The organism is Jiella flava (genome assembly GCF_017349315.1).
Taxonomy (GTDB): Bacteria; Pseudomonadota; Alphaproteobacteria; order Rhizobiales; family Rhizobiaceae; genus Jiella; species Jiella flava.
Map to the genome: position 1 here is coordinate 113,716 of NZ_JAFMPP010000005.1, position 115,343 is coordinate 229,058.

96 protein-coding genes and 1 pseudogene (2 of these 97 only partly in view) are annotated in these 115,343 nt (G+C 63.3%); 57 read left to right on the forward strand and 40 right to left on the reverse strand.

All coding sequences use genetic code 11. The features are described from left to right. The 5 genes from J1C48_RS07795 to J1C48_RS07815 all read right to left on the reverse strand — a co-directional run. Window positions 1-1,062, reverse strand: partial view of an ABC transporter permease subunit gene (locus J1C48_RS07795; RefSeq protein ID WP_207257264.1) — the 5' portion only. 15 nt of this gene lie to the left of the window's left edge; 1,062 of the gene's 1,077 nt are visible here — the first part of the coding sequence; its start codon is at window positions 1,060-1,062; its stop codon lies off the left edge, out of view. A 1-nt stretch (window position 1,063) separates the two neighbouring features. Then, window positions 1,064-1,936, reverse strand: a complete 873-nt coding sequence (locus J1C48_RS07800; RefSeq protein WP_207257265.1) for an ABC transporter permease subunit — start codon at window positions 1,934-1,936, stop codon at window positions 1,064-1,066. 168 nt (window positions 1,937-2,104) lie between these two features. Further along, window positions 2,105-3,346: an urea ABC transporter substrate-binding protein gene (locus J1C48_RS07805; RefSeq protein ID WP_207257266.1), complete on the reverse strand. Its 1,242-nt coding sequence runs from the start codon at window positions 3,344-3,346 to the stop codon at window positions 2,105-2,107. A 21-nt stretch (window positions 3,347-3,367) separates the two neighbouring features. Further along, a complete protein-coding gene (locus tag J1C48_RS07810) occupies window positions 3,368-4,024 on the reverse strand; it encodes an ANTAR domain-containing response regulator (protein ID WP_207257267.1) in 657 nt (218 codons plus the stop codon). Next, window positions 4,024-5,181: a transporter substrate-binding protein gene (locus tag J1C48_RS07815; protein ID WP_207257268.1), complete on the reverse strand. Its 1,158-nt coding sequence runs from the start codon at window positions 5,179-5,181 to the stop codon at window positions 4,024-4,026. The genes J1C48_RS07810 and J1C48_RS07815 overlap by 1 nt, the downstream gene beginning before the upstream one ends. Window positions 5,182-5,581: 400 nt before the next feature. Here J1C48_RS07815 and J1C48_RS07820 point away from each other — a divergent pair, with 400 nt between their 5' ends. Continuing rightward, window positions 5,582-6,343 carry an SDR family NAD(P)-dependent oxidoreductase gene (locus tag J1C48_RS07820; RefSeq protein WP_207257269.1) on the forward strand — a complete coding sequence of 254 codons (762 nt, stop codon included), beginning with the start codon at window positions 5,582-5,584 and terminating at the stop codon, window positions 6,341-6,343. Between the two features lie 134 nt (window positions 6,344-6,477). Here the strand turns inward: J1C48_RS07820 and J1C48_RS07825 are convergent, their stop codons facing one another. Together J1C48_RS07825 and J1C48_RS07830 are read right to left on the reverse strand one after the other, a co-directional pair. Beyond that, window positions 6,478-6,750 carry a hypothetical protein gene (locus J1C48_RS07825; protein ID WP_207257270.1) on the reverse strand — a complete coding sequence of 91 codons (273 nt, stop codon included), beginning with the start codon at window positions 6,748-6,750 and terminating at the stop codon, window positions 6,478-6,480. Continuing rightward, window positions 6,741-7,883, reverse strand: coding sequence for a GNAT family N-acetyltransferase (locus tag J1C48_RS07830; RefSeq protein WP_207257271.1), 1,143 nt, complete (start codon window positions 7,881-7,883; stop codon window positions 6,741-6,743). The genes J1C48_RS07825 and J1C48_RS07830 overlap by 10 nt, the downstream gene beginning before the upstream one ends. Window positions 7,884-7,974: 91 nt before the next feature. Here J1C48_RS07830 and J1C48_RS07835 point away from each other — a divergent pair, with 91 nt between their 5' ends. From J1C48_RS07835 to J1C48_RS07875, 10 genes and pseudogenes are all read left to right on the forward strand, one after another. Continuing rightward, window positions 7,975-8,988 (forward strand): LysR family transcriptional regulator, encoded by a 1,014-nt coding sequence (locus J1C48_RS07835; RefSeq protein ID WP_207257272.1) that lies wholly within the window; start codon window positions 7,975-7,977, stop codon window positions 8,986-8,988. 52 nt (window positions 8,989-9,040) lie between these two features. Beyond that, window positions 9,041-9,418, forward strand: a complete 378-nt coding sequence (locus J1C48_RS07840; protein ID WP_207257273.1) for a helix-turn-helix domain-containing protein — start codon at window positions 9,041-9,043, stop codon at window positions 9,416-9,418. 398 nt (window positions 9,419-9,816) lie between these two features. Continuing rightward, a complete protein-coding gene (efeU, locus tag J1C48_RS07845) occupies window positions 9,817-11,445 on the forward strand; it encodes an iron uptake transporter permease EfeU (RefSeq protein WP_207257274.1) in 1,629 nt (542 codons plus the stop codon). After that, window positions 11,432-12,646, forward strand: a complete 1,215-nt coding sequence (gene efeO / locus J1C48_RS07850) for an iron uptake system protein EfeO (protein ID WP_207257275.1) — start codon at window positions 11,432-11,434, stop codon at window positions 12,644-12,646. Before efeU ends, efeO begins: the two co-directional genes overlap by 14 nt. Then, a complete protein-coding gene (locus J1C48_RS07855) occupies window positions 12,646-13,944 on the forward strand; it encodes a Dyp-type peroxidase (RefSeq protein ID WP_207257276.1) in 1,299 nt (432 codons plus the stop codon). Before efeO ends, J1C48_RS07855 begins: the two co-directional genes overlap by 1 nt. A 198-nt stretch (window positions 13,945-14,142) precedes the next feature. Next, a pseudogene (locus J1C48_RS18905) lies at window positions 14,143-14,235 on the forward strand (amino acid ABC transporter ATP-binding protein); the annotation flags it as partial. Between the two features lie 420 nt (window positions 14,236-14,655). Next, a complete protein-coding gene (rfbD, locus tag J1C48_RS07860; RefSeq protein ID WP_207257379.1) occupies window positions 14,656-15,534 on the forward strand; it encodes a dTDP-4-dehydrorhamnose reductase in 879 nt (292 codons plus the stop codon). Window positions 15,535-15,845: 311 nt separating this feature from the next. Continuing rightward, window positions 15,846-18,188: a tetratricopeptide repeat protein gene (locus J1C48_RS07865; RefSeq protein ID WP_207257277.1), complete on the forward strand. Its 2,343-nt coding sequence runs from the start codon at window positions 15,846-15,848 to the stop codon at window positions 18,186-18,188. 504 nt (window positions 18,189-18,692) lie between these two features. Further along, window positions 18,693-20,054 carry an NAD(P)-binding domain-containing protein gene (locus J1C48_RS07870; protein ID WP_207257278.1) on the forward strand — a complete coding sequence of 454 codons (1,362 nt, stop codon included), beginning with the start codon at window positions 18,693-18,695 and terminating at the stop codon, window positions 20,052-20,054. A 43-nt stretch (window positions 20,055-20,097) separates the two neighbouring features. After that, the gene (locus J1C48_RS07875; RefSeq protein ID WP_207257279.1) at window positions 20,098-22,395 is read left to right on the forward strand and encodes a trimethylamine N-oxide demethylase; all 2,298 of its coding nucleotides are present in this window, start codon (window positions 20,098-20,100) and stop codon (window positions 22,393-22,395) included. Window positions 22,396-22,462: 67 nt separating this feature from the next. Here J1C48_RS07875 and J1C48_RS07880 read toward each other — a convergent pair whose 3' ends face one another. After that, entirely contained in the window at window positions 22,463-23,614 is a 1,152-nt protein-coding gene (locus J1C48_RS07880; protein ID WP_207257280.1) for an acyltransferase family protein, read from the reverse strand. Between the two features lie 276 nt (window positions 23,615-23,890). Here J1C48_RS07880 and J1C48_RS07885 point away from each other — a divergent pair, with 276 nt between their 5' ends. The 5 genes from J1C48_RS07885 to J1C48_RS07905 all read left to right on the forward strand — a co-directional run bounded on the left by J1C48_RS07885 (window position 23,891) and on the right by J1C48_RS07905 (window position 29,653). After that, window positions 23,891-25,195 (forward strand): RsmB/NOP family class I SAM-dependent RNA methyltransferase, encoded by a 1,305-nt coding sequence (locus J1C48_RS07885; RefSeq protein WP_207257281.1) that lies wholly within the window; start codon window positions 23,891-23,893, stop codon window positions 25,193-25,195. A gap of 10 nt (window positions 25,196-25,205) precedes the next feature. Next, the gene (locus J1C48_RS07890; protein ID WP_207257282.1) at window positions 25,206-25,655 is read left to right on the forward strand and encodes a TspO/MBR family protein; all 450 of its coding nucleotides are present in this window, start codon (window positions 25,206-25,208) and stop codon (window positions 25,653-25,655) included. Window positions 25,656-25,774: 119 nt separating this feature from the next. After that, window positions 25,775-26,437 carry a 5'-methylthioadenosine/S-adenosylhomocysteine nucleosidase gene (locus tag J1C48_RS07895; RefSeq protein WP_207257380.1) on the forward strand — a complete coding sequence of 221 codons (663 nt, stop codon included), beginning with the start codon at window positions 25,775-25,777 and terminating at the stop codon, window positions 26,435-26,437. Window positions 26,438-26,526: 89 nt separating this feature from the next. Then, window positions 26,527-28,083 carry a glutamine-hydrolyzing GMP synthase gene (gene guaA, locus J1C48_RS07900; RefSeq protein ID WP_207257283.1) on the forward strand — a complete coding sequence of 519 codons (1,557 nt, stop codon included), beginning with the start codon at window positions 26,527-26,529 and terminating at the stop codon, window positions 28,081-28,083. A gap of 220 nt (window positions 28,084-28,303) precedes the next feature. Next, window positions 28,304-29,653, forward strand: coding sequence for a tyrosine-type recombinase/integrase (locus J1C48_RS07905; RefSeq protein WP_207257284.1), 1,350 nt, complete (start codon window positions 28,304-28,306; stop codon window positions 29,651-29,653). Between the two features lie 27 nt (window positions 29,654-29,680). On the opposite strand, the gene J1C48_RS07910 is transcribed toward J1C48_RS07905, so the two are convergent. Further along, entirely contained in the window at window positions 29,681-29,887 is a 207-nt protein-coding gene (locus J1C48_RS07910) for a helix-turn-helix transcriptional regulator (protein ID WP_207257285.1), read from the reverse strand. Between the two features lie 131 nt (window positions 29,888-30,018). Continuing rightward, window positions 30,019-33,039 carry a Ti-type conjugative transfer relaxase TraA gene (gene traA, locus J1C48_RS07915; RefSeq protein WP_207257286.1) on the reverse strand — a complete coding sequence of 1,007 codons (3,021 nt, stop codon included), beginning with the start codon at window positions 33,037-33,039 and terminating at the stop codon, window positions 30,019-30,021. Between the two features lie 181 nt (window positions 33,040-33,220). Between traA and J1C48_RS07920 the strand changes: the two genes are divergently transcribed. Together J1C48_RS07920 and J1C48_RS07925 are read left to right on the forward strand one after the other, a co-directional pair. Then, on the forward strand, window positions 33,221-33,547 hold the full coding sequence (locus J1C48_RS07920) for a conjugal transfer protein TraD (RefSeq protein ID WP_207257287.1): 327 nt from the start codon (window positions 33,221-33,223) through the stop codon (window positions 33,545-33,547). Window position 33,548: 1 nt separating this feature from the next. Then, window positions 33,549-33,791, forward strand: coding sequence for a conjugal transfer protein TraD (locus J1C48_RS07925; protein ID WP_207257288.1), 243 nt, complete (start codon window positions 33,549-33,551; stop codon window positions 33,789-33,791). Here J1C48_RS07925 and J1C48_RS07930 read toward each other — a convergent pair. Next, the gene (locus J1C48_RS07930) at window positions 33,788-34,648 is read right to left on the reverse strand and encodes a nucleotidyl transferase AbiEii/AbiGii toxin family protein (protein WP_207257289.1); all 861 of its coding nucleotides are present in this window, start codon (window positions 34,646-34,648) and stop codon (window positions 33,788-33,790) included. The two genes, J1C48_RS07925 and J1C48_RS07930, sit on opposite strands and share 4 nt — an antisense overlap. Further along, the gene (locus J1C48_RS07935; protein WP_207257290.1) at window positions 34,645-35,472 is read right to left on the reverse strand and encodes a type IV toxin-antitoxin system AbiEi family antitoxin domain-containing protein; all 828 of its coding nucleotides are present in this window, start codon (window positions 35,470-35,472) and stop codon (window positions 34,645-34,647) included. Before J1C48_RS07935 ends, J1C48_RS07930 begins: the two co-directional genes overlap by 4 nt. Before the next feature lie 212 nt (window positions 35,473-35,684). Between J1C48_RS07935 and J1C48_RS07940 the strand changes: the two genes are divergently transcribed. Genes J1C48_RS07940 through J1C48_RS07960 form a run of 5 tightly spaced genes read left to right on the forward strand, consistent with a single transcriptional unit; the run spans window position 35,685 to window position 43,675 of the window. After that, on the forward strand, window positions 35,685-35,882 hold the full coding sequence (locus J1C48_RS07940) for a helix-turn-helix domain-containing protein (protein ID WP_207257291.1): 198 nt from the start codon (window positions 35,685-35,687) through the stop codon (window positions 35,880-35,882). Continuing rightward, window positions 35,879-38,251, forward strand: coding sequence for an EcoAI/FtnUII family type I restriction enzme subunit R (hsdR, locus tag J1C48_RS07945; protein WP_207257292.1), 2,373 nt, complete (start codon window positions 35,879-35,881; stop codon window positions 38,249-38,251). Before J1C48_RS07940 ends, hsdR begins: the two co-directional genes overlap by 4 nt. Continuing rightward, on the forward strand, window positions 38,238-39,797 hold the full coding sequence (locus J1C48_RS07950; protein ID WP_207257293.1) for a type I restriction-modification system subunit M: 1,560 nt from the start codon (window positions 38,238-38,240) through the stop codon (window positions 39,795-39,797). Before hsdR ends, J1C48_RS07950 begins: the two co-directional genes overlap by 14 nt. Beyond that, the gene (locus J1C48_RS07955) at window positions 39,794-41,038 is read left to right on the forward strand and encodes a restriction endonuclease subunit S (RefSeq protein ID WP_207257294.1); all 1,245 of its coding nucleotides are present in this window, start codon (window positions 39,794-39,796) and stop codon (window positions 41,036-41,038) included. Before J1C48_RS07950 ends, J1C48_RS07955 begins: the two co-directional genes overlap by 4 nt. A gap of 18 nt (window positions 41,039-41,056) precedes the next feature. Then, entirely contained in the window at window positions 41,057-43,675 is a 2,619-nt protein-coding gene (locus J1C48_RS07960; RefSeq protein WP_207257295.1) for an AAA family ATPase, read from the forward strand. Between the two features lie 364 nt (window positions 43,676-44,039). On the opposite strand, the gene bla is transcribed toward J1C48_RS07960, so the two are convergent. The 17 genes from bla to J1C48_RS08045 form a co-directional block, all read right to left on the reverse strand. Continuing rightward, window positions 44,040-44,909, reverse strand: coding sequence for a class A beta-lactamase (bla, locus tag J1C48_RS07965; RefSeq protein WP_207257296.1), 870 nt, complete (start codon window positions 44,907-44,909; stop codon window positions 44,040-44,042). 271 nt (window positions 44,910-45,180) lie between these two features. After that, window positions 45,181-45,993: an inositol monophosphatase family protein gene (locus tag J1C48_RS07970; protein ID WP_207257297.1), complete on the reverse strand. Its 813-nt coding sequence runs from the start codon at window positions 45,991-45,993 to the stop codon at window positions 45,181-45,183. Continuing rightward, window positions 45,990-46,832, reverse strand: coding sequence for a glycerophosphodiester phosphodiesterase (locus J1C48_RS07975; RefSeq protein ID WP_207257298.1), 843 nt, complete (start codon window positions 46,830-46,832; stop codon window positions 45,990-45,992). The genes J1C48_RS07970 and J1C48_RS07975 overlap by 4 nt, the downstream gene beginning before the upstream one ends. After that, the gene (locus J1C48_RS07980; RefSeq protein ID WP_207257299.1) at window positions 46,825-47,868 is read right to left on the reverse strand and encodes an ATP-binding cassette domain-containing protein; all 1,044 of its coding nucleotides are present in this window, start codon (window positions 47,866-47,868) and stop codon (window positions 46,825-46,827) included. The genes J1C48_RS07975 and J1C48_RS07980 overlap by 8 nt, the downstream gene beginning before the upstream one ends. A 9-nt stretch (window positions 47,869-47,877) precedes the next feature. Continuing rightward, on the reverse strand, window positions 47,878-48,738 hold the full coding sequence (locus J1C48_RS07985) for an ABC transporter permease (RefSeq protein WP_207257300.1): 861 nt from the start codon (window positions 48,736-48,738) through the stop codon (window positions 47,878-47,880). Then, window positions 48,735-49,616, reverse strand: coding sequence for an ABC transporter permease (locus J1C48_RS07990; protein WP_207257301.1), 882 nt, complete (start codon window positions 49,614-49,616; stop codon window positions 48,735-48,737). The genes J1C48_RS07985 and J1C48_RS07990 overlap by 4 nt, the downstream gene beginning before the upstream one ends. 6 nt (window positions 49,617-49,622) lie before the next feature. Further along, window positions 49,623-50,774, reverse strand: coding sequence for an extracellular solute-binding protein (locus J1C48_RS07995; RefSeq protein ID WP_207257381.1), 1,152 nt, complete (start codon window positions 50,772-50,774; stop codon window positions 49,623-49,625). A 229-nt stretch (window positions 50,775-51,003) separates the two neighbouring features. Beyond that, window positions 51,004-52,041, reverse strand: a complete 1,038-nt coding sequence (locus J1C48_RS08000; protein WP_207257302.1) for a LacI family DNA-binding transcriptional regulator — start codon at window positions 52,039-52,041, stop codon at window positions 51,004-51,006. A 344-nt stretch (window positions 52,042-52,385) separates the two neighbouring features. Next, entirely contained in the window at window positions 52,386-53,996 is a 1,611-nt protein-coding gene (locus tag J1C48_RS08005) for a GMC family oxidoreductase (protein WP_207257303.1), read from the reverse strand. Window positions 53,997-54,001: 5 nt separating this feature from the next. Next, window positions 54,002-54,304, reverse strand: a complete 303-nt coding sequence (locus tag J1C48_RS08010; protein ID WP_207257304.1) for a putative quinol monooxygenase — start codon at window positions 54,302-54,304, stop codon at window positions 54,002-54,004. After that, entirely contained in the window at window positions 54,304-55,818 is a 1,515-nt protein-coding gene (locus J1C48_RS08015) for an amidase (RefSeq protein WP_207257305.1), read from the reverse strand. Before J1C48_RS08015 ends, J1C48_RS08010 begins: the two co-directional genes overlap by 1 nt. An 86-nt stretch (window positions 55,819-55,904) precedes the next feature. Next, on the reverse strand, window positions 55,905-56,606 hold the full coding sequence (locus tag J1C48_RS08020; protein WP_207257306.1) for an ABC transporter ATP-binding protein: 702 nt from the start codon (window positions 56,604-56,606) through the stop codon (window positions 55,905-55,907). Next, the gene (locus J1C48_RS08025) at window positions 56,603-57,343 is read right to left on the reverse strand and encodes an ATP-binding cassette domain-containing protein (protein WP_207257307.1); all 741 of its coding nucleotides are present in this window, start codon (window positions 57,341-57,343) and stop codon (window positions 56,603-56,605) included. The genes J1C48_RS08020 and J1C48_RS08025 overlap by 4 nt, the downstream gene beginning before the upstream one ends. A 5-nt stretch (window positions 57,344-57,348) precedes the next feature. After that, window positions 57,349-58,410 carry an ABC transporter permease subunit gene (locus J1C48_RS08030; RefSeq protein WP_207257308.1) on the reverse strand — a complete coding sequence of 354 codons (1,062 nt, stop codon included), beginning with the start codon at window positions 58,408-58,410 and terminating at the stop codon, window positions 57,349-57,351. Between the two features lie 3 nt (window positions 58,411-58,413). Beyond that, window positions 58,414-59,280 carry a branched-chain amino acid ABC transporter permease gene (locus tag J1C48_RS08035; RefSeq protein ID WP_207257309.1) on the reverse strand — a complete coding sequence of 289 codons (867 nt, stop codon included), beginning with the start codon at window positions 59,278-59,280 and terminating at the stop codon, window positions 58,414-58,416. A 64-nt stretch (window positions 59,281-59,344) separates the two neighbouring features. Further along, the gene (locus J1C48_RS08040; protein WP_207257310.1) at window positions 59,345-60,586 is read right to left on the reverse strand and encodes an urea ABC transporter substrate-binding protein; all 1,242 of its coding nucleotides are present in this window, start codon (window positions 60,584-60,586) and stop codon (window positions 59,345-59,347) included. Between the two features lie 96 nt (window positions 60,587-60,682). Further along, window positions 60,683-61,720 (reverse strand): substrate-binding domain-containing protein, encoded by a 1,038-nt coding sequence (locus J1C48_RS08045; RefSeq protein WP_207257311.1) that lies wholly within the window; start codon window positions 61,718-61,720, stop codon window positions 60,683-60,685. A gap of 482 nt (window positions 61,721-62,202) precedes the next feature. Here J1C48_RS08045 and J1C48_RS08050 point away from each other — a divergent pair, with 482 nt between their 5' ends. Both J1C48_RS08050 and J1C48_RS08055 read left to right on the forward strand, forming a co-directional pair. After that, complete coding sequence (locus J1C48_RS08050) at window positions 62,203-62,637, forward strand: MarR family winged helix-turn-helix transcriptional regulator (RefSeq protein WP_207257312.1); 435 nt, start codon at window positions 62,203-62,205, stop codon at window positions 62,635-62,637. 231 nt (window positions 62,638-62,868) lie between these two features. Continuing rightward, entirely contained in the window at window positions 62,869-64,095 is a 1,227-nt protein-coding gene (locus J1C48_RS08055; protein ID WP_207257313.1) for a hypothetical protein, read from the forward strand. Between the two features lie 46 nt (window positions 64,096-64,141). On the opposite strand, the gene J1C48_RS08060 is transcribed toward J1C48_RS08055, so the two are convergent. From J1C48_RS08060 to J1C48_RS08080, 5 genes are all read right to left on the reverse strand, one after another. Next, window positions 64,142-66,130 (reverse strand): GSCFA domain-containing protein, encoded by a 1,989-nt coding sequence (locus J1C48_RS08060; RefSeq protein WP_231081726.1) that lies wholly within the window; start codon window positions 66,128-66,130, stop codon window positions 64,142-64,144. Between the two features lie 456 nt (window positions 66,131-66,586). Then, window positions 66,587-68,434, reverse strand: a complete 1,848-nt coding sequence (locus tag J1C48_RS18910; protein ID WP_246753839.1) for a GSCFA domain-containing protein — start codon at window positions 68,432-68,434, stop codon at window positions 66,587-66,589. Window positions 68,435-68,845: 411 nt separating this feature from the next. Beyond that, the gene (lepA, locus tag J1C48_RS08070; protein WP_207257314.1) at window positions 68,846-70,657 is read right to left on the reverse strand and encodes a translation elongation factor 4; all 1,812 of its coding nucleotides are present in this window, start codon (window positions 70,655-70,657) and stop codon (window positions 68,846-68,848) included. Between the two features lie 226 nt (window positions 70,658-70,883). Further along, window positions 70,884-71,396, reverse strand: coding sequence for a crossover junction endodeoxyribonuclease RuvC (gene ruvC, locus J1C48_RS08075; protein WP_207257384.1), 513 nt, complete (start codon window positions 71,394-71,396; stop codon window positions 70,884-70,886). Between the two features lie 184 nt (window positions 71,397-71,580). Then, window positions 71,581-72,744 carry a hypothetical protein gene (locus tag J1C48_RS08080; RefSeq protein WP_207257315.1) on the reverse strand — a complete coding sequence of 388 codons (1,164 nt, stop codon included), beginning with the start codon at window positions 72,742-72,744 and terminating at the stop codon, window positions 71,581-71,583. Window positions 72,745-73,438: 694 nt separating this feature from the next. Between J1C48_RS08080 and J1C48_RS08085 the strand changes: the two genes are divergently transcribed. From J1C48_RS08085 to J1C48_RS08105, 5 genes are all read left to right on the forward strand, one after another. Beyond that, window positions 73,439-74,269 (forward strand): DUF3100 domain-containing protein, encoded by an 831-nt coding sequence (locus J1C48_RS08085; RefSeq protein WP_207257316.1) that lies wholly within the window; start codon window positions 73,439-73,441, stop codon window positions 74,267-74,269. Beyond that, the gene (locus tag J1C48_RS08090) at window positions 74,266-74,784 is read left to right on the forward strand and encodes a hypothetical protein (protein WP_231081873.1); all 519 of its coding nucleotides are present in this window, start codon (window positions 74,266-74,268) and stop codon (window positions 74,782-74,784) included. The genes J1C48_RS08085 and J1C48_RS08090 overlap by 4 nt, the downstream gene beginning before the upstream one ends. A gap of 25 nt (window positions 74,785-74,809) precedes the next feature. Further along, window positions 74,810-75,754, forward strand: coding sequence for a LysR family transcriptional regulator (locus J1C48_RS08095; protein ID WP_231081874.1), 945 nt, complete (start codon window positions 74,810-74,812; stop codon window positions 75,752-75,754). 87 nt (window positions 75,755-75,841) lie between these two features. After that, window positions 75,842-76,750, forward strand: coding sequence for an NAD(P)-dependent oxidoreductase (locus J1C48_RS08100; RefSeq protein ID WP_207257317.1), 909 nt, complete (start codon window positions 75,842-75,844; stop codon window positions 76,748-76,750). Continuing rightward, window positions 76,747-78,291: an aldehyde dehydrogenase family protein gene (locus J1C48_RS08105; RefSeq protein ID WP_207257318.1), complete on the forward strand. Its 1,545-nt coding sequence runs from the start codon at window positions 76,747-76,749 to the stop codon at window positions 78,289-78,291. The genes J1C48_RS08100 and J1C48_RS08105 overlap by 4 nt, the downstream gene beginning before the upstream one ends. Window positions 78,292-78,396: 105 nt before the next feature. On the opposite strand, the gene J1C48_RS08110 is transcribed toward J1C48_RS08105, so the two are convergent. After that, window positions 78,397-79,851, reverse strand: coding sequence for an aminotransferase-like domain-containing protein (locus J1C48_RS08110; RefSeq protein WP_343217687.1), 1,455 nt, complete (start codon window positions 79,849-79,851; stop codon window positions 78,397-78,399). Between the two features lie 216 nt (window positions 79,852-80,067). Here J1C48_RS08110 and J1C48_RS08115 point away from each other — a divergent pair, with 216 nt between their 5' ends. The 9 genes from J1C48_RS08115 (at window position 80,068) to J1C48_RS08155 (ending at window position 88,337) form a co-directional block, all read left to right on the forward strand. Beyond that, entirely contained in the window at window positions 80,068-80,457 is a 390-nt protein-coding gene (locus J1C48_RS08115) for a RidA family protein (protein ID WP_207257387.1), read from the forward strand. Window positions 80,458-80,555: 98 nt separating this feature from the next. Further along, window positions 80,556-81,401 (forward strand): transporter substrate-binding domain-containing protein, encoded by an 846-nt coding sequence (locus tag J1C48_RS08120; protein WP_207257320.1) that lies wholly within the window; start codon window positions 80,556-80,558, stop codon window positions 81,399-81,401. A gap of 73 nt (window positions 81,402-81,474) precedes the next feature. After that, window positions 81,475-82,125 (forward strand): amino acid ABC transporter permease, encoded by a 651-nt coding sequence (locus tag J1C48_RS08125; RefSeq protein WP_207257321.1) that lies wholly within the window; start codon window positions 81,475-81,477, stop codon window positions 82,123-82,125. Continuing rightward, on the forward strand, window positions 82,122-82,781 hold the full coding sequence (locus tag J1C48_RS08130) for an amino acid ABC transporter permease (protein ID WP_207257322.1): 660 nt from the start codon (window positions 82,122-82,124) through the stop codon (window positions 82,779-82,781). Before J1C48_RS08125 ends, J1C48_RS08130 begins: the two co-directional genes overlap by 4 nt. Next, the gene (locus J1C48_RS08135; protein WP_207257323.1) at window positions 82,774-83,553 is read left to right on the forward strand and encodes an amino acid ABC transporter ATP-binding protein; all 780 of its coding nucleotides are present in this window, start codon (window positions 82,774-82,776) and stop codon (window positions 83,551-83,553) included. The genes J1C48_RS08130 and J1C48_RS08135 overlap by 8 nt, the downstream gene beginning before the upstream one ends. Continuing rightward, on the forward strand, window positions 83,550-84,761 hold the full coding sequence (locus J1C48_RS08140) for an oxamate carbamoyltransferase subunit AllG family protein (RefSeq protein WP_207257324.1): 1,212 nt from the start codon (window positions 83,550-83,552) through the stop codon (window positions 84,759-84,761). Before J1C48_RS08135 ends, J1C48_RS08140 begins: the two co-directional genes overlap by 4 nt. 5 nt (window positions 84,762-84,766) lie before the next feature. Next, window positions 84,767-86,185: an FAD/NAD(P)-binding protein gene (locus tag J1C48_RS08145; protein WP_207257325.1), complete on the forward strand. Its 1,419-nt coding sequence runs from the start codon at window positions 84,767-84,769 to the stop codon at window positions 86,183-86,185. Between the two features lie 12 nt (window positions 86,186-86,197). Then, window positions 86,198-86,602 (forward strand): Rid family hydrolase, encoded by a 405-nt coding sequence (locus J1C48_RS08150; RefSeq protein ID WP_207257326.1) that lies wholly within the window; start codon window positions 86,198-86,200, stop codon window positions 86,600-86,602. Between the two features lie 271 nt (window positions 86,603-86,873). Further along, window positions 86,874-88,337 carry an aldehyde dehydrogenase family protein gene (locus J1C48_RS08155; RefSeq protein WP_207257327.1) on the forward strand — a complete coding sequence of 488 codons (1,464 nt, stop codon included), beginning with the start codon at window positions 86,874-86,876 and terminating at the stop codon, window positions 88,335-88,337. Between the two features lie 98 nt (window positions 88,338-88,435). Here J1C48_RS08155 and J1C48_RS08160 read toward each other — a convergent pair whose 3' ends face one another. Next, entirely contained in the window at window positions 88,436-89,713 is a 1,278-nt protein-coding gene (locus J1C48_RS08160; RefSeq protein WP_207257328.1) for an NAD(P)/FAD-dependent oxidoreductase, read from the reverse strand. Window positions 89,714-89,717: 4 nt separating this feature from the next. Next, window positions 89,718-90,386 carry a haloacid dehalogenase type II gene (locus J1C48_RS08165; protein WP_207257388.1) on the reverse strand — a complete coding sequence of 223 codons (669 nt, stop codon included), beginning with the start codon at window positions 90,384-90,386 and terminating at the stop codon, window positions 89,718-89,720. A 230-nt stretch (window positions 90,387-90,616) separates the two neighbouring features. Between J1C48_RS08165 and argE the strand changes: the two genes are divergently transcribed. The 9 genes from argE (at window position 90,617) to J1C48_RS08210 (ending at window position 101,301) form a co-directional block, all read left to right on the forward strand. Next, window positions 90,617-91,762 (forward strand): acetylornithine deacetylase, encoded by a 1,146-nt coding sequence (gene argE, locus J1C48_RS08170; protein WP_207257329.1) that lies wholly within the window; start codon window positions 90,617-90,619, stop codon window positions 91,760-91,762. 121 nt (window positions 91,763-91,883) lie between these two features. Then, a complete protein-coding gene (locus tag J1C48_RS08175) occupies window positions 91,884-92,756 on the forward strand; it encodes a GNAT family N-acetyltransferase (protein ID WP_207257330.1) in 873 nt (290 codons plus the stop codon). 20 nt (window positions 92,757-92,776) lie between these two features. Further along, window positions 92,777-94,156 (forward strand): aspartate aminotransferase family protein, encoded by a 1,380-nt coding sequence (locus J1C48_RS08180; RefSeq protein ID WP_207257331.1) that lies wholly within the window; start codon window positions 92,777-92,779, stop codon window positions 94,154-94,156. A gap of 5 nt (window positions 94,157-94,161) precedes the next feature. Further along, entirely contained in the window at window positions 94,162-95,091 is a 930-nt protein-coding gene (locus J1C48_RS08185) for an NAD(P)-dependent oxidoreductase (RefSeq protein ID WP_207257332.1), read from the forward strand. A 264-nt stretch (window positions 95,092-95,355) separates the two neighbouring features. Continuing rightward, entirely contained in the window at window positions 95,356-96,063 is a 708-nt protein-coding gene (locus tag J1C48_RS08190; protein WP_231081875.1) for an HAD-IA family hydrolase, read from the forward strand. 53 nt (window positions 96,064-96,116) lie between these two features. Then, window positions 96,117-97,730 (forward strand): ABC transporter substrate-binding protein, encoded by a 1,614-nt coding sequence (locus J1C48_RS08195; protein ID WP_207257333.1) that lies wholly within the window; start codon window positions 96,117-96,119, stop codon window positions 97,728-97,730. 72 nt (window positions 97,731-97,802) lie between these two features. Then, the gene (locus J1C48_RS08200) at window positions 97,803-98,759 is read left to right on the forward strand and encodes an ABC transporter permease (protein ID WP_207257334.1); all 957 of its coding nucleotides are present in this window, start codon (window positions 97,803-97,805) and stop codon (window positions 98,757-98,759) included. Further along, window positions 98,756-99,598, forward strand: a complete 843-nt coding sequence (locus J1C48_RS08205) for an ABC transporter permease (RefSeq protein ID WP_207257335.1) — start codon at window positions 98,756-98,758, stop codon at window positions 99,596-99,598. Before J1C48_RS08200 ends, J1C48_RS08205 begins: the two co-directional genes overlap by 4 nt. Beyond that, the gene (locus J1C48_RS08210; RefSeq protein ID WP_207257336.1) at window positions 99,598-101,301 is read left to right on the forward strand and encodes an ABC transporter ATP-binding protein; all 1,704 of its coding nucleotides are present in this window, start codon (window positions 99,598-99,600) and stop codon (window positions 101,299-101,301) included. The genes J1C48_RS08205 and J1C48_RS08210 overlap by 1 nt, the downstream gene beginning before the upstream one ends. On the opposite strand, the gene J1C48_RS08215 is transcribed toward J1C48_RS08210, so the two are convergent. Beyond that, window positions 101,298-101,786 (reverse strand): Lrp/AsnC family transcriptional regulator, encoded by a 489-nt coding sequence (locus tag J1C48_RS08215; RefSeq protein WP_207257337.1) that lies wholly within the window; start codon window positions 101,784-101,786, stop codon window positions 101,298-101,300. The genes J1C48_RS08210 and J1C48_RS08215 overlap by 4 nt on opposite strands. Here J1C48_RS08215 and J1C48_RS08220 point away from each other — a divergent pair. Continuing rightward, entirely contained in the window at window positions 101,773-101,985 is a 213-nt protein-coding gene (locus tag J1C48_RS08220; RefSeq protein ID WP_207257338.1) for a hypothetical protein, read from the forward strand. The two genes, J1C48_RS08215 and J1C48_RS08220, sit on opposite strands and share 14 nt — an antisense overlap. A 20-nt stretch (window positions 101,986-102,005) precedes the next feature. Beyond that, entirely contained in the window at window positions 102,006-103,331 is a 1,326-nt protein-coding gene (locus J1C48_RS08225; protein WP_207257339.1) for an NAD(P)/FAD-dependent oxidoreductase, read from the forward strand. A 10-nt stretch (window positions 103,332-103,341) separates the two neighbouring features. Here the strand turns inward: J1C48_RS08225 and J1C48_RS08230 are convergent, their stop codons facing one another. Continuing rightward, the gene (locus J1C48_RS08230; protein WP_207257340.1) at window positions 103,342-104,451 is read right to left on the reverse strand and encodes an NAD(P)/FAD-dependent oxidoreductase; all 1,110 of its coding nucleotides are present in this window, start codon (window positions 104,449-104,451) and stop codon (window positions 103,342-103,344) included. 132 nt (window positions 104,452-104,583) lie between these two features. On the opposite strand from J1C48_RS08230, the gene J1C48_RS08235 reads away from it, so the two are divergent. The 5 genes from J1C48_RS08235 to J1C48_RS08255 all read left to right on the forward strand — a co-directional run bounded on the left by J1C48_RS08235 (window position 104,584) and on the right by J1C48_RS08255 (window position 112,176). Continuing rightward, complete coding sequence (locus J1C48_RS08235; protein WP_207257341.1) at window positions 104,584-105,480, forward strand: LysR family transcriptional regulator; 897 nt, start codon at window positions 104,584-104,586, stop codon at window positions 105,478-105,480. Window positions 105,481-105,568: 88 nt separating this feature from the next. Beyond that, on the forward strand, window positions 105,569-107,620 hold the full coding sequence (locus J1C48_RS08240; RefSeq protein WP_207257342.1) for a hydantoinase/oxoprolinase family protein: 2,052 nt from the start codon (window positions 105,569-105,571) through the stop codon (window positions 107,618-107,620). After that, entirely contained in the window at window positions 107,617-109,611 is a 1,995-nt protein-coding gene (locus J1C48_RS08245) for a hydantoinase B/oxoprolinase family protein (protein WP_207257343.1), read from the forward strand. The genes J1C48_RS08240 and J1C48_RS08245 overlap by 4 nt, the downstream gene beginning before the upstream one ends. Window positions 109,612-109,804: 193 nt before the next feature. Further along, entirely contained in the window at window positions 109,805-110,788 is a 984-nt protein-coding gene (locus J1C48_RS08250; protein WP_207257344.1) for a phosphotransferase enzyme family protein, read from the forward strand. A gap of 44 nt (window positions 110,789-110,832) precedes the next feature. Beyond that, the gene (locus J1C48_RS08255; RefSeq protein ID WP_207257345.1) at window positions 110,833-112,176 is read left to right on the forward strand and encodes an aspartate aminotransferase family protein; all 1,344 of its coding nucleotides are present in this window, start codon (window positions 110,833-110,835) and stop codon (window positions 112,174-112,176) included. Window positions 112,177-112,237: 61 nt separating this feature from the next. Here the strand turns inward: J1C48_RS08255 and fabG are convergent, their stop codons facing one another. Next, window positions 112,238-113,011: a 3-oxoacyl-ACP reductase FabG gene (fabG, locus tag J1C48_RS08260; protein WP_207257346.1), complete on the reverse strand. Its 774-nt coding sequence runs from the start codon at window positions 113,009-113,011 to the stop codon at window positions 112,238-112,240. A gap of 303 nt (window positions 113,012-113,314) precedes the next feature. Between fabG and J1C48_RS08265 the strand changes: the two genes are divergently transcribed. Beyond that, window positions 113,315-114,460, forward strand: a complete 1,146-nt coding sequence (locus J1C48_RS08265) for an ABC transporter substrate-binding protein (RefSeq protein WP_207257347.1) — start codon at window positions 113,315-113,317, stop codon at window positions 114,458-114,460. 235 nt (window positions 114,461-114,695) lie between these two features. Continuing rightward, window positions 114,696-115,343, forward strand: partial view of an ABC transporter ATP-binding protein gene (locus tag J1C48_RS08270; protein ID WP_231081876.1) — the 5' portion only. The gene runs 480 nt beyond the window's last position; the window shows 648 of its 1,128 coding nt (coding positions 1-648); it begins with the start codon at window positions 114,696-114,698; its stop codon lies off the right edge, out of view.

The following is a 115,343-nucleotide window of genomic DNA, read 5'->3' on the forward strand; positions in this document are numbered from 1 at the left end:
AGCCAGCCGACGCCGCAAGCCCTTGGAGACAAATGAGCCGACGGTGATGATGATGCCGCTCGGTGCGGCGAGAATGGTGACGACCAGGAGCAAGCCCATGACGACCAGGGCGTATTGGCTGCCGTAGATCGTCAGGGCCTGGAAGCCGGCAAGGACCAGCAGGGTGCCGACCAGCGTCGTCGTCAGATCGCTGCGGCCGCCGACGGCGACCCAGACCACCGGCAGCGCTGCGGCCGACATGCCCATCGAGGACGGGGTGATGTAGTTGCCCCAGGCGGTGTAGAGGACGCCCGAGAGACCGGCGAGGGCCGAACCGATGACAAAGCCGATCAGCTGATACTTGCGCACGTCGTAGCCGAGCATTTCGGCCCGCTGCGGATTTTCCCGAATCGCCACCAGAACGTTGCCGAAGCGCGAATTCACCAGCATGCGCAGGGCGAGATAGGCGATCACCAGCAGGGCGAGCGTGACGTAATAGAGCGGCACGTCGGGAAAGAGCACCACGTCGCCGCCCGGCCAGGGAATGGTCAGCGACGGCATGTTGCCCATGCCGTTGAAGCCGTTGAGGCGGGCTGAGCCGATCACCCATTGCGGGCCGGCGGTCTGCGACATGAAGCGTTCGAGCACCAACGTCACCGACAAGGTGACGATGCCGAGGAACACGCCGCTGATCCGGCCGAAGAACAGGAAATAGCCGAGAACCGCGGCAAACAGCGCCGAGAGACCGACGGCGGCAAGAAGCGAGACCAGCGTCAGGCCGTAGGCGTCGCCGAGATTGATGGTGAGGACGCCATAGGCGTAGCCGGCGACACCGAAGAACGCCGTCTGACCGAAGGAGAGGGCACCGCCATAGCCCCAGATCAGGCTGAGCCCGAGCGCCATGAAGGCCCAGTTGAAGAAGTAGACGTTGTTGCCGACGTCATAGCCGTCCGCAAACAGCGGATAAATGCAGGCGAGCGCCAGAACGACGACGAAGCCGGACCAGAAGCCGATCCCCTTGCCGAGGGTCTGTGGGCCTTCGAGAAGACGGAAGGCAGACGTGAAGGCGTTGGGTGAAGACACGTCAGGCCCTTTCCCGCAAGATGAAGCCTGTGAGGCCGCGTGGCAGCACGCGGATGACGAGAACGACGGCGACGAGCAGGCCGATCTGGCCGGCGAGCTGACCTTGCCAGGAGGTCAGTCCCGCCTTGACCACGGCGAGGATCGCGGCGGCCGGCGCGGTGCCGAGGAAGATGTCCGCGCCGCCGACGACGACGGTGACGAAGGCCTCGATGACGAAGGTCGCGCCCATCGTCGGCACCAGCGTCATCGTCGGGGCGTAGAGACCGCCGGCAAGGCCCGCGAGCGCCGCGCCGAGGCCGAAGGTGAGCATGTAGATGAGGGAGGTGTCGACGCCGAGCGCCTCGGCGATGTGCGGCACCTGGATGGTGGCGCGGGCCAGAACACCGAAGCGGGTGCGGGTGAAGATCACCCAGAGCAAGGCGAGGGTGGCGACGGCGGCGGCCATCAGCACGAGCCGGTAGATCGAATAGCCGTAGCCGCCGACCATGAAGCTGCCGAAGGGCGTGCCGGTGCTCTGCATCGACGGTCCGAGCAGGATCAGCGTGCCCTGGGTCGCGATCATCGAGATGCCCCAGGTGACGACGATCGTATCGAGTGGCCGGGCATAGAGCCGGCGGATGACGACGCGCTCGAGCAGCATGCCGACAAGGCCGGCGACGAGCCCGCCGAGGAGAATGGAAAAAGGCAGCGGCAAGCCGAGATGGGCAGCGGTCGTCGAGACATAGGCGCCGCACAGGATGAATTCGCCATGGGCAAGGTTGATCACCCCCATCATGCCGAAGATCACCGCAAGGCCACAGGCGGAAAGGACCAGAAAGGCGAAGGCGTCTCCGGTCTGGTAGAGAAAGGCAAAGAGGCCGGACAGAAAATCCATGGACGCATCCCGTGGCGTTTGGCCGAGGTGCCGGGCAAGACGCAGGCTCTTGCCCAAAGAAGCGGGGAGGGCCCGGGCGGCGCCGGAGCTGTGGCTCAGGCCTGCCGCCGCCATACGGGGCGGCAAGCTGGCGTGGCCGTGATCTCTGGCGGGCGACCCGGCCTTCGATTACTTGCCGTCCTTCTTGGGGTTCTGAGACGGCGTATACTGGGCTTCCGGATTGCTCTTGGTCAGATCGCAGCCGACCTGGCCGAGCCAGTAGGGCTTCACGTCCTGCCAGATCTTCGGGAAGGAGATCGAGTGATCCTCGTTGACCTTCGCCAGATAGATCGTGTGTGACATGTGCTGGCTCTTCGGGTCGATACAGACCTTGCCCTCCGGCGCATCGAGGCAGACGTCGCCCTTGGCGATGACCTTGCGGATCGCGTCGTGGTTGGTGCTGCCGGCGCGCTCGACCATCTCCTTGTAGAGATAGACGGCGTCATAAGAGTTCTCGGCCTCCTGGTTGATATAGGGCTCGTCCGGGAACATCGCGTGCCAGCGCTTCACCAAGTCCTTGCTTTTCGGATTGTCGACTTCCTCGATCCAGTTCGTGGTGACATACATGTTGGCCAGCGAGGGCGCCTTGAAGCGCTTGTGCTCGTAGCCCTGGCCGACATTGACCGACGAGGCCATCGGTAGCTTCAGATTGGCCGAGAGCGCCTGTTCGTAATAGGACGACTGGGCGGTGCCGACGAGCAGGGTGACGACGAAGTCCGGTTTGGCCTTCTGGATGTTCTGGATGGTCTGCGAGAACTGCGAGACGCCGAGCGGGATGAACTCCTCGCCGACCATCTGGCCGCCATTTTCCTTGACGATGTCGCGGACCCATTCGGCCGAGATCTGACCGAAATTGTAGTCGGCGGCGATCGTGTAGACCTTCTTGCCGAACTTTTTCATCATATAGGGAAGCAGCGTCGAAAACTGCTGTTCGGGCACCGCGCCGGTGACGATCATATTGGCGTCGCAGACGCCGCCTTCGTATTGGTTGTTGTAGAAGGCGAGGCCCTTAAACTGGTCGACGATCGGCCGATAGGCCTCGCGCGAGGCCGAGGAAAAGCCGGCGAAGACGACGTCGACCTTGTCGCGCTGCAGGACCCGGCGCATGAATTCCTGATAGCGGCGGTTGTCGGACTGGGTATCGTAGATCACCAGCTTGATCGGGCGGCCGTCGATGCCCCCCTTGGCGTTGATTTCCTTCGTTGCCAGCTGGATGCCATGCACCTTGCCGATGGTGGCGAGGGCGAAATCACCGGACTGATCTTCGAGGACGCCGATTTTGATCGGGGTCTTGTCCTCGGCCAGGGTCGCCGTCGACAAGGCAAAAAGGGTCCCCAGCGCCGCGAGGGCGCTTGCTGCGTGCTTGTCCATCGTTGTCTCCGTGTCGGGGAATTAGTCGGCGGATCGGAGCTGTTGGGGCGGCTCGGATCCGCATTCGGGTCTCGCCGCACTCCGTTGGACGACGAATTGGCAGTAGGTTTCAATGCTGACGCGGGCGTGCATGCTCTGGTTGCGCAGATGCGCGAAGGCGGCTTCATCGTCGCAGCCGCGTTCGCGCATGACCTCAAGCACCGCCTTGATGACGAAGCGGCGCTGGTGCCGGCGTTGTTCCTGCGCCTTGATCACCTCGGCCTGAGCGGCCTTGCGGGCATGCTCGTTGATGGCGAGATAGAGCGCCGAATAGACCGCGCCGGAATGGATCGGCTTCGGTATAAAGGCGGTCGCGCCGAGTTGCATCAGGGTCTTCAGCCGGCTCGGCGCCTGCATGCCGACGAGGCCGATCACCGGCACCAGCGGGGTTAGTCCATCGCTCTTCAGCCGCGGGATGAAGGGCATGCGCAACAGATCGCCGTCGATGAGCACGACGTCGCGGCTGGCGTCGAGATCCTCCGCCGACCATTCCAGCGGCGCTTCGGCCATGCTGTTTTCGTTGACGATCAGGCCAAGCCGCCCCAGCACCGGCGAAAGCGTCGCTCCGAGCCTTGTATCGTCGCTGATGAGGATTGCGTTTCGGTGGCTGAAATTCTGGATGTAGCGGTGCACGGCCATCAGATCACCCTCAGCTTCGGACGGGTGGAAACGATTTCGAGAGGCGGTGTCGTTCTGACGAGATAGGGATCGGGTTGCACCGGTCGTGCGGCTTCGACCAGGATGTCGAACTGGCAGTCGGAGCGCGAGCGGCCGATCCGTGGCGTCAGATAGGTGTGCATGGTTTCGGGGTCGAGCGTGACTCGGCCCTGGGGGGCTTGGAAGCTTTCGCCCCGCGCGGCCGACCGGACGTGGCTCGCATCGTCGCTGCCGGCCTTGGCGAGCGCGGCGGCGAGGAAGCGGAGGGCAATATAGGCCGCCTCGGCTTCCACCGATGCCGGCGGGCCATCCGGGAACATGGCGTTGTAGGTTGCCACGAAGCGCTGGTTCGCGGGGCTGTCGATCGAGGTGAAATAGACCGAAGAGCTGAGATGGCCGTCGACCGCTTCCGGCCCGATTTCTAGGAGTTCCGGTTCGGAGAGGTTGCAGCTGGCGATCGGAAAGCGCGTCTTCTGGTCGATGCCGCGGGCCGCGCAGGCGGCGCGGAACTGGCGGAAGAAGTCATAGGCCGATTGACCGATCAGGGCGTTGAAGACAAAATCCGGCTTCGCCTTGATGATCGACGCGATGATCGTCTCGAAATCGGTCTCGCCGACGGCGACGTAGCGCTCGAAGAGCACCCGGCCGCCGCGCTCGGTGAGATCCTCGCGCAGCACGCGGCTGCTCTCCCAGCCCCAGATGTAGTTCGAGCCAACGCAGCAGGCCTTCTTGCCGTGGTTCTCGACGAGATGATCGACCAGGGGCGACATGTGATGGTTGGGCGCGGTGCCGGTATAAACGACGTTTTCCGAGCTTTCGAAGCCCTCGTAGTGGGCCGGATACCAGAGCAGCGCGTCGCGCTTTTCGAACAGCGGGATGACCTCTTTGCGGCTCGACGAGGTGTAGCAACCGACAACCTGGCGGATGCCACGCTCGAGCATCGCCTCGGCGGCGGGCGCATAGGCGGTGAGTTGGCTGCCCGGATCGATGATTTCCGGCACGAGCTGGATCGCGCCAGCCGGGTCTTCATTGGTCTCGCGGCAGGCCATCAGCGCCCCCTGCAGCATCGTCCTGCCGACGGCGCCATAGCTGCCGCTGGTCGAGAACAAGATGCCGATTGGATAGCGCGTCGTTGTCACATCAAGGCCTCAACACAAAAAAACCCGTCAGCACGAAAGTGCTGTCCGGGCGACACTGCCGATATTCCATGAAGGTGTCATTGTCCGGCGCATTATTGAGCAACGTTGCTCTGCGCACAGGATTTAAGCTGGCGCGTTTCCGAAGGCTTGTCAAGCGCTGGTGTTTGCGTTTTCAAACTTTCCTCGATCGGCTTGCCAGACGCCGAAAAATCTGTCCCGCTAGGGCATTGGCCCGAACAGTTGAACGCCGGCGGGCGGGGACGATGTCCGGAGGATCTGTCCAAGAGATCAGGGATTGGGGGCGTTTTCGCGCGTCGGCTTGTCGGCTCGGCGTGTGATCGAAACGGGTGGCGAGGGGCCGCCTGCGGCGCAATGCAATCGAACCGCGAAAGATCGATCCATGGATCTGAAGTTGCAAGGATTGAGGGCCGTCGTGACCGGCGGGACCAAAGGCATCGGGCGCGCCATTGTGCAGGGCCTGGTCGGCGAAGGAGTGGCGGTGGCGTTTTGCGCCCGCAGCCAGGATGGCGTCGATGTCGCCTTGAAGGAGCTGCGCCATGGCGGCGCGAGCGTTCACGGCGAAGCCGTTGACGTTGCCGACAAGGCCGGTCTGCCGAAATTCGTCGGCCGGGCCGCCTCGGCGCTCGGCGGGATCGACATCGTGGTCGCCAATGTCAGCGCCCTGGCGATCGGCGGCGACGAGGCGAGCTGGCAGGCCGGCTTCGACACCGACATGATGGGCACGGTGCGGCTGGTCGAGGCGGCGATGCCCTATTTGGAGGCGAGCGATGCGGCCGCGATCGTCACCATCGCCAGCGTGTCGGGTCGGGAGATCGATTTCGCCGCCGGGCCCTATGGCGCCTTCAAAGCCGCGATCATCCATTACACGCAAGGATTGGCCTTCCGGCTGGCGCCGAAGACGATCCGCGCCAACACCGTTTCACCCGGCAATACCTATTTCGAAGGCGGCTTCTGGCACCAGATCGAGACCGGCAATCCGACGCTCTATGCCGATGCCCTGGCGCTGAATCCGACAGGGCGGATGGCGACGCCGGAGGAAATCGCCAATGGCGTTCTCTTTCTCGCAAGCCCTGCGGCGAGCTTCGTCACCGGCACCAACCTGGTCGTTGACGGCGCCTTGACCCGCGGGGTGCAGCTCTGATGAGCGATCCGTCACTGCAATCTGTGGCCGTGACCGGCAGGACGCCGCGGCTTCGTGCGGATGATCTTGGTCACCGTGTTCCGCCGGAGCCTGACTCTTTTTTGTTTTTTCCGGACGGTCGGCCGCACAGTGCCTTATGGTGTCGAGGACATGATGACCCCGCCGGGGTGCTCCGACAGGGCGATTTTCAGCTTGGAGCGCAGCAGCACGATCAACAGTTCCTCGTCGCCGAGCGGTTCCTCACGGCTGCGGCCTTCCCACTCCATCGCCACTTCCAGGAGGCAGAGGTCGAGCAGTCGGACGGCGAAAGGCAAATTGAACTCGTCCGCCAGCGTTTTGCAGCGTGCGATTTCATGGATAAGCGTTGCCATTTGGAGATCCATGTCGCTGCTGTCGCTCAAAGCCATGGAGACCGTCCCTGCGGGTCGAGCACACCGGGATAGGCCCATTGGCCCTCGGGGCGGATCAGTCTGTACGGGTCGTCATCGATCGAAATCGCATGGGGCGGCGGCTCGATGTCGTCGACCATCTCGACGAAACTGTGCCCGGAAAAGCCGAAGGGCGTGCCGTTGTGCTTCACCTTGAAGCCGAAACGCTGCCAGAAGGGCAGGTAATCCTCACGGGCGTGGCCATAGAGCTTGCGAAAACCCTTGTCCCGGCACAGCTGCACGCTCGCGCGCACGAGTTCGAATGCGATCGTCGACTGGCGAAACTCCTTGCGCACCGCCAGGCGCTCCATTTTGGCGAAGTCACCGAAGAAGCGGATGCGCATGCAGCCGGCCGGCTCGCCCTCGACCGAATAGAGAAGATGGGTCGCGGCGAAGTCGTTGCCGTCAAACTCCTCGTCGAAAGGGCAGGACTGTTCGCCGATATAGACGGCGCTGCGGATCGCGGCGACCTTGAACAGTTGGTCGATGCCGTGCACCACGGTGATGCCGGTGTCGCGGGCCGGTGCGATCTGTCGATCGTAGCGCGGGCGCGGCCTGAGCAGCGAGGTCTTCGACCGGTGCTTGACGAACAGGTGTGGTTTGAACTTGCCCCGCCATTCAACACCTTCCTCGAAGCCGAGCCGCAGCATCGCGCGGCGGCCGCGTTCGGTGGTGACATTGGCGATCATGTCGGCACCGGCATAACGCGGCGAAGAGAAGTGATCGACGACCATCGGAATGGCGTTGGCGAGAAGGCCCGGCGTGTAGGACGCCCAGCTATAGACCGCGGCTGGGGTCTCTGCCTGGCGCACCAGATAGCGCTCTTCGGGATCGAACAGATTCATCCGCCCGTCGAGCAGTGCTTCGTAGCCGTCCCGGTTCAAGAGCAGCACCGTGACGAAGCCTTCGGGCTGACGTCCGCGCCGGGAGACGAGCCAGATGGTGTCCGGATTGCTGCGGGTCAGACGCTCGATGGTTTCGGGGCTGGCGAGGCGTCCGATGGCTTTCTCGGCCTTCGGCAACAGGGCGTCGATGGCCCCGCGGGAGACCGAATTTCGCACCTCGATCAGACGTGCGGCCTTGGCAATGCCGTCCTCTGTCTGATTTACCATCTTTATCCCCACGGGTAGTATCGGTTGTCATGATCCTAAGTGAAATCTCCATGATCCGATTGTTCGGTTTTGAAAGGGGGGCGTTGCGCTGATGGAACATCCCTGGCGCGGCGTCGATTGGGATTCGGTCCGCATCTTTCTTCTGGTCGATCGACATCGCAGTTTCCGCGCGGCATCGGACGCCTTGGGAATCGGCGTCAACACCGTGCGCAATGCGATCGGACGGCTGGAGGATCAGCTTGGCTACAAGCTGTTCTATCGCGATGTCGGCGGCGTTCGGCTGACGGCGGAGGGGCGGCGTGTCATCAGCTCGGCGCGCGAGGTCGAGCAGTCGATGTCGGATATGTGGCGGGTCGCCCAGACCTCGGCCACCACCCGTGCCGGTCCGATCTATCTCGCCATCACCGAAGGGCTGGGCAGTTTCTGGCTGACCCCGCGGCTGACCGAATTCATGGAGAGCGACGACGGCCGGGATGTGCAGATCAATCTGCAATGTGCCATGCGCTCGGTCGACGTCCTTCGGCTCGAAGCCGATATCTCGGTGCAGCTCACCGAGCCTTCGGCGCCGGAACTGATCAAGCGGCGCCTCGGCTACCTGCACACCATCCCCTTCGCCAGCCGCTCCTATCTCGAAAAATACGGCACGCCGCGCACCATCGCCGACCTCATCAACCACCGCCTCGTCGTCCAGCAGACCGAGCAGCTTCAGCACATCGACTTTTCGGCCGTCTTCGGGATCGATCTCGGCGAGCGAATCGTCAAACTGAACACCAACTTTGCCAGTGCGCATTATTGGGCGATCGCAAAAGGCGCCGGCATCGGTCTTCTGCCAAATTACGCTATCGCGATCGGTGCCGACGTCGTGCCAGTGGATATCGATCTTGTCTTTCGCGTCGATATTTGGATGTCACTGCATCCGGAGGTGCGCAAGACCGCGCGCCATCGCGCCTTTATCGATTGGCTAGCGGACTCGTTTTCAGACCGGCGTTTTCCTTGGTTCGGCGAAAGCTTTATGCCGCCAAGTGCAATCACCGAGCATTTCTCTCAGTCTGATCTCGCCACTTATTTTCGTGGACTAACTCCCATTTACAACTATTCCACTTGATTACTTTTGCAACAAACGCAAAGAGTGTGCGATGCAGCGGAGGCAGTGGAAAATGCCAGCACCAATTGACGTTTTTGTTGGCAAGCGGCTGCGCGAAGCCCGCAGAGCCGCGGGCGTGAGCGCGGAAGAGTTGGCCGTCGCCCTGGATGTGTCGCCGGATCGGTTGTTGCGATTCGAATGCGGCGAAGAGCGGATTGGCGCGAGTCTGTTGCATCAGGTTTGCGAACGGTTGAAGATTTCGCCGCTCTTTTTTTTCGACGGGTTCGAAGCACCGTTGACGCACGAGCACGAGTTAGTGCGCAACGAGATAGAACCGCATACCACCAGCCTGCACGACATTGAGGCGAGGCGTGCGGTTGATCGGTTGATCGAAAAGATCGTGGCGCGTCGGAAGGACCGTAATCCAGATACGGGCTCGTCCGATCGCTAAATTCGCGACTCTGCATTCTGTACCGCCACATCCAAAACGTTGCTTTCGCAATGTAGGCGGTACAATTTTCACTATAATCTGGAAGAAATTTCACCTTAAGCGTTTATTCTGCCGGTTGCTTGAGGGTGGCCGCAAAACATTACGAAAAATTCATTTTGCCACCTACAGGCTGTTGCCGACTGCGCTCAACCTATTGAATTACAAACTTCCTTTTGGTGACGCATGACATTTGCCTTTCAATTATATGGCCTTCACTAGAATCAATCAAAATTATGATCGTTGATGTCAGGTATCTGCGGCGTTAGACGCGGAAGATCCGTCGATGAGTGTGGTGTTCAACTCGTGCATTGAACTGCTCCGCTTACGACGACCACCGACCACGATCATGAAGGGATGGCATGCTCGCCACGCTCGTCATCGGCTTGCGCGAGGGCCTCGAAGCGGCTCTCATCGTTGGCATCATCGCCGCGTTCCTCAGGAAGAACGGCCATAGTCTCGTCGCCATGTGGGTCGGCGTGGTGCTCGCCGTCATTTTATCGTTGGCGGTCGGCGTCGGCCTCGCTTGGGTGGAGCAGGCGTTGCCGCAGGCGGCGCAGGAGGGGCTGGAGACGGTGATCGGGGCGCTCGCCGTCGTCTTCGTCACCGGCATGATCTTCTGGATGAATCAGCACGCCCGCGACATGAAGCGGCAGATTGAGGCCGATGCGGCCGAAGCGCTGAGCCGAGCCAGCGGCTTGGCGCTGGCGGTCATGGCCTTTCTCGCGGTTCTCAAGGAAGGCTTCGAGACGAGCGTTTTCCTGCTCGCAACCTTTTCGGCAGCGCAGTCTGCCGGATTGGCGGCGGCCGGGGCGATCGTTGGCTTGCTGATGGCCGTCGTCATCGGCTGGGGCATCTATGTCGGCGGGGTGCGGATCAATCTATCGCGCTTCTTTCGCGCCACGGGCGTTTTTCTCATTCTCGTCGCCGCGGGACTGGTCGTTTCGTCGTTGCGAACGGCGCATGAGGCCGGCTGGCTGAATGTGGGGCAGGGCGTCGCCTTGCATCTCGCCTGGTTGGTGGCGCCCGGCACCATTCAATCCGCGTTGGTGACCGGCGTGCTCGGCATCCCGGCCGATCCCCGCCAGATCGAAGTGATCGGCTGGCTCGCCTATCTCGTGCCGACCGCGCTGCTGGTCTACTGGCCGCAGAGCCGACGGCCGAGTGCGGCGACAGCCGTGAAGCTGCGGTTTCTCGGGGCCGGGGCACTCGCGGGTCTCGCCGCGGCGCTTGCGCTTTTCTACCCGGAGCCGGCGACTGTTTTGCCGGGCGCTGTCCCGATCGTGACAGCCAAGGCGGAGGCGATGACGTCGGCCGGCACGATTTCGCTTGAACGGGCGGTGGATGGAACGCCTTCGCTGCTCGATCTCGATCGCGAAGGCGTGCCGCAAGGCAGCATCGATCTTGCCGGCGCGGAGAGCCAGCCCACCCACCACGCGGGCATGGCCGCTCGGCTCTGGACCGTCAGCGCGCGCGCACGGCCCGAAGACATGCCCGAAGAGCTTAGTTTGGACGACGTCGTTCGGCTGGCCGGTGGTCGATTGCCGCGCGGGCTCAGCCCTTCGTCCCATCCGGGGCCTTTTACCGCGGACTGGACGCTCGACCGTTCGCTCGACCTCTGGACAGTCAAGGGGCAGCTTCTCGATGCCCAGGAGACCGACAAGGTGCTCGTGAAGCTGTCGGGAAGTGGCTTGATGGGCGCGCGCTTCCTGCGTGTCGCCGATCTCGATCAGATGCCCTTCGCCGCCGGCTGGCAGGTGTCCGACGCCTACCGCGAAAAGGCGGCTCGAACGTTCTCCGCCCTCGAATTGGCTGAGGCTGGCCGAGCGTTCTGGGTGCGGGATCTGCCGATCGGCCTGTTGGCGATCGCGCTCTTTTTCACGGTGACGGGCTGGCGCTTGCTGCAGCGCGAACGCCGCTCCTCCCGAGCCACCAACGCAATCCCATTACCGCATCATGATCTTAAAGGAGAACCGCATGCCTCGCATTAAGTCGCTCGTTCATTCCCTGCGTTTCGGTGGAATTACGGGCCTTGCCGCCCTGATGCCCCTGCTACCGGGTTCCGCGCTTGCGAGCGAAGCGCCGATCCATAACGGCGCCTCGCAGGTTGCGATCACGCTCACCGGCGACAAGGGCGGCTCCTGCAAGCTGGATCATGATGCGGCGAAAGCAGGTCCGGTCACCTTTAAGGTCACCAACAAGACCGCGACTTCGATCAATGAGGTCGAGCTTTTGAGCAACGACCGGATCCTCGGCGAGAAGGAAAATCTGGCGCCGGGTCTGCCGACGGTCGGCTTTACCGTTACCCTCGGCGGCGGCAAGTATCAGATCTACTGCCCCGGCGCGGCGAAGGAAACCGTCGCCTTCACCGTCAAGGGCAAGGCCGTGAAGAAGTCCGGCACCGTCGCAAATCTCTTCGCCGACGGCACCAAGGGTTACGCCCATTATGTCGACGGTGTCGTTGACGCCATGGTGACGGCGGTCGGTCAGTTGAATGCCGCCATTCAGGCGGGCGACATTGACAAGGCGAAGGCTGTCTATCCGGGTTCGCGGGCCTTCTACGAACGCATCGAGTCCGACGTCGACGGTTTCGTGCTGCCCGGCTTCAAAGCCACTGACAATGCCGGTAATCTCGACTATCTGATCGATATGCGGGCTTCCAATCTCGATCCGGCTGTCGGTTGGCACGGCTTCCATGCAATCGAGCGCGATCTTTACCAGAACAACGCGATCACCGATGGGACCAAAAAGCTGGCGGCCGAGCTCTATGCCAATGTCAAGAAGCTTGACGAGTTGGCCGGCAAGTTGAAATATCAGCCCGAGGATCTGGCGAATGGTGCCGCAGATCTCCTTGAAGAAGTCCAGACCAGTAAGATCACCGGCGAGGAAGAGGCGTTCAGTCATGTCGACCTCATCGACTTCGCGGCCAATATCGAGGGCGCCGAACAAGCCTTCGCGTTTTTGAAGCCGGGCATGGAGAAGATCGACCCCGATCTCACCTCGCTGGTTGCCAAGCAGTTCGCCAATGTTCACAAGGTCATCGAAACGTATCGCGACCCGAAGGTTCCCGGTGGCTATAAGGTCTACACGGCGGCGTTGAAGGCCTCCGATGCGGCCAAGCTTTCCAAGATCATTCAGGCCCTCCAGGAGCCGCTTTCAAAGATCTCTGAAAAAGTTGCAACGGCACGGTGATGAACGACGACGCTGTCGAAAAGACGGGTGAAAAGGCGGCGGGGGGGATGCATCTCTCCCGCCGGGGCATGCTGCTCGGCGCAGTGGCCGGTGGCTTCGGGGCGGCTATCGCCCCGAGCCATGCCGAGGCCGGGTCCTCGTCGAAAGCGAGCACCGGCAGCGACGATGAGATTGATCTCGATCGTTCGATTCCCTTTTATGGGGAGGGCGTGGCGCAAGCGGGGATTCATACGCCGCCGCAGCGCCACATTCTCTATATGACCTTCGACTTGACCACGACCGATCAGCGGGCCCTTCAGGTCTTGCTCGCGCGTTGGTCGGCGGCGATCGCTCAGCTGATGAAGGGCGAGCCGATCGGTCAGGTCGAGCCTGAGCGTCAAGGGGCGGTGGGCTTCGATACCGGCGAGGCTCTGGGGCTCGATCCGGCATCGCTGAGCGTGACGGTCGGCCTCGGCCCGCGTATCTTCACCGAAGCCTTGGGTCTTGCGGACAAACGCCCACCCTTGATGCGCGAGTTGAAGCAGCTGCCGAGTGATGCCTTCCGGCCGGAGCTCACCGGTGGAGATCTGTCGCTTCAGGCCTGCTGCGACGACCAGCAGGTTGCTTATCACGCCGTCCGCGATCTCGCGCGCATCGCCAAGCAGACGGGTGTGGCGCAGACGCGCTGGACGGTCATGGGCTTTGGGCGCGCTTCGGCCGGGAAAGGGCAGACGACGCCGCGCAATCTGTTTGGCTTTAAGGACGGCACGCGCAACATCGTCGACGACGAGGATTTCGCCCGGCATGTTTTCATCGCCGACGGGCCGAAATGGCAGCATCAGGGTTCTTACCAAGTGGTCCGCAAGATCGCGATGCATATCGAGAACTGGGATACGGACCGCGTCAGCGATCAGAATGCCGTTTTCGGTCGGCATAAGGTATCGGGGGCGCCGCTTTCCGGCACCTATGAATTCGAAACGCCCGACTTTGCGGCCCGCGATGCCAACGGCGATCTGTTGATTCCGGCCAATGCGCATATTCATCTTGCCGCGCACGAGAACAATGGCGGCATCAAGATTTTGCGCCGCTCCTATAATTACACGGATGGAATCAATGCCGTCGGCCAGCTTGATGCCGGCCTGCTGTTCATCTCCTATCAAAAGGATCCGGCGCAGTTCGAGACGCTGCAGGAGCGTCTCGGCGCATCCGATGGGATGAACGAATATATCTCCCATATCGGATCGGCGATTTTCTTCGTGCCGCCGGCTCCGCGTGAGGGATCCTATATCGGCGAGGCGCTGTTTAGCGCGCAGACGTGACGAGGCCCGACAGTCGCAGACGCCGCGAATCCGGATGCGGATCGGCATTTGACACGCGTACTGAAACATCGGGCCGGCGGTGAGTTCCGCTCATCGTCGGCTTTATGCGCTTTCGGCTCTGCGGCTTGTGGTGCCGGCAGGCTGAGGGGCTCTCTCGGTCGGTGTCGCTGCGCTTGCGAACCGGCGCGCATCGACGCGGCAATCGGTCGGGCGATCGCGATGAATCCGAAACGGATGCTGTTCGACAAGGTGACCTCGGCGCTCGATCCCGAACTCGTCAACGAAGCGCTGTAGGTCATCAAGAATCTCGCCAAGGACGGCATCAGCCTAGTCACCGTCACCACTCCAGCATCGGCCCGAACATCGGAATCGATTTTCGGCAAAGCCCGATGCGTCGATTCAAAGGGTGAGAGCGACCTTTCTGCGTCCGATCGGACGCAGGGCGCTCTAAGACGCGCTTTGCCTCCGATGCGCCGACTTTGTCAGACTGCGCGTCTTGTGTGCGTCCTGTCGGACGCACGGCGCGCGAAATGGCTGGGCGGTGGCGATCTTTTCTGCAAAACATGCCATGGACACAGCGCTTGCCGATGGCATCCGAGCGTTGATTGGCGACGATTTTGCCAAGGGTTCGGGGCGGTCGCCGAGAAGCCTTGATGTTATGGCGTTTTGCGATCGTGACAGATCGCGATGTCGATGAAATGGAGTTGGACGATGCGGATACTTGTGACCGGACGCGATGGTCAGGTTGCCCGTTGCCTGGCCGATTTGGCCGACGACGCACATGCCGTCTTTCCGGTCGGGCGACCCGACCTCGACCTGACCGACCCGGCCACGATCACCGCGGCGATCGCTGCCGTGAAACCCGACGTCGTCGTTAACGCCGCGGCTTACACGGCCGTTGACAAGGCCGAGAGCGAACCCGAGGCGGCTTTCGCGGTCAATGCGGAGGGGGCCGAGCACGTTTCTCGGGCTGCGTTTGATGTGGACCTGCCGGTCATCCATATTTCGACCGACTATGTTTTTTCCGGCGACAAGACCTCCCCTTATCTCGAGTCCGATGCGACTGGGCCGACAGGGGTCTATGGCAGCACGAAGCTTGAGGGCGAGGCGCGCGTTTTGGCTGCCAATCCGCGCGCTGTCGTGCTGCGAACCGCTTGGGTCTTCAGCCCTTACGGCAACAACTTTCTGAAGACGATGCTCCGTGTTGCAAAGGATCGCGATGAGCTGAGGGTGGTCGCCGATCAACGCGGAACGCCAACCTATGCACCCGATATCGCGGCGGCGGTGCTGGCCGTTTGCGACCGGGTAACCGGCGAGCCGGGCGGTGCGTGGTCGGGAATCTATCACATGGTCGCTTGCGGCGAGACGAGTTGGGCGGGATTTGCCGAGGCGATTTTCGTGGCATCAAGGGCGAGCGGCGGTCCTGCGGCCAAGGTTACCCGGATCACCACGGCCGACTATCCAACGCCCGCGCGTCGCCCTGCCAATTCCCGGCTCGACAATAGCCACTTTACCACCACTTTCGGATATCGTTTCCCGAATTGGATCGACACGATTCCCCGGTGCTTGGCTGCGCTCGCTAAGCAGTGATCCCTTAAGCGGCACCCCGTGCCGGCTGCAGCCGGCAGCGCTTGTCGCCGTGTGTCTAGACGTCTGCGGAGGCGAGCATGTGGAATGGCGTCTTTCAAAAATTCCGTCGCGGATCGGAACGACTAGAGCATGATGCCGAAACGTTGCATGACGTTTCGGATCCCGACATGCGGCAAAGCAAAGGTTTGGAGCGGAATAGCGATTCCGGTTCATCGCATTCCGCTCTAGACGCGGCCGGCCGATCGCAGACCATATCGCCATCTGAAACGGTGGCATCGCCTGCTGAAGTGGGGGGGGAAACGCCTCAGGGCATGTCGTTAGAGGCGTTGATTGGCTGGTTCGCGGCGCAGGACGGTATCGATCCGGCCCGTTATTCGTGGCGTAACCTGGTGCGGGATCCAGGGGGTGTTCGCACCCGCGATCTCGCGGCGGCAAAGCGGTGGTGGTGGCGTCAAGCCTTGGTGCGCCGCGCTGACGTGCGACGCAAGCGCGGTCGCGTGGCGGACGCTGCGATCGCTTACAGGGCAGCGCTGGCGTTGGCGCCGTGGAGCACTCGGCTGAAGATCCTTTGCGGCAATTTGCTGCGCGATGCCGGGCAATTCGAAGCGTCGCTTGTGCACTATCGTTCGGCGCTCGATGACAATCCGAAGAGCGCAAGAGCCTATCTCCATCTCGGTCATACCCTGAAGCTGATGGGAGAGCGATCTGCGGCGATCGACGCCTATCGCAAGGCGTTTGCGCTGGAGCCCGGGCATGAGCAGGCCGCGTGGGAATTGGTGCAGGCTGGCGAACAGCGCGAGCAGGGCATGGACTTCGTTGCCCAGATGAAGAATTCCGGCGTCGAGACGCTGCTGAAGATGTCAGTGGACGTTGCCGAGATGCGCACTCGGCTTGCGGAGATCTCATCCCATCTCCCGGATCTGGCGACGCTACGGTCCTTTCCTGTCCAGGCCTACGGGACCTTTCGGCGCGTTCATCAGCTCCCAGTGCCGACGCCCATGGATACGCCGTTGCCGAGCGTCCTGATCTTGGCGCGGGCGGCGGGGCTCGATCCTGATGCGTTGCATCGGCTTCTGGCCTCGATCGTCACGCAGACGGTTGGAACCTGGCGTACCGTCATCCTCGACGCGGATCCGGACGGGCAGAAGGCTGTCGCACGCATCATGCGGGCGGAGCCCCGTCTGCAATTTGCCGGCCGTGAGAGCGGCGAGACGGCCAGCGCTTTGGAATATCGCCTCGCGCACGCCGCGAGCGAAAGCGCTGTTCTCTTTCTGAGAGACCACGCCATTCTCGACCGCAGTTGCGTCGCCTGGGTGGCCACGGTGATGACGGCTGGCGACGCGGCCGTTGTGACCTGTGATGAAGAGTGGCTGAGCCCTGGAGCCGGCGAGCCGATCGCCTTTGCGGCGCGGGGCCGCTTCGACCGCGACATGCTCCTCCAGGCGAATGTCTGGGGCGCGTCGATGGCCGTGCGAACCGCGGCGTTCAGGAGCCTTGATCTTTCGTCGGCGGAGGATGACATCGCCTTTGCCCGCTCCGACCTCCTGTTTGCGAGCACGCGAGCGGCATTGCGCATTGCCCATCTGCCGCTTCCGTTGATCGCCAGTGTCCCGCGTGATCACGAATCGGATGACGTTGGCAGCGGGGCGGCCTCGCAGGGGCACGAGCGTGCAGTGGAACGCCATCTCAGCTTGGCGATGCCAGGTTGCCGACTGGCGACAAAAGGCACCGACGGCAAGCGACCTTTACGGCTGGTTTGGCCGGCACCGAAGGAGGCCGACACGATCACCGTGATCGTTCCAACACGCAACAACGCAGACGACTGCACGGCGATGGTCAAAAGCCTCTTTGACCGCGCGGGAAAGCCAGATGCCGTCGCGTGCCTGGTCGTCGATAACGGGACAGACCGTCCCGCGGACCGCGATCAACTGACGGCGCTTTCTGCTCGTCAAAACGTTTCGGTCTGGCGTGACGAGGGCGCGTTCAACTGGTCGCATCTCAACAATGTGGCGGCTGAGCAAGCCAAGTCACCACTCTTGCTCTTTGCCAACGATGATATGGAAATGTTGACCGGCGGCTGGGACGAGATGCTGCGCGGTCATCTGGCACGGCCAGAAGTCGGCGCGCTTGGCGCCAAGCTGCTTTATCATGACGATACGATCCAGCATGCCGGTGTGATCTTCGGCTGGAAGGGATCGGTGATCCATGATGGGCTCTACGAGCCGTCCAAGGCGCCCGGGCCGTTGGGACGCTGGCAAATGACACGGCAGGTGAGCGCTGTCACCGGCGCGTTCATGGCGGTTCGGAAGGCCGATTTCGAAGCTGTCGGCGGCTTTGATGCCGTTGGGCTGCCGGTTGGATACAGCGATGTCGATTTGTGTCTGAAGCTGCAGGCCAAGGGTCTTGCGGTCCTCTGGACGCCCGACATTAGCCTCTATCATGCCGAGTCGAAATCTCGGGGCTTCGACCATCTCGATCTTGAGCGGGCGGCGCGAAGCATGTCGGAGCGTCGGACAATCGAGGCGCGATGGGGCCGGGAACGGTTTTGCGCCGACCCCACAGTCAATCCGATATGGGTCGATGCCACCCTGCCGTTCCGCTTGATCGCTGCCGTCGATGCCGAGCAGGCGCTCGCTTTTGCCAAGCTGCGATAGCGCGTCGCTTCACGCCGCCTTCTCAAATTTTGGCTCGACCCTATCCAACGCAGTCGACCGGCGGCCTTCGGCTGCGCCGATTTTTAACGATTGGCCGGATGGTGCCGACCGACGGAGCGTTGATTTGGCCCCCTGAATTTTCTCTTCAAGAATTATAGTTGACACGTAATAAAAATTTGCGTTTCCTGATGGTCGTTGGCCTTTGGGCGTGTGTTCTTGGTGGCGCGGCGATACGGGCCGGGCGCTTTCGGCAGATCGTTGCGGGCCGGCGATGACGTGACGGCGATGATTTTACGGGAATGACGGGCCGGCGCTGACCAACCCGAGAGTGCGTCTGCGGGCCGTGCGGCTCCAGCATCGGCCCGAAAATCGGAATCGATTTTCGGCAAAGCACGATGCGTCGATTCAAAGGCTTAGAGCGACCTTTCTGCATCCGAAGGGACGCAGGGCGCTTAACGGGTGCGCGCGAGCGAAAATGTGTGAGATTGGATGGAGCGGGAAGCCATGACCAGGGTTGCGAGACTGGCCATCATCGGCGCCGGACCGAGCGGTCTGGCGGTGTTGCGTGCCTTCGAGACGGCGCGGCGCAAGGGCGCAACGATCCCCGACATCGTCTGCTTCGAAAAGCAGGAGACCTGGGGCGGCCTGTGGAACTACACGTGGCGCACCGGGCTCGACGAATTCGGCGAGCCGGTCCATGGCTCGATGTACCGTTATCTCTGGTCCAACGGGCCGAAGGAATGTCTGGAATTTGCCGACTATTCCTTCGAGGAGCATTTCGGCCGGCCCATCCCCTCCTATCCGCCCCGCGCCGTGCTGCACGACTATATCGCCGGCCGGGTCGAAAAAAGCGGCGTCAAGCCGTATGTCCGCTTCCGCACGCCGGTGCGACACGTCGCCTATGACGCAGCGCGTCAGCGCTTCGCCCTGACGGTTGCCGATCTCTTGCGCGATGAGACCCGCTGCGAGGAATTTGACGCGGTGGTCGTCGCCAACGGCCATTTCTCGGTGCCCAACGTGCCGTCGTTCCCGGGGATCGAGAGCTTTCCCGGCCGCGTGCTGCATTCCCACGACTTTCGCTCGGCGGACGAATTCGCCGGCAAGACGGTGCTGATCGTCGGTTCCAGCTATTCGGCCGAGGACATCGGCGTGCAGTGCTTCAAATATGGCGCGAGCGGCATTGTCTTCAGCTATCGTACCCGGCCGATGGGCTTCGACTGGCCCGAAGGTTTCGAGGAGCGGCCGCTGGTGACCGAGATCGCCGGCAACCAAGTGACATTCAAGGACAGCAGCCGCCGCGAGGTCGACGCGATCGTCCTGTGCACCGGCTATCGCCACAGTTATCCGTTCCTGCCGGACCAATTGCGGCTGAAGACCGACAACCGGCTTTATCCGCTTGGTCTCTACAAGGGCGTGATCTGGCAGGACAATCCGAAGATCGCCTATGTCGGCATGCAGGATCAGTACTATACCTTCAACATGTTCGACGCCCAGGCGTGGTTTGTCCGCGATGTCCTCCTCGGGCGGATCGCGCTGCCGCCGCACGCCGATCGCCAGGCCGACATCGCCGCTTGGCGGGCGCGCGAAGAGGCGGTGGGCGATCCGCTTCAGGCAATTGATTTCCAGACCGACTACGTCCGCGACCTTTTGCAAGCGACAGATTATCCAGCCCTCGACGTCGACCGTGTCGCTGAGCTCTTCAAAGAGTGGGAGCATCACAAGGAGGCGGGCATCCTGACCTATCGCGATCGCTCCTATCGCTCGACGCTGACCGGCACGATGGCGCCGCGTCATCACACCGACTGGATGGACGCGATGGACGATTCCCTCGAAGCGTTCATGGCGGTGCGCGAGGCGGCCGAATAGCCACCGGGACATGGTGCGAGGCGGTAACGGGGAGCCCGAGCGGATGGAGAGGATTTGGCTGCCACGGGCGGGAAAGGCGCGGCCGGAGCCGATCCAGGCGCTGCGGCCGGCGCAAATCGCGATCGCTGGTGGCGGCCATGGGCTGTTCGAACTGGCCGATGGCGACCGGCTGACGGTTACCGATCCCGAAGGGCTTCAAGCCGCCGAAATCCACGCCTTCGGGCCGGGACAACTGGCCGGTCTCGATGCGGCGCCGCCGGTGCTTGTCTCGAAAGACTGGGGAAGGCCGGCCGAATGGTCGCCGGCCGCACGGACGCAGTCGGGGCTGTTGCTAGCCAAGGGCGAGGCGGCAGGCGCGTCGGCGATGCTGGTGGCGTCGGGGCCGGTGCGGCTTGCGGTTGTCGCGCCCGGACCGGCGATGGCGCCGGACGCGCAGGATGCGCCAAGCGATCTGATCGTCGAGATCGTGCCGTGCGATGGCTCGCCAAGCGCTGCCCCACCGCCGCTCGCCGGCGGGGTGGTCAGCCTTGATCGGCGCATTGCTGCCGCCACCGCCGCGGCCTACCGGGTGAAGGCCGGCGATTACATCCAGATCATCGATGTCGACGGCCGCCAGTGTTCCGATTTTCTCGCCTTCGACGCGGCCGCGCTCGAGGCTGGCACGGAATTCGACCTCGATGCCACCACCACCCGCACGTTGATGGGCACAAGCTTTGCCACCCCCGGCCTGCATGCCAAATATTTTGATCGCCGGATGCAGCCGCTGATCGAGATCGTGCAGGACACGGTCGGCCGACACGACACGTTTCTCCTCGCCTGCACGGCCAAATATTACGCCGACATGGGCTATCCCGGCCACGCCAATTGCACCGACAATTTCAATGCCGTGCTCGCTCCCCACGGTGTCAAGCCGCGGGCCGGCTGGCCGGCGATCAACTTCTTCTACAACACCAGCGTCGGCGGCGACGATCGCATCGGTATGGACGAGCCGTGGTCGCGGCCGGGGGACTATGTCCTGCTGCGGGCCTTGCGCGATCTCGTTTGCGCCTCGTCCTCCTGCGCCGACGATATCGATCCCGCCAATGGCTGGGAGCCGACGGACATCCACCTCAGGGTCTATGACGGCGCCCGGTCGAGCTTTGTCAAAGGGAAGGCGCATCGTATGCGTGCCGAGGCCGAGCCCCGCCTGTGCCGTGAAAGCGGCTTTCACCGCCCGATCAGCCGGCTGACCCGCAATTTCGAGGATTATCGCGGCTTCTGGCTGCCGACATGCTTTTCTGCCGTCGGGCCGATCGCCGAATATTGGGCCTGCCGCGAGCGCGCCGTGGTGATGGATCTCTCGGCGCTGCGCAAGTTCGAGATCACCGGACCGGACGCCGAAGCTCTGTTGCAGCGCGCAGTGCCGCGCAACGTCAAGAAGCTCGCCGTCGGGCAGGTGGTTTATACGCCGCTGCTTTACCCCCATGGCGGGATGATCGACGACGGCACGATCTTCCGGCTCGGCGCGAACAATTTCCGCTTTGTCTGCGGTGACGAGGCCTGCGGCCTCTGGCTGCGGGAGTTGGCCAAGACCCATGGCCTCCATGCCTTCGTGCGCAGCTCGACCGATCAACTGAACAATCTCGCCGTCCAGGGACCGCGTTCGGGGGACATTCTGGCCGCCGTGCTGCAGACGCTGCCGCGGCAGCCGGCACTGCAGGAACTGACCTGGTTTCGCTTCACCATCGGGCGGATCGGCGAGGCGCCGGTGCTGGTGTCGCGCACCGGCTATACCGGCGAACTCGGCTTTGAGGTTTGGTGCCATCCGACGGGGGCCGAGGCTGTGTGGGAGGCGATCTGGGCAGCGGGCCAGCCCCATGGCCTGGCGCCGATGGGACTGGCGGCGCTTGATATGGTGCGGATCGAAGCCGGGCTGGCCTTTGCCGGCTTCGAGTTCTGCGATGCCACCGATCCGTTCGAGGCCGGCATTGGCTTCACCGTGCCGCAGCGCCTGGACGACCCCTATGTCGGCGACGTGGCGCTCGCCCAGCGCCGGGCCGCGCCGCAGCGTGTGCTGGTCGGACTCGACATCGCCGGCAACGATCCGGTCGCCCATGGCGACAGCGTGCATCAGGGGCGAGCCGAGATCGGGATCGTCACCAGCGCCACGCGCTCGCCGCTGCTCGGCAAAACCATTGCGCTTGCAAGGCTCGACGTCGCGGCGGCAACGATCGGAACGGCGGTCGAGATCGGCAAGCGCGACGGCCATCGCAAGAAGCTGCCGGCCGTCGTCGTGCCGTTTCCGCACTATGATCCGCAAAAGACCCGCGTGCGGGCCGATTGGGCGGCCGAGCGGGAATGACACGGCCGCCGCTCATGCGCGTCGAAAACCATGCATGTCCTGTTTTGAAAGGGTGTCAATCACCTCCCTATCCGCGTCCGACGCTCTCGGCGCTCTCGGCGCTCTCGGCGCGGGCGGCGCGGGCGGCGCGGGGACGTGGCCAAAGCCGAAGCGGGCGCGCGCTGCCGGTGGCGAAGACGCGTTGCTTGAAGACCCATTCATAGGGCGCCCGCTCAAGCAGCCGGTGGGCGAGGATCGTCGCGGGCAGGGTGACGAGGGTGGTGACCGCAATGAAGGCGGTCATGCTGAGCGTGATGGTGTCACCGAACCAGCCGAGATGGGCGAAGCTCATGCGCGTGGCGAGATAGGTGTAGGGGTGGACGAGATAGAGGCTGTAGCTGATCGTGCCGAGCCAGGCCGCCGCGCGATTGTCGAGCAGCCGCGCGGTCAGGCTGCCGGGGGCGATGGCGAGGGCGAAATAGGCGGTGGTCACGACGATCAGCGCCGGCAGCACCGGATTGTGCATGTCCGACCAGCGATAGCCCCAGTGGCCACGCGAGGCGAGGGCGACGAGGGCGGCAAAAGCGATGGCTTCGAGGACCGGCCGCGGTCGCTGCAGCAGCTTTGTGCCATCTGCGATAACCCGCACCAAAAGCCCGCCGATGAAATAGAAGGCGCTCGGAAAGCGTGAGAGGAAATAGCCGACAAAGACGAGCAGCAGGATTTGCGCCGTGCGGCTCGGCGTCTTGACGAAGACGATCACGCCGATCACCGTCATCACATAGAACCACACCTCGAAGGTCAGGCTCCAGGCGTTCGGTGTCAGCTGCAGGGTGCGGGTGAAGATGTTGACAAAGGTCAGAGCCGCGAGGATCGCGCCTGGATCGTTGGTCTTGGGCTCGACATGGGTCAGCGCGTTGAGCGCGACGTAGACGAGCGAGAGCACGAAGAACAGCGGATAGATCCGCATGAAGCGGCGCGCGGCGAATTCGCTGGCCGAATAACGCAGCGCGCTCGGTAGGATGACAAAGCCGCTGATGACAAAGAACAGAAAGACGCCGTAGGTGCCGAAATTCCAAAAGGGGGCGACCCCGTCGACGTAATCCGCGCGTCCGGCATAGATATGCTCGGCGGTGCCGCCGATGAGATGGGCCAGGAAGACCATGACGGAGGCGATGCCCCTCAGGCCATGGGTCGCTCGGTTGAAGGAGACCTGCTTGTCCGTGGCGGATCGGGGCATGGGGCGGTGCTGGCCTCCGAGCTTGGATAGGGCGCCAGGCGGGCCGAAGCGCGCCGTTCGGCGATGGGCGGGGGATGATCCCGCAGGCCATCGACCCTCGGCCCATTTCGGCGCCGCTGAAAGTCCGCCTTTTGGCGATGGCTGGCCTACTCCGCGGCCGCCACATTTGCCCGCCCCGTGGCGGCAGTGATAAACGCGGCGGCTTCCCGTGTGATCGGCAAACCTTTGGCAGGGCCCCATGACCTCATCCTCCCTTCTCACCGACGCGTTGGCGCCATGCGTCTAGGCGGGCGACTTGCGGCGGCGATCGAGGTGCTTGGCGATGTCGAGGCGCGGCGTCGGCCGGTCGCCGACGCCTTGAAGGATTGGGGCCTGTCCCACCGTTTCGCCGGCTCCGGCGACCGGGCGGCGATCGGCAACATCGTCTATGATGGGCTGCGCAAGAAGCGCTCCTTCGGCTTTCGCATGGGCGACGATAGCGCCGCAGCGCTCGGTATCGCGGCGGTGCTGGAGGGTTTGTCGATGACGCCCGAGGCGTTGGCCGCGGCACTCGCCGGCGATCGTTTCGCGCCGGCGATTCCGCCGTCAGAGCGGCTGGCAGGGTTCGTTGCGGCTGATCTTGAGACGGCTTCGGAGGCGGTTCGCGCCGATGTGCCGGATTGGCTCGCCGGCCGGTTGGCAAGCGGGCTCGGCGCGGATTGGGGGGTGGAGGCCGCAAGCTTGGCCGAACGTCCGCCGCTGGACCTTCGCGCCAATCCGCTGAAGGCTGATCGCGACAAGGTGTTGAAGGCGCTGGCTCCGCTTGGCGCCACGCCGGCCGATCTCGCGCCGCAGGGCCTGCGCATCGCGGCGATCGAAGGCGCCGGGCGCCATCCCAATGTTCAGGTCGAGGCGGGCTTTCAAAAGGGCTGGTTCGAGGTGCAGGACGAGGGTTCGCAGCTGGCGGCGGCCTTGTCTGGTGCCAAGCCCGGCGAGCAAGTGCTCGATCTGTGCGCCGGAGCCGGCGGCAAGACGCTGGCGCTCGCCGCGATGATGGACAACACCGGTCAGATCCATGCCACCGATGCCGATCGTCAGCGCCTGGCGCCGATCCACGAACGGCTGAAACGGGCCGGCGCCCGCAACGTCCAGGTCCATGATCCGCGCGAGGATATGGCCGGGCTGTTCGGCGGTATGGATCTCACCCTCGTCGACGCGCCCTGCACCGGATCGGGCACCTGGCGACGGCGGCCGGACGCCAAATGGCGCCTCACCGAGAGCGCGTTGGAAAAACGCATGGCCGAGCAGGATGCCGTGCTCGATCGGGCGGCGCGCTTCGTGCGTCATGGTGGCCGGCTGGTCTATGTCACCTGCTCGCTTTTGGCCGAGGAAAACGTCGAGCGCATCGCGGCCTTTCTGCAGCGCCACGTCGACAAGGGGTTCACCGTCGCCGATGCCGGTGCGCGCTGGGCCGCGGCTCTGTCGGACAATGAGCTTGAGCGATGCCGGGTGACGCCGCTTGTCGGCGGCAGCGTCCTGACGATGACGCCGCATCGTACCGGCACGGACGGCTTCTTCTTCGCGTTGTTGGAAAAGGCTTGAGCTGTCGACAATGCCACGCCCTCTTGCCCTGATCGCGTTCCTGGTCCTCACGGTCGGCGGCGGCGCGCTGATTGGTCTGACGGTCGAGACCGGTGGCTGGTTTTCTGGGCTCGACAAACCCGCCTTCAACCCGGCGACGTGGATTTTCGCTCCGGTCTGGACGGTGCTTTACATCCTGATCGGCATCGCCGGCTGGCGGGTCTGGCGAGCGAAAGACAAGGCGATGCAGGGGCTGTGGTGGCTGCAATTGGCGCTCAACTTTGTCTGGCCGCCGATCTTCTTCACCGCCCATGCGCTCGGCTGGGCGCTGGCCGTCATCATCGCTCTGCTGGCGGCGATCGCCGGCTTCACCGGGCTCTGCTGGAGGCGCGAGCGGACCGCGGCCTGGCTGTTTCTGCCCTATCTTGTCTGGGTCGCCTATGCGACGCTGCTCAACGCCGCTTTGTGGTGGATGAACTGAAGCGATTGCCGGTGCATCGCGTCGTTGTCATATGTGACAAAGGAGCGGTCATGGTGGTCCTCAACCGGGCAAGGCTCGGGCAAGACGGGCCGGGCGAGGGCGCGTCAGAAGAGGCAGCGATGAGCGACGATGATTTGACCATGCTCGACTGCTCGCTGGCCACGCTTCGTGGCCGCAAGGTGCTCTTCGTCATGGCGGCCGAGGCCGAATATGGCGCCGCGCTCAAGGCAAGGATCCGGCCGCTGATGACCGGCGTCGGGCCGGTCGAGGCGGCGCTCGGCACCGGGATTGCGTTGCATGCGCTCCAGGCCGCCGGCCATTTGCCGGATCTCGTCGTCTCGCTCGGCTCGGCCGGCTCGCGCAGCCTCGAACAAGGCGCGGTCTATCAGGTCGCGTCGGTCTCCTGGCGGGACATCGACGCCTCCCCACTCGGCTTTGCGAAAGGCGTGACGCCGTTTCTCGATCATCCGGTCGACACGCCGCTGCCGGCGCCGATCCCGAGCCTTGCCGCCGCGCGCCTTTCGACCGGCGCGAACATCGTCTCCGGCGCCGCTTATGACGCGATCGACGCCGACATGGTCGACATGGAAACCTTCGCCGTTCTGAGAGCTTGCCAACGGTTTTCGCTGCCGCTTGTCGGCCTGCGCGGGATTTCCGACGGCGCGGCCGACCTCCACCATTACGATGACTGGGCGACGCTGCTGCACGTCATCGACGCCAAGCTCGCCGATGCCGTCGACCGGCTGGAAATCACCATCGATTCGGGCCTGCTGGCCCTCTAGCGGCAGGGGAAATGCTGCAATTTCGAACGCTTGGCGCTATCGCGCAAAATTGGGTTTTCAAGGGGGCCGGATTTCTTTATGAGTCCGCCATGACAGCGCACCCCGACACCGTCCTCATCATCGACTTTGGCTCCCAGGTCACGCAGCTGATTGCGCGGCGTGTGCGGGAGGCCGGCGTCTATTCCGAAATCGTACCGTTCCAATCGGCGAAAGAGGGTTTCTACCGCCTGAAGCCGAAGGCGGTGATCCTGTCCGGCTCGCCAGCCTCGGTGACCGACGAGGATGCGCCTGGCGCGCCTCAGGCGATCTTCGATTCTGGGCTGCCGGTTCTCGGCATCTGCTATGGCCAGCAGACCATGTGCGCCCAGCTCGGGGGCCATATCGAGGGCGGCCTGCATCGCGAATTCGGCCGGGCCTTTGTCGAGGTCCAACAGGCGTCACCGCTGTTCGAGGGGATCTGGGCCGAGGGCACCCGCCATCAGGTCTGGATGAGCCATGGCGACCGGGTGACCGTGCTGCCCGAGGGGTTTGAAGTGATCGCCGCTTCGCCCGGTGCGCCCTTTGCGGCGATCGCCGACGAGAGCCGGCGGTTCTACGGCGTGCAGTTCCATCCGGAGGTGATCCACACGCCGGACGGGGCCAAACTCTTGTCGAACTTCGTCCACAAGATCGCTGGCCTTGCTGGCGATTGGACGATGGCGGCCTTCCGCGAGCAGGCGATCGCCGAGATCCGCGCCAAGGTCGGCGACGGAAAAGTCATCTGCGCGCTGTCGGGGGGAGTTGATTCCTCCGTTGCGGCGGTCTTGATCCACGAGGCGATCGGCGAGCAGCTGACCTGCATCTTCGTCGATCACGGCCTTTTGCGCCTCAACGAGGCCGAGGACGTGGTGGCGATGTTCCGCGACCACTACAACATGCCGCTGGTTCATGTTGAGGCGCAGGACACCTTCATCGGCGCGCTGGAGGGCGAGAGCGATCCGGAGGTCAAGCGCAAGACCATCGGCCGGCTGTTCATCGAGACCTTCGAGGCCGAAGCCGCCAAGCTTGGCGGCGCCGATTATCTCGCCCAGGGCACGCTCTATCCGGATGTGATCGAAAGCGTCTCCTTCACCGGCGGACCCTCGGTGACGATCAAGTCGCATCACAATGTCGGCGGCCTGCCCGAACGGATGAACATGACGCTCGTCGAGCCTTTGCGCGAACTCTTCAAGGACGAGGTGCGGGCGCTCGGCCGCGAACTCGGTCTGCCGGCGCATTTCATCGGCCGTCAGCCCTTCCCGGGGCCGGGTCTTGCCATCCGCTGCCCGGGCGGCGTGACCCGCGACAAGCTGCGGATCCTGCGCGAGGCGGACGCGATCTATCTCGACGAGATCCGCAAGGCGGGCCTTTATGATGCGATCTGGCAGGCCTTCGCGGTGCTTTTGCCGGTCCAGACCGTCGGCGTGATGGGCGACGGGCGCACCTACGAATTCGTCTGCGCGCTGCGCGCCGTCACCTCGGTCGACGGCATGACGGCGGATTTCTACCCCTTCGACATGGACTTCCTTGGCCAGGCCGCCACCCGCATCATCAACGAAGTGCGCGGCGTCAACCGGGTGGTATACGACGTGACGTCGAAGCCGCCGGGAACCATCGAGTGGGAATGATCTAAGGTCGTTTCAGACCATCTCGCTCCGTGCCAAAAGCCGCACGATCTATTTGACTGATAAGGATTATTTTTCCCACCCCGTATCGCTGCATGTCACCCCAACCTAGCCACTTTGTTGGTAGTGATGTTGGTATGGCGCAGGATGGTCGAGAAACGGGTCTTCAGTACCAACGTTGCTGTTGTTGGTATCTGTTTGCCCCCAGACCGGATGCGGATTTATGGGCGATCTCACTGATAAAGAACTGAAAAATCTGAGGCCAAAGGCCAAGCTGTACAAGGTGACGGACCGCGACGGGATGCACGCTGCCGTCACGCCGACCGGGGTCATCTCGTTCCGGTATCAGTACCGGGTGAACGGGCGGCAGGAGGTGTTGACCATCGGCCGATATAGCCCCGAAGCGGCGCGCAAGCTGACACGGGCACCCGATGCGCTGGAATACGGAATGGAGGTGTCGCTCGCCGAGGCGAGGACGCTGCTGGCCCGGGCTCGGCGTCAGGTCGAGCGTGGAGAGTCGCCGTCGAAGGCCAAGGTGGAGAAGCGCACCGCGTCAGCCGAGGCGTTGACGTTCGGCGGGTGGGCGGAAGCCTACTTCAAGCACAAGGCCGATCCCAAATCGGGGGCCGAAAAGCTGGCTGACAGCACCTTGGCGATGCGCCGATCGGTCTATGATCGCGCTATCGCGGGCGAGTTGTCGAAACTCAAGCTGGGAGAAGTGACGCCGCAGCGCCTCAAACGTCTGTGCGACGAGGTCAAGGAGAAGCGCGGACCGGCCGTTGCCGTTCATGTCCGCGAAGTCGTGTTGCTGGTGTTCCGCCACGCTCAAGGAAGCGGGCTGGATGTAAGCAACCCGGCCGAGTCGATCCGCACCAGCGCCATTGCCACATTCGAACCACGCGACCGCGCCCTTTCGCCGTCCGAAGTCCGTGCGGTTATTGCGGCTTTGGATCACGTATCGGCGGCTCCCACCTTGCGCTCAGCGGTGAAGTTTGTCTTGCTGACCGGTGTTCGCAAGTCGGAGTTCATCGACGCCACATGGGCGGAAATCGACTTTGCCGCCGCGCGCTGGACAATTCCGGCCGAGCGTATGAAGGCGGGCAAGGCGCATGTCGTTCCGTTGAGTGATCAGGCACTTGATATTCTGACTGCGTTCCGCACCATGTTCGGTGCCAGCCGATACCTGCATCCTGGCCGGTACGATGGTGATACGCCCATCAGCAACGCCACGCTCAACCGCGTGATAGACACCGCCGTAGAGCGCATCCGGAAAGATGACCCTGACTTTCAGACTTTCGGTGTTCACGACCTGCGCCGCACGTTTTCGACGGGCCTAAATCGCGCCAAGTTCGATGATCGCTGGATCGAGATGAGCTTGGCCCACGCGCCACGCAACCGGATCGCCGCCGTCTACAACGTAAATCGCTACCTCGCCGAGCGGAAGATTATGCTTCAATGCTGGGCCGATATGGTTGACGCTTGGGTGAGGGGCGAATCCGCGAAAGAGTTGATCGCAGATGCAAAACGGCTTGCAGCCGAGGTCCACGATGATGAACTGGACGACGATCTCTGACCGGAGATGCATCGCAAACCCTTTCTGTCAGTCATTGTCATTGGTGACTCGCCACGCGACGGGGTTTTCGATCCAGCGGTTGATATCGGATTCATGCCAGCCGGTGCCGTTGGTGCTGATCCTGAGTTTGGCCGGGAACGTGCCCTCGGCGATCTTGCGGTAGATGGTCGAGCGCGACAGACCGGTCCGCGCAAGGACGGTCTTCATGCGGATGATACGGTCTGGCTGATGCATGGCTGCGGTGCCTCCTGCTGGTTGTCTGTGGTGATTGCAGAGACCAGACGAAGCAATGCATTCCTCCTGCGCAAGAGGTGTTCAGGTGTCGGCGTACTGTGGCGAAGTATCGGCGGTGAATAGGACGGTTCTCAAAGCCCGATCCCGCGTCCCCTGCCCATGTCGATGCCGTGCGCGAAGGCGAGCGCCGCCCCTATCCGGCGTCCGCTCTCCATCTGGATACCAAGCTCGGCCTTGCGGTTGGCGAGGATGGATTCCATCTGCGGATCGCGTTCAAGGCTCTTGGCCATATTGCCCATCTCGGCCCGCGTGGACTTGTAGCCGGACATGTCGCCTGCCTGGTACTGGCGCTGGCTGGTCTGGTCGAGGGCCTGCCAGCGCTGCACGAAGCGGTCGGCGCGCAGGCTCGGATCGCGGGCCGGATCGGCATCCCGCCCGGTGCCACGTCCGGTGCGGATTTCGGCTTCGAGCTGCAGGGCGCGGATGGTGCGGTTGATGCGTCCCGTTCCGGCCTCGCGCGCGAGACTGTTGTCCTTGCTGTAAGCGGCTTCCGCATCCTGCCAGCCATTCGGGCGCACGGCATTGAAGGCATCCCGCGCCGCACCGAGTTGGCGCCGCTGTTCGGCGGAAGGCGTCAGGCCCTCGCGTTTCGCCTCGATGATCGCGTCGGCGGCGCGGGCATGGCGGATCAGCGCATCGGTGCGGGCCTTGCGCATGGCGGCATCAGGATCAACCGCCACGGCCCTCTCCGGCGCATCCGCCTGCGGCTGAACCGGCGAAGCTGTGTTCGGCTCCTGCGTCCCGTCAATGCCGGGTGTCGCCCTGTCGATGGATGCTGTGGGGAGCCGCAGGCCGTTGAACATGCCGCGCACCGTCTCCGGCACCTTGCGCACGATCTCGGCGACACGCTCGCGGAAGCTGATGCCCCGCCGCTCGGCATAATCCCTTGCCGGTTCGGCCTGGCTGTAGTCCGTCGCCATATCCTTGGCCCGGTCGCGCGACAGGGCGTTGACCAGCCTGTCCCGGCTGGCGAAGTCATCGCGGCCATAATGCAGGTCCATGCCGTCACGATGGCGCGAGAGGGCGACATAGCTGCCATGGGCGTCCATGCCGGGCGTGGCCAGAACATGGGTGCGGTCCACCGTCATGCCTTGGGCCTTGTGGATCGTGGCGGCATAGCCGTGGTCGATCCTGTTGTAATCCTTCAGGTCGAACGAGACATTGCGGCCATCGTCCGTGCGAACCGTCATGGCCTGCGGGCTGACCTGCTCGATGGAGCCAAGCGTCCCGTTCTTCACGCCAAGCCCGCGCTCGTTAGCGAGGAACATGACGCGATCCCCGGCGGCGAAGTGTCTGGTCCCGCGCTCGACGGTGACGCGCACGTCCTCGCCCAGATCGCCAGCCTCCCGCATCCGGCTCCGGGCCGCCTCGTTCAACTCCCGCACCTCGGCGTTGGTGTGGGTGAGGATGATGCGGCTGCTGTCGGGTGACGACTGCCGCTCCCGGTCCCATCTGTCGATAAGGTCGCCGCGTGCCTGCTCGCGGGTCTCGGCCACATGCACCATATCGTGCGCGTCATAGGCATGGATCGCCGGACCGGTTCTGCCGGTCGCCAGATCGCGCGTGGCGTCCCGCTGCCAGTCCTCGCGCTGGCGGCGCACCTCGCTGATTTCGACACCGCCATGACGTTCATGGATCGACCGGAAGGCGGCACCGGCTTCGATGGATTGCAATTGCTGCGGATCGCCGACCAGAACGACCTTGGCTCCGGCTTCCCGCGCATGGGACAGCACACGCTCCAACTGCCGCGTGCCGACCATGCCCGCCTCGTCGATGACAAGCACGTCGCGCGCCGTGAGCAGGTCGCGGCCCTGTCCCCAGCCATGTTCCATGCTGGCGATGGTGCGCGAGGCTATGCCTGATCCGCTCTCCAGATTTTCCGCCGCGATGCCGGAGAGCGCCGCGCCGCGAACCTCATAGCCCGCCGCTTCCCACGCCTCGCGCGCCACGCCCAGCATGGCGCTCTTTCCCGTTCCGGCATAACCGACGACGACGCCGAGATCGCGCCCGTCCGTGACATGCGCCAGCGCCTCGGCCTGCTCGCCGGACAGGACAAGCCCGCGTCGTTCGGCGCGGACCAGGGCCGCCTCCCTGTCGCGGTCGCTGACCTCGTGCAAGTCCCGCTCGGCCATCAGTGCCGCCGCGTGGTGCAGGCGCTGTTCGGCCTCGATCATCTCGCGTGTGGTGAACCGGTCCTCGCCGCGTCCGTCTCTGCCCAGTTCGACCAGATCGGGCGCGCCACGCATCGCGCCCATGACGGCGTTGAACTGGTCCAGCCCATCGCTGTGCCGGTGCGCGAACATCGCCATATCGCGCCGTGTGAAGGTCGATTGCTGATGGGTGATCGCGTCCAGCGCCACCGAGGGATCGGCGATGATCCGCACGCCGTTGTTACGCGCGATCTCGCGGTGCATCTCCGCGCGATCCGCCGCCTCGATCCCTTCGCCCTCGATGCGCTGCGCGGGCGCGCCGATCTGGCTTTGCGGCTCAAGGCCAATGCCCTGCGCTTCCAGACTGCGGTGGTCGATCCGCGCGTCGATGTCGAGTTCGGCCAGCCGCTCGTTGACGTGATCGGCCCAGCGTTCCCGCCAGCGCTCGACCATCTCCGTGCGGTTCCAGTCCCGCACCTTCGAACCGAACCCGTTCTCATCCACGCTGCGCATGGTGAGCATGACATGGGCATGGGGTTTGGGGCTGCCGTCCTCGCCGATATCCCAATGCACATTCAGATCGGCGATCATGCCCTGATCGACGAATTCGGCCTGCACGAAGTCGCGGGCGAGTTCGACGCCCTGGGCCTGCGTCATCTCGCGCGGAAGGGCGAACTCCACCTCGCGGGCGAGCTGGGCGTCCTTCCTGACTTCGAACGCCTCGACATCGTTCCAGAGCCGTTCGCGGTCGCTCCATGACTCGGGCGCGTTCTCCGGCAGCATGACCTCGGAATGGACGACACCGCGTTTGCCGGAGAAGTCGTGGCTGCGTTCAAGCCGGTCGTCGCGCAGCCGCGAGGCCGAGCGGTAGGCGGCGGACGCCACCGCGCTGGAGCCTGCCTTGCGGCCAATGACCTTGACGTGAAGATGATAGATCGCCATCGCGATCCCAACATCAGCACGGAAAAGCGCACGTCGGAACGACGTATAAGCGCGCCCTCGAAATGAAATTCTCGGGACTGCCCGCGCCGTGTCAGACTGTCCCGGCGACAATACAGCATTCCTCGTGGCGCTCCACTATCATCGCTCCAACGGCAACTTGCAGAGACGATTGGAGACCCTGATGCGCAAGCCACGCGACTATGACGCCGAACTGAAGGCGCTCGAAGACAAGGCCAAAGACCTCAAGACACGCAAGGTCCAGCAACTCGGCGAACTGGTGATCGCCACCGGAGCCGACACGCTCACCGCCGACGAACTGGCGGGCGCGCTGATCGTGCTGGCGGAAACCACCGATGCCGCAAAGAGGGAGGCATGGGCCAAGCGCGGCGCGGCATGGTTTCGGGGAAAATCACGGCGATCTGCATCAGCGCTTGAGCGCGACAGTGGCGGCGCTCAAACGCAATCGAGCGGCGCGCAACCGGCATCAGGCGCAACGGGCGCGGCATGACATGCGCACCTGGCAGGTCGAGCGCCGCAAGCGCACGCGGCACCTGATCGAACTCGGCGGCCTCGTCGTCAAATCCGGGGTCGTGGACCTCACGAATGACGACCGCGCCACGATCCTCGGCGCGCTCCTCTGGATGGCCGACAAGCTCAAGAGCGACGACGGACAACGCGCGCGACAACTGTGGGCCGGAAAAGGAAAGCAGGCGTTCGAGAATGAACGCCATGGCATCACCGGAAAAAGCTAGACTCCGAACCGCTTTCGCATGTCTCCGGTCTTTGCCCATTCGCCGCCGGGTATCCGGTCGATCAATTCATTCATCACCCTGACGAAAGCGGCTTTGAGCGTCTCGTCGTTCAGCGCCTTGGCGCGATCTGTCTGGAGCAGCGGGCGCATGTCAGTGAAGAAGTTCGGATTGACGAGTTTCTGGAACATGCGCTGCTGCGCCTCGGCCCTGGAAATCGTCACCTCCGACTTTTCAAGGTAAAGCAGGAAACATTCGACGATTCTTGCCGCATTCACTCCCTCAAACACGGTGAGAGCGTGGTCGAGGTCGAACAGATCGCGGCCTTTGCTGCGTTGAAGCAAAGCCCGTAGCTTGGTTGCCAGCATTTCTTCTCGCGAGAAGGTTGGGATGGCGACCTCGCCGGCGAACCAGGGATTTTCGACGCCGAAAGAAATCTCGATGGGCGGATCGTAGGCTTCCCGTTCACGCGTGTTGATTTCGATCTTGAGCTTTATCGGGCTCGGCGAGTCTCTGTCTTCGGCATCGACCGTGTATTTGAGCTTGGGTGCAACGGGACTTTGATCGAAGCGGGGTTTGCCGAGCCACGGATCAAGGACGCCATGTAGGTGGTCCAATATCGGACTGATGGGGCCGGCGGTTGTTCGGACAAGATCTATGTCTTCCGAGTAGCGTAGCGGTGCGGGGAAATGCAGCTTGTTGAGTGCTGTGCCGCCTCGGAAGCGCAGTTCGCCACGCAGGAATGGATCGGAGAAGATGGCGACAAGCGCACGGCTGATGATGAGGTCTTGCTCGACCTGCCGCTGGCTGGCCCACGGCGCGACGCGGCTCCAAGCGGTGATGTAGTCCTGCGGAATCATTCGTCTATCTCCGGCGGTCGCCGAACGATCACGCGCCAGCGGTCATCACGTTCAGATGGCGGCGGCGACAAATCGGGATCGCCCGCTTGTTTGGGATCGAGTTCAACCCACGGCAGCGGTCCTCGCGCCGACAGCGCCACGAACATCGGCTCCGCAATCTGCGGATGCCTTAGCCTTCCGAGCAGATGCCCAAGGCGTTGCACCACCGCTTTCTCGAAAGCGCCTGACAGGGAGGCAAGCTTTTCCGGTTGCAGCCGTTCGGCAAGCTCGGAAAGCACCGTCGCGATGTTGTCCAGGCCCGCGCCTGATTGTGGGTATCGCACCAAATCGAGCGCCGTGAGTTCCGGCGAGGACATCTTCATATAGCCCGATTGCGTCTTGCGCTCCTCGATCCCTGCCGCCACCGCCGCCATGTCCTTGCGATAGGAAAAGACAATCCGCGTCCGTCCGGCCTCGATGTCAGGCAGGAGTTTGTCCGTGACGACCTGAAATTCCATGACGGCCTGATGGGAAGCGCCGTGGGCCGCCGCCGCAGACAGCAGCCCCACATAATAGGGCCGCCTTTCGTGGCGCATCAGGGCGTCAATATACCATTCCGGCGGCGGCGCTCCCGTGGTCGCGTGCTGAGGCGGCACGATCACGTAGAAACCGCGTCGGGGCCGGAGAAGCTGGCCGCGCCGCTGCAAACGCTCGGCGGCGTCGAGGAATGCGCCTCGGCTGATGCCGATCTCCTTCTGCGCTTCATCCGCAGAGAAGACTCCCCGGCCCGCAGCAAGCAGGCCGGAAGCGTAAGAAGACAGGGCTGATCGCTCGACTCGAATCATATCGCATTATCCGCTATATGTGCGGAAATTGCAATATGATGCAAGGTATGTTTCATCATTAAGAATCCGCTCTAAAGACGGGCTTTTGAATACGATACTTGGAAGGCTCTCGTTCCAGCCCCAAACGTTCAAAAATTGAAGAGTTGTCGCTATCTTCCCTAATTTTCTCTAATGTTCTATACACTTTCCAAAACGCGAGTCACGGCTGGCAGATGGCAGACGAAATTCTGACGATTCGAGAGGTGGCTGAACTCCTCAAGATCAACGAGAAGACCGCCTACAAGCTCGCTCTCGCGCGCGAGATTCCGGGCTTCAAGGTCGGCGGCTCATGGCGGTTCCAGCGGCAGGAAATCGCAAACTGGATAAAGCGTAAGGTGGAAGAACAACAAAAGGGCGGTAGGGGAGAATGACGAACGAAGCCGATACTTGCCGAAAGTTCGTCACGCCCAAGCTGCAAACTGCCGGTTGGGATAGTGAACCTCATTCCATTGCCGAGCAGCGCACCATCACGGATGGTCGCGTCATTCCGGTGGGCAAGGGTTTTGTTCGCAAACCACCCAAACGGGTGGACTACCTGCTGCGCTACACGCGGGACTTTCCGCTCGCCGTGGTCGAGGCGAAGGCGAGCTACAAATCCGCGACCGACGCCGTGCAGCAGGCCCGAGAATATGCGGAAATCCTCAGTCTTAAATACGCCTACGCCACCAACGGTGTCGAGATCATCGAGATCGACTATTTCAAGGGAACGGAAACTCGCGTCCCCGACTTCCCCACGCCGGACGACCTTTGGCGGCGCTATCAGGCAGGCAGTGGGATCAACACGCCCGAGCGTGTGGAGCACCTGATCGCCCCCTACAACACGGTCGGCGGTAAGCCGCCCCGCTACTATCAGCAGATCGCCATCAACCGCACGGTCGAAGCCATCCTTGCTGGAAAGAAGCGCCTGCTGCTCACGATGGCGACGGGCACCGGCAAAACCATCGTGGCCTTCCAGATTTGCTGGAAGCTCTGGTCGAGCCGCTGGAACACGACCGGAGAATATCGCAAGCCGCGCATCCTATTCCTCGCGGATCGCAACATCCTCATCGACGACCCAAAAGACAAGACCTTCACCCCCTTCGGGGATGCCCGCCACAAGATTGAATCTGGCGAGATCGTCAAAAGCCGGGAAATGTATTTCGCGATCTATCAGGCTCTAGCCGAGGACGAGCGCCGCACAGGGCTCTTCCGCGACTATCCGCCGGACTTCTTCGATCTTATCATCGTTGATGAATGTCACCGGGGCAGCGCACGAGACGATAGTTCGTGGCGTGTCATCCTTGAGCATTTCAAGCCCGCCTACCAGCTTGGCATGACGGCCACACCGCTGCGCGAAGACAACCGCGACACTTACCTCTATTTCGGCAATCCCATCTACGAATACAGCTTGCGCCAGGGCATTGACGACGGTTTTCTCGCCCCCTATCGAGTGCATCGCATCGTCACCCAATGGGATGCGACAGGTTGGCGTCCAAGCAAGGACGAGGTTGACCGCTTCGGCCGCGCGATCCCCGACGACGAATACCAGACCAAGGACTTCGAGCGGTCCATCGCCTTGCGCGCCCGCACGGATGCCATCGCCCGCCACCTGACCGACTTCCTCAAAAAGACCGACCGCTTCGCCAAGACCATCGTGTTCTGCGTCGATCAGGAACACGCCTCGGAAATGCGGCAGGCGCTGGTCAATCTCAATGCCGACCTTGTGGCGCAGTATCCCGACTATGTGGCGCGCGTCACCGCCGATGAGGGTGCCATCGGGCGCGGCCACCTGTCGAAATTCCAAGACCTCGAAACCAAAACGCCGGTTATCCTCACGTCGTCGCAGCTTCTGACGACCGGCGTTGATGCGCCGACTTGCAAGAATGTCGTTCTGGCGCGCGTCGTCGGGTCCATGAGCGAGTTCAAGCAGATCATCGGGCGCGGGACGCGCCTGCGCGATGACTATGGCAAGCTGTGGTTCAACATCCTCGATTACACCGGCTCGGCCACCCGCATGTTCGCCGACCCGGACTTCGACGGCGATCCGGCCCGGATCACGGAAGAAGAAGTCAACGACGCAGGCGAGACCACCGCGGCGACGGAGATCATCCCCGACGGGCAGGAACCGGAGCCCGCCCCGCCGGAGGAAGGCGAACCCGGCGTGATCGAGCCGCCGACCGGCGAACCGCGCAAATTCTATTTCGACGGGGGCCAGGTCGAAGTCGTGGCCCATTTGGTCCACGAGCTTGATCCGAACGGCAAGCAGCTTCGCGTCGTCAAATACACCGACTACGCCGCCGAAAGCGTCCGCTCGCTCGCGCCGACCTCCGCCGAGCTTCGTAAGCGTTGGGCGGATGCAGACCAGCGCAGCGAGATCATCGCCGCGCTGGCCGAACGCGGCATAGACTTTGAGGTGCTGGCCGAACAGACGGGCCAAACCGACGCGGACCCCTTCGACCTGCTTTGCCATCTGGCCTTCCACGCGCCGCTTCGCACAAGGCGCGAACGGGCGCAGCGCCTCAAGGCCGAGCGAAAAGACTATTTCGAGAAGTTCTCGCCCGAAGCGCGTCAGGTGCTCGACGAGCTTCTGGAAAAATACGCGGAACACGGCGATGCGCAGTTTGTCCTGCCGGACGTGCTCAAGGTTCCGCCCATTTCAACCCACGGCCAGCCCGCCGAAATCATCAAGCTGTTCGGCGGCCCCGATGAACTTCGCCGGGCCGTGAACGACCTGCAAGGACTGCTCTATGGCACGAACTAAAAAGAAGAACGGCGCAGACGCCGCACCGATGACGACCTCCCAGATGCTCGGTAGCCTTCTCAAGTCCGCGCGCGACATCATGCGCAAGGACAAGGGGCTAAATGGCGACCTCGACCGTCTACCGCTTCTCACATGGATCATGTTCCTCAAATTCCTCGACGATCTCGAGCAGCAGCGCGAGGAAGAGACAGCGCTATCCGGCAAAAAGTTCAAGGCCGCCATCGAGGCTCCGTATCGCTGGCGCGATTGGGCCGCCGATCCGCAGGGGATCACAGGCGACGAACTGCTTTCCTTCATCAATTCCGACGAAGCCGTGCGCTCGGATGGGACGAAAGGTCTCGGCCTGTTCGCTTATCTGCGTTCGCTCTCAAGTTCCAACGGCGATAACCGCCGCGACGTGATCGCCACCGTATTCAAGGGCGTCGATAACCGCATGAAGAGCGGCTATCTGCTCCGCGACATCATCAACAAGGTTGGCGGGATTCATTTCACGTCGTCGGACGAGCTTCACACCCTCGGCGCGCTCTACGAATCCATGCTCCGCGAAATGCGCGACGCGGCGGGCGATTCCGGCGAGTTCTACACCCCGCGCGCCGTCGTCCGCTTCATGGTGGAAGTCACCGATCCTCGGCTTGGCGAAACCGTCCTCGACCCAGCCAGCGGCACGGGCGGGTTCCTGGTGGAAGCCTACAACCACCTTGAAAAACAAGTGAAGACCGTCGCCGACCGCAAGCGTCTGCAAGACGACTCTATCGCCGGCTGCGAACCAAAATCCCTCCCATATTTGCTGTGCCAGATGAACCTGCTGCTGCACGGGCTGGACGCGCCGCAGATCGACCCCGGCAACGCCCTGCGTTTCAAGCTCACCGAGATCGGCGAGAAAGAGCGCGTCGATGTGATCCTTACCAACCCGCCCTTTGGGGGTGAGGAGGAGAAGGGCATCCAGGGGAACTTCCCCGAAGACCGCCAGACAGCGGAAACCGCGCTGCTGTTCCTTCAGCTCATTATGCGCAAGCTCAAACGCCAGCCGACTCTCGCTGGTCGCCCGGCGCGTGCTGCTGTCGTCGTGCCGAACGGCACGCTGTTCGGCGACGGCGTATGCGCTCGCATCAAGGAAGAGCTTCTCAAGTCATTTAATCTGCACACAATCGTCCGACTTCCTAACGGGGTGTTTGCCCCCTACACGCCGATCCCTACCAACCTTCTATTCTTTGATTCATCTGGCCCGACTAAAGATATTTGGTTCGTCGAACACACCATCCCTGAAGGACGAAAACATTACACCAAGACACAGCCGCTGAAATACCCAGATTTCGAGCCATGCCTCAACTGGTGGAACCGCCGTGAGGTCAACGAAAGTGCCTGGATGGTGCCAGTGTCCGAGATTCGAGACGCCAATTACAATCTCGATCAACGAAATCCAAACAAGAAGAGCTTAGTTGACGAACTGGCACCGGCCGAGGCCGCCAATCGCATTCTGCAAAGCGAAAGAGAGATATTGGCTATACTCGAAGGGCTCGTAAATTCTATGAGTGAAGGCTCATGACCGGGATTAGTGTCCAAAACGCACCCTTCACCGACGTATTTGAACGCGTGAAACGCCCGACTTTCCTTGAGGATGCGGTCGAATACCCGTGCCTCGGTGTCCGCTGGTATGGCCTTGGCGCGTATATCCGCGAGACAAAGCTCGGAGGCACGATTGCGCGCAAGGAGCAGTGGCGAGTAAAGGAGAACGACGTTCTCTATAACAAGCTCTTCGCGTGGCGTGGTGCCTTCGCCGTCGCTGACAAGATTGCCGACGAATGTATCGCGTCTGATAAGTTCCCGACCTACCGTTTCGACTGCTCCCGAGTTAATCCTGACTATCTGCGGCTATGGTTTCGAAGCCCTCAGCTTGCCGATCAAGCGCAAGCCCTTTCGAAAGGGGCGGCCGCATTGAGCAAACTAACGCTGAATCCACCTGACTTTTGGAAACTTACAATTCCGCTCCCGCCGCTTCAGCAGCAAACCGAAATTGCGCAAACAGTCATGGCGATGCTCACCTCGATCGAGCGCATCGAACGAGCGCGCGCACCCCTTGATGCAACGATCCACGGGCGGCGCGCAGGCGTGGGTTCGCAGGTTCGGCTTGTCCTCGATGCTGCGTTGGCCGATCTCAATTCTTGCTTCGTATCTGACCTTGGCATTCTGGATGAGGTCCTGACGATGCGACCACGGTCGGGGCCTTCCTTCGTTGTCTCTGAGGAAGGAGAGGGCATACCCGTGATTATGCCGTCGGCAACGCTTGGCTATCGCTATGATGCGGCGAAGTGCCTTTACGGCCTCGGCGGCGAGGCTGTCTCACCAAAGGACATTCTTACTCCTGGTGATCTCTTGATATCTCGTGGAAATTATCGCGATCAGGTTGGCATCTGCATAGTTTATCCAGGAGCGGCTGAGGAGAGGACTTACGCTAATTTGCTTATGCGTATGCAGGTCGATCGAGCTCGAGTGATGCCCGAATTCGTCAAGTATTGGATTATGTCTCCCCTCTGTGTGCACTACATTCGCAAGCACACCAAGGGAACAAGCCCATCTGTCCAAAAGATCAATCAGCGTGCGCTAGTTGCTATGCCGTTTCCACGCGGCGCGGCTCTCAATGTGCAGCGAACCTGGGTGGAGCGACTGGATCGGGTATTCGATGAAGCTGAATATCTCGAACGCAAAATACGCGAACAGTATTCTGCAATTCAGGCGTTCAAGGACAACCTCATCCGGGCTGCCTTTGATGGGCGCCTTGAGTGTTAGGCGGAGGGGATGGTCCAAATGAGCGCCTCGACTGCGCAATCCGCTCCTCTAACCGAAAAGGCGGCCCTCACAGACCTCGTGACATGGGCAGAGAAGCGCCCGGCGTGGCAGAGGGACGCCCTTCGCCGTCTGGTCACAGGTGAAACGCTCAACGATCAAGCGATTGAGGAACTTACGGAGCTTTGCCTGGATCCCGCGCGCACCCATACGCCGATTGCACAATTACATATTGTGGCTGAAACCAGCGCCGCAGAGCCGATTTCACTCATTTCGATAAAGAACCCCACCGCCATCAACGCGCTTGCCAGCCAACAAGAGCTATCCTTTGAACCTTCCGGGTTGACGGTGATTTACGGCGACAACGGTTCGGGAAAGTCCGGCTATGTCCGTCTCCTGAAACACGCGTGTCGGTCGCGGGACGAAAAGTTCGCAATTCACAGGGACTTGGAAGACAAGACCGACACGCCGCAATCTGCGGAGATATGTTTTACGCGGGGTGCGAACACCGAAAAATTCAATTGGACGCCTGACGGTGAGCCGCAAAGCGACCTGCCATCGGTCAGCATCTTCGACTCCCGAAGCGCAAGCATCCATGTCGAAAGCACCAACGAGGTAGCCTATATCCCCCGGCCAATGCGGTTGCTGGAGGCGCTGGCCGATGCTTCCGACCGCGTTAAAACGGCGCTCGACGGCAAGATCGCAACGCTCAAGGGGCAAATTCCCCTTGCGATTTCAAACCCGTCTCTGAGCAGGGAAACGGCCGCTGGCAGCTATGTCTTCGCGTTGAGCGCGAAATCCAACATCCCGCAGCTTGATAAGCTCGCCGCGTTTACCGATCAGGAAACCGCTCGCCTCACCACGCTGGAAACCGACTTCGCTCAAGACCCCAAGCGCGCCGTGGCGCGGCTTGATAATCAGCGCGGTGAAGCGGAGCGCATCCAGGCGACCCTTCAAACCCTTATTGCGGCTACGAATGCGGTGGCGTTCGCGGGAATCAAGACACTGAGAAAGACCCACGGCGATGCCGTGGAAGCAGCGTCGTTAGCATCGCAACAGCTATTCAGCGCATCGCCATTGCCCGAGGTAGGCCAAGCCGCCTGGCAAAAACTGTGGGAGGCCGCCCGCACCTATGCGGACACCGTGGCCTATCCCGGCAAGACCTTCCCTTCGAGCGAACCGGATACGCTTTGCGTGCTTTGTCAGCAGCCCCTCGGAGCTGACGCAATGGTGCGCCAGCAGACATTCGAGTCGTTTGTAAAAAGCTCGACGAAGGCTGATGAAGCGACGGCGCGCGCGAAGCTGGATGCCGCGCTCACGCAGTTGAAAGGGCAAATGCTGCGCCTTGGCGATGTGCTAAAATCCGGCAAATTCCTCGCCACTGAGATCGGCGATGCGGCGCTTGCCCAGCAAGTCCGCCGGGCCTTTGTCGTGGCGCTTTGGCGGCTTCGGGCAATGGTCAGGGCATACGGCGAGCCCAAGCCGCTTGGCGCTGATCCGCTCCAGGCACTTATGGCGCTCGCAACCGATCTCAAGACCCGTGCCGCGCAGCTTTCCGCCGATACGCAGAGCGACGACTACAAGAAGCTGAAATCCGAATACCTTGAACTCAAGGAGCGTTCCGCCCTTGCGCCGCTGCTCCCGGACATCAAGGCGCAGATTGCGCGCCTCAAGGAAATCGAGTCGATCAACACCGCGCTGAAGGCGACCGCCAAGAAGCCGATCACCGATAAGAACAAGGAACTCTCGGATCGTATGGTGACGGACGCGCTGCGCGGTCGGTTTGCGCGCGAGATCGGAAAGCTCAAGTTGTCCAGAATGCCCGTTGAGCTACGCAAGGAGAAAGATCGGCAGGCCGTATCGTATTTTCGCGTTGCGCTAGTTGAGAACCCTAACGCCAAGGTCGGTGAGATATTCAGCGAAGGCGAACACCGCTGCGTTGCGCTTGCCGCTTTCCTTGCCGAGTTGGTGACGGCGCAGCGTTATTCTGGCATCGTTTTCGATGATCCGATGTCATCGCTCGACCACATACACAGGGGCGCAGTTGCGGCGAGGTTGGTGGAGGAAGCGGAACACCGCCAGGTCGTCGTATTCACGCATGACCTCGTGTTCTTGTACGAACTTCGCCGCGAAGCCGAAAAGGCAAACCGGCCGATCGCCTTTCGTAATGTCAGGCGGCAGCAAGACAAGCCCGGCTACATTGAAAACGAGTTGCCGGACAAGGCTAAATCAGGGCTTGAGATGTGCAACGCGCTGCGGTCGTCGCTCAAAGCGGCAAAGCCGGGCTTTGACAAGCTGACCGATACGCAGCGCACCATTTTTTGCAAAGGGACTATTGGTCAGTTGCGTGATGCCTGGGAACAGGCGATCTCCGACTATATCCGTCCCGTGCTTGAGCGGTTCGACAACAAGGTTAAGCCGACTTCAATGTTCAAGCTCGGCATTCTCACCGAGGACGACGTGAAGCGGGTGATGGTAGCCCAATCGAGGCTGTCCGAAGACCTTCATTCGTCGGCGCAGGCGCTGAACCCTGAAGCTGTCTCGCTTGATGACCTGCTCAATGAGGTCAAGGCGCTGGAAGATTGGATTCAGTCTATCCGTGACCGTCAAAAGAATGTGGTTAAGCCTGTTCTGAATTGATGGCCATGAGGGAATCGTCCAACAGGTTGTTGGACAAATTTGCGGGGGTAGTCAGTTTCAGCGCGATGGGCGGGGCGAGGAGCCTTCTCCTGAAGCTCAAACCTTCCAGTCTGCGTATCCTCGAACCTCGTTTATGATGTACCAGCGTTTATGACGGGAAGGATTGCAGTATACGATCCGCAAAACCAGCCCGTTTGGCTTGATGGTATCGCAGTTGGTATGGATTTTGGGCCTGAGCTGAAAGCCCAATATTTACAACGCGAACTCAAACCCATTGACCATCGAGTGGGAGTGACGGACAAAATGGGGCGGGGATCAGCGCCGTTTCGGCGATGATTAATTCCGGCCATGCCGGGGTGGGCTGTTATCGCGACCATTTCGCGACGATCTTTCCGACATCCGCCAGCACCGCCTTGCGCCTGGCGGCGTCATGGTTCTCCGCCCTGTAATACGCGGCGACGATCATCGGCGCGCGGTCTGGCGGCCAGACGACCGCAATGTCGTTGTTGATCACACGTGCTGCGCCGGTCTTGTCAGCAATGCGCCAGTCAAGCGGCAGACCGGCTCGCAGCGATTGCGCCCCCGTCTGGTTGGTCGTCATCCACCCGGCCAGCCTGTCGCGTGAGGTCTTGGACAGCGCGTTGCCGAGCAGTACCGTCCGCATGTTGTCGATCATCGACGCGGGCGTGGTCGTGTCCTCTTCGCCTTGCGATTGAGCGTTCAGCGGCTCTCGCTGATCCAGCCGGGTCTTGGTGTCGCCAAGGGTGCGGGCATAGGCCGTGATGGCGGGTGGGCCGCCCATCGTTTCCAGCAGCAGATTGGCGGCGGTGTTATCGCTCATGATGGTGGCCGCCTCGCAAAGTTGCCCGAACGTCATGCCCGGCGACCCGACATTGAGCTGGGTGACCGGCGCCCAGTCGAGCAAGGCGCCCTTGTTGAAGACGATTCGCCGGTCGAGTTCCTCCTTCGCGTGATCGACACGCGCCAGAACGGCCGCGACAAGCAGGAACTTGAAGGTGCTGCAGATCAGGAAGCGCTCGTCGCCTCGGTGCGCGACCTGCCTCCCATTGCCCGTGTCGAGGATGGCCACGCCCAGCCGGCCGCCGTGTTTGTCTTCCAAGGCGGCGAGCCACCGTTTTGCAGTGGAAGCATTGGCGGCCAACGGCCGCGTCGGACGAAAGGCAAGCGTGGCTGCGCTGACGGTGGAGCCGATCAAAAGATCACGGCGATTCATCGGAACATTTTCATGAGCAAATCAGGACAACAAGGTGTGCCACGGACCCCAGCAATGCAGCATAAATCGGGGCGCCGGCACATTCCGCTGCGTCGGCGTGTGGAAGCTCCATGAGCAGGACGACGGCCAGCGCGCTGTTTAGAAAGACGCAAGCGCGCGGTGCGGCGGGCGCCGGAGCGCACGATCCCGAAGGAGGGGATGAAGGCGCTTTCGAAATCGCCCTTTCGGCCGTGGCGCAAGGTCGGGCACGCATGCCGCCTCCGGCAAAAGCTCATGCCCCGTCTGGTTCTGGCGCCTGGCCGAGATGGTCGCGCAGAAAAGCGTGGGCCGCGGGGTTGGCGACGATGAGGATGGCGGATCGTTCGTAGAAATCCGGGCCGCGGCCCCACCAGTCGCTGACGAGGCCGCCGGCCTCTTCGACGAGGAGGATGCCGGCGGCGGTGTCGACGAAGCCGGTCTGCTCGAAATAGCCGCTGAGGCGGCCGCACGCAACGTGGGCGCAGGAGCTGGCGGCGCTGCCGAGAACCCGCACCGCGCCGATCTCGGCGCGGATCGCCGCGAGCCGTGCATAGGCGCCCGGATAGAGCGACAGTTCCGGCGTCGGCAGGCCGGTGCCGACGGTGAAGAAGCGTGGGTCGCGCGCCCGGCTGACGGCAAGGCGCGTGCCGTTCAAAAAGGCGCCTCGACCCTTCAGCGCGGTGAACATCTCGTCCGCGACCGGATCGAAAACCAGGCCGCAGATCGTTTCGCGCCCGTGCCTCAAGGCGATGGTGATGGTGTAGGGCAGGCCGTTCAGGAAATTCGTCGTCCCGTCGATCGGATCGACCAGCCAGCGATGGGTGGGGTCTTCGCCCTCGACCGGGGCGAATTCCTCGCCGGTCAGGCTCCAGCCCGGATAGCGCGACAAGAGATGGTCGCGGATCAGCGTTTCGGAGGCCCGGTCGGCCTCGCACACGAAGTCGCCGGGGCCCTTGACGCCGACTTCGAGTTCGCCGAAGCGCTTAAAATAGTCGAGCGTTAAGGCGCCGGCGGCGCGGGCCGCCGCGACCATGTCGGCGAGGACGGCGGAATAATCGAGGCTCATGCGGCAAGCCGTGCTGCGAGAGTGTCACTGTCGTCAGTGGTGATCTGGTCGACCCGCAAGTCGAGCAACCGCCGGACCGCCGCGAGCGTCTCTTCCGTCACTGCCTGAATTGTCCACGCGTCGACCCGCCGACCCGCCGCATGGACGGCAGCGATCATGTCGAAGCCTACGCGATCGGCCTTTAAGATCAAGCGGTAGTCGAGATAGATGAAGGCCGCATCCGGGGCCTTGTCGAGTGCGGCGGCGGTGAAGGCGGCGAACGCGGCGTGGGTCTGCGGTGAATCGGCGGCGTCAAGATCTTCTGGCGTCGGATCGTAGCCGGTGGCGAGCCCCGGTGTTCGCTCCGCCAACGCCGCAACGGCTTCGGCATCGCCACCCGACAGGATCATGTTGCGGGCAAAGGGCGCGACATGATCGGCGACGGCGGCGATGGTGGCCGCGTCGAGCGCGGCGCGGCGCTCCTTGAAATCCAGCTGCAGCAGAGCTTGCGGATGGACCCTCGCACTGGCGAGCAGGGCGCAGAGATCCTCGAGCAGCATCACCGGCTCGTCCAGCGGCGCGCCGTCATTGCCGCGCAGCTTCAGCTGGCGGAGCGCTGCCGCAGGGGTGTCGATCACCCGGCCGCGGCCGGTGGTTGCGCGTTCCAGCACCTTGTCATGCAGGATCGCGCAGCCATGATCGGCATGGATGACGAGATCGACCTCGACGCTGGCGCCGAGCCGCATGGCTTCCAGAATACGGCGGCCGGAAAATTCCGGATCGGCGGCGCTGCGCCGGGCCCGATGCCACTTGAACCAAGTGCGGTGGCCGTCGCGCTCGATGAAGATGGGGTCAATCATGGACGTCCCGATAGATTTCGCGGCTTTCGCGATAGACGGTGAGGGCACGGGGGACGAGATCGACTCCCTGGCCCGGTCTCAACGCGTTGGGCTGGGTGGCCATGGATTTCAGTCGCGTGCCGTCCGACAGTTCGAGATCGACGATGCCGTGGGTGCCGAAATCGGTGATGCGGTGGACCTGTGCCTGACCAGGCTCGGCGGCGATCAGATCGAGCGCCTCGGGCCGCACGGCGAGCGTTGCGGGGCCGTCCGCCACCGGCAGCGGGACGCGGATCCCCGCGCGGGTGAAGGCGCCGCGCATGACCTGGCCCTCGACCAGGTTCATTGTTCCGATGAAGCCGGCGACGAAGGGCGTGAGCGGTTTGCGATAGACGGCGTCCGGTCGGCCGATCTGCTCCGTCCGCCCGTCGCGCATGACGACGATCCGATCGGCCATGGACAGGGCCTCGTCTTGGCCGTGGGTGACGAACAAGGTGGTGATCTTCAGCCGCTGCTGAATGTCGCGGACCTCTTCGCGCAGCCGCTCGCGCAGATGCTGATCGAGGCTGGCGAAGGGTTCGTCGAGGAGCAGAATCTTCGGCTCCAGCACCAGTGAGCGGGCGAGCGCGACACGCTGCTGCTGACCGCCCGAGAGCTGATGGATCATCCGCTTGCCGTAGCCCGCGAGCCCGACCATCTCCAGCACGCCCTCAACATTCTGACGAATCTCGGCGGCCGGCAGTCCGCGCAGCCGCAGGCCGAATGCGACGTTCTTGAAGACGTTCATATGGCTCCACAGCGCGTGGCTCTGGAAGACCATGGCGGTGGGGCGACGTTCTGGCCACTGGTCGGTGATATCGGCCTCGTCGATGAAGATCTTACCCTGGGTTGGCCTTTCGAAACCGCCGACCATGCGCAGCAGCGTCGATTTGCCCGAGCCCGACGGCCCAAGCAGGCAGACGAGTTCGCCGTCGGAGACCTCGAGCGACAAGTCGTCGACGGCGGTGGTGCCGCCTTGAAAGATCTTTGAGACGTTTTCGATCTTGAGAACGGCCACGAGATTTCCCTAACCTCCAAAGCCCCGCGCGAAGGCATCTCCGCCGATGAAGCGGCGGGCGAAGATCAGCGCGATAGCAGAGGGCACCCACAACAGAACGGACAGCACCGCCCCGTATTGGATGACCATTTCGTTGTTGATGAAGCCGATCATCAGCACCGGCGTGGTGCGGATCTCCGGAGCGCCGATCAGCCAGGCCCCGTCGGTTTCGTAAAAGGTGGTGACGAAGCTCAAGAGCAGCGCCGCGATGATGGTGGGGGCAGCCTGGGGCAAGGTGATCGACCAGAACACCCTCAGCGGCCCGGCGCCGACGTCGCGCGCGGCTTCTTCCATGCGTTTATCGATCGCCTGGAACGCCGCCACCGGAATCCAGATCATGAACATCAGAATATTGACGAGCTGGATCAGCGCGACGCCCCAAAAAGTGCCGATCAGATCGAGCCGGAGGAAGATAGCGGCGATCGTCACCAAGAGGCCGAATTTGGGGAACGCATGGGCGGCGAGGAACGAGAGGAACAGCGTGTCGCGGCCAAAAAAACGCATCCTCGAAAAGGCATAGGAGGCCGGCAGGCAGATGACGGCGGCGACCGCTACAACGACCGTCGAGAGCCGGAGACTGAGGCCGAGTGCGTCCCACACATCGTCACGGCTCAGCGTCTGGTTCCAGAAGCGCAGGCCGAATTGTTGCGGCAGGAGATGGGGATAGCGCCAGACCTCGCTGAACGCCCAAAGCGCCACGACGAGCAGCGGCACGATAACGGCCAGCGTCAAGATGATCGCCAGGGTGATACCGGCAAGGTCGGCCTTGGTGCGGATGGTTGCCAGAGAGCTGATTGGGGCCTTCTGGCTGGTGGCAGTGATGGCCGTCATGGTTGCCGCCCCTGATTGCGCGCGACCGAACGGACATAGAACAGGCCGAACAGGATGCAGAAGGCGAAGCTGATCACCGCCTGGGTCACCGCGGCGACCGGGTCGTTCACGTCGTCGAAGGTGCGCTGCATGAAGGGCCCCATCATCTCCGGCGAGGCGGGGCCAAGCAGATAGGGCAGGGTGAAGGCGGAGAAGATGCCGAGCACGGCGAAGGACAGCGCCACCAGGATCGAGTTTGAAATCGTCGGCATAATGATGTGGCGCAGCACCTGCAGGCGATTGGCGCCGACATCGCGGGCCGCCTCAACCGCCTGATCCTTCACCGAGCCGAGGCCCGAGAGCAAAATCAGCACCGTCAGCGGGATGTTGTCCCAGACAAGGCCGATCACCGGTCCCCAGGGGGTAAGATAGGGGGTGCGCAACTTCGGCAGGCCGAGTCCGTGGAGGACGATGTCGTAAAAGCCGTTCGGGCCGAGCACGCGGATGAATGCATAGGCGAGGATGATGGACGGCACGAAGAGTGGCAGGATGGCCAGGGTCTGGACATAGCCGGTGATGCGGCCTCGGCCGAAGCGCAGATAAAGTGCGATCGGCAGGCAGCAGATCAAAAGCAGCGCCGCGCAAATGCCGGTGGTCCAGAGTGTCAGGGCGAGGTTGTTGAGACTGTAAGTGTCGGTGAAGAAAAAGACATAAGAGGAGGCATCGAAGCCGACATGGCCGTGGCCGTCGGAGCGCCACAGCGTGTCGATGACGGCGCTGATGATCGGCCAGATCACCAGCCACACGATCAACAACACCGGGATCGCAACGAGAAGCAGCCCGAGCGGCTGCTTCTCGTTGCCTTCATCCGGGCTGACGATGCTGCCCGCCTGCGCCATTTCGCCTTAGGCCTTGCGCTGGAGGTTCGGCGCGACGTTGCGATACCAGCCGTCATTGACGGCGTCTGACCAGTCACCCGAGGGGAAGGTCGGGATCGAATGCGGAACGATGTCGGCGAATTTTTTGCGCAGCGCCGGCGAGACGTAATCCCAGCTGACCCCCGGGAAACCGCCGAGCTTGGTCAGGATGGCGGTTTGGATCTCTTCGGTCAGGACGAAATTGGCGAGCTTCAGTGCGGCGTCGCGATTGATGCCGTTGCTGAGCACGATCGCGCGATCGAACCCGCCGCAGAGCGCCAGATCCTGCAATTGGACAAGGCCGGTGGTCTCCGGCAAGACACCTTGGGCGATCGCTTGCAGCACCTGGTCGGACCAGACCGGTGTCATGGTCACGACGCCCTGGGCGAGCAGCTGGATCGACTGGGTGTTGCCGGATGAATAGGCACCCCCATCATACAGCGACGGAGCGATGTCCTGAAGCAGTTTCCAGGCCTTGCCGAGGGCGATGTCGGCCTTGGCCTTGGAGTAGTTGTCGATGGTGAACGCCTTGGGATCGAGGCCGTTGGCCTGATGGATGGCGCGGCGCACGAAATTGCCGCCCGAGCCGCCCTTGTCGGGCCGATTGTAGACGAACTGGCCGGGATGGGCCTTGATCCACTTGACCAGCGCGTCCCAGCTTTTCGGCGCATCGGCGGGTGATAGCTTGGTGGTGTCGTAGGCCAAAAGCACCTGCGAGCCGCGATAGGGCAGGCTGTAGTCGCTGTCGATCGCCAGCGGGTTGACCTTCGAATAGTTGGAAAGCCCGGCCGTCTTCATGTTGACGTAGAGCCCGGCCTCGATGGCGCCCTTCGGCAGGCGCGGATAGCCAGCCTCGAAATAGTCGGCATGCGGATCCGTCTTGGTCTGCATGGCGGCCAGCGCACGCTCGGCAATGGCCTTGATCCCGGCATCGTTGCCGGCATCGACGAGATTGATGGTCGTTCCCGCATTGGCCTTCTCGAAGGCGGGCTTGATGGTGTTGGCCCAGAAATCGAGGATGTTGCTGTCGGCGGCCGTATACCAGTCGATCCGACCCTTTTGGGCGAAGGCCATCCGGGGCAGGAGCACCAGACCGGCCAGCGAGCCGGCCGTCGAAATCAGGAAGCTGCGCCGTTTCATCGTCATCGTTATGATCTCCGGTTGGTGGCCGCTCCGGGCCTTCGGGACGTCGCGCGGCGTTCGTGCAGACAGAACAGCACGGGACGGTTCGGGGATAGGCGCCATATGCCAGCGCCCGCCAGATCGCCTGCACGGCCGTGCAGGACCAACCTGAAGCGCCAGGACGACTAACGTGATTTCTTGAAGCTCTGATGACAGAATTTAATTTGCACGCGCGTGCAAAAAATTCTCACGTCATGACGCAAGGGCGGACCGATTTGCGCCAGACCGGCACCGGTTCGAATATCGCCTGCCGGGGGGCGGTCACCTGTCTGCCGGTCAGGCGGGCGGCCACCTCGGCGGCCATGGCTTCGAGTGGCTGCGCGAAGGTCGTCAGCCGATAGGACTGCCAGCCGGCTTGTTCGATGTCGTCAAATCCGATGATCGAGAGGTCATCCGGGATGCGCAGGCCAAATTCCCGCCGGGCGGTGTCCATGAAGCCAAGCGCCAGAAGATCGGTGGTGCAGAAGACACCATCTGGACCGTTGGAGCGGCCGAACAGCCGTCGCGCGGCCTCGCCGCCGGCCTCGTAGCCGGTGGGGCCCGCTGCGATGACATTGACCTGGCAGGCGGCTGCAGCAGCCGTCGCGACGAAGATTTGCTCGCGCGCGATCAGGCTGGCGGTGTTGGCGGTGGAGGTGACGAGGCCAAGATTGCTGCAGCCTGCGCGACGTAAGAGATAGACCGCCTCGCGTGCCGCCATGGCATTGTCGACGCTCAAATGTTCGCAGCCGGGTAACGCCTCGTCGCGGTTGATCAGGATCACCTGCTGGCCGTTGGCGAGCGCCATCTCGATCAACGACGGGGCGGGCGTGCCGGAGAGGACGACGGTTGAATCGGCACGATAGTGCAGTGTCTGGCGCAGGGCGGAGGACACGCTGTCGGTGTCGCTTTGGGTGTTGATGACGACGGTGATCTTCTTGGCGGCCTGCAGCCGGCGGGTCAGCGCATCGACCATGCCGGCACGGATCGGCGTGGTCATGTCCGAGACGATCAGGCAGACGATGTTGCTCCGCTCGTTCAGCCGCCGGGCGAGGTGGTTGACATGATAGCCGAGGGCTTCGGCCGCTTCCAGCACCTTGCGCCTTGTCGCCTTGGAGACGCTGGCGCCATCGGTGAAGGTGCGCGAGACCGCCGAGCGCGAGACGCCTGCCCGCTCGGCGACCATCTTGGCATTGACGAAGGCCGGCGCCCTGACCTCGCCGTCCGCGCTGTCGTCCTTGGCCATCGCCGCCTCGTCGTTTGGTCGTACCAACGTAATTTGCCAGCTTCGATAAGCGGTTTGTGACAGGTCCGGCAAGATGCCGCGGTGCGAAGCGACGCAGATTGTCCTTCAGGCTGCGGCGGGATCACGCTATACAGCATGATGCCGAAAATCGGGATCGATTTCCGGAACGCACGATGCGTCGCTTCAATGATTGAGAACGTCCTTCGTGCGTCCGATCGGACGCACGGCGCGCAAAGTCCGGCGGCGCGAAGCGCACATGCCGGCAGCTCGGGCGCCCTTCGCCATCCTGCAGCACAAGCTGGTGGTTTGACGCGCCTATCGGCTCTTAAGTCTTCATAGCCGCCTCAACGCGCTGCCGGTGCGCCGAGGCGGGTGGCGGCGCGCTCGGCGATGAGGATGACGGTGGCGTTGAGATTGGCCGAGATCATTTTGGGAAACACCGAGGCATCGGCCACGGCCAGACCCTCGATGCCGTGGACGGCGAAGCTCTCGGGATCGGTCACGGCCATGGCGTCGCGGCCCATGCGGCAAGTGCTCGACGGGTGATAGAGCGTCGAGCAATGGCCGCGAATGTGCTGGACGATGTCCGCATCGGTCCGGCACTCGGCGCTGGGGCTGAGTTCATGGGAGATCAGCGCGGCGAGCGGCGCCGTGGCGGCGATGGCGCGGTTGATCTTCACCCCCTCCACCAAGGTGGCAAGATCGGGCGTTTCCGCCCCGCCGTCAAAATAGCGTGGATCGATGATCGGTGGCTCCAGCGGATCGGCTGACGCAAGGCGGATCTCGCCGCGGCTTTGCGGCCGCTGCAGCACCGCATGCAGGGTGAAGCCGGAGCCCGGATAGAGAAACCGCGCATAGTCGCGATGCGGGCTGACGGCGCCATAAAGTTGGAGATCGGGCTCGGCGGCATAGCGGGTGGTCACATGCCCGCCGGCGGCGACGAAGGGGGACGTGCGCGGACCGGTCCGCCGATCGCGCCATTCGGCCAAGGAGGCGGCGAGGTCCGCCTCGCTCCAGGCGCCGATGCCGAGCGGCGCCTTGGCGGCGAAGGCGATCTGGATGTTGATGTGGTCCTGCAGGTTCTGGCCGACTCCCGGCAGATCGTGCCGCGGCGTGACGCCGGCGGCGGCGAGGTGATCGGCGGGGCCGATGCCGGAGAGCATCAACAGATGCGGCGAGGCGATCGCGCCGGCGGCCAGGATCACCTCGCCCGACGCGTCAAAGCGCACCGGCTCGCCGCGCTCCAGGCCCTCAATGCCGGCGGCGCGGCCATTCTGAAGGCAAATGCGGGTGGTGCGGATGCCGGTCTTGACGGTGAGGTTCGGGCGCGTCAGGGCCGGTTTGAGATAGGCGCCGAACGTTCCCCGCCGGGCGCCGTCCTTCAGGGTGAACTGGAAATAGCCGACACCGTCTTGCGACGCGCCGTTGAAGTCGGCGTTGAAGCGGTGGCCGGCGGCTTCCGCGGCCTCGATGAAGGCGGTCTCGCCAGGATCGCGATAGGGGCTGTCCGCGACATACAGCGGGCCACCGACGCCGTGATACGGGTCGCCGGCAAATTTCGGATTGTCCTCGCCGGCGATGAAATCCGGCCGCACCCGCTTCCAATCCCAGCCGGGACAGCCCATCGCCGCCCAGCCATCATAATCCGACGGCAGGCCACGCAGATAGATCATGGCGTTCATCGATCCCGAGCCGCCGAGCATTTTTCCGCGCGGCCAGAAGATCCGGCGGCCGCGGCAGCCGGGCTGGGGCGCCGTGTGAAAACTCCAGTCGGCGGCGGTGTTGAACAGCGTCGGCCAGTCGGAAGGGATGGCGGCGGTTTCGGGTGGCGCGCCGCCAGCCTCCACGAGGAGCACCCGCCGAGCCGGATCGGCCGATAGCCTTGCCGCAAGAACGCAGCCCGCTGAGCCTGCGCCGACGATGATCGTGTCGAACTCTGCGCGCGTTGCCGTCATCGGCTTCAGCCGCGTTTGGCGCTGAGCTCGTCGGCGGTGACGAGCACCACCTCGCCGCTCAAAATCGGCTTGGCGATGGCGAAGAAGTCGGCGACGGCCGCCGAACCGTTGTGGCGGTCCATGGCGGCTTCGTCGGTGAAGCGCTCATAGGTGGTGAAGCGGCAGGGATCGTCGCGGTCCTGCGCGACGAAGAAGTCGATCGTGTCGGGCTCAGCCGCGCGCACGTGATCGGCGACCGAAAGGAGGGCGTCGGCCATGACGCCCTCCTTTCCGGGTTTCGCCGTGATCACGGCGGTGATGGTGATCATCAGAAGCTCTTCCAGTCGCCCTGGGCCTCGAAGGCGGCCGCCGCCTGATAGATGGTCGCCTCGCCATAATCCTTGGACGCGAGCATCAGCCCGACCGGCAGGCCGTCGGACAGGCCGCAGGGGATCGACATCGCCGGGTGGCCGGTGACGTCGAACTGGCAGGTGGCGCCGACCATCTCGAAGGCCCGCATGATCACCTCCGACAGTGGCGCGTCCTTCTCCGGCAGCTTGGTGGCGACGACCGGCAGGGTCGGCATCAAGAGCAGGTCGTATTGGGCGAAGGCGTCGTCATAGGCCGCCTTCATCCGCCGGGCCAGATTCTGGGCCTTGGCGTAGTAGCGGCCGCGATAATGCGACAGACCCCACTGGCCGACCAGCATCGACAGCTTCAGCGTCTTGGAGAGTTCGTCCGCCCGGTCCGTCCAGGCCGAATGGGCGTCGAGCAGCGACACGTCATACTGACCCTTCCAATTGAAGCCCATGCCGTTGCCGATCATCATCTGGACGACGAGACCCTCGAGCGCGATCGGCTGCCACACGGCGGCGGTCAGCGGGTGTTCGGGCAGCGAGATTTCCTCGACGCTGGCACCCATGGCCGAGAAGCGCTCGGCGCCGGCCTTGACCTTGTCGGCAACGCCGGGCTGCATGTTGGGCAGGTCGAACCCTTCTTTCAACACGCCGATCTTCAGGCCGTCGACGCCCTTGCCGAGCGCTTCGGTATAGGCCGAGACCTTCGGTGCGTATTGGCGCGGATCGAGACCGTCTGCGCCGGCCAGCACTTCCAGCAGCAGGGCGTTGTCGGCGACCGTCGCGGTCATCGGGCCGGTGTGGTCGATGGTGGCTTCGATCGGCATCACGCCGGTATAGGGGACGAGGCCGTAGGTGGCCTTCATGCCGTAGATGCCGCAATAGGCGGCGGGAATGCGGATCGAGCCGCCCTGATCACCGCCGATCGCCATGTCGACATCGCCGGCGGCCACCAGCGCGGCGCTGCCCGAGGACGAGCCGCCGGCCGAATAGCCCATCTTGTGCGGATTGTGCACCGCGCCGGGGTCGGAGGTGTGGCTGCCGCCGGAGAGGCAGAAGTGCTCGCAGACCGCCTTGCCCACGATGGTGGCGCCAGCGTCGAGCATGCGGGTGACGATGGTGGCGTCGATGGTCGGGACGAAGCCCTCCAGCGTCGAGGCGCCGTTCATCATCGGCACGCCGGCGAGCGAGACATTGTCCTTCAGCGCGACGGTCTTGCCGGCGAGCTTGCCGCCCGGCGCGCCCTTGACCTCGCTCTTACAGGCCCAGGCGTTGTACTTGTTTTCCTCGCCATAGGGCCGGTAGCCGGGCACGCGCGGATATTTCACCGGCGCGACATAGTCCGGCAGGGCGTCGACGACGTCATAGGCGTCGAAATTGGCTGCCATCAGTTCGAGATATTCGCCGGACTCTTCGAGCGAAAAGGCCATGCCGAAGGATTCGGCCATCTCCTGAATCCGGGGCGCGGTTGGACGGGTGATAGGCATGACGTCTCCTTTCTCGCGAACGAGCGTTTCCAAGTTGGTGGTGTTGCAGTTCGAACGCCGGGCCGCCGGAGCGAGCCGGCGGCTGTTTAAGCTGCGGTCATCGCGACGTCTCCGGACAACAGCCGCTCCCGGTCGACCTCGCCGGTAATCCGGCCTTTCTGGATCGACAGGACACGGTCGGAGAGGGAGGTGATGAAGTCGAGATTCTGCTCGACGATGATCATCGAGAGCGACCAGCGCCGGCGCAGCGTCTGGAGGGTCTCGATCATCTCCTCGATGATCGAGGGCTGGATGCCCTCGGTCGGCTCGTCGAGGAGAATGAGTTTCGGCTTGGCGCACAGGCACCTTGCGAGCGCCAAGAGCTGCTGTTCGCCGCCGGACAGGGCGCCGCCCCGTCGATCGAGGAGGCGCACCAGCCGCGGGAAGTCCTGAAGCACGCCGTCGATCACCGCCCGGTCCTCGCGCTTGGCGGCGGCGAGCCCCATGCGCATATTCTCCTCGACGCTCAAGGTCGGGAAGATCTCGCGGCCCTGGGGGACGAGGCCGAGGCCGAGTCGCGAGCGCTGATGGGTGGCGAGCTTGGTGACGTCGGTGCCGGCGAAGTGGATGCTGCCGGCGGTGGCGGGAAGACTGCCCATGATGGTGCGCATCAAGGTGGTCTTGCCCATTCCGTTATGGCCGAGAATGCCGAGGAACTCCCCCTCGGCCATGGTGAAGTCGACCCCGGCGAGGATCGGCACCCGGCCGTAGCTGGCGCGCAGGCCCTCGACGGCGAGCAGCGGGCTCATGCCGCCACCTTCTTGCCGAGATAGACGTCGCGCACCCGGCTGTCGGCGAGAACGGCGTCGACACTGTCCTCCATCATGATCCGCCCCTGGTGGAAGACGGTGACTTTCTTGGCGATCATCTTGATGAACTCCATGTCGTGTTCGACGACGATCAGCGCCCGGTTCTTGTTGATCTCGCGAATGATCTCGGCGGTGCGCACGGTCTCTTCGTCGGTCATGCCGGCGGCCGGCTCGTCGAGCAGGATCAGCTCAGGCTCGGCGGCGAGCACGGTGCCGATCTCGACCCATTGTCGTTGGCCGTGGGAGAGCTGACCGACGATCGCCTCGGCGAGATGGGGCAGCATGATCCGCTCCAGGACGTCGTCGACGATCGCCTTGGCGCGGATCGTCGAGGCGTCACGGCGGGCCGCCCGCGCGGCCGCCAGCCAGATGTTCTCTCGCACCGACAAGCCATTGAAGACGTTGGGGATCTGGGTTTTGATGCCAATTCCGAGGCGGGCGATCTGATGGGGCAGATTGCCGGCGATCGGATAGGTGCGAAAGCGGATCCGCCCCTCGCTGGGCGTCAGCTGGCCGGTGAGCATCTTGAAGAAGGTGCTCTTGCCGGCGCCATTCGGCCCGATCAGGCAGCGCAGCTCCATCTCTTCGAGGGCGAAGTTGACGTCGTCATTGGCGACGACGCCGCCGAAGCGCATGGTCAAGCCACGGGTTTCGAGGAGGGGGGGGATGGTGCTCATGAGGCTCACTCCGCGCCGACCGGCTGACCGGCGGACAGGTCGGGGGCGGCGTTTGGCGCCTGGCCGCGGCCCTTTGTGGCAAGGCGCCCGGCACCTTCGAGGAGGAGCCGGATCGTCGGCACCAACCCCTTCGGCAACAAAAGGACGAAGACGATCAGGATCGCCCCGAGCACGAGGTTCGAATTGAAGCTCTGCTGGCTGCCGATCTGCGAGATCAGATACTCGATGATAAAACAGCCGACGATCGGCCCGATCAGCGTGCCGAGACCGCCGATGCAGATCCAGATGATGATCTCGGCCGACAGCGACAGGGAAAAGATCGTCGGCCCCACAAAGGCGCCCCAGTTGACGTAGAGGGCGCCGCCAAAGCCGGCGATCGCGCCGCCGAGGACGAAGACGCCGAGCTTGATGGCGCGCGGGTCGTAGCCGAGCAGCGAGGCCCGCGTTTCGTTCTCGCGCACGGCGATGGCGACGCGGCCGAAGGGGCTGCGCAGGATCAGCCGCAGGCCGATATAGATGGCGATCAGGGCGCCGCCGGTGACGTACCAGGACTGTTCGGGAAACAACACCGAGGACGGGTCGAAGGGCATGTTGAAGGTCGGCACCGCCGGCATGCCGTTGAAGCCGCCGAGCCTGGCCGTGCCGATCTTATAGGCGTCGCCCGCCATCGAGTTGAAGACGTTGAAGAGGATCAGCGTCACGGTGAGGGTGATGACGCCGAGATAGACGTCGCTGATCCGGCCGTAGAAGACGAAATAGCCGAGCGCCAAAGCAAACAGCGCCGGGACAATGATGGCGAGCAGGATCGCAGGGGTGGAGTCGCCGAAATTGATCGCTGCGACCGCGTAGGCATAGGCGCCGAGGCCGAAAAAGGCGGTCTGGCCGAAGCACAGGATGCCGCCAAACCCCCAGATGAAGCCGAGGCTGAGGGCCAGCACCGCCATCGAGGCGAACAGCGTGAACTGCATCAGCTGGAACAGGTCGACCGCGACCGGCATCACCGCGACTGCGACGCAGGCGACGAGGATTGCGACGACCTGCAGGGAAAGCTTGACGGAGGCGGACATGGCTCAGACCGTTCCCTTGAAGAAGCGTCCGGAAATGCCCTGGGGCAACAGGCGGATGAGGATGATAGCGGAGACGAACAGGATGACCTCGCCATAGACCGGCGTGGTGAAATAGGCGCCGAGCTGATTGACGAAGCCAAACAGGCCGGAGGCCGAGACCGTGCCGGAGATGATCGCCGCGCCGCCGCCGACGACGGTGATGAAGGCTTTGGCGACATAGGCGCCGCCCATCACCGGGGTGATGCCCGAGACCGGCGCCAGTACGCCGCCGGCAAGCCCGGTGACCGCCGCGCCCAAAGCGAAGGTCGCCATATAAACCCTTGCCGGATTGACCCCGAGCACGGCGGCCATCTCCGGGTTTTGCATCACCGCCCGGGCGATCAGGCCGAAGCGGGTGTAGCGCAGGACGCCGTAGACCAGCGCCAGCATGGCGATCGCCACGGCGAGCAGAAACAGCGTGTAATAGGAGGTGCGGTAGGCGCCGATGGCAAAGCCGCCGAGCGGCGTCGGCACGCCCTGCATGGTGTTGCCGAAGATCGTCGTCACCAGCCCGATGATGAGCAGGCTGAGCCCCCAGGTGGCGAGCATGGAATCGACCAGCCGGCCATAGAGAAACTGGATCAGGCAGCGCTCGACGACGATCCCGACGAGGCCGACGAAGAGCGGCGCGACGATCAGCATGGCAACGAAGATGTTGACCCCGGCATTGGCCGCGATCACCGCCGCATAAGCGCCGAGCATGACGAACTCGCCATGGGCAAGATTGATGATCCGCATCATGCCGAAAATGATCGCAAGACCGAGGCAGAGCAGAAAGAGCGAGGCGGCGCCGTTGACGACGTTGAGCCCGAGGATGGCGACAAGATCCATGGCGGTCTGATCCGATCGAGTACGAAGGGCGGGTGAGGGCGGCCGATCCGACCGCCCCCGTCCGTCAGGCCTTGATGTCGATGACGTATTGCTGATTGTCCCGCGGATTTTTGATGAGGTTGCAGACGCTCGCGGTGTCCGACGGCGGCACCGCCTTGAAAGTCTCAAGGACGTTCCATTTTCGGTCGTGGACCTGGGCGAGATAGGCGTTGCGGATGGTATGGTGGGTGTCCGGATCGAGCTTCACCTCGCCGCTCGGCCCCTTGAACGAGATGCCGCTCTCCAGCGCCTCGATCACCTTCATCCGGTCGATCGAGCCGGCCTTCTTGACGCCCTCGGCCCATAGATAGAGGCCTTCATAGGTCGCCGCCGTCAGCTCGCTGATATAGGGGATCTGCGGCCAGCGCTTTTTCAGCTTGTCGACGAAATCTTTGCTCTCCGGCGTTTCGAGTTCTTCGAAATAGCCGTAGCAGCCATAGATCCCCTCGCTGACCTTGGCGTCGACCGTCGAGGGTTCGTTGACGAGGCCGAAGGTGGTCGAGGCGATCGGGATCTGGTCCTTCATGCCGGCGGCCTCCCACTGGCGGTAGAAGGAGACATGATTGCCACCGACGAGGGCCGACAGGATCAGATCCGGCTTGGCTGCCTGGATCTTCGAGATCGTCGGGCCGAAATTGGTGACGTCGAGCGGGAAGAAGTCGACCGACAGCACCTCGCCGCCATTGTCGCGCATATATTTGGTCATCCACTTGGCGGTGATCTGACCGTAATTGTAGTCGGCGGCAAGGATATAGGCCTTCTTGCCGCTCTTCTTCATCGCGTAGGGCACGAGCTTTTCAACCGTCTGAGCCGGCGTGGTGCCGGTGCAGAAGGTGTCGCGGTCGCAGACCCCACCCTCATAAAGGACGTTGTAGAAATACAGCACCCGGAAGCGGTCGAAGGTCGGCCGGATCGCCTCGCGCGAGGCCGAGGTGATGCCGCCATGGACGACGTCGACCCGGTCCTTCAGGGCCAGCTGCTGGGCATATTGCGAATAAAGCTGGATGTTCGACTGGGTGTCGTACTGGAACAGTTTGAGCGGCCGTCCGAGCAGGCCGCCGGCGGCGTTGATCTCGGCGATCCCCTGCTGCATCGCCGTCACCATGGTCACGCCCGACGAGGCGATCGCGCCCGACTGATCGAGCAGGCTGCCGACTTTGATCGGATCCTCGCTGCCGAAAGCATAGCGCGTCGAGATGGCGGGCGCGGCAAGCGCCGCCGAGGCGGTCATCGTCGTCTTCAGAAAGCTGCGGCGAGAAATCGTCATTGCGGACCCCTTGTTGACCCGAGAGCGGCGATAGGCGGGGTTATTTGAAATCACATAATTTGAAAAAGCAAATAGTTTTTGCGATGCAATGAGCGTTTAACGCAGAAGCGTGATGTCGAGCCCGTCGACGGCGGCCAAGTGGATCGGCTGGCGCTCGCCGGCGACCGTTGGCGTATCGAAGCCGCGAGCGGTGTTGCGCTGGCAGGCGCGGCCGAGCCGGTCGATGACGGCCGGCACCGCGAGGTCGCCGGCGGCCTCAGCCAAGGCCAACAGGCAGTAGATGCCCTCGTAACAGGACTGACCGAAGGCGTTGGAGGGCGGCGGGTTGTCGCCGAAGCGGGCGTGATAGCGTTCCAGGAAGGAGCGGTTGTTGCGCGAATCCAAGACGCCGAAATAGCCGGAGCTGACATAGAGATTTTCCGTCGCCTCGGCGCCGATGCCGAAGATGACCGTCTCGTCGATGGCCGAGGAAAACCGCAGCACCTTGGCCGCCAGACCCGCCTCGGCGAAGCTGCGGTTGAACGACACCGCCTCCGCGCCGAGAAAATAGGGCACCACCACATCCGCCTGGCTGGCGGTAATCTCGCCGAACAGCCGGTCGTAATCCTCGTAGCCGAACGGCACTAGCCGCTCGCCGACGACCGAGCCGCCGCGTTCGCCGATCAGCCGGCGCGCTGTCGCCAGCGTCTCGCGTGGCCAGACATAGTCGTTGCCGACGAGGAAGTAGCGCTCCGCCCCGCGATTCTCGAACAGCCAGTCGATGCCGGGCTCAAGCAGCTCGCGCGAGGTCTCGCCGACGGTGACGATCGCCCGATCGCGCTCCAACCCCTCAAATTGCGGCGTGTAGATGAATGGCACCCGACCGCCGATGGCCGAGGAGGCGGCGGCCCGCTGGTAGCTCGGCATCATGCCGATCAACGCGTCGATCTCGTCGACATCGATGGAAAAATCCACCGCCTCGGCTGCGCTCATCGCACTTTCGCCGGCATCGATGACGAGAAGGTCGACATCGCCGCCGAGCAGGCCGCATTGGGCGTTGATCTCCTCGATTGCGAGCGTTGCGCAGGCTTCAGCCGAGGGCGCCCAGATCCCGGATGGACCGCTTTGTGGAAGCAACAGGCCGATGCGTCTCATGCGAAACTCCAAGGCACCCGTGCGTCCGAAGGGACGCCTGACAAAGCTCGATCGTTGCGTCGCCCGGATCTCGCGGTCTGCCAATCGCGGCTGGCCCGCGGACCGAGGCCGCCGCACTTCGCGGTGGGAAGGGCCCCAGACGCCGGACCGACGCGACACGGTCGTCGCCGATGGCGACGCATATCTCATGCCAGTTGCGAATCGCCGGCTTTACACAGCGGCTTTGCCGGTGCGCTCGCCTGACGCTGCGCCAATGCGAGCAAATTGAACAAAGTATGAGCAGTTTCATCGACTGTTGCAATTTGATGCGCGGCTTCCGGCCGGCGCCTGCAACCGGTCGGCTCGTGGCGCAAAGCCCGGCCCGCCGGCGGCTGTGGGCAATTGGCGACAGTCACATAAATTGCGTCCCGCGACGACAATTCGAAATTGCAAAACCCGCGCGCGCTGAATATATGAAAATTCTAGTATTCTGGAGATCTCCCATGAATGGCTCGTCCGGGACCGGCCTGATCGGCCTTTCCGAACTCATTGCTGGCGTCAATCGTCGGCTCGACCTCGCCGTCGAGATGCGGCTGAAGCCGGCTGGCGTGCGGATCGAGCAGTATCGGGTGCTCGAAGCCCTGACCCGGCAGGACGGCCAGTCGATGGGCGAGCTGGCCCCGTCAGTCTTCGTCGATCTGCCGACTCTCACCAAGATCGTCGACCGGATGGTTGCCAATGCCCTGGTCTATCGCGCGCCGGACCCAAGGGACCGCCGCCGGGTGCTGGTGTTTCTGTCCGAACGCGGCCGGGAGCATTTCGCAACGCTTCTGCCGGCGGTCGAAACCGAACGTCGACAGGTGATTGACGGCCTCAGCCCAAGCGAGGCAAGTCAACTGACCGCGCTGCTGGCCGGCCTGCTCGATCGTAAGACCTGAGCGGGTACTGGTGGGGCAGAGCGATCGAGAGTGGACGCTGGTGCTGTCTGCGGATTGCAGCATCGGCCCGAAAATCGGAATCGATTTTGGGACAGCACGATGCTTAGAATCAGGAAGATCGCGCGTCCTTTATGCGTCCTGTCGGATGCGCGGCACGCTAAGACGGTCGCCTGACGAAATCGCACATCCTTTGCGGGCGGCGACCGGCGGGACCGGGAGGGACGACAGAGCGTGACCGTGAACATCCTCGTCGTCCTGGTCGCGATCGCCGCGGCGGCAATCCTGCTCGCCCCGACGCTGCGCGCATCAACCCGCTGGCGCGCCACGGTGACGCCGCTCGCCTCGATCATCGGCAGCGGCTTTCTGGTTTCGGTGCCGCTGCTCGCCCGGTCGGTCGGCGATTTCGCGATCGTCGCCATGGCCGGGCTGATCGCCGCCTCCTTCGGCATCGGCGCGGTGCTGCGCTTCAACATCGCCCATGTCGAGCCGCTTTTGGCGGACCCGGCCAAGGCAGCCCCGTTTCGCCTGACGGTCGGGCTCGAACGGCTGTCGCATTTCGTCCTCGCCTTCGCCTATTTCGTCTCGGTCGCCTATTATCTCGTGCTGCTCGGCAACTTTCTCTTGAAGGGCGTCGGCATCGAAAGCGCTTTCGGCGCCAAGCTGGTCGCCACCGCGATTCTGGGCTCGCTCGGCATTCTCGGCCTCGTCAAAGGGCTCGGCATGCTCGAAAATATCGAGGAATATACCGTCGGCCTCAATCTCGCGGTGATCGCGGCACTGCTCGCCGGCCTCGCCTTCGACAATGGCGCGGCGCTTCTTGCCGGGACCTGGCATCTGACCGGCGGCGCACCGCAGCCGAGTTTCGATACGCTGCGCATGGTGCTCGGCCTGTTGATCGTCGTCCAAGGCTTTGAAACCTCGCGCTTTATGGGCGACGAATTTGACGCGCCCACCCGCATTGGCACCATGCGCAACGCCCAGCTGATCGCCGGGGCGGTCTATCTGGTCTTCTTCGCTTTGGTCACCACGCTGTTCGGCGATCTTGGCGAGGACGAGGGGGTGGCGGCGATTGTCGGCCTCGTCTCCCATGTCGCGCCGATCCTGCCGTTGCTTCTCGTCGTCAGCGCGGTGGCGAGCCAGTTCAGCGCCTCGGTGGCCGATTCCGTCGGCGGCGCCGGGCTGATCGAGGGCATCACCAGCGGCCGGCTCACCTCGCACGTCACCTATCCGCTGATTGCCGGCGTCGCCATTGCGGTAACTTGGGGCACGGACGTCTTCCGGCTGGTGACCCTCGCCTCCCAGGCCTTCGCGCTGTTCTACTGCGTCCAGTGCGGCGTCGCCGTGACGTTGGTCTGGTGCGATCGCCGTGCCGCGCACCGGACGACGCGCCTCGCCCTCTTCAGCGTCGCCGCGCTCTTCTGCCTGGCGGTGACGGTGCTTGGCATTCCGTCAGGGTGATGCCGAGAGCGATGTCGCGGCCTCAGGGAGGGCCGCCGCGTTTTTGTCACCGATCGAGGGCGGCTTCCTCACATTCGACCTCGACGAATTTTTCGGCGGCGCGCTTGAAGGCTTCGTTGGCGTCGCCTTGGTTCTGCGGCGGCGCCTGAACCGGGGCGTTTTGAGCGCGGGTGTCGGTGGCGTGTTTCAGGAACAGGCGCATGACATGCGACACGCCGTTCTCGGTGACGTTGCGCAGATCCCCGGCATAGTAGGCGCCGCGATTGAAGGCGCCGGTGATGATCTCGTAGGACGGGAAATAGTGGACGTTGGCGTGGCCCTCGTCGAGGGTCTGGGCGGCGACGCGCAGCACCGATTTGGAATAGGTGGTGGCCGACAGCACGTGCTGATCGGGCGCCGCGGTCGCCATCAGCGGCACCGGCGAGACGGTGAGAACGATCTCGGCCTTGGGGTTGACCCGCTTCAGATAGGCGATGACCGCCTCCATGTCGGCGACGACATCGGCGACCGGCTGGTTGTAGAATTCGTAGCGCTCGGGGTCGAAGGTTCCGCCCTCGACGCCCGGGCAGAGCGGGAAGACGGCGCCATCGGCCTTTGAGCGCCAGCATTCGGTCAGGCCGAGGGTGAAGACGAAGACGTCGAGGGATTGGAACATCGCGCGCACGATCGCCAGATGCTGGGCGCGATCGGCCATCATCTCCTCGACGGAGACGAAATTGCCGGGCTGGATGGCGGGGCGGAACGGATCGCGGACGGTGCCGTCGGGATCGATCCATGCGGCCTCGCTGGGGGTGAACTCCCCTTCCGCCCGTTCGATCAGCTGGCGGAGCTGGCGGGCGGTGTAGACATTGCCGTATCGCGCCGAGAAGGTGCCGTAATTGTTGGCCCTGCGGATGGGCTCGGGAATGATCGGATGGCCGTCTTCGGCGACGTAGTAGAGGAAGCCGGACTTCTGCAGATGCCGGGCGATATGCTGGGCAAAGCAGCTGCCGGCGGTGGCGACCCGGGTCTGCGGCCCGATCTTGAGATCGAAGCCGGTGACGGGATCAACCTCGCTCGCGGCCGGCTTGGCGACGGACCGCTTCCAGAAGGCGGTATCGGGAAGATGGCGATAGGGATGGTCCGTCTTGGCTATGGCGAATCCTTTGAATTCGTGATTGCGTTCAACTCGGCGAGCAGCTGCTGAATGACGAAAGCGCCATAGCCTGCATTGGCTTAGCTGGCGTCCGACCCGTAACAACCCGGCGCCAGAAACCCGTCGGAATCTTGCGCCTCTTTGGGGCCGAACAGGAACTGTTGCGCTCGATTCCGCCAACAGCTGCTCGACCACGAGACCACCGTAGGCGACATTTGCGTGGCTGGAGTCTCGGCCGTAATAGGCCGGCTCCAGAAACCCGTCCGCATTTCGCGTACCCTCCGGATTGGGCAGGAACTTGACGCCGATCTCCGCGCAAAATTCGGTGAGGGTCCGCTGTTGCAACTCCCACAACTTGAGCCGCACCGGCGCCGGCGTCACGCCGACATTCTCGATGCCGGCCTCGCGGAACGGTGTCTCGGCACCGCGCAGGATATGGTCCTCGTCCGCCTTCGGCGCCGGCGCTGCCAGGCAGAATGTCGGGGCCCGAGAATGCTGGATGAAACTCTGCATCAGCTCGCCATAATATCCCTGCCGCAGAAGGTCGCGCAGGTAGGAATATATCATCGACGAAGGGAGGATCTCGGACGATTGGTCGGTCGGCGCTTGCGCCATGCCGGGAACCTGGATGTCGAAGGCGCGCGGATGCTGCATCAGGCCGATCGTATTATATTGATTGCCACGTAGGGCGAGGACGAGTGCATCGGCCGGGGTCAAGCGCCCAATGGCTTTGCGAATATCTTCCACCGCGACATATTCATCCATAAAGGCCTTGTCTGACCTGGCGGGTCGCATCAGTGTGAACTTGGTACCGTTCACGACATTCTGGTGATTTCTGAGCGCAGCGCGGATCGCGTAGATATGGCTATCGCCAACGATCAGAATGTTTTTGCCCTGCATGGTCTTCCTTGATTTTCCGACCCCGCGGGTCTCACGATTCAGAGCCGTCGAACCGTAGCCGGTCATATTTCGATTCCGCAGATTTTCGGTTGGATGATGTCTGCTGCGGGACTGTATGTCGGCGGTGAAACGATCACTGCAATTGTTCAAGCATGCCTTTATTGCCAGTGCCGCACGTCTGAATGAGCGCTGAGCGGATGCCCTCGCATTTTGCCTTGCATCGAGTTTTGGGCTGATGTTCGAGCCGGAAGACAGCAACGTCCGGGCCTTTGGGCTGTGAGGAAACATGACAAGCCAAGCTTCGAGATTCGGCGCGGTCCTCGCCCGGCGTCGCTCGTCCCTGAGCACGGCCATCAGATCATGGGCAAAACGGCTCGCGGGTAAAGCGGTCTTCTCGCAACGAGCCGCCTTCGGCGAGCATGCCGTGTCGACCAGCAACGTCCCCATGCCCTCGTTTCACCGATCGAGGGCGGCTTCCTCGCATTCGACCTCGACGAATTTTTCGGCGGCGCGCTTGAAGGCTTCGTTGGCGTCGTCTTTGTCCTGCGGCGGCGCCTGAACCGGGGCGTTTTGAGCGCGGGTGTCGGTGGCGTGTTTCAGGAACAGGCGCATGACATGCGACACGCCGTTCTCGGTGACGTTGCGCAGATCCTCGGCATAGTAGGCGCCGCGATTGAAGGCGCCGGTGATGATCTCGTAGGACGGGAAATAGTGGACGTTGGCGTGGCCCTGGTCGAGGGTCTGGGCGGCGACGCGCAGGACCGATTTGGAATAGGTGGTGGCCGACAGCACGTGCTGATCGGGCGCCGCGGTCGCCATCAGCGGCACCGGCGAGACGGTGAGAACGATCTCGGCCTTGGGGTTGACCCGTTTCAGATAGGCGATGACCGCCTCCATGTCGGCGACGACATCGGCGACCGGCTGGTTGTAGAATTCGTAGCGCTCGGGGTCGAAGGTTCCGCCCTCGACGCCCGGGCAGAGCGGGAAGACGGCGCCGTCGGCCTTTGAGCGCCAGCACTCGGTCAGGCCGAGGGTGAAGACGAAGACGTCGAGGGATTGGAACATCGCGCGCACGATCGCCAGGTGCTGGGCGCGATCGGCCAGCATCTCCTCGACGGAGACGAAATTGCCGGGCTGGATGGCGGGGCGGAACGGATCGCGGACGGTGCCGTCGGGATCGATCCAGGGGGCCTCGCTGGGGGTGAACGCCCCTTCCGCCCGTTCGATCAGCTGGCGGAGCTGGCGGGCGGTGTAGACATTGCCGTATCGCGCCGAGAAGGTGCCGTAATTGTTGGCCCTGCGGATGGGCTCGGGAATGATCGGATGGCCGTCTTCGGCGACGTAGTAGAGGAAGCCGGACTTCTGCAGATGCCGGGCGATATGCTGGGCAAAGCAGCTGCCGGCGGTGGCGACCCGGGTCTGCGGCCCGATCTTGAGATCGAAGCCGGTGACGGGATCAACCTCGCTCGCAGCCGGCTTGGCGACGGACCGCTTCCAGAAGGCGGTGTCGGGAAGATGGCGATAGGGATGGTCCGTCTTGGTCATCAGTTCCCTTTGGGAGCATGCGATTGCGTTCAACTCGGCGAGCAGCTGCTGAATGACGAAAGCGCCATAGCCTGCATTGGCATGGCTGGCGTCGGGCGCGTAGTAGATCGGTGCCAGAAACCCGTCTGCATTTCGCGTACCCTCCGGATTGGGCAGGAACTTGACGCCGATCTCCGCGCAGAACTCGGCGAGGGTCCGCTGTTGCAACTCCCACAACTTGAGCCGCACCGGCGCCGGCGTCACGCCGACATTCTCGATGCCGGCCTCACGGAACGACGGCTCGGCGCCGCGCAGAATATGGTCCTCGTTCGCCTTCGGCGCCGGCGCTGCCAGGCAGAATGTCGGGGCTTGGCTGCGCGTCGCGAGATCCTGCATCAATCGACCGTATCCTTGTCGCAGAAGGTCGCGCAGGTAGGAATATATCATCGACGAGGGAAGGATCTCGGACGATTGGTCGGCCGGCGCTTGCGCCATGTCCGGAACCTGGACGTCGAAGGGGCGCGGATGCTGCATCAGGGCGAGTGAGTTATAGTGGTTGCCACGCAGGGCGAGGACGAGCGCATCGATCGGGGTCAAGCGCGCAATGGCTTTGCGAATATCTTCCACCGCGACATGGTCGCCTGCCGTGCTGCTATCCGGCTTGACCGGTCCCATCAGCGTGAAACTGACGCCGTTTACGACATTCTGGTGATTTTCGAGCGCGGCGCGGATCGCGTAGATATGGCTATCGCCAACAACCAGTATATTTCCACCCTGCATATTTTATCTCTTGATTTTTCGGGATATTTTCTCGCAGCTCCTTAATTTTTTTACTGCTTAAAATCTATAATCATTTGCATCGATATTTATTTCTCTCGCCTTATTAAATGTCGATAGCTGCCAATTTCCACAGAATTTAGGGCATCACGTCTGGATATGCTTCCAATCTCGCGAGGCAATCCTTCTATTATAGTCGATTTAGGATCGCGCGGGGAACCCACCTCATTTGGCCATTTGGACGCACGGGCTGTGCCGCCAAGCGGTCTTGTTTCCGCTTCGAAGGTCGGTCGGATTCTCGGAATTGTTGATCGTACCTTAATACAGAGGGCGGCGAATTAATCCCGAGCGGATCTGAAAAGGCCCGCTGCGCCTGGCATCGTGCGGCGTTGCGGCCGCACGCCATCGCCCCTTTCAGCTATCCATTTTCAGGGCGGCGATGAAGGCTTCCTGGGGGATTTCGACCTTGCCGAACTGGCGCATGCGCTTTTTGCCTTCCTTCTGTTTTTCCAGAAGTTTGCGTTTGCGCGTCGCGTCGCCGCCGTAGCACTTGGCGGTGACGTCCTTACGCAACGCCGAAATGGTTTCGCGGGCGATCACCTTGCCGCCGATCGCCGCTTGGATCGGGATTTTGAAGAGGTGCTGGGGAATCAGCTCTTTCAGCTTTTCGCACATCGCCCGGCCGCGCCGCTCCGCCTGCGAGCGGTGGACCAGCATCGACAGGGCGTCGACCGGCTCGGCATTGACGAGGATGCTCATCTTCACGAGGTCGCCCTCGCGATAGTCCGTCATCTGATAGTCGAAACTGGCATAGCCCTTGGAGATCGATTTCAGCCGATCGTAAAAATCGAACACCACTTCGTTGAGCGGCAGCTCATAGGCGACCATCGCCCGCTTGCCGACATAGGAGAGATCGGTTTGCACACCGCGCCGCTCCTGGCAGAGCTGCAAAATGTTGCCAAGATAGTCGTCGGGCGTCAGAATCGTCGCCTTGATCCACGGCTCTTCGATATGATCGATCCGCACCACGTCCGGCATGTCGGCCGGATTGTGCAGCTGGGTCACCGTGCCGTCGGTGAGGCGAATATCGTAGACCACCGAGGGGGCGGTGGCGATCAGGTCGAGGTCGAACTCGCGCGACAGCCGCTCCTGGATGATTTCCAGATGGAGGAGGCCGAGAAAGCCGCAGCGAAAGCCGAAGCCGAGGGCGGCCGAGGATTCCATCTCGAAGGAGAAGCTCGCGTCATTCAGCCGGAGCTTGCCCATGGCGGCGCGCAGATCGTCGAAATCGGCCGCATCGACCGGGAAGAGGCCACAGAACACCACCGGCTGAGCCGGCTTGAAGCCCGGCAGCATCGCGGCGGTCTGCCGCTTGTCCTCGGTGATGGTGTCGCCGACGCGGGTGTCGGCAACCTCCTTGATCGAAGCGGTGATGAAGCCGAGCTCGCCCGGACCGAGCGCTTCGACCTGGACCATCTTGGGGGTGAAGACGCCGACCCGGTCCACCGGATATTTGGCGTCCGTGCCCATCATGCGGATGGTCTGGCCCTTTTTCAATTCGCCGTCGATGATCCGCACCAGGACGATGACGCCGAGATAGGCGTCGTACCAGCTGTCGACCAGCATCGCCTTCAACGGCGCGGCGCGGTCGCCCTCCTTCGGGGCCGGCAGGCGGGTGACGATCGCTTCGAGGACGTCATCGATGCCAAGGCCGGATTTGGCGGAAATCATCACCGCCTCGGAGGCGTCGAGGCCGATCACCTCCTCGATCTGCTCCTTGACCTTGTCGGGCTCGGCCGCTGGCAGGTCGATCTTATTCAGAACCGGCACGATCTCGAGATCGTTGTCGAGGGCGAGATAGACATTGGCGAGGGTCTGTGCCTCGACGCCCTGGGCGGCGTCGACGACGAGCAGCGCGCCCTCGCAGGCCGACAGCGAGCGCGACACCTCATAGGCGAAGTCGACATGGCCGGGCGTGTCGATCAGGTTGAGAACGTAAGTTTCACCGTCCCTGGCGACGTAGTGCAGGCGGACGGTCTGGGCCTTGATGGTGATGCCGCGCTCGCGCTCGATATCCATCGAGTCGAGCACCTGATCCTTCATTTCGCGGGTGTCGAGGCCCCCGGTGTTCTGGATCAGGCGGTCGGCAAGGGTCGACTTCCCGTGGTCGATATGGGCGACGATCGAGAAGTTGCGGATGCGCGAAAGCGGCGTGTTTGCGGGCATGGTGCTCATGGTCCGCGATATAAAGAGAGTTAACCTGTCTTGGAAGCGTCAGAATTCGCGTTAGGGGGGAGATTTTGCCGCAAAATTTGACCGCCGGGTGCCCGGTCACTGCACAAAATGACGGGGCGGGCGCATTCGACCGGTGGCTGAGACGGACGATGAAGGCCGTGGATTGCCGCTGGAGGTGCGCCGGCGGCCGCGATACGGCTTGATCGCCGCGCCCGGCTCAGCGCACGGCAAGCGCTGCGCGGGCCGTTGCCGACTGGCGGTGATGGGTGTGGCAGATGGCAATGGCCAGCGCGTCGGCGGCGTCGTCCGTTTCGAAATGCGCCTTCGGCATCAGCACCTTGACCATCATATGGATCTGCTTCTTTTCGCCGTGGCCGACGCCGATCACCGCCTTCTTCACCGCGTTCGGCGCATATTCGGCGACCGGCAGGCCGGCGAGCGCCGGCACCAGAAGCGCGATCCCGCGGGCCTGGCCGAGTTTCAGCGTGGCCACCGCGTCCTTGTTGACGAAGGTCTGTTCGACAGCGGCTTCGTCCGGCCGATGGCCATGGATGACCGCCGAGAGGCCCTCATGCAGTTGGCAAAGGCGTGAGGCGAGGTCGGCCTTGGCATCGGAGGTCACGGTGCCGCTGGCGACGAAGCGTAGCGAATTGCCGAGGGTCTCGACGATCCCCCAGCCGGTGCGGCGCAACCCCGGATCAATCCCGATGATGCGGATCGGAACCTCCATCAGCATCTGTACCAGCCTCTCTCTACCCGAATCGTCGCCGATTGGACAGACGAAACGTGAACAAAAGGGAAATGGGGCGATGCGTCTGAAGGGATGCACGAGGCGGGACGTGTCGACGCCGTTTCGCTGATGCTTGGCTTGCTCGTGAAGCCGAAGAAGGCGGTGCGATCTGATGGACCTTGTTCTACGACTGCAGGGGGCCCTTTCGGCTTGTCAGCAGCGCGTCGCCGGCGGCCTTACAGCCTCGCTTGGCCCAGTATCCGGCAATCAGGCGAAAGGCATGGTCTTCGCCGAGCGGATGCGCTTTCGAAATGCGAGACAGGGGCGCTTGGACCGTCTGCAAACAGCCGTCGCGCAGCCTGGCATTCCACTCCGGGACAAGCAGGGCGATGTCTTCGACAAGCGATTTGTCGGCGCTCGCAAAGATGTCGCCGATATTCGACCAGTCTTTTTGAATCTGCGGGGCGTCCGCCATGCTCTGGTCTGGCATCTTCAGGTCTGGAAATGCCAAATTCATTTGTTTCACATAATCGCGGCTGGCATGTGCCGCAAGCGCGGCAGCCTCGGCACATAATTTCGGTTTGGTTCCAAATAATACTGGCTGATTCAAATTGACAAAGAAATTGAATAAATGGCCGCGTGCATCGGAGAAATGCTGGGGATTTTTCGCCGAATCTCGATTGATCTTTTGGAGGACCATGATTTGCTCGGCGGACAGGGAGGTGTTGTCGCGATTGTTCGGCAGCGTCAGCCCGTCGAGGTCGAACAAATCGCGGATCACCGTCTCGAAATCGCGGACAACGCTGTGATCGGGAAAGCGGGAGGGGTCAAAGAGGCGAACATCGAGCGAGGCGACGCGCGCTTCCCTCTGCCACGCTTGAAGCATGCTCAAAGTATCCCTGTTCGGGCGGCTGGGAGGCTCAACGGTGTGAACCGTCTTCAGGCGCTGTTGCTGGGCCGACAGATATCTGGAGACGGGCGGTCGGACATAGGCGATGACGTCGATCCGCTTCACGCTCGGCATGGCGTCTAGAAACAGGTCGAGTACGCGCGACGGATCCGATCGGATGAACGTCTCGGCCGAAAGGATTGCACGGCCGAATTTCGGGGACTCGCGTTGGATGTCCGCCATCAATGCGAACTGGCTCGGTTTGAGATCCTCGGAGTCCAGCTTTCCGATTGTTTCTCCGATCAGGACGATCGATCGACTGTGACCGCCGCCGCGGCGATGGGCACGATAGAGGATATCCTTCGCTGCAAGCTCGTGTGCGTGGTCATAGAGCGACGTTTGAATGGATGTGCTGCCGCATTTCGCATCCCCGATGTGGATGACGAGATGATGGACCATTCATCTCTCCAGTGCGAAGTTAAATTTTTCGACGGCCGGCCGTTTGACGCTGCTGAGATGCCGAGTGGGACAAAGCGGAATCTGGATTTTAAACGATAATTTTATCAACGATTTCATGATATTCCGTAGAGTCTGATAGGAATTTTCAGCGGATCAAATCTCTCTGAGATAACGATTGGTCTGTGATAATCGAGGATTGTCATTGATTCTGATCTGTCGGTCAAGTTGTAGATTGAAAATCCTTGCGGAATTTTGTGATATATATTTGATATAATTGGAAAAATAGACGAAGTATTCTGCTTTTGTTCCGCGGTCTCCATCGGGGGTTTGGCGTCTGCCGCTGCGGAGGACATGACGTGTTCCTCTCGCGCCTTTGGGATGAGGGCCAACATGGCGTTTCCGGGGGGGGGTCTTCAGGATTTGGCGTGCGGTGGCGCCGTGACGGTTGACGCCCTTGGTCGGACTGCGGGTAACAAGCCGGGTCAGGCAGAAGGCGACACAAGCGGCGGACAATCCTGCCAGCGACGCGTAAGCGTCTGGCCGTGACCGCCGCCGCGGCCTTCGTGTTCTCAAAATCAGAACGCAAGTTGCAAATTTTGCCGCTTGTCAGAACGCGACGTCTTGCGCAGGCTGATCAAAATGGCGGCGATACGATCAACTGGCGCATTTTTGTGCGGTGCAAAAGGATTGTGGAATGCACAGAACTCTTCCGTTCCAGCATCTCGTGCTTCACGCGCTCGTCGTCGTGATCGTCATGATTGCCGAGGCAATCGGCATCCTCAAAATTCCGATTGGCTTCGGCGCAGTGATCCTTCTGCCGATCCTTTACGCTTTCGCGATGGGGATCGCCATCAATCCGGCGATCTTCAAGGCGACCGGAAAATTGCTGAAGGCGCCGGGGACGAAGCTCGCCGGAACCATGATCACGATTGCGATCATGCCGTTCATCGCCAAATTTGGAACCACCGTCGGACCGAAGATCGCAGAGGTCGCCGCCGCCGGGCCGGCGTTGATCCTTCAGGAGCTTGGCAATCTCGGCACGATCTTCATTGCCTTTCCTCTCGCGGTCTTCGTCTTCGGGATGGGGCGAGAAGCGATCGGCGCAAGCTACTCCATCGATCGCGAGCCCAATCTGGCCGTGATCGCTGACAAATACGGGCTGAACAGCCCCGAGGGCGCTGGCGCCATGGGCGTCTACGCCACCGGCACCTTGATCGGCACCTTCGTCTTCGCCTTGCTGCCGCCTCTCATCCATTCCTTGGGGCTGTTCGATGTGCGGGCCCTGGCCATGTCCTGCGGCGTCGGTTCCGGCAGCATGCTGGCCGCCTGCACCGGCGGTCTCGTTGGCGTGGTTCCCGATCAGAAGGAGGCGATCTTGGCACTGGCGGCCGCCAGCAACATCCTCACCTATGCCACCGGTCTTTATGCCGCGGTCTTCCTGGCGCTTCCGCTGACCGAATGGCTCTACAAGACATCGCGTCCCGGCACGGCGTCGGGCGATCTCGTGAAAGGAGCGGCGAAATGAGCGACGGCCACAACGCCCCGACCCGCCTGGCTGCCGACGGGCCCGACATCGACCTGAAGGAAGAGGGCACGAGCGACATCTCTCGCGACGCCCTGCTGCTGCTCATCGCGTGCATCATCGGCTTAATTTCCAACTGGGTCGGTCACGGCATCACGCCGCTGGACGCCCTTGCGGGGATGGCCATTCTTTACGCTACATCCGTCGGCGGGCTGGCGCTTGCGCGCTATGTCGGCCTCGGCCTGCCGAGCGTCGCGTGGGTCTCGCTCATCGCGATCCTTCTGACCATTCCGGGTGTGCCGGGCTCGGCCTATGTGGTCGGCGCGGTCGGCAAGCTGGATTTTTTGTCGTTGGCAACGCCGGCGCTCGCCTATGGCGGCCTCGCTCTGACCAGCAAAGAGTTCGCGATCGCCCGAAGCTCCGGCTGGAAAATCGTGCTCGTCGCCATTTGCGTGATGCTCGGCACCTATCTCGGTTCCGCCGTGATTGCACAACTGGTTCTCAGCATCACCGGCTGATGTCGGCTCAATTGGCGTCGCTGACATGAAGCCGATGTTGGACAACAAGGCGCTCCGCAGCTTTGTCGCCGTCGCGAAAAGCGGATCCATCCGCGGCGGCGCGGAGCTTCTTGCGATCGCGCCGTCAGCCGTCAGTCGCCACGTTGCTGAACTCGAATACCAGCTCGGCGTCCCGCTTCTCGATCGCAGCACCACCGGCGTCTCGCTCACCGAAAGCGGTGAATTCGTCTTGGAGCATGCGCGGCGGATCCTCACCGATCTCCAGTTGCTTGACGAGCAGATCGCGCGGCTGAAATCGATCGATGTCGCCACCGTGCACACCGCCTGCGGGGAGGGCTTCGTCGCCGATTTCGTCGGCACCGGACTGCAAGCCTTTAAGGCGACGAATCCGGCGATCAGGCATGTGGTGACGACGGGAAGCACCGAGGCGATCACCGCCGCGGTGATCGCGGGGGAGGCGGATGTCGGCATCGTCTACAATCCCATCGAGGACGCGCGCATCCGCGTTCTCGCCATGGCTCGCCAGCCGCTTTGCGTGGTCGCGCCTCACGGCCATGAAATCCTCGATCGCGCGCCCGTCGCCCTCGCCGATTGCGTCGATCTTCCCTGCGCGATGCTGTCGAAGGGGCACGGGATCCGTCAGTTGCTGGGGCAGGTCACCCTGGCGTCGGGGCGGCCGATCGTTCCGGTGCTCGAGACGCGGTCCATCGACGCCCTTCGTCAGTTCGTCGTCGCCGGCATGGGGGTGACATTTCTGCCGCGCTTCGCGGTCTCCCACGAGGCGATGGCCGGCACCGTCGGATTGCGGGAGCTTGATGATCCGCTGCTGTCGCAGGCCAATGCCCATCTCATGGTCCGCGCCCATCGCCGGCTGCCCGGCTCGGTGGCGGCGCTGATCGAAACCCTGGCCGCGACAATGTCGGCCTTCATCCCGTCGGACCGGCCGGCCCGCACCGGGCCTTTCGCCTGATGCCGACCTTTCGGCGGCCCGGCGATTGCGAATTTGTCGGCACCAGCCGGTCTTTCTGGCGCTCAACGAAAGCTTTCGGAGACAGATATGACAACACAATCGGACGGTCCGATCGGGATCGTCGGCCTGGGCAGCATGGGCATCGGGATGGCGACGTCGCTTCATGCCGCCGGCTGCGAGATCATCGCCCACGACATCGGCGAGGCGCGCCGTGCCCTTGCCAAAGAGGCCGGCATCACAGTTGTGGCCGATGTCGGCGCGATCTTTGAGGCAAGCCGATGTATTGTGCTTTCGCTTCCGAACGGGGCGATCGTCTCACGGCTGGTGAAGGACAATCTTTCCCGCTTGAAGAGGGCGGCGGGCGGAAAGATCGTGATTGTCGACACCTCGACCTCGGATCCAGAGACGAGCCGGGAGCTGTCCGCCGTGCTGGCGGATCTTGGCCATGGCTTCCTGGACGCTCCGGTCAGCGGCGGACCGGCGGGAGCCGCTTCAGGCAAGCTGACGATGATGATCGGCGGCCGCGCCGAGGATCTCGACGTGGCGCGAGCGATCATCGACAGTCTGTGCGCAAGCGTGCTCCATGTCGGGCCGAGCGGAGCGGGAAACGTCGCCAAGCTGGTCAACAATCTCCTCGTCGCGGCGCATATGATCACGACGCGGGAGGGGCTGCGCCTTGCCGAGGCGGCCGGCGTTGATGCCGCCTCGGTGCTTAAGGTTCTCAACAGCGCCTCGGGCGGCAGCGTCCTCAGCAAGATTCATTTCCCCACCTGGGTCATGCCGGCGACATTCGACAGCGGCTTTTCGACCGCATTGATGCGCAAGGACATTGGTCTTGCCTTGAAAATGGCCGAGGCGGCGGCAGCCGACCTCCCCTTGGCGCAAGAGGTGGCGCGGATGTGGACGGACGAGCCGGGCCTGACCGACGAGATCGATTTTACCCGGATGGGTGATTTTCGCGGTGCGGCGACTGCGCAAGAGGAGAGCGCCAAATGACGATTGACAGCACCAGTGCCGGACAAGGAGCCCGGATCGCCGATCTTTTGAAGAGCTTTTTGCCACAGGCGATCATCGGAAGTTTCGTCGACGGACGCATGATCGAGGGCACCGGCGAAACGCTTGAACTCACCGATCCCTCCAGCGGACAGGTCTTTGCATCCTACCGCGATGCTGGCGCGCCGGTGGTCGATGAGGCGATGAGCGCCGCCGAGGCCGCGCGTGCCGAATGGATGGCAATGACGGCGTCGGATCGGGGCCGGGCAATGTTCGCCGTAGCGCGCCGTCTGCGCGAACACGCCGCCGAGATCGCCGAACTCGAATGCCGCTCGGCTGGCCGGCCGATTCGGGACGTGCGCGGTGAAGCGGGGCGTGTCGCCGACATGTTCGACTACTATGGCGGCTGGTGCGACAAGCTTCACGGCGAGGTCATTCCGGTTCCCTCGAGCCACATGAACTACACCCGCCGCGAGCCTCTTGGCGTCGTCGTCCAGATCACGCCATGGAACGCGCCGCTTTTCACCGCCGGTTGGCAAATCGCGCCGGCGATCGCCGCCGGCAACGGCGTCGTCATCAAGCCGTCCGAGCTGACGCCTCTTTCGACGATCGTGCTCGCCGTTCTGTGCGAGGCGGCCGGCATTCCGAAAGGGCTCGTCAACGTCGTCGCGGGTGCCGGCTTAACCTCCGGCCGGGCCGCGGTGCGCCATCGCAAAACCGCTCTGGTGGTCTTTGTCGGTTCCGAGGCGGCCGGTTCGGCGATCGCGGCGGATGCGGCATTGAACGTGACGCCCTGCATTCTGGAGCTTGGCGGCAAGTCCGGGAACATTGTGTTCGACGACGCTGAACTCGATCGTGCCGTGATGGGCGCGCAGGCCGCAATCTTCGGGGCGGCGGGGCAAAGCTGCGTGGCCGGATCGCGTTTGCTCGTCCAGCGGTCTCTGCACAAGCGCTTCTTGGAGAAATACGCCCACGCGGCCGCGCGCATTGCCGTCGGCTCGCCGATGGATGAGTCGACGCATGTCGGCCCCATCAACAATCGGCGGCAGTGGCAAAAGATCGACGAACTCGTTCAGGGCAGCAGGGCCGAAGGCGGAACGATCGTCGCCGGCGGATGCCGGCCGCAGCACCTTGAGGCGACGGGGGGCTTCTATTACGCCCCGACGATTGTCGACGGGGTGTCGCCCGACGCGCGCATTGCGACCAGCGAGGTCTTCGGTCCGGTGGTGACGGTCATACCGTTTGACGACGAGGACGAGGCGGTGGCCTTGGCGAACAGCACGCCCTATGGTCTGGCTGGCGCCGTATGGACATCCGATGTCGGGCGAGCCCATCGCGTCGCCGCTGGCGTGCGGGCCGGCACTTTCTGGATCAACAGCTACAAGACCATCAACGTGATGTCGCCATTTGGCGGGTTTGGTCGGAGCGGTTACGGGCGCTCCAGCGGCCAGGAGGCGCTGATGGCCTACACCCAGACCAAGAGCGTCTGGGTGGAAACCGCCAGGCAGCCCTCTTTTGCCTTCGGCTACGGCGGACCGTCGTGATCAATAGGGCCACTCTGTCTGCCTGCCGCCGGCGACCGGCAGACAGAGTGGCCCGACAGATCGGCGTCTGCGCACCCTTTGCGGAGAAGGCGGGCGAAAGGCGGCTCAGACTGCAACCTTGTGCCGGGACTCGCGCGACGGCTGCTGCTGGCGCAGGCGTTCCAGTGTGTGCAACGCTCGCTCCAGGGTCGCCCGGTCGGCGGCGCCGTTGAGGCAGATCCGCACCGCATCGCCGGGATCGAGCGACGAGACCTCGAAAACCGCCAGCGGAATCACGCCGACACCCCGGTCCTCCGCCGCCTTGGTGAAGGCGCTGGACGTCCATCCGACAGGCAGTTTCAGGGTCGCGTAGAGGGCTTCGCGCCGGGTGATCAGGCTCGTGGCGGGAATGATGTCGGCAACAAGGGCCTGGCGCGCGCGCGCCTCGTCGCGGACGGCAGCGATCACCCGGTCGATCGACGCAGAGGCAAGCAGCCGCGCGACATGCTCGGCGGCAATCGCCGAGGCCATCAACGTGGTCGCGCGCAAGGCGACGCCGAGGGCGTGGGCGGCTGAGCGCGGCATACCCAACAGCCCGACACGCAGACCGGGTCCGATGATCTTCGAAAAACTGGTGACGTAGACGCTGCGTTCCGGATCGAGCGCGGCGAACGGGGTTGCGGGCTCATCCAGCATAAAGTTCCAGACATCGTCCTCGACGATCATCACGTCGTGGCGGCGACAGATTTCAAGGATTTCATGCCGACGGGACAGCGACATGACGGCCGTTGTCGGGTTGTGCAGCGTCGGCGTACAGAACAGCACCTTCGCACCGGTCCGGCGGCATAGCGTGTCCAGATGATCGGGCATGAGACCTTCGCGGTCCATGCGGATGCCGACCAGCGCCCGTCCCATCATGCTGGCCGCCGATTTCAGCCCGTAGAAGGCGAGCTCCTCGGTCATCACGATGTCGCCCGGCCGGCTGAGAGCCGCCATCGCAAGAACGAGGCCATGCTGGCCGCCACAGCTGATCATGACATCGTCCGCCGTGTAGTTGAGGCCGAAGCGATTGAGCCACGCGGCGCCGATGGTGCGGTGCGCCGGCAATCCGGCGTCAATCTGTCGGGCAAGCAGCGACGGAACGTCGATCGCGCCGCCCCAATCTTGCATGATATCCGCCGCCGCTGGGTGCACGGGCGCCTGGTCGGGAAAGCTGTGCGACAGATCGACGAACGGGGCGCGATGGGAGTGATCCCACAGCGAGCGCGGTCCGTCCGACGCCTCGCTATGTTTGATGAAGCTGCCCCGTCCGACCTCGGCGGAGATCAAGCCCGCTGCCTGCATGGTGGAATAGGCGCGCCCAACGGTGCCGATGTTGACTGCCAGGTGCCGTGCGAGATCGCGCTGCGCCGGGAGCCGATCGCCGGGCTTCAGGCTGCCGTTGTCCAGCGCGAGATCGATTGCCTTGACGATCGCCAGATAACGTGGGCCGGCCATTGCGGCGATCGGCGCGGTCCAGTCCAATCGCTCCGGCGCCAATCCCGTCGAGGACTGAGAAGGCTTCTGAATTGTCATGGTCATTGTCACGGAGGATGGGGATCATGGGTCAATTCTTTGGCATATTGTCCGATTATCATCCATCAGCATAGGCTCATCGTAAAAAATTTGCCTGATTGTCTTGGTTTTGCGTACATGGCCAATTGGCCCGTACCTTGCAATGATCGGGGCAAGGGTCTGTCGAAGGATTTCATGATGTCGTCACCGCTCAACGAGGCCAATTTGGGACCGCTCTTCCATATGATCACCGGCGGGCCGAAGCCGGTCGCCCCGTTTAGCCACGCGGTGGAAAGCGATGGTCTGATTTTCGTGACCGGTCAGATGCCGGATTCCCCCGAGCACCCCGGTGTTCTGCCGGATGGCATCGCGGCGCAGACGCGAAACGTCATGGCCAATCTGCAGCTTGTCCTCGAAGGTCTCGGTCTCGGTTTTGAGCATGTGCTGATGGCGCGGGCCTATCTGACGCATTTTGCCGAAGATTATGCCGTCTTCAACGCGACCTATCAGACCTATTTCGATCCGGCCCGGCGCCCGGCGCGCACCTGTATCGGGGTGACCGATCTTGCTTATCAGGCTCGGATCGAGATTGATCTTTTTGCTCGTCGACCCGCCGAATTGAGCAGTCGATAGGGCCGCGTTTGCGGCATCGCCGGTGTAACCGGCAAGCGCTTAGGATAACCCATTCGTCCCCCATTTTCCTCTCTCAGCCCAGCCTATGGAGAACACGCATGACGTCGTTGCGAATGAAGCCGTTTCAAGCCCAATTGCGGGCCTTTGCCGCCTCTGTCTTTGCCATTCTGGCGACGGCCGGCGCCGTTCATGCAGCCAGCCTGAAGGAGATCAAGGCCAAGGGCGTCATGACGGTCGCGACAGAGGACAATTATAAGCCGTTCGAATACATTCAGGACGGCACGCCCAAGGGGCTCGATCACGCGCTTCTGGCGCTGCTGCGAAAGCAATCGACCTTCAAGATCGAGCAGCAGATCATTCCCTGGACCGGCCTGTTGCCGGGTGTCGTGTCGGGCAAATACGATGTCGCTCTGACCGCCGCCGTCATCACGCCGGAGCGTGTGCAGAACCTCGACTTCACCATGCCGATCGCCGAGGCCACGCAGTATTACGTGGTCCGTGCCGACGAAACGGACATCAAGGATGTCGCCGATCTTTCGGGCAAGACGGTGGGTGTACAGGCCGGCGGTGCGTCTTACGCGGCGCTTGACGATCTTAAGGCGATGCTTGCCAAGACCGGCGGCAAGCTCGGGACGGTCAAGCAATACACTTCGTTTCCGGAAGCCTATCAGGATCTCGCCAACGGGCGGCTCGACTACGTCATCAACGGCGTCGTCAACCTGACCAGCCTGACCCACGAACAGCCGGATCGCTTCAAGCTGGGAAAGGCGGTGGCAAAACCCGCCTACGCCGCCTGGGCGGTCGCCAAGGGCAACACGGATCTGCTGAATTATCTCGACGATTTCATGCTGAAGGCCCGCAAGGACGGTTCGCTCTACAAACTGCAGAAGACCTGGCTCGGTACGACCTTCGAAAACATGCCGGACACCCCGACCGTGAAATAACCAAGCCCGAAACGCGACGGGGGAGGGCGACAGCCCTCCTCCTCTTTCGTTCCACTCCGTGACGTAGCCGAGAATGACCCTCGCCGCCTTCCTGACACTGATTACCGGTGCTTTGACGACCGCAGCGCTCTCCTTTTCTGGGATCGCCATGGGGGTTCCCCTCGGTCTCGTCCTGGCGCTGGTGCGTTGGCTGCGGGTGCCGCTCCTCAGCGCGGTCGTCGCCGTCTATGTCAGCCTGGTTCGCGCGACCCCCATCGTCACCTTCGCGCTGTTCATCTTTTTCGTCCTGCCCAGTTTTGGAATCGAACTCGCGCCGGTTCCCGCCGCCATCCTGACACTCACCCTCAACACCGCCGCCTTCAACTGCGAAATCTGGCGCGGTGCCCTCGAAATCTTCCCGCGGGATCAGATCGAGGCGGCGCGTGCGCACGGGATGACCACGCCGCTTCTCTTCCGGCGGATCATCTTGCCGCAACTCTGGCGCTCCAGCATCGGCCCGTTGACCAGCGAGATGACCATCCTGCTCAAAGGCACACCGGCCGTCGCGGTCATCGGTGTCGTCGAAATCACCCGCGCCGCAAGCCGGATCGGCGCCGAGACCTACCGGCCGCTGCCGCCCTTCTTGACGGCGGCTGTGATCTACACGCTGCTGATCGTCGTCATCGTTGCCGGCCAGCGACTGGTCGAGCGGCGGATCGCCCGGCTTTATGGGTATGCCGTATGATGGCCGGGCTCGCCATCGTCTGGTCCCAGCGCGATCTGGTGTTGTCAGGATTCTACAATACCGTTCTCCTGACACTCGCTTGCCTGGCGATCAGCCTGCCGCTGGGCGTGCTCGGTGCGGTGTTCCTCCTCGAGGCGCCGAACCGGCTGCGGAGAATCTGCGCGGCTTTCGTCGACCTGTTGCGTTGCGTGCCGTTTTTGCTCCTTGCCTATGTCGTCTATTACGGCCTGCCCGAGCTCGGACTGCGTTTCGAGGCCTGGGGAGCGGGTCTGATCACCTTGGTTATCTACAACACGGCCTATCTGATCGAGATCTTCCGCTCCGCCGGGATGGTTCTGCCGCGGGAAGAGCTGGAAGCCGCCCGCGCCTTCGGCTTGACGACGCCGCTGATCTATCGCCGCATTGTGCTGCCCCAGATCGCGTTGTCGGCTGCGCCGGTCGTCGGCAATCAGGTCATCGTCATGATCAAGGACAGCGCGCTCCTGATGATCATTACCGTCCAGGAACTCACCTTCGCGGCGAATTTCCTCAGCACCAACTATTTCACGCCTTTCGCCCCATTCGCCGTGGCCATGCTGCTCTACTGGAGCTTGTGCCTCATCGTCGAACTGGTGGTCGGGCGCCTCATTCGATTGCGGAGATCACGTCATGGATGACCAGACTCTGCCGGCGGTCTCGGCTTCCCGGATCTGCAAGCAGTTCAATGGAATCGAGATTCTGCGCGACGTTTCGCTCGAGGTGCAGACCAGCGAGACGGTCTGTGTCATCGGCCCGAGCGGGTCGGGAAAGTCGACCTTCCTGCGCTGCCTCAATTGGTTGGAAGTGCCGGATTCGGGTGCGGTTCGCATCGGCGGCAGGCCCTTCGGCGTCGTGCCGCTTTCCGGCGGCGGAACCCGGCCGATGTCAAAGACGGAGCTGGCGGCGGCGCGTACCCGTATCAGCATGGTGTTCCAGCATTTCGCGCTGTGGCCGCATCTGACCGTGCTCGGTAACGTGGTCGAGGCCCCCATTCATGTCCTCAAACGGCCGCGTGCCGAGGCCTTGGAGGAAGGCCGGCGACTGCTCGACCGGGTGGGGCTCGGCCATAAGGCCGACGTGTTTCCGCATACGCTTTCGGGCGGTCAGAAACAGCGTGTCGCGATCAGCAGAGCACTCGCCATGCGACCCGAGGTGCTGCTGTTCGATGAACCGACAAGTGCGCTCGATCCGGAAATGGTTGGCGAGGTGCTGGCCGTCATCCGCGATTTGGCGGCGGAAGGCATGACCATGATCGTCGTCACGCACGAGATGGGGTTTGCCCGCGAGGCGGCCGATCGGATCGTGTTCATCGATGGCGGTCAGATCATCGAGGTCGGTGAGCCTGAGGCGTTCTTCGAACGTCCGGCGACGGAACGAGCACGGCGCTTCATAGCGAGGTATATGAAATGACTGAGGATTCCATCAACCCGGCGAACGATGTCGCGCTTCGGCGCATCCACGACGCCGAGCCTGTTCTGACTGCCGTGGTGCGGGCCTCGGACGCTCTCGGGCTCGGCGATCGCGAGCTTGGACATGCCGGGCCGCCGTTCAAGAGCCCCGCAGCGATCCCCTGGCTGGTCTTAAGCGCGCTGAGCGGGGCGGTCGTTCATGAAGGCTGGGCGGACGATACCGAGCGGGCGCGGGAGATGATCCTGGCCGGTGCTATCCGCCTTCGGGCCAATCACGATCTTGGAACGGTCTCCCCGATGGCGGGGGTGGTGCGGCCGAGCCAGATGGTGATGCGGGTTGAAAATCGCAACGGGTCCGGTGTCACCTACGCAACGCTCGCTGAGGCCGGCCGACAGGCCATGCGGTTCGGCGTCTATAATGCGCAGGTGGCGGCGGGGCTGCGTTGGCTCGACGACACGCTTGCACCGGCGCTCGCCGCTGCCCTGCCTGTCGACGGTTTGCCGGTTCTGCCGCTGATTGCCGACGGCGTCGCGCTCGGCGATGACGTCCACCAGCGCAACATCGGCGGCATGATGGCCTTGATCCGCGCCCTTCCTTCGCTCCAGAACGAATATCGATCCTGGCTCTTCGCCAATCCGCAGCATTTTCTCAATTACGCCATGGCCGCGGTCAAGCTGGCCCTTGACCAGGCGGAGGGGGTCGCAGGCTCGAGCCTCGTAACCGCGATCACCCGCAATGGCGTCGAATGCGGCATCCGAGTCGCCGGAACTGGTCGCCGGTGGTTCACCGCCCCGGCCAGCATTCCGGCTGGCGGCTGGTTCGAGCCGTTTGGTGCCGAAGATGCCCAGGCCGATCTCGGCGATAGCGCCATCGTCGAGGCCTATGGTCTCGGCGGCGCGATCGCGCACGCCTCGCCGGAAATCGCCCGGGCCATGGAACGATCCTGGTCGGAGGCGACACAGGCGGGACAGGCGATGCGCGGTCTGTATATTGCAGCTAATCCGGTGATTGCGCCCGCCCTGTGCGGCGCGGCGGGCGTGGGGCTCGGGCTGGATGCCGCGCGCGTCGTCCAGGAGGGCCTGCCGATCCGCATCCATACCGGCATCGGCCACAAGGATGGGCAAAGCGGCTGGATCGGCGTCGGCGTCGCGGAAGCGCCGGTCGCCTGCTTCTCTGAGGCCGTGCGCGCGCTCGGCGAAATGCGGTGAGTGTCGTGGAGACGATCAAAGACGCACCACTTCGTCTCGTCGTGATCGGCGGCGGGTTCACCGGCGCCACACTCGTCGTTCATGCCATCGCCGCGACGCGGCGGGCGCTCGCCGTCACCGTCATCGAACCGGCGGCCGAAGTGGGGCGTGGCACCGCCTACGGCACTGACGATCAAGCTCACAGGATCAACGTGCCGAGCGACATCATGACGATTCGCAAGGACAATCCGGGCGAGGCGACCAGTTGGTGTCTTGCCCGAGGCATCCTGCCGGACCCTGAGAGCGACGACGGAACCGGCCAGTATTACATTCCGCGTCGGGTCTACGGCAGCTTCATCATCGACGTCTTGCGCCAGACGGTCGCCGACGCCGGACCTAGGGTCAGATACCGGCATGTTGAGGACGCGGCAACGCGTGTCGTGCGCGCTGACGGCTCCTGGCAGGTGACGACGGCCGGCGGCGAAACCGTTCCGGCAGATCTCGTTGCCTTCTGTTTCGGCCATGCGGCGCCGGCCGCACCCTGTGCGATCTCCGATACGGTCGCCAGGCAGGAGAAATTCGTCGCCAATCCCTGGGCGAAGGACGCCTTTGCCGCCATCGAGGCCGATGACGATGTGCTGATCGTCGGTACCGGACTGACCATGGCCGACGTGGTTATGAGCCTGCGCACGACGGGGCGCGACGGACCGATCACCGCGATCTCCCGGCGGGCGTTGCTGCCCCGTCCGCAGGGTCTGTTTCTGAGCAAGATCGGCAGGACGATCGATCTGTTTGGGGGCGAAAATCCGCCGCGAACGGCTCTCGGCCTTCTCAGGCTGATGCGCCGCCTTGTTCGCGAAAGCGATCCCGAGCTCGGCTGGCAGCCGATCGTCGATCAGTTGCGCGCGGTGCTGCCGGATGTCTGGAACGGTCTGCCGATCCGGGAACAGCGCCAGGTGCTGCGTCGGCTATTGCCCTATTGGGATGTCCACCGCTTCCGCATCGCGCCGACGATCAGCGCCGCGCTTGACCGGGAGCGCGAGTCGGGCCGGCTGGCGATCGCCAAAGCAGGGCTCGCGGCTCTGAGCTTTAAAGCGGAAGACGGCCGCTTCACCGCGACGTTGAAAGCCGGCGGGGGGATGATCGAACAACACCAATTCGATGCCGTCGTCCTGTGTACCGGTCCGGACCGCAACCTCGCCAATCACGCGCTGGTCTCGGCCTTGCTCGCCGATGGCGTCGCCGCGCTCGACGGACTTGGACTGGGTCTTGCCGTCGACCGATCGAGCCGGATCCTGGACATGGCGGGCCAGCCCACGAAAGGGCTGTTCGCATTCGGCCCCATCACGCGGCCGAGCTTCGGCGAGATGACCGGAGCCCCCGACATCGCCGCCCATATCGAGGCGACCATCCACCACCTTTTCCATGACCATCCAGCCCACTGAGAGAGCAAAAACGTGTCCAGCAAGCTTCACCACGTCGTCGCCAATGCCAGCCCGCCGCCGCCGTCTTCCTTCTATTCCCATGCCGTTGAAGCGGATGGCTGGCTTTATGTGACGGGTCAGCTGCCGACCAATCCGGATGATCCAGAGGCGCCGCTCGTCGATGGGATCGAGGCACAGAGCGAAATGTGCTTCACCAATATCCATCGGATTTTGAAACATGCCGGCTACGGCTTGGAGGACACCGTCTTCATCCGCATCTTCCTGCGGGAGTTCGATCGCGATTTTGCCGGCTTCAACACGGTGTTCGTCAAACATTTTCCCCAGGATCGGGCATTGCCGAGCCGCACCACGGTCGGGGTCGCGGCTCTCGGTCGCCAGGCGTTGGTGGAGATCGATCTGGTTTGCTTCAAACGGTGAGGCAAAACGCATCTCAAACCGCCTCGGGACCCTTCGACTGGCGTTTGTAGCGCATCCCTGATCGTTGGGACCGAGACGAGCAGCGCCGATCCGGGTCGCAACCCACCCGGATCGGCGCGCAGAGTTTGACGTCCCGCCGCGTTACAATAGATCACGGGCGGCGGTATCGGCGAACGATTATGCCAAGCCTGATGAGCCTTCGCGATCTGCTGTCGCGACGCCGAGGTTAAGATCGGACATGATCGCGATCTCTGCGAGGAAGGCCGCATTTATGTCCCTCAGTTTCGATCCTTCGGCCGTCGATCTGCCCATCGGGCATCACATCGGCGGCCGCTTCGTCGCCAGCGCCGCGGAGCTGCCCGTTTGTCGTCCGTCCGACGGCGTTACGCAGGCTGGCTGCCCCGTTGGCGATGCGGACGTCGTCGACCAAGCCGTGACGGCGGCCAAGACGGCGTTGAAGGCCAGCGGCTGGTCGCGGCTTCGCCCGCGCGATCGAATCAAGGCGCTGCATCGCTGGGCCGATCTCATTCAGTCCGAGGCGGCCTGGCTCGGGCGGATGGAAAGCGTCGTCTCGACCCGGCCGATCGGACAGTCGATTTCCGGGGACGTCGCGATCACCGCCGAGCAGATCCGCTTCTTTGCGGAATTTGCCGACAAAGAGGGCGGAACGGTCGCCCCCACCGCGTCCGACAAGCTCGGCATGATCGAAAGTGAGCCCTTCGGCGTCGTCGGGGCCATCACCCCATGGAACTTTCCGATCTCGATGGCCGGATGGAAGTTCGGGCCGGCCCTTGCGGCGGGCAATGCCGTGGTTCTCAAGCCGTCGGAGATGACGCCCTTCACGGCGGTGGCACTGGCCGAGCTTGCGGTGCGCGCCGGGCTGCCGGACGGTCTCGTCAACGTCGTCCTCGGCGACGGTGCGACCACCGGCACCGCGCTGACCGGCCATCCCGGCATCGCCAAGGTTTCGTTCACCGGCTCAACGGCGGCCGGCGCCGCCATCATGGCGAATGTCGCCCGCACCGGCATCAAGCCGATGACGCTCGAACTGGGTGGCAAGAGCCCGCAGGTCGTTTTCGCCGACGCCGATCTCGATCTGGCCGCCGATTGTATCGCGCGCGGGATCCTGGCCAATGCCGGGCAAGTCTGCGTGGCAGGATCACGGGTCATCGTCGAGGCCTCCGCCTTTGATGGCTTGGCCGAGCGGCTGATGTCCCGTTTCGCGGCGATCGCGCCGGGACCGACCTGGGACGAGGCATCCGCCTATTCGCCGATCATTTCGGCAAAGCAGCTGGCCCGGATCGAGAGCATCGTCCGGGCTGCGCAGGAGCGTGGGGCCGAGATTGTAACCGGTGGAGAAAGGCTCGAGCGTCCCGGCACCTTTTTCGCGCCGACCTTGATTACCGGCGTGTCGCCGGACTCGCCGGCCGTAACCGAAGAGATTTTCGGACCTGTCCTGACGCTGCAAGCCTTTGCCGATGAAGCCGAGGCGATTGCCCTGGCCGACCATCCGACCTATGGCCTTTGTGCCGGCGTCTATACCCGGGATCTGTCCCGCGCGATCCGGATCACCCGGGCCATTGAAGCGGGGACGGTCTGGGTCAATCGCTACGGCCGCTCCGCCGATCACATCCTGCCGACCGGCGGCTATAAGGGCTCTGGGCTCGGCAAGGATCTCGGACGGGACGCCTATCGCGCCAACCGCCGAACGAAATCGGTGCTGATTGACCTTTGATCGAGGGACGGGCGACGGCCAGCAAAGCCGACCGGATCGCGGACTTTCCCGGCCGCCTGCTTGGTTCCGGCCGCTCCCCACTGTCTGCTGGGCGGGGGTTATTGAATGCGGTCGAGCATGCGGTAATAGAGACCGACGATCGGCAGGAACCACGGCTTTCCCGCATAGCCGGGCACCGCGTCGAAACGCATCCCCGCCAACGGATTGGGGGTCGGCTTGCCGGCGATGATCTCGCCCATGATCGCGCCGAGATGGGTGGAAAGCTGTGCGCCGTGGCCGGAATAGCCCATGGCGTAGACGACGCCGTCGGCCTCGCCGGCTCGCGGAAAGCGATCCTTGGTCATGCCGACGAGCCCGCCCCAGCAATAGTCGATCGCGATCCCGGCAAGGTGCGGGAAGATGTCCGCCAGGCTGCGCTGCAGGATGCGGCCGCAGCTTTCGTCGGAGGTCGCATCCGAGACGGCCGAGAAGCGCGCTCTGCCGCCGAAGATCAGCCGATTATCGGGCGATAGGCGAAAATAATTGCCGATATTCATCGAGGTGACGCAGGTCCGGTTGCCCGGCATCGTCGCGGCGACCTCTTGCGCGGTCAGCGGCCGCGTCGCCACGACGAAGCTGCCGACCGGAATGATCCGGCGCCGAAAATGGGCGAAAGGTCCCTCGGTATAGGCGTCAGTCGCCAGAAAGACGGTCTTGGCCGACAGGCTTCCGCGCGGTGTCTTTAGCTGCCAGCCAGCGCCGATGCGGTCGCGTTGCTGAACGGGCGCGTTTTCAAAGATGATGGCGCCATGCCGGCTTGCCGCCTCGGCCATGCCGGTGACGAAGCGGCCCATATGCACCATGGCGCTCTTTTGGGAGAGCATCGCGCCATGAAAAGCGCGGGAGCCCACCTCGCTGGGCAAATCGGCGGCTGTCAGAAGGGCGGTCTGCGGGTCGATCTCGCGATTGACCGCTTCGAAATTTCGGGCGATCGCCTCGAAATGCTTCGGCTTGGAGGCGAGCTTCAGCTTGCCCGCACGGCGAAAGTCGCAGGCAATGTCTTCCTCGCGGACGAGCCGTTCGATCGTATCGACGGAATCGTCGAGAAGCCGGTAGAGCGCCTTCGCCCGCGTCTCGCCGAGCTGCGCTTTGGCGGCGAGATAGCTGTGGGCGAGCCCGTTGTTCAGATGGCCGCCGTTTCGCCCCGAAGCGCCGTATCCGACATGGCGCGCTTCGAGAAGCACGACCCTGGCACCTTCTTTGGCGAGTGTGCGAGCTGCCGACAGTCCGGTGAAGCCGCCGCCGACCACCGCCACGTCGAAGTCGCCCTCGACCGGTTCTGACGCCGCGCCTGCAAAGCGCGGGGCGGTCTCGTGCCAGTAGGATTTCAGTTCCATGGCGTTACAGGCCGACAACGGCGGGCAGGCCGGAAATGTCGGCGATCTCGACATATCCGTAATAGGGATTGGCCGGCTCGTGGCCGCGATTGACCCACACCTTGTTCGTGATGCCGAGGTCGTGAGCCGACATCAGATCGTAGCGGAAGGACGATGAGCAGTGGAGCACGTCCTGGGGGCCGCAGCCGAGCTGGTCGAACATGTATTCGAAAGCCTGGAAGCGCGGCTTGTAGGCATTGGCTTGCTGGGCCGTGAAGACATGGGCGAAGGGCGCGCCGAGCTTTTCGACATTCGACATGATCTGCTCGTCCATGGCGTTGGACAAAATGACGAGCGGGATCTCCATGGCGATTTTCGCAAGACCGGCCGGAACATCCGGATGCGGCCCCCAGCCGGGAACCGCGGTGTAGAACTGGCGGGCCTCGCTTTCGTCAAAGGTGACGCCGTTTCGCCGGCACGTTCGCTCGACGGCGTTGCACAGTACCTGATCGTAGGGCTTCCAGTCGCCCATGATCTCGTCCAGCCGATAGGCGGCGAAATTTCGGATGAACCGTTCGAGGGTGTCTGGCGCGAGGCGTGACGCGTAGATCTGGCGTGCCGTCTCGGCCATCTGAAAGTTGGTGAGGGTGCCGTAGCAGTCGAAGGTAATGAATTGGGGGCGGAACACGGGAATCTGGCCTCTGATGTGTTTGACGTCCGGTTGCCCGAGAAATGCCGGGCGACGTAACGGAGATGGTAGCGCTCCGATCTATCGCGCTTTGTGGTCTTCGCCGGGGCGGTGAAAGCAGATTCTTTCGAATGAGCGGGACACGACGGCAATGGCTGCCGATCGTTTCGCGGCAGTCTGTGGGGGGCCGCCGGGCGAGCGGACCGTCGCATCCGCAGAATGGACGAAAATTCCCGATGAATCCGCAATCCATGCTGTCCAACCTCGTCGCCTTCGCTTCGGTCGTCGGCACGCCGAATGGTGGGCTGATCGATTTCATTCGCGATTTCCTGGCCGGTCATGGCGTGCCCTCCGTGATCGTCGGCGGGCCGGAGGGCGATCGCTTCAATCTCTTTGCGACCCTCGGACCGGTCAACGTGCCGGGCTACATTCTGTCCGCTCATACGGACGTGGTGCCGGCGACAGAACCGGCCTGGAAGGGCGATCCATTCCATTTGCGGGCGATCGATGACCGTCTGATCGGACGCGGCGCGGTGGACATGAAGGGCTTTGTGGCGGCAGTTCTGTCCGCCGTGCCGCAGCTGGTCTGCATGGATCTGGAGCGGCCGATCCACATCGCGCTGTCCTATGACGAGGAGGCGGGCTGCCGCGGCGTGCCGCATCTGATCGAGAAGCTGCCGACGCTCTGCGCGCCGCCGGTCGGCTGCATCGTCGGCGAACCGTCCGGGCTGGTTCCGGTTCTCAGGCACAAGGGGAAGGCGGCGTTGCGGATCGCCGCCAAAGGGCTGTCTGGACACAGTTCGCGGCCCGATCTCGGACAGAACGCGATCCACGCCCTCTTGCCGACGCTCGGCGCGGTCGCGCGTGAAGCCGAGCGGCAGGGGCAGGAAGGGCCGATGGACGCGCATTTCGCGCCGCCCTACTCGACGCTGCAGATCGGCAGGATTGCCGGCGGCGAGGCGCTCAACATCATCCCGGACACGGCGATCGCCGAAATTGAGGCGCGGGCGATCGCCGGTGTCGACCCGCTGGAGCTCTTGAACCCGGCCTTGCGGCTCGTCGAAAACGATGAGCGTCTTTCGGCACAGGTGATCGCCTCCTATCCGGGACTTTCAATGACGGAGGATCATCCCCTCGCGCGGTTTATCGAGGGGCTTTCCGGCAACGCGCCGCTGGCTGCCGTCAGCTACGGCACGGAAGCTGGCCTCTATCAACAGGCCGGCATTCCCGCGATCGTCTGCGGCCCGGGCGACATCGCCCGAGCCCACAAGCCGGAGGAATACATCACGACCGCGGAATTGCACGGGGCCCAGACGATGGTGCTTCGTCTCGGCCGTGCGCTTTCAGCCGGCAAGACTGCGTTCGCATCCGGCAGGGTCTGATGAGCATCGTTCTGCATTGGGAACATCCTGCGGCCATAGGGCGGCATCGCGGGCCAATATCCCGTCGCGGCCGAAGCACAATGCATGGTCTCCGCATGCGTTCATATGACAGGCAGGCACGATGAATTCGATCGAAACCGCGCCACCGGCGCCGCATCTCCTTCCGTTCACCGTTGCCCTCATTCCCGATGCCGTCAGGCTTTCGGCGAAGGAAGGCTGGCCGCATCGGCCCGAGGACTGGGAGCTGATTGCCGCCATTTCTGACGGCGTTGTCGCATCCCAAGGCGCGCGGATCGTCGGCACGGCGTTTGCGACGCCGTTCGGCAAGACGGTGGCGATGATCAACATGATCATCGTCGATGAATCGATGCGGGGTCGGGGGCTCGGCCGACGGCTGGTCGAGCATGTCATGGCGGCCGGCGGCGACCGCGAGATGCGGCTCGTTGCGACGCAGTCGGGCCTGGCGCTCTACGAGAAGCTGGGCTTCGTCAGAACCGGACAGATTCTCCAGCATCAAGGCAAGGCGGTGGCCGTTCCCGCCCCAAAGGAGACGGCCGACGCGCGCGCCGATGATTGGGACGCCATTGCCGCGCTCGACCGTCTGGCCTGTCGTGCCGACCGGCACAGGCTGTTCGAGCGGCTTCGGGCGATCGGGGAGGCGGTTGTCCTGCGCGACGATCGCGGGCAGGTCACAGGCTTTGCCCTTTGCCGACCCTTCGGTCGCGGTGTCGTCATCGGGCCCGTCGTGGCGCGCGACGGCGAGGCCGCCAAGCGTCTGATCGCCGCCCATCTTCACCGCCATGCCGGCGCTTTCGTGCGCGTCGACACCCCGGCGACAAGCGGTCTTGCGCCGTGGCTCGCCGACCATGCGCTCAGCCCGGTCGGGGGCGGCATCACGATGACCTTTCGCGGGGCGGCTGCCATCGAGGAGGCCGCGCGAAAGGCACCGGACGATATCCAAACCTTTGCCCTTGCCGCTCAGGCTCTCGGCTGACATTTCCAAAAGGACGCCACATGATTTCCAATTCGCTCGTCGAACTCGATCGCCAGCACCTCATTCATCCGCTCAGCTCCTTTCGCGGCCATGAGCGCGACGGTGTGCGCGTCATCCAGTCGGCCAAGGGGGCGACCCTCACCGACGTAATGGGGCATCGCCTGCTGGATGGCTTTGCCGGGCTTTGGTGCGTGAATGCCGGCTACGGCCAGGAGAGTATCGTCGAGGCTGCGGCCGAGCAGATGCGTCGTCTGCCTTATGCGACAGGTTACTTCGATCTCGGCTCGGAACCAGCGATCCGGCTCGCCTCGCAACTTGCCGAACGGGCGCCCGGTGATCTCGATCACGTCTATTTCACCCTCGGTGGTTCGGATGCCGTGGACAGCACGGTCCGCTTCATCCGCTACTACAATCATGCCCGCGGGATGCCCGAAAAGGATCAGTTCATCTCACTGGCACAGGGGTTTCACGGGTCGTCGACGGTGGGTGCCGGGCTGACCGCCCTGCCGGGCTTTCACGCCGGCTTCGGCGTGCCTTTCGATTGGCAGCACAAGATTTCGTCCCATTACGTCTATCGCAACCCGGTTGGACCGGATCCGGACGCGATCATCGCGGCGTCGCTCGCGGAATTGCGGGCCAAGGTCGACGAACTCGGAGCGGAGAGGGTCGCGGCATTTTATGCTGAGCCAATCCAGGGCTCGGGCGGGGTTCTGGTACCGCCGCCGGGCTGGATGAAGGCCATGGCCGAGGCCTGCCGAGAGCTTGAAATCTTATTCGTCGTCGACGAAGTCATCACCGGCTTTGGCCGCACCGGCCCCATCTTCGCCTCGAGCGAGGAGGACATCGTGCCAGATTTCATCACGGTGGCGAAAGGCCTGACCTCGGGCTACGCGCCGCTTGGCGCCGTGCTGATGGCCGATCACGTCTACCAGGTCATCGCCGAGGGCGCCGGCGACGGCCTGATCGGCCACGGTTACACCTATTCCGGCCATCCGGTGAGCGCTGCCGTCGGGCTGGAGGTGTTGCGTCTTTACGACGATGGCTTGCTGGAAAACGGCCGGCGGGCCGGCGAGCGGCTGATGGCGGGCCTGCACGGCCTGGCCGATCATCCGCTGGTCGGGGATGTGCGCGGGCGCGGCATGCTGGCGGCGGTCGAACTCGTGACCGACAAGGCTGCGAAGACGCCGTTGCCGGCGGCCAGCCAGCCCTCGAAGCGCATCTTCGACCGCGCCTATCGCAACGGTCTGATCATCCGGGCCTTCGGCAATGGCGGGCTCGGCTTCGCGCCGCCGCTCTGCTGCAGCCTGGGTGAGATCGATGAAATGGTGGAGCGAGCACGGCGGGTTCTCGATGAGACGCTGGACGATCCGGACATCCGCGCGGCGATGAAGGGGGACTGAGGGGCGTGGCGCTGCTCTATCTTTCCAGCGCCGAACGCGCCGAAGTCTGGCGCCCGATCTTCGATCGCGACCTGCCGGATGTGCCGTTCATCGACGGCGAGGCGCAGGTCGTGGATGCCGGCGCCGTCCGCTACATCGCTGCCTGGACGCTGCCTGAGAACGTCTTGGCGCGCTATCCGAATGTCGAGATGATTGTGTCGGTCGGCGCGGGGGTCGACCAGTTCGATCTCGCCCACCTGCCGGATCATGTGATGGTGGCGCGGGCGGTGACGTCGAGCATCGCCGAGATGATGCGCGACTATGTCGTTCTCGCGGTGCTCGCGATGCATCGGGAGTTGCCGTGCTACCTGGAACAGCAACGGAGCCGGATCTGGAAAAGCCGGCCCGTCGCGCTGGCGAAAAACCGCCGCGTCGGGATCATGGGGCTCGGCCAATTGGGCAGGGCGGCGCTCGACGCGCTTCGAGCCTTCGGCTTTCCTCTGGCCGGCTGGTCGCGCTCGGCCCACCAGATCGCCGGCGTCGAAACCTTTGCGGGGAAAGAGGGGCTTGCCCCGTTCCTGGCGCGCACGGATATCCTTGTCTGCCTCCTGCCGCTGACCGACGAGACCTGCAACATTCTCGATGCCACACTGTTTGCAGCCTTGCCGGCGGGGGCCTGTCTCGTCCATGCCGGCCGTGGCCGGCAGCTCGATCACGAGGCGCTTCTCGCCGCGCTCGACGATGGCCGGCTGGCGGCGGCATATCTCGACGTGACCGAGCCCGAGCCCTTGCCTGTCGATCATCCGTTCTGGACGCATCCGTCGGTCGTCCTCACCCCTCATGTCGCGACGATCACCGATTTCGCGGAAGGCGCGTATTCAGCGATCGCCAGCATTCGGGGCCATCGTGCCGGGGCGGCCATCCGCGGGATCGTCGACCGGTCCCAGGGCTATTGAGGCTGCCGAGGAATCTTCCGCCATAAGCGCAATTTCGAAACAAGATGCTGCCGCAGCGGTCTGTTTTGATTTTTCATGGGTCGCGGGCCTGCGAAAGTCTTGTGCACCGGATTTTTTGCCCAGGCATTGTGCGGAGCGGAATGCCGCGTGCGGTGCGCAAACGATGTCCTGCCGCCGTCTTGCGATGGCCCGCATGACAGGTGAGGGCATGCGACCATGCTGCGCATGCTTCGGCTCGCGGCGCCAAGGATTGGAGATCGGACTTTGCCAGCCACATTGACCAGCTTCAAGGTTCTGACATTCGATGTCGTCGGCACGCTGATCGACTTTGAGGCCGGGTTGACGGCTGGGCTCGCTGCGATTGCTGCGGAGCACGGCGTCGATTTCGACGCAGAAGCGGCGCTGGCGATCTACGGCGAAGCGCGACGGGACGCCGAGGCCGGCAAGTTTCCCGACGACGTTGCCCGCTGTTACGGCAAGATCGCGGCGCATTTTGCGCTTCCGGTGAGCCCTGAGCTCGGCGCCCGGATGGTCGAAGCGGTCGCCGCTGCGCCGGCCTTTCCCGACAGCGTTGCGAGCCTGGCATCGCTGAAAAAGCGTTATCGTCTCGTCGCCATGACGAACGCACAGCGCTGGGCCTTCGAGCGCTTCTCCAGCGCCCTCGGCGATCCGTTCTGGAAAAGCTACACCACCGACGATACCGGGGCGGAGAAGCCCGATCCGGCCTTTTTCGAACACGTCTTTGCCGATCTTGCGAAAGAGGGGATCGCGCAAGACGATATCCTGCATGTGGCACAGAGCCAGTACCACGACATTGGCATATCGCGGCAACTCGGGCTGACGAACTGCTGGATCGAACGGCGTCATGGCCGGGCCGGCTATGGCGGTACGATCGCGCCGGAACGGTTCACAAAACCGGATTTTCATTTCACGACGCTTGCCGCCCTCGCCGAAGAGGTCGACGGGCTTTGAGCCGTCTTTGCCATCAGCATCGCTGTAACTTCCTGACGAAAAGGGGTCGACGCATGAGCCATAAGACTGTGACGAACTGGACTGGTCGTGACGATGCGATGGTCGAGGAGGCCATCCGGCGCGGTGCGACGCGGCGCGACCTTCTCAAGCTTTTGATGGCGAGCGGCATTTCCGTCGCGGCCGGTGGTGCGATCATCGGCCGGGCGACACGGGCTTTCGCCGACACGCCGAAATCCGGCGGCTCGATGACGGCGGCGGGGTGGTCGTCCTCCACCGCTGACACGCTCGATCCCGCCAAAGCTTCGCTGTCGACCGACTATGTGCGCTGCTGCGCTTTTTACAATCGTCTGACCTTCCTTGGCGAGGACGGCAATGTCGCGATGGAACTTGCCGATAAGGTCGAGACGAGTGACGGCAAGAGCTGGACCGTCACGCTCAAGCCCGACGTGACATTCCATGACGGCAAGAAGCTGACCCCCGAGGATGTCGTCTTTTCGCTGAATCGGCTGAAGGACCCGGCGACCGGCTCGAAAGTCCAAGCCATCGCCAAGCAGTTCGCGAGCGTCAAGAAGGTCGACGCCAAGACCGTCGAAATCGTGCTCGAAGCTCCGAACGCCGATTTGCCGATTATCCTGGCGCTGCATCATTTCATGATCGTCGCCGACGGGACCACCGACTTTTCCAAGGGCAACGGAACCGGCGCCTTCAAATGCCAGACTTTCGAGCCCGGCGTTCGCTCCGTCGGCGTCAAGAATGAGAATTACTGGAAGCCCCAGCTTCCTCATCTCGACAGTTTCGAGTTCATCGCGATTTCGGACGATACGGCGCGGGTCAATGCGCTCCTGTCTGGCGATATCGCGCTTGCCGCCTCGATCAATCCACGCGCGCTGCGGCGCCTCGACAATGTCGGCGGCGTGACGGTGTCGAAGACGACCTCCGGCAACTACACCGATCTCAACGTCCGCCTGGATTTGTCGCCCGGCGATAAGGCCGGCTTCGTCGAGGGGCTGAAATATCTCGTCAATCGCGAGGTCATTCAGCGCTCGGTGATGCGCGATCTCGCCGTCATCGCCAATGATCAGCCCGTCTCACCGAACGACCGCTACTACAACAAGGATCTGAAGCCCAAGGCGCATGATCCCGAAAAGGCCAAACACCTGTTCAAGAAGGCGGGCCTTCTCGGTCAGTCGATTCCGATCGTCGCCTCCGATGCGGCGACGGCTTCGGTCGACATGGCGACGGTGGTCCAGCAGGCGGGCTCGGAAATCGGCATGCCCTTCGAGGTCAAGCGCGTTCCATCCGACGGCTACTGGTCGAAATACTGGCTGAAGGCTCCGGTGCATTTCGGCAACATCAACCCGCGGCCGACGCCGGACATTCTGTTCTCGCTCCTTTACGCCTCCGATGCGCCGTGGAACGAGAGCCAATATAAGTCGGAACGCTTTGACAAGATGCTCCTGGAGGCCCGGGGCATGTTGGACGACACCAAGCGCAAGGCCATCTACGGCGACATGCAGACGATGATTTCGGACGAGGCCGGCACGATCATTCCCGTCTGGATCTCCAATGTCGATGCCCTGTCGTCGAAGCTGAAGGGGCTGAAACCCAACCCGCTCGGCGGCATGATGGGCTATGCCTTTGCCGAATATGTCTGGCTCGACAGCTGAGAATGTGGATCTTGGATCGGGGGCTGTCGCGCCCGATCCGTGGGGCGTCAGGAGCAGAGGTGACATGCTGACATGAATGCCGTCGTCGCCCGACTGGTCGTCCAGCGCCTCGGGATCATGCTAATTTCGCTGTTGATCGTTGCCTTCGCGGTGTTTTTCGCGACTGAAATGCTACCCGGCGATGTGGCGCAGATTCTGCTCGGCCAATCGGCAACGCCTCAGGCGGTGGCGGCGCTGCGCACGGCGATGCATCTCGACCAACCGGCGATCCTGCGCTTCGTCTATTGGCTGGGGGGGCTTGTTTCCGGCGACCTTGGCCGATCCTATGCCAACAACATGGATGTCGCTGCCTTGATTTCCGGGCGGCTGACCAATTCCCTCCAACTCGCCGGGGTCACCACCCTGTTCTCGGTTCCGATCGCGCTTTGCCTTGGCATCACGGCCGCCATGTTCCGCGGCTCGCTCTACGACCGGATCGTTTCGATCGTCACCGTCTCGGTGATCTCGATCCCCGAATTCATGGTGGCAACGGTCGCTGTTCTGGTCTTTGCCGTCTATCTTCGCTGGCTGCCGGCGTTGTCGATCGCCGATCAGGTGCATGGCATCGGCGAGCTTCTGCGGATCTACGCCATGCCGGTGATCACCTTGAGCTTCGTGGTCTCGGCACAGATGATCCGCATGACCCGGGCGGCGGTGATCGACACCCTCAACACGCCCTATGTCGAAATGGCGCTTCTGAAGGGCGCTTCGCGGCGGCGGATGGTGTTGAGCCACGCATTGCCCAACGCGCTCGGGCCGATCGCGAACGCCGTGGCCCTGTCGCTTTCCTACCTTCTCGGTGGCGTGATCATCGTCGAAACGATCTTCAACTATCCGGGTGTCGCCAAGCTGATGGTCGACGCCGTCTCGACCCGGGATCTGCCATTGATTCAGTCCTGTGCGATGATTTTCTGCGTCTGCTATCTTCTTCTGATCCTGATCGCCGACGTCATTGCCATTATTTCCAATCCGAGGTTGCGCAATCGATGAGTTCGACCGTGTCGTCCGCGCGCGGGCTGGGCTTGCGCATAAACATCGTCGGCGCGATCGGTGCGGCGATCATCCTCTTCTGGGTGGCGGTGGCGATCCTCGCGCCGCTGATCGCGCCCTATCCGGTCGGCAAGATCGTGGCTTTCGACTATTTTCAGCCGATGTCCTCGTCCTTCTGGATGGGCACGGACTATTTGGGGCGCGACATGCTATCGCGCATCATGATGGGCGCGCGCTACACGGTCGGAATCTCGCTGGCCGGCGTCACGCTTGCCTGCTTTCTCGGTGTCACACTCGGCATGATCGCGGCGGTCGTGGGGGGCTGGTTCGACTTGATCCTGTCGCGTTTTCTCGATGCCTTCAACTCCATCCCCTCGCTGCTGTTCGGCCTCGTTATCGTCGCCGGGGTCGGCAGTTCGCTGACGGTGTTGATTGTCACCCTGGCGCTGATCTACGCGCCGGGGAGCTATCGCTTTGCCCGCGCCCTCGCCGTCAATGTCAACGCCATGGATTTCGTCACTGTCGCACGGGTTCGCGGCGAAGGGATCGTCTATATGGTCCGTGAGGAGATCTTCCCGAACATCATCGGTCCCGTCCTTGCCGATTTCGGATTGCGCTTCGTCTTTATCGTGCTGCTTCTGTCGGGCTTGTCCTTCCTCGGCCTGGGCGTCCAGCCGCCACAGGCCGACTGGGGGGCGCTCGTTCGCGAAAATCTGGACGGCCTGTCCTACGGCGCGCCGGCCGTGGTTTTCCCTTCGCTTGCCATCGCCAGCCTGACGATTTCGGTCAACATGCTGATCGACAATCTTCCCTATCGAATCCGCGACAGGGGCGAGTGATGAGCAACATTGTCGAGATCCGAAACCTGCGCGTCAAAGCGAAGACCGATTCCGGCCGGGTGGTGGAAATCATCAAGGGCGTCGATCTTGAGATCGCCAAGGGCGAGGTCGTTGCGCTGATCGGTGAAAGCGGCTCGGGCAAGACGACGATCGCGCTCACGTTGCTCGGTCATACCCGCAGCGGCTGCTCGATCGCCAGCGGCTCGGTGACGGTAGACGGCCGCGACACGGTCGCGATGAGCGAGGCGGAACGGCGCCGGTTTCGCGGCACGACGGTCGCCTATGTGCCGCAATCGGCGGCGGCCGCTTTCAACCCATCGAAGACGATTATGGATCAGGTGGTCGAGGTAGCCAGGATCCATGATCTCATGCCGGCCGCGGTGGCGCGTCAAAAGGCTGTCGAACTGTTCAGGGCCCTGGTCCTGCCGGATCCCGAGACGATTGGCGCGCGCTATCCTCATCAGGTTTCCGGCGGCCAGCTTCAGCGGCTTGCGGCGGCGATGGCGCTGATCGGCGATCCGCAGGTGATGGTGTTCGACGAGCCGACGACCGCCCTCGACGTCACCACCCAGATCGAGGTGCTGCGGGCCTTTAAGGCGGTGCTGCGCGACCGTGGGATGGCCGGCATCTACGTCTCGCACGATCTCGCCGTCGTCGCCCAGATCGCCGACCGCATCGTCGTTCTGAAGGACGGAGAGGTGCAGGAAGTCGGAACGACCGAGGCCGTCGTCAATCATCCCTCGCATGATTATACAAGGGCGCTGATCAGCGCCTTTCATCCGCAGGCGAAGTCGTCGCCGCCGAGCGACGCGGCCGCGCCAGCCGCCCCGATTTTGCAGGTCAAGAGCTTGATGGCCGGCTATGGCGCGATGGGTCAGGACGGCCTGCCGAAATATGTCGTCCTGAAGGATGTCGATCTCACCCTCGAGCGCGGTCGCAGCCTCGGGATCATCGGTGAATCGGGAAGCGGCAAGTCGACACTGGCAAGGGCGATCGCGGGGCTGCTGCCGCCCGCGGCCGGGCAGATCGAGATGAACGGCAAAGCGCTGGCCGGCGGTGTCAGGCAGCGCTCCAAGGAAGAGCTGCGCCGGTTGCAGATCGTCTTTCAGCTGGCCGATACCGCCCTCAATCCGAACAAGCCGGTCGGCGCGATCCTGGCGCGGCCTTTGTTCTTCTATCACGCCATGCGTGGGGCGGCGCGCGCAGCCGAGGTCGACCGCCTGCTGGATATGGTCCGGCTGCCCAAGGCTTTGAAATACCGTCTGCCGTCGGAGCTGTCTGGCGGCCAGAAGCAGCGGGTCAATTTTGCCCGGGCGCTAGCCGCCAAGCCCGACCTCATCTTATGCGACGAGATCACCTCGGCGCTTGACACGGTTGTCGCGGCCGCCGTGCTGGAATTGCTCGACGAATTACAGCGCGAGCTCGGCCTGACCTACATGTTCATCAGCCACGATCTTTCGACCGTCGAAGCGATCTGCGATCGCGTGGCGGTCATGTATGAGGGCGCGAAGGTCGAGGAAATGCCGACGAGCCGAATGAAATCGGGGGCCGAACATCCTTATTCGCGCCTGCTGATCTCTTCAGTTCCGCAGCTCGACACCGGCTGGCTCGATGGGCTCGACGACGACCCGCTCTTGAGGTCGGCGATGGCTGACCGACGAGCGGCGGAGCGCTGGGCGGTTGCCCGGCGCCAGCGCTCTTAGGCGGAGATGCGGTCGCCGAATAGGTTGTTCAGCGGCAGATGGGTCTTGATAAAGGGGGATTTGATCACCACGAAGCTGAAATACTTGTCGATGCCGACGTCCTGATCGAGCAGGTTCTCGATGATGGTCTGGTAGTGGACGATGCCGGCAGTGATGAATTTCAAAAGATAGTCGTAGCCACCGGAAACGAGATGGCATTCGACGCAGGCGTCGATCTTGCGCGCTGCCGCCTGAAACCGGTCGAAGTCGACATGCCGATGGTTCTTCAGCGTGACCTCGGTAAAGACCGTCAGGATTTCGCCGAGTTTGCCAATGTCGATCTGGGCCGAGTAGCCGGTGATGTAACCGGCCGCTTGCAGACGCTTCATGCGGGTCAGACATGGGCTGGGCGAAAGATTGACCAGCTCGGCGAGTTCCACATTGGTGATGCGGCCGTTCTTCTGCAGTTCGGAAAGAATTTTCACATCGATCATGTCGAGCTTCATGCGCGCGCTCGTCGTCACTGAGCTTTCTCCTGCAGCAGATTATTTGGTGAGCTTGAGCCGGATCGCCGCGACTCGCAAGCTGTCATCGCGCAACGGGGATGAAAATGAATTGCCGCGCCTGCCCGGCACGGCAGCAGATGCTGCCGAAGCCTTTGGTGATTGGTCATCCCAATACCCCGCCGTGGCGCTAGACTGCTGAGAGAACGTCAGGAGTCTTCCATGCCCGCGCCCTTGATCATCGTGCCGTCCAGCGAGACGCTGCCGGAAAGCGCTGATGTCGTCGTGATCGGCGGCGGTATCGTCGGCGTCTGCGCGGCCTATTTTCTGGCACGACGCGGGCTCAAAGTCGCGCTGGTCGAAAAAGGCCGGATCGGCGCGGAGCAATCCAGCCGAAACTGGGGGTGGTGTCGCCAACAAAATCGTGACGCTCGCGAATTGCCGCTGGCTACCCAAAGCCTTGCGCTTTGGGAGGAGATGGCGGCGGATCTCGATGAGGATTTGGGCTTTCGCCGATGCGGCCTGCTTTATCTCTCCAACGACGAGGCGGAGATCGCGGGGTGGGCGAGGTGGCGGGACTTTGCCCTCACCCAGGGCGTGACGACCCATATGCTGAGCGCCGCCGAGGCGAGCGAAAGAGGCGCCGCGACGGGCATGCGCTGGAAAGGCGGCGTCTTTTCCCCGAGCGACGGGATCGCCGATCCAGCCCGAGCGGCGCCCTTGATCGGCCGGGGCATCGTCGCGCATGGCAGCACGATCCATCAGTTCTGCGCGGCGCGGGGCATCGAGACCGAAGGCGGGACGGTCAGCGCCGTCGTCACCGAGCACGGCAGCATCCGCACGCGGCAGGTCGTGATGGCGGGAGGAGCCTGGGCGTCCTCCTTCTGCCGGCAACTGGGCATCGTCTTTCCGCAGTCTTCGGTGCGCTCGTCGATCCTGTCGCTGATGCCGGGCGCACGCGGCATCCCCGACGCGCTGCATACGGCGCGGGTTTCCGTCACCCGCCGGGGCGACGGCGGCCATACCCTCGCCATTTCCGGTCGGGCGCATGTCGATCCCACCATCCAGCAGCTTCGCTTCGCGCGCAGCTTCGTCCCGATGTTCGCCAAACGTTGGCGCATCCTGAAGCCGGGCAATCTCTCCGCTCTTTCGGCCGGGCACGAGAGCCGGCGTGGTTGGGCTCTCGACAAGCCGACCCCGATGGAGCGCATGCGTGTTCTCGATCCCAAGCCCTCGCGCCGGGTGATCGAGGACATCCTTTTGCGGGCCCGCCAGCTTTTGCCCGCGCTGACGACGATCCCGCTGCAGGCGAGCTGGGCCGGCTATATCGATTCGACGCCGGACGGCGTACCGGTCATCGATCCGGCGGCCGGGCCGGGCGGCTTTCTGCTTGCGGCCGGCTTTTCGGGCCATGGCTTCGGCATCGGTCCGGGCGCCGGGCGTCTCATCGCTGATCTCATCACGGGCGAAGAGCCGGCGGTAGCCTATGGGCAATATGTCTTATCGCGCTTTCGGCGTCGCGATTTTGGCAAGGTCGCCGACTTCTGAACGGACCGCGTCAGCCCGCAAAACGGGCGATCGAGAAGGGCTCGATCGAGGTTTCGCTCCTGCCGGTGGTGATCAGCTCGGCCATCACGTCGCCGACACCAGGGCCGAGCTGGAAGCCATGACCGCAGAAGCCGAATGCATGAAACAGGCCGGGCGTCGTCTGGCTGGGCCCCATGACCGGCAGCATGTCGCGGCTATAGCCCTCGCAGGCGGCCCATGTGCGGATGACCTTCAGCGGGGCGAGTGCCGGGCAGAGCCGCTCGATCAGCGGCAACTGGGCGAGTGTCCGCGCGGGGTCCGCATGGGCGTCGCCGGGGTCGAGGGCGGCGGGCGCGCGAAGGCCGCCGCCAAAGATGATATTGCCGCCTTCGATCTGCCGAAAATAGGCGCTTTCGGTCGCGATCCGGGACCATAGGCCGACGACCGGGGGGATCCGCTGGGCCAGCGGCTCGGTCATGCCCATCTGCGGTCCGTATGGCTCAAGCGGAACCGGCTCGCCGAAGCGTTCGGCAAGACGCGCTCCCCAGGCCCCCGCGGCGTTGACGACGACGTCGGCCGCAATCGCGCCGGCCGGCGTCTCAACGCAAAATCCGTGCGCCGTCTGGCGGATCGCGTCGACCGGAGTGTTCTCAAGGATGTTTGCGCCGAGCCGGGCGGCCGCCCGCGCGAAGGCGGGGGCGACGAGCGGGGGATTGGCCGATGCGTCCTGCGGCGAGAGGGACGCGGCGATCGCCGAGGATCCCGCCCATGGGAAGCGACGGCGCAGCTCGTTGAGGTCGAACAGTTCGAGCGTCAGGCCCCATGGCTCGGCATCTTTCGCGTAGGTCTCCATGTCGCTGACCGAATCGACATCGAAGACCAAGCGAAGATGGCCGGTCACGCGAAATTCGAGATTTTCGCCAAGCAGCCTTTCAGCGTCGCCCCAAAGCGCGCGCGAATGATGAGCGAGGGGCAGTTGTGGCAGAAATCGACCCTGGCGGCGGATATTGCCGAAACTCGCCCCGGTCGCGGCCCGGCCGACCTGGTGCCGCTCGATCAAGGTCGAGTGGATCCCGCGACGGGCCAGATAGAAGGCCGTCGTTGTGCCCATCAAACCACCGCCAATGATGACGACTTGCATACCAGCCTCTTCTCACTGATTCCCATGGACCAGCCTGCCGAGCGCAGGTTCCGCTGTCCAATTGCGGTTGCGTCCTTTCTCATAAGGGCGCCTTATGCCGCAATGTCATTGCGATGAGGCTGGAGAAGCGCCATGCGGGCACGTCAGCTCGAGGTTTTTTGTGCCGTCATGCGGACGGGAACCGTGACCGAAGCCGCTGCGACGCTGAATACCTCGCAGCCGGCTCTCAGCCAGATCCTGTTGCATGCGGAAGACGAACTCGGCTTCCGCCTGTTCGAGCGGGTTAAGGGCCGTCTCGTTCCGACACCGGCCGCAGAAGAGCTTTACCCTGAGGCCGAGCGGGTCTTTGCGGAGCTCGACGCGCTGCGCCGCCGCACCGAGGACATGCGGAAGGGGCGGGTGGGGCTGGTCCGCCTCGGATCCTCCGCGCCGCCGGCCATGAGCCTGATCCCGGGGGCGATGCGGCGGTTTCGCGCCGATCGTCCCGATGTGACGGTCCGCTCGATGATCGCGCCGGTCGAGGTTCTCGGCCCCATGCTGCTCGCCGGCGACGTGGAGATCGCCGTGGCCATGGACGATACGCCCCGACCCGGCCTCAATTGCGAAACCGTCGGCCGCTCCGGTCTCGTCTGCATCATGCCCGAAGGCCATCGGCTCACCCGCTGCGCGACCGTGGACCTCCAGGCCTTGCAGGATTGGCCGCTGATCTCCTACCGTCCGTCCTCGCGACCCGGCCGCGACCTCAGCCGGATGGCGGCCGCAGCCGGACGCAGCTATCGGCCGGACATCGAGATCGACGTCTCCTTGTCGGCCGTCACCTTCGTTCAAGAGAACCTCGGTGTGGCACTGGTCGATGGCCTTTTGCCGTGGCGCCAGTTCAAAGGCATCCAAGCGCGGCCTTTTGCATCGGACTTCGATCTTCCGGTGGCGCTGCTGACGCGCGCCGACCGGGCGCTGTCGCCGGCGTCGGACCGGCTGCGCACCCATTTGCGCGACGTTTGCGCGGCGCTTCTTGGATCCGCTCCATAAGTTCAGCCTATGCGATGCGGTCTCATCCGACTTGGACATCCGCCGATGCGCGTCGGCAACATCGCGGCGAGTTTGCAAAGGCGGTGTGATGAGCTGGAAGATCGGCGTCGATATCGGCGGAACCTTCATCGATTTCTGTGCGCTTGAACAGAAGACGCAGCGCTTGGTGACCCTCAAGGTCCTGACGACCCCGGACGACCCGGGCCGGGAGCTGCTTGCGGGGATCGACCGGCTGGCCGAGCGGGAGGGTATCGCGCCGGAAGCGGTCGACACCTTCGTTCATGGAACCACCGTCGGGATCAACACGGTGATCCAGCGCAAGGGCGCCCGCCTCGCCATGATCACCAATCGCGGCTTCGAGGACGTCGTCGAATTGGCGCGCTTGCGGCTGCCGGACATGTATTCCTTGTTCTGCAGCCAACCCGATCCGCTGATTTCGCGCGACATGATCTTCGGCATTTCCGGTCGTATGCTCGCCGACGGCGGGGAGGGGGCGCCGATCGACCTGTCGGAGTTGCCGGCGATCGTCGAGGCGGCGAGGGCCAAGGGCGCCGAGGGCTTCGTCGTCGCGCTGCTGCATTCCTATGTGGCGCCAGCCCATGAGCGGGCGGTGCGGTCCGAATTGCGGCGTTTGGCGCCGGATCTCTTCGCCTTCGCGTCCTGCGACGTCTGGCCGGTGATCCGCGAATATGAGCGGTCGGTGACGACGATCCTCAACGGTTACGTTCATCCCCGCGTCGCCCGCTATGTCGATGGACTGGAAGCGGCTCTCGCCACGCGCAAGGTTCCGGCGCGCCCGCTGCTCACCAAGTCGAACGGCGGCCTGATGAATGCCGCCGAGGGCAAGACGGCCTGCGTCAACATGCTGCTTTCCGGCACCGCCTCTGGGGTGATCGGCGCGGCCTATCTCGCAAGGCAGGCCGGCATCAAGAACGTCCTGACGCTCGACATCGGCGGCACCTCGGCGGATCTCGCCTTGATCATCGACGGCGAGCCGCAATTTGGCACCGGTGAGCCTGTCGGCGAATTTCCCCTCTATATTCCGTCCGTCTCGGTCAGTTCGATCGGGATCGGGGGCGGCTCGATCGCGCAGGTGGACGAATTCGGGGTTTTGAAGGTCGGACCGCAAAGTGCCGGCTCTGTGCCCGGACCCGCCTGTTACGGGCGCGGCGGCCAGGACGCGACGATCACCGACGCCATGGCCGTCCTCGGCCATATCGGTCAGCTTCCGATGGCCTATGGCCAGCTAACCGTCGACCGGGAGCGGGCGAACGCGGCCGTCGGCTTGCTTGCGCAGCGCCTTGGAAAGAGCCTCGAGGACACGGCCGAGTCGATCCTGCGGATCGCCGTCTCCGAGATGTTCGTCGAGGTCGAGAAGCTGGTGTCGCGTCATGGCGTCGATCTGGCGGATTTCACCTTGATGCCGTTTGGCGGCGGCGGCCCGATGCTTGGCTGCTTCCTGGCCAAGGAAATCGGCGTCTCCCGTATCGTCGCGCCGCGGCGTCCGGGTGTCGTCAGCGCGCTGGGCGGGCTCGTGGCGGATCTGAAGGGCGACTTTATCCGCACTGTCCTTTGCCCTTGCGATGACGAGGCTCTGGCGGGCCTGCGCGGGCACTTGCACGATCTGACGGCCGAAGGGGAGGCGTGGCTGCGCGACGGGCAGGGGTTTGAGGGCTCGATTCGAACAGTGCTTTCCGCGGATATGCGCTATGCGGGGCAGTCCTTCGAGATCGAGGTTGCGCTCGAACGGGACTGGATCGTGCGCGGCGACATCGCTGCCATTCGCCGGGCCTACCACCACCGCCATCTGTCGGTTTACGACTTCGACGATCCCGCCGGTGCCATCGAGGTGGTGAATCTGCGGCTGGTCGCGATCGGTGAGGGGGATCGTGTCAGCTTCGCAGCGGTGCCGCAAATCCCGAATGTCCCGGAGCCGGCGCTCAGCGTTGAAATCCATCTCGATGGCGCAGCGCGACCGGTTCCGCTCTATCGCCGGGAGGCGCTGGACGCTGGTGCGTGCTTTTCGGGTCCGGCGATCGTCGCGCAGGAGGACACGACGCTCGCCATTCCGTTCGGATTTGCGGCCCATGTGGACGGGTTTCTCAACATCCATCTCGAAGTGCAGGAGCCGACAGAATGATCGATGTCGTCACGCTTCAGGTCCTCGCCAACCACAGCCGCGCCGCGAGTGAAAATATGGCGCGGACGTTGTTTCGCACCGCGCATTCGGCCTTCGTCAAGGAAACCCAGGACTTCACCGTGATGCTGCTCGATCCGGCCGGGCGAACCTTCGCGGTTCCTCTGGATCTGGGCGCGACTTGGTATCCGGGGCTCACTTATGACCGAGCCATCGCGATGGTCGAGGATTACCGGCCGGGGGACGTCGCCTTCACCAACGATCCCTATAGCGGCTATCTCGCCACCCATGCGCCCGACACCCATCTGTGGAAGCCGATTTTTCACGCCGGCAAGATCATCGCCTATGCCGCCGGCCATATCCATAACACCGACATGGGCGGCGCCGTGCCCGCATCGCTGTCGCGCTCGCTGACGGAGATCTATCAGGAGGGATTGCGCTTTGCGCCGATGAAGCTTTTGCGAGACGGCGTCTTTGACGATCAGATCCTCTCCATCATGGCGACGAATGTGCGCAAGCCCGATCTCAACATCGGCGACATCAAGGCGCTGGTGGGCGCGCTCAATACCGGCGAGCGCAAGGTGCTTGCCATGGTCGAAAAATTCGGCCTCGCGGCCTTCGAGGACGGTCTGAAGGGGCTGCTGGATTATGCCGAGGCCCAGGCCAGGAGCGTTCTTTCAGACATTCCTGACGGGCGCTACGTCTTTTCCGACTATGCCGATGAGGACAGCATCGAGGGCAATCCCTGCCGGCTGCATCTGACCCTGACCATCGACAAGGACGAGGCGGTGCTCGACTTCACCGGCTCGGACCCGCAGCTTGCCTCCAGCCTCAACGTGCCGACCGGTGGCGATCCGCGCCACACCCTGCTGCTCGTCGGCGTCTATTACGTCCTCTCCACGCTGAAGCCGGGCATTCTGCTCAATCAGGGCCTGACGCGGCCCTTCACCTGCATCGCGCCCGAAGGCACGGTCCTTAATCCGCAATTCCCCGCCGCCGTCGGCATGCGTAGCCTCACCTGCGCAAGGCTGCGCTCGGTGATCTTCGGTGCGTTTTCGCAGGCTGTGCCGGAGCGCATGCCCGCCGCGCCCGCCGGCAACAACTGCATCGTCAACGTCATGACCACCGACGAACGTCGCAAGCGGACGATTATCGCGGCGGTGAACCCAGTCGTCGGCGGTGGCGGCGCGATGCCGCATCGCGACGGCACTAACGGCTCGGGGGCGGACGCGGCCTATCTGAAAAACACTCCGATCGAGATTACGGAGGCCGAGACGCCGATTCAGTTTGTTCGCTATGGCCTGAAGCCGGACAGCGGCGGAGCCGGGCGCTGGCGTGGCGGTCTGGCCACCGAGATGGCGTTCAAGGTGTTTGCGCCGGACAGCCGCATTACCGCCCGCAACCGCGACCGTTCGCTGTTTCGGCCCTGGGGCGTTCTTGGCGGCCGTGCGGCGGGCCTGTCCGACATGGTGGTCAATCCCGGTGAGCCCCACGAACGGCGCCTCGGAAACACCGACATCGCCGTTCTCCAGCCGGGGGATGTCCTGTCGATCCACTCGGCCGGCGGCGGCGGGCGCGGCGATCCGTACGACCGCGAGCCATGGCGCGTCGCCCTCGATGTCGCGCGCGGCTATATCGGCGAACAGGCCGCCCGCGACGATTATGGCGTGGTGATCCGCAACGGCCTCGTCGACGAGGCCGCGAGCCAGGCGTTGCGCGCGCAACGGGCGGGCGGCCGGACAACGGCGCATTTCCACTTTGGGCCGGAGCGGGACAGCTTTGAGCAAAGCTGGACCATGGATGCCTATGAGGCGCTGACGCAAATCCTCATGGCATTACCGGTTCATTGGCGCTTTTTCGTCAAGACCGAGATCTTCGCGGCCCGGCGCCAAGGCGGCGGTGCGGCAATGCCGGTGGGCGAGGCGTTCGAGATCATCCGCCGGCGATTCCCGCAGATTCCGCCGATCACAGCGCCCGCCTCATCCGCTCGCTGAGCGCAGCATCTGCGTCAATCTGCCAAATTTGTCATTCGATGCGACGGTCGGGCGAAGCTGGAGATTGGACGGCCATCGCGATCCCTCGGCAAGGCCGATTGGCCCGGCCTTGCCGCGCTGCACAGCAAAATGTTGCAGGTCCAACATTTTGTGTTGTATATCGGACGAAAATCAAAGCTGGGCCAGTCTTCCGATGTATGACGACGACTTCCTCGACCATCTGCAGGCGGGCCTCATACCGCTTTTGCCATGCTGGGGGCTGGCAGAGGGGGCCGAGGTCAAACTGCTGACGATCTCGGAAAACGCGACGTTCCTGGCGAGCGATCCGCGTGGCACGCGGCGGGTGTTGCGCGTGCATCGTCCGGGCTATCATCGCCGCGACGAGATCCTCTCCGAACTGGCCTGGATCTCGGCACTTATCGCCGACGGCGTGGTGGAGACGCCGCGGCCGGTCGAGCGGGGGGATCAAGGCGGATTGATCGCCGAGCTCGCCCATGGCGCCGAAACCCGCGAGGTCGTCGCCTTCGAATTCATGTCCGGGCGGGAACCGACGCCCGCAGCGGGCTTGGTGCCCTGGTTTGAGCGGCTCGGCGGCATCACCGCCCGGCTGCACCTCCATGCGCGAAACTGGACGCAGCCGAAGGGGTTCTCGCGCAAGATATGGGATTTTGAGTCGATGCTCGGCAGCCGCCCGCTCTGGGGCGACTGGCGGGCGGCGATCGGCCTTGAGCCGGCCCAAGAGGCGTTGCTGGAGCGCACGGCCGCAAGGCTGCGGGATCGCCTCGACGGCTATGGCAAGGGCGAGCGTTTCGGCCTGGTCCACGCCGACCTGCGGCTTGCCAACCTCCTTGTCGAGGGCGACCGGCTTGGCGTCATCGACTTCGACGACTGCGGTTTCTCGTGGTTCATGTATGACTTCGCCGCGGCGATCAGCTTCATCGAGATGGATCCGGTCGTGCCGGAGCTGATGGCGGCGTGGATCGCAGGCTACCGGCGCGTGGCGCCACTCTCGGCGCAGGACGAGGCCATGCTGCCGATCTTCGTCATGTTGCGCCGAATGCTGCTCACCGCCTGGCTCGCGTCGCATTCAGAAACCCCGACGGCACAAGAGCTCGGCCATAGCTACACGGCCGGCACCGCCGAACTCGCCGAGGCGTTTCTCAGCCGCGAGGGCTGACGGCCCGGGCGCCGCCAGGCGACGATTTCCATGGAGACACGATCATGTCCGCATCGAAGCCGATCCTGGCGCTGAACGCCTTTGATGCCAGCGAGGCGGAAGAGCTGGAGGGGCGCACGGCTGAGATGGTCGCCCGACGCCGAGAAACAGCCGGAGCCTCCTCGGTGCTGTTTTACCAAGAGCCGATCGAGATGGTGCGGGCGCGTGGCGTGTTCATGTTCGACGCCGACGGCAACCGCTATCTCGACGTTTACAACAACGTCCCCTCCGTCGGGCATTGCCACCCGCATGTGGTCGAAGCCATCGTCCGGCAGAGCGAGCGGCTGTCGATCCACACCCGCTACCTCAACGAGACCGTCCAGGCCTATGCCGAGAGGTTGCTCGCGACGCTGCCGCCGTCGATCTCGCAATTGGTGATGACGTGTACCGGCTCGGAGAGCAACGACCTCGCGCTGCGGCTCGCCGAGGCGACGACGGGTGCACGGGGCGTCATCGTGACCGAGACCGCCTATCACGGCAATACGGCGCTCACCACCGAGGTTTCGCCGTCCTCGCTCAAGGGCGGGTCGATCCCGTCGCATATCCGCACGCTGCCGCTTCCGGCGGAGCGGGCGGGCGACGGGCCGGGCGACCTCGCGGAGCGCTTCGCCGCATCGGTGAGGGCCGCGATTGTTAGTCTCAAGGCGGATGGCCACGGGCTGGCCGGAATGATCGTCGACTCGATTTTCTCCTCGGACGGGGTCTTCGCTGACCCGCCGGGTTTTCTCAAACCGGCGGTCGAAGCGGTTCAAGCGGCCGGCGGCGTCTTCATCGCCGACGAGGTGCAGCCGGGCTTCGGGCGCACGGGAACAGCGCTTTGGGGTTTCGCCCGGCACGGCGTGACGCCCGACATCGTCACCTTTGGCAAGCCGATGGGCAACGGTTATCCGATGGGAGGCGTCGCCACCCGTCCCGGCCTCCTCGACCGCTTCTGCGACAGTGTCGGCTATTTCAACACCTTCGGCGGTAACACGGTCGCCGCCGCGGCCGGACAGGCGGTGCTGGACGTTATCGAGCGCGAGGGGTTGCTGGCCAATGCCGAGGCAGTCGGCGCGCATCTTCGCGGCGGCCTTCGCGAACTGGCTGGGCGCCACCCGGAGATCGGGGCGGTGCGCGGCGCAGGCCTCTTCGTCGGCCTCGACGTCGTTGGCCGGGACAGCGGTGCCCCGGATCCGGAAGGGGCGATCCGGGCGATCAACGGCCTGCGCCGCCGGCACGTCCTTGTTGGCGCGGCAGGCCCCTTCGGGCATACGCTGAAGATCCGCCCGCCGCTCTGTTTCGAGCGCCAGCATGTCGATCTCTTCGTCGAGACGCTCGACGCGGTTCTGACAGGAGACGTCCGCGCCTGACGCGATCAGGATCTGCCGGACGCCGCCGGTGCTCCGGCTGGGGCTCGGCCGGGTCCGAATCTCACCCCATGGCCTCGAGCGCGTCGAGCGATTCCGGCAGAATCTGGCCGCCGTCGACGACGAGGCTCTGGCCGGTGATGTAGGCGGCTTCTTCGGTCGCGAAGAACAGGGCCGCATTGGCGATGTCAGTCACCGTTCCGAGCCGCTTCATCGGCACCGAGGCGGCCATCTTCGCTTCGTAGTCGGGGCCGAGATCGGCCAGGCCCTCGGTGGCGATATTGCCCGGCAGAACGGCGTTGACCGTGATGTTCCAGGGCGCGAGCTCGATTGCCGCCGTCCGCATGAAGCCGAGCTGGCCGGCCTTGCTGGCGCCGTAATGCGACCAGCCGGGATAGCCGGTGACCGGACCGGTGATCGAGGAGGTGAGGACGATGCGACCGCTCTGCTGCCGCTTCATTGCCGGCAGGCAGGCCGACACGGACAGGAACGTTCCCTTGAGATTGGTGCCCATCACCTGGTCGAAATCGGCGGCGGTCATCTCACCGAGCTTGGCCGAGGGAAAGACGCCGGCATTGGCACAGAGGAGATCAATCGCGCCGTAGCGCTCCAGTGCCGCCTTGGCCATCGCGCCGGCGTCAGTCTCGTCGGCCACATCCGCCGCGAAGCCGCTGGCATTGCCGCCAATCTCCGCTGCGACCTTTGCCGCCTCGGCTTCGCGGCGCGAGACCACCAGAACGTTGAGTCCCACCTCGGCGAGGCGCCGTGCGATGCCGCGTCCGATCCCCCGGCTCGCCCCGGTCACGATAGCGGTCTTTCCCTTGAGCGATGTGTACATCCGTCGTCTTCCTTCTTCGGTCTGAGGGTTCATGACACCCGGCGCTGGTCGTGGTGCCCATCGGGGCGCATCCACGATCGGTGCTGCATGACCAAGGCAGTCACCCACTTTGGCATGAGTTTCGCTTGCTGCTTCGTGAGGCAGTTCGACGAAGTGCCCTCGACAGCATCATTCCTCTTGACGCATCGCAAAAAAATGTTGTGAAGTCCACATTACGGCCTTCGATACGCAACATCAAATGCCGCACATGCCAAATTCTCGTGGCCCAGTTGGAGCCGCGCGCTGTGACGGAGACGATCGACGATGACGCATTTCAACCGACGCGATGCCTTGAAAATCCTCGGCGCAGGTGCGCTTGCGACCAGTGGAGCGCTGGCGTTTCCGGGGGCGGCTTTCGCGGCCCGCGACAAGGAGATGAACATCCTGTGCTGGGAGGGCTACAACTCGGCGCAGGTGCTCGACCCGTTCCGCGAAAAGGAGGGCGCCACGGTGAAGGCCGAGAGCCTCACCAACGACCCGACGATGATCAACCGGCTGCGCTCCGGCGAGATCAAGGTCTGGGATCTGATCAACGTGAACAATCCTTGGGCACGCAAGATCATGTATCCGGAAAAGCTGATCAAGCCGCTGCCGAAGGACGTGTTCATGCCGTTCTTCGACAAGATGCTGCCGCAGTTCCATCCGCCCTACAAGTGGGCGATGAGCGACGACGGCAGCGAATTGCTCGGCATGACCCAGCGCTTCGGGCCCTACAGCTTTGTCGTCAACACCAAGAAGATCAGCCGCAAGACCGCCGAAGAGACCGGCTGGGACCTGTTCAACGATCCGAGCCTTGCCGGCAAGTACGGGATTCTCGAATCCGACGACTGGAACGTCTTCAATATCTTCCTGGTTGCCGGCATCGATCCTTTCAAGACGCATACGCCAGAGGAAATGAAGACGTTCTCCGATACCGCGCTGAAGGTCTTCAAGGGCGCCCGCGTCATCGGTGACATCGCGACGATGAATCAGGCGCTCGTCTCCGGCGAGATCGATCTGCACCTGACCGGCGGTACCTACTCGGTCTCACCAGCCCGGGCCGACGGTTTCCCCGAGATGCGGGCGATTACGCCGCTGAAGGGCCCGATGAACGGCAAGGGCGGCGTCTCCTGGATTGAGGTGACCTCGACCGTCAACAATCCGAACCTCTCGCCTTTGGCGGTGGAATTCCTCAAATATGTCCAGGATCCGAAGGTGGCGCACACCGTCGCGTTTGCCGAAGGCACCTTCAATCCGGTGGCTCAGATGGGCAACAAGGCCTGCTTCGATCTCTTCACCAAGGACGAACTCGATGCGATCCAGTGGGACAGCCTGGAGGAGGAGATGGCCCGCTCGGTCGAATACGACATCGTGCCGGACTACGAGAAGGCGCTCGACCTGATGAACAACGCCAAGCGTCAACGCAGCTGAGGCCGCGGGCATGGTCGCGGGACGGATGCGCCGTTCCGGCAAGAGACCGTGCAAGGCTTGAACAAAACAGCGCCATCGGCCGGGGCGGCATGCTCCGGCGGCGCCTCCCGCATCGAGAGCGCAATGCGATGAACTCCAATCGCCATTCCGCTCCCAGCCCTTGTTTTGCCGCATGATGTGATCCGAAAAGTCGTGCAACTTTTCGCATCACATCATGCTCTAGGATCACGATCCGATGAACATGACCTGGACCAACGAGCCCGACCGGCAACAGACAGGCACCGCGACCATGGCGAAGCCAGCCCTGCCGGTCCTCCAGCTTGTCGGCGTCTCCAAACGCTTCGACGGTTTTACCGCCGTTGACGACATCTCGCTCGATATCCGCGAGGGAGAGTTCCTGACGATTGTCGGTCCCTCCGGCTCCGGCAAGACGACGCTTCTTCGCATGCTGGCGGGTCTGGAGCAGCCGTCGGACGGCAACATCACCCTGCGTGGCACTCTGATCAACGACCTGCCCCCGCGCGCCCGCCCGACCTGCCTCGTCTTCCAATCGCTGGCGTTGTTCCCGCACATGACCGTCGGCCGCAATGTCGAGTTTCCGCTGAAGGCCAAGGGCGTGGCCGCGGCAATCCGCAAGGAGCGCGCGCTGGAACTGCTGCGCATGGTGCGGCTGCCGGAGAGCTATTACGGCAAGAACGTCATGACCTGTTCGGGCGGCGAGCGCCAGCGCGTCGCACTCGCCCGGGCTTTCGCCTATGACCCCGACGTCCTGTTCTTCGACGAGCCGCTGTCGGCGCTCGACTACAAGCTGAAGAAGCTTCTGGAAAAGGAGCTGAAGGACCTTCATAAGGAATCTGGCAAGACCTTCGTCTACATCACCCAT

Excerpts from the sequence above, each read along its gene's own strand:
- J1C48_RS07800 (WP_207257265.1), bottom strand. The coding sequence starts at position 1,936 with ATGGATTTTCTGTCCGGCCTCTTTGCCTTTCTCTACCAGACCGGAGAC.
- J1C48_RS07805 (WP_207257266.1), bottom strand. The coding sequence starts at position 3,346 with ATGGACAAGCACGCAGCAAGCGCCCTCGCGGCGCTGGGGACCCTTTTT.
- J1C48_RS07810 (WP_207257267.1), bottom strand. The coding sequence starts at position 4,024 with ATGGCCGTGCACCGCTACATCCAGAATTTCAGCCACCGAAACGCAATC.
- J1C48_RS07820 (WP_207257269.1), top strand. The coding sequence starts at position 5,582 with ATGGATCTGAAGTTGCAAGGATTGAGGGCCGTCGTGACCGGCGGGACC.
- J1C48_RS07825 (WP_207257270.1), bottom strand. The coding sequence starts at position 6,750 with ATGGCTTTGAGCGACAGCAGCGACATGGATCTCCAAATGGCAACGCTT.
- J1C48_RS07830 (WP_207257271.1), bottom strand. The coding sequence starts at position 7,883 with ATGGTAAATCAGACAGAGGACGGCATTGCCAAGGCCGCACGTCTGATC.
- J1C48_RS07835 (WP_207257272.1), top strand. The coding sequence starts at position 7,975 with ATGGAACATCCCTGGCGCGGCGTCGATTGGGATTCGGTCCGCATCTTT.
- J1C48_RS07840 (WP_207257273.1), top strand. The coding sequence starts at position 9,041 with ATGCCAGCACCAATTGACGTTTTTGTTGGCAAGCGGCTGCGCGAAGCC.
- efeU (WP_207257274.1), top strand. The coding sequence starts at position 9,817 with ATGCTCGCCACGCTCGTCATCGGCTTGCGCGAGGGCCTCGAAGCGGCT.
- efeO (WP_207257275.1), top strand. The coding sequence starts at position 11,432 with ATGCCTCGCATTAAGTCGCTCGTTCATTCCCTGCGTTTCGGTGGAATT.
- J1C48_RS07855 (WP_207257276.1), top strand. The coding sequence starts at position 12,646 with ATGAACGACGACGCTGTCGAAAAGACGGGTGAAAAGGCGGCGGGGGGG.
- rfbD (WP_207257379.1), top strand. The coding sequence starts at position 14,656 with ATGCGGATACTTGTGACCGGACGCGATGGTCAGGTTGCCCGTTGCCTG.
- J1C48_RS07865 (WP_207257277.1), top strand. The coding sequence starts at position 15,846 with ATGTCGTTAGAGGCGTTGATTGGCTGGTTCGCGGCGCAGGACGGTATC.
- J1C48_RS07870 (WP_207257278.1), top strand. The coding sequence starts at position 18,693 with ATGACCAGGGTTGCGAGACTGGCCATCATCGGCGCCGGACCGAGCGGT.
- J1C48_RS07875 (WP_207257279.1), top strand. The coding sequence starts at position 20,098 with ATGGAGAGGATTTGGCTGCCACGGGCGGGAAAGGCGCGGCCGGAGCCG.
- J1C48_RS07880 (WP_207257280.1), bottom strand. The coding sequence starts at position 23,614 with ATGCCCCGATCCGCCACGGACAAGCAGGTCTCCTTCAACCGAGCGACC.
- J1C48_RS07885 (WP_207257281.1), top strand. The coding sequence starts at position 23,891 with ATGCGTCTAGGCGGGCGACTTGCGGCGGCGATCGAGGTGCTTGGCGAT.
- J1C48_RS07890 (WP_207257282.1), top strand. The coding sequence starts at position 25,206 with ATGCCACGCCCTCTTGCCCTGATCGCGTTCCTGGTCCTCACGGTCGGC.
- J1C48_RS07895 (WP_207257380.1), top strand. The coding sequence starts at position 25,775 with ATGAGCGACGATGATTTGACCATGCTCGACTGCTCGCTGGCCACGCTT.
- guaA (WP_207257283.1), top strand. The coding sequence starts at position 26,527 with ATGACAGCGCACCCCGACACCGTCCTCATCATCGACTTTGGCTCCCAG.
- J1C48_RS07905 (WP_207257284.1), top strand. The coding sequence starts at position 28,304 with ATGGGCGATCTCACTGATAAAGAACTGAAAAATCTGAGGCCAAAGGCC.
- J1C48_RS07910 (WP_207257285.1), bottom strand. The coding sequence starts at position 29,887 with ATGCATCAGCCAGACCGTATCATCCGCATGAAGACCGTCCTTGCGCGG.
- traA (WP_207257286.1), bottom strand. The coding sequence starts at position 33,039 with ATGGCGATCTATCATCTTCACGTCAAGGTCATTGGCCGCAAGGCAGGC.
- J1C48_RS07920 (WP_207257287.1), top strand. The coding sequence starts at position 33,221 with ATGCGCAAGCCACGCGACTATGACGCCGAACTGAAGGCGCTCGAAGAC.
- J1C48_RS07925 (WP_207257288.1), top strand. The coding sequence starts at position 33,549 with ATGCGCACCTGGCAGGTCGAGCGCCGCAAGCGCACGCGGCACCTGATC.
- J1C48_RS07930 (WP_207257289.1), bottom strand. The coding sequence starts at position 34,648 with ATGATTCCGCAGGACTACATCACCGCTTGGAGCCGCGTCGCGCCGTGG.
- J1C48_RS07935 (WP_207257290.1), bottom strand. The coding sequence starts at position 35,472 with ATGATTCGAGTCGAGCGATCAGCCCTGTCTTCTTACGCTTCCGGCCTG.
- J1C48_RS07940 (WP_207257291.1), top strand. The coding sequence starts at position 35,685 with ATGGCAGACGAAATTCTGACGATTCGAGAGGTGGCTGAACTCCTCAAG.
- hsdR (WP_207257292.1), top strand. The coding sequence starts at position 35,879 with ATGACGAACGAAGCCGATACTTGCCGAAAGTTCGTCACGCCCAAGCTG.
- J1C48_RS07950 (WP_207257293.1), top strand. The coding sequence starts at position 38,238 with ATGGCACGAACTAAAAAGAAGAACGGCGCAGACGCCGCACCGATGACG.
- J1C48_RS07955 (WP_207257294.1), top strand. The coding sequence starts at position 39,794 with ATGACCGGGATTAGTGTCCAAAACGCACCCTTCACCGACGTATTTGAA.
- J1C48_RS07960 (WP_207257295.1), top strand. The coding sequence starts at position 41,057 with ATGAGCGCCTCGACTGCGCAATCCGCTCCTCTAACCGAAAAGGCGGCC.
- bla (WP_207257296.1), bottom strand. The coding sequence starts at position 44,909 with ATGAATCGCCGTGATCTTTTGATCGGCTCCACCGTCAGCGCAGCCACG.
- J1C48_RS07970 (WP_207257297.1), bottom strand. The coding sequence starts at position 45,993 with ATGAGCCTCGATTATTCCGCCGTCCTCGCCGACATGGTCGCGGCGGCC.
- J1C48_RS07975 (WP_207257298.1), bottom strand. The coding sequence starts at position 46,832 with ATGATTGACCCCATCTTCATCGAGCGCGACGGCCACCGCACTTGGTTC.
- J1C48_RS07985 (WP_207257300.1), bottom strand. The coding sequence starts at position 48,738 with ATGACGGCCATCACTGCCACCAGCCAGAAGGCCCCAATCAGCTCTCTG.
- J1C48_RS07990 (WP_207257301.1), bottom strand. The coding sequence starts at position 49,616 with ATGGCGCAGGCGGGCAGCATCGTCAGCCCGGATGAAGGCAACGAGAAG.
- J1C48_RS07995 (WP_207257381.1), bottom strand. The coding sequence starts at position 50,774 with ATGAAACGGCGCAGCTTCCTGATTTCGACGGCCGGCTCGCTGGCCGGT.
- J1C48_RS08000 (WP_207257302.1), bottom strand. The coding sequence starts at position 52,041 with ATGGCCAAGGACGACAGCGCGGACGGCGAGGTCAGGGCGCCGGCCTTC.
- J1C48_RS08005 (WP_207257303.1), bottom strand. The coding sequence starts at position 53,996 with ATGACGGCAACGCGCGCAGAGTTCGACACGATCATCGTCGGCGCAGGC.
- J1C48_RS08010 (WP_207257304.1), bottom strand. The coding sequence starts at position 54,304 with ATGATCACCATCACCGCCGTGATCACGGCGAAACCCGGAAAGGAGGGC.
- J1C48_RS08015 (WP_207257305.1), bottom strand. The coding sequence starts at position 55,818 with ATGCCTATCACCCGTCCAACCGCGCCCCGGATTCAGGAGATGGCCGAA.
- J1C48_RS08020 (WP_207257306.1), bottom strand. The coding sequence starts at position 56,606 with ATGAGCCCGCTGCTCGCCGTCGAGGGCCTGCGCGCCAGCTACGGCCGG.
- J1C48_RS08025 (WP_207257307.1), bottom strand. The coding sequence starts at position 57,343 with ATGAGCACCATCCCCCCCCTCCTCGAAACCCGTGGCTTGACCATGCGC.
- J1C48_RS08030 (WP_207257308.1), bottom strand. The coding sequence starts at position 58,410 with ATGTCCGCCTCCGTCAAGCTTTCCCTGCAGGTCGTCGCAATCCTCGTC.
- J1C48_RS08035 (WP_207257309.1), bottom strand. The coding sequence starts at position 59,280 with ATGGATCTTGTCGCCATCCTCGGGCTCAACGTCGTCAACGGCGCCGCC.
- J1C48_RS08040 (WP_207257310.1), bottom strand. The coding sequence starts at position 60,586 with ATGACGATTTCTCGCCGCAGCTTTCTGAAGACGACGATGACCGCCTCG.
- J1C48_RS08045 (WP_207257311.1), bottom strand. The coding sequence starts at position 61,720 with ATGAGACGCATCGGCCTGTTGCTTCCACAAAGCGGTCCATCCGGGATC.
- J1C48_RS08050 (WP_207257312.1), top strand. The coding sequence starts at position 62,203 with ATGAATGGCTCGTCCGGGACCGGCCTGATCGGCCTTTCCGAACTCATT.
- J1C48_RS08060 (WP_231081726.1), bottom strand. The coding sequence starts at position 66,130 with ATGCAGGGCAAAAACATTCTGATCGTTGGCGATAGCCATATCTACGCG.
- J1C48_RS18910 (WP_246753839.1), bottom strand. The coding sequence starts at position 68,434 with ATGCAGGGTGGAAATATACTGGTTGTTGGCGATAGCCATATCTACGCG.
- lepA (WP_207257314.1), bottom strand. The coding sequence starts at position 70,657 with ATGCCCGCAAACACGCCGCTTTCGCGCATCCGCAACTTCTCGATCGTC.
- ruvC (WP_207257384.1), bottom strand. The coding sequence starts at position 71,396 with ATGGAGGTTCCGATCCGCATCATCGGGATTGATCCGGGGTTGCGCCGC.
- J1C48_RS08080 (WP_207257315.1), bottom strand. The coding sequence starts at position 72,744 with ATGGTCCATCATCTCGTCATCCACATCGGGGATGCGAAATGCGGCAGC.
- J1C48_RS08085 (WP_207257316.1), top strand. The coding sequence starts at position 73,439 with ATGCACAGAACTCTTCCGTTCCAGCATCTCGTGCTTCACGCGCTCGTC.
- J1C48_RS08090 (WP_231081873.1), top strand. The coding sequence starts at position 74,266 with ATGAGCGACGGCCACAACGCCCCGACCCGCCTGGCTGCCGACGGGCCC.
- J1C48_RS08095 (WP_231081874.1), top strand. The coding sequence starts at position 74,810 with ATGAAGCCGATGTTGGACAACAAGGCGCTCCGCAGCTTTGTCGCCGTC.
- J1C48_RS08100 (WP_207257317.1), top strand. The coding sequence starts at position 75,842 with ATGACAACACAATCGGACGGTCCGATCGGGATCGTCGGCCTGGGCAGC.
- J1C48_RS08105 (WP_207257318.1), top strand. The coding sequence starts at position 76,747 with ATGACGATTGACAGCACCAGTGCCGGACAAGGAGCCCGGATCGCCGAT.
- J1C48_RS08110 (WP_343217687.1), bottom strand. The coding sequence starts at position 79,851 with ATGACCATGACAATTCAGAAGCCTTCTCAGTCCTCGACGGGATTGGCG.
- J1C48_RS08115 (WP_207257387.1), top strand. The coding sequence starts at position 80,068 with ATGATCACCGGCGGGCCGAAGCCGGTCGCCCCGTTTAGCCACGCGGTG.
- J1C48_RS08120 (WP_207257320.1), top strand. The coding sequence starts at position 80,556 with ATGACGTCGTTGCGAATGAAGCCGTTTCAAGCCCAATTGCGGGCCTTT.
- J1C48_RS08125 (WP_207257321.1), top strand. The coding sequence starts at position 81,475 with ATGACCCTCGCCGCCTTCCTGACACTGATTACCGGTGCTTTGACGACC.
- J1C48_RS08130 (WP_207257322.1), top strand. The coding sequence starts at position 82,122 with ATGATGGCCGGGCTCGCCATCGTCTGGTCCCAGCGCGATCTGGTGTTG.
- J1C48_RS08135 (WP_207257323.1), top strand. The coding sequence starts at position 82,774 with ATGGATGACCAGACTCTGCCGGCGGTCTCGGCTTCCCGGATCTGCAAG.
- J1C48_RS08140 (WP_207257324.1), top strand. The coding sequence starts at position 83,550 with ATGACTGAGGATTCCATCAACCCGGCGAACGATGTCGCGCTTCGGCGC.
- J1C48_RS08155 (WP_207257327.1), top strand. The coding sequence starts at position 86,874 with ATGTCCCTCAGTTTCGATCCTTCGGCCGTCGATCTGCCCATCGGGCAT.
- J1C48_RS08160 (WP_207257328.1), bottom strand. The coding sequence starts at position 89,713 with ATGGAACTGAAATCCTACTGGCACGAGACCGCCCCGCGCTTTGCAGGC.
- argE (WP_207257329.1), top strand. The coding sequence starts at position 90,617 with ATGAATCCGCAATCCATGCTGTCCAACCTCGTCGCCTTCGCTTCGGTC.
- J1C48_RS08175 (WP_207257330.1), top strand. The coding sequence starts at position 91,884 with ATGAATTCGATCGAAACCGCGCCACCGGCGCCGCATCTCCTTCCGTTC.
- J1C48_RS08180 (WP_207257331.1), top strand. The coding sequence starts at position 92,777 with ATGATTTCCAATTCGCTCGTCGAACTCGATCGCCAGCACCTCATTCAT.
- J1C48_RS08195 (WP_207257333.1), top strand. The coding sequence starts at position 96,117 with ATGAGCCATAAGACTGTGACGAACTGGACTGGTCGTGACGATGCGATG.
- J1C48_RS08200 (WP_207257334.1), top strand. The coding sequence starts at position 97,803 with ATGAATGCCGTCGTCGCCCGACTGGTCGTCCAGCGCCTCGGGATCATG.
- J1C48_RS08205 (WP_207257335.1), top strand. The coding sequence starts at position 98,756 with ATGAGTTCGACCGTGTCGTCCGCGCGCGGGCTGGGCTTGCGCATAAAC.
- J1C48_RS08210 (WP_207257336.1), top strand. The coding sequence starts at position 99,598 with ATGAGCAACATTGTCGAGATCCGAAACCTGCGCGTCAAAGCGAAGACC.
- J1C48_RS08220 (WP_207257338.1), top strand. The coding sequence starts at position 101,773 with ATGTCGAGCTTCATGCGCGCGCTCGTCGTCACTGAGCTTTCTCCTGCA.
- J1C48_RS08215 (WP_207257337.1), bottom strand. The coding sequence starts at position 101,786 with ATGAAGCTCGACATGATCGATGTGAAAATTCTTTCCGAACTGCAGAAG.
- J1C48_RS08225 (WP_207257339.1), top strand. The coding sequence starts at position 102,006 with ATGCCCGCGCCCTTGATCATCGTGCCGTCCAGCGAGACGCTGCCGGAA.
- J1C48_RS08230 (WP_207257340.1), bottom strand. The coding sequence starts at position 104,451 with ATGCAAGTCGTCATCATTGGCGGTGGTTTGATGGGCACAACGACGGCC.
- J1C48_RS08235 (WP_207257341.1), top strand. The coding sequence starts at position 104,584 with ATGCGGGCACGTCAGCTCGAGGTTTTTTGTGCCGTCATGCGGACGGGA.
- J1C48_RS08240 (WP_207257342.1), top strand. The coding sequence starts at position 105,569 with ATGAGCTGGAAGATCGGCGTCGATATCGGCGGAACCTTCATCGATTTC.
- J1C48_RS08245 (WP_207257343.1), top strand. The coding sequence starts at position 107,617 with ATGATCGATGTCGTCACGCTTCAGGTCCTCGCCAACCACAGCCGCGCC.
- J1C48_RS08250 (WP_207257344.1), top strand. The coding sequence starts at position 109,805 with ATGTATGACGACGACTTCCTCGACCATCTGCAGGCGGGCCTCATACCG.
- J1C48_RS08255 (WP_207257345.1), top strand. The coding sequence starts at position 110,833 with ATGTCCGCATCGAAGCCGATCCTGGCGCTGAACGCCTTTGATGCCAGC.
- fabG (WP_207257346.1), bottom strand. The coding sequence starts at position 113,011 with ATGTACACATCGCTCAAGGGAAAGACCGCTATCGTGACCGGGGCGAGC.
- J1C48_RS08265 (WP_207257347.1), top strand. The coding sequence starts at position 113,315 with ATGACGCATTTCAACCGACGCGATGCCTTGAAAATCCTCGGCGCAGGT.